Origin of the sequence: Rossellomorea sp. FM04394 (assembly GCF_041889765.1) — a bacterium.
GTDB lineage: Bacteria > Bacillota > Bacilli > Bacillales > Bacillaceae_B > Rossellomorea > Rossellomorea aquimaris_B.
Window position 1 is genome coordinate 157506 of record NZ_CP168654.1, and the last position, 97495, is coordinate 255000.

Genomic DNA, 97495 nt, shown 5'->3' on the forward strand with positions numbered 1-97495 from the left:
TAGAAATTGATGTGCAGGGAGAAGGAGTTGTAACGGCTGCTGATATTACTCATGATAGTGATGTAGAAGTGTTAAATCCTGATTTACACATCGCAACATTATCTAAGAGTGGTCATTTCCGCGTGCGTTTAAGCGCATCCCGTGGACGTGGGTACAGACCAGCAGACCAGAACAAACGTGAGGATCTTCCTATTGGCGTGATCCCAATCGATTCTATTTACACTCCAGTTTCACGCGTTAACTATCAAATAGAAAATACTCGTGTTGGTCAAATGACAAACTACGATAAACTTTCTCTTGATGTATGGACTGATGGAAGTATTGGACCAAAAGAAGCGATTTCTTTAGGTGCTAAGATTCTGACAGAACACTTAAATATTTTCGTTGGCCTTACAGATGAAGCGCAGAATGCTGAAATCATGGTAGAAAAAGAAGAAGACCAAAAAGAAAAAGTTCTTGAGATGACGATCGAAGAATTAGATCTTTCTGTTCGTTCTTATAACTGCCTGAAGCGTGCTGGAATCAATACTGTTCAAGAGCTTGCTAACAAGACAGAAGAAGATATGATGAAAGTACGTAACCTAGGACGTAAATCACTTGAAGAGGTTAAAGTTAAACTTGAAGACCTTGGACTTGGCTTACGTAAAGACGACTGATAACATCTTCTTTCATATATAGATTCAACAAAGGAGGGAACCCTTAATGGCTTACAGAAAGTTAGGACGTACTAGTGCTCAACGTAAAGCAATGCTACGTGATTTAGCTACAGACCTAATCATTAACGAGCGCATCGAAACAACTGAAACTCGTGCGAAAGAGCTTCGTTCAGTTGTGGAGAAAATGATCACATTAGGTAAACGTGGTGACATTCACGCGCGTCGTCAAGCTGGTGCATTCATTCGTAAAGAAGTTGCAAACGCTGAAAACAACCAAGATGCTTTACAAAAGTTATTCTCTGACATCGCTCCTCGTTACACAGAGCGTCAAGGCGGATATACTCGCATTATGAAGGTTGGTCCTCGCCGTGGTGACGGTGCTCCAATGGCAATCATCGAATTAGTTTAATAATTCGTGACTACTAACATTAAGGGCGGGACAGTTAATCCTTAACTGCTTCTTTGCCCTTTTTGTATAAGTGCATGTGATGAAAAGCAGAGCGTTACGATGAGCAGCTCCGGCTGACTCGTCTAGCTCGTGCACCCCTTCCAACTTCTATATTCATAGAAGCTGTTCAATGGTTGAACAAGAAAAGACTTTCTTTTCTTTGGTCGGGGTGCAGGCTTTTTTTTGTATGCAGAGATATTTATAGCAGAGCTGAGTATGGAAGAGCGTAGAGGAGGTTACAGAAATTGAAGGAAATCATTAAAGTAGACGATGTGCATTTCAGATACCCTGATCAGAATACCTACGCCCTTGAAGGCATTAGTCTGTCGGTCAATCAAGGTGAATGGCTTGCGATTGTCGGACATAACGGTTCTGGTAAGTCGACTCTTGCCAAGATGTTGAATGGGCTTCATTTCCCTGAGAAGGGGAGCGTAACAGTGGATGGAATCGTGCTTTCGGAAGGATCTATATGGGACATCCGTTCAAAGCTGGGTATGGTTTTTCAGAATCCCGATAATCAGTTTGTTGGTGCTACAGTAGAAGATGATGTGGCTTTTGGGCTAGAAAACCATGGGGTACCGTATGAAACAATGGTACAGAGAGTCAATGATGCTTTAAAAAGTGTCCATATGGAAGATTTTCTTGATCAAGAGCCGCACCATTTGTCAGGTGGACAAAAGCAGCGTGTAGCGATCGCCGGGGTCGTGGCCCTTCAGCCATCGATCATCATCTTAGATGAAGCGACATCCATGCTTGATCCAAAAGGAAGGAAAGAAGTTCTTGAAACAGTGCGTAAGCTGAAAGAGGAAGAAAATTTAACGGTAATCTCCATCACCCATGATCTGGAAGAAGCGAGTAAAGCAGACCGAATGATTGTATTAAATCAAGGGAGTGTCTTTCAGGAAGGAGTCCCGGAAGATATATTTCTATTAGAGGACAAGTTAATCGGGCTGGGACTGGACTCCCCTTTTACGATTAAGCTTGCCGGAGCCCTTAAAGGAGCAGGGATTCCCCTGTCGAAAACCTATTTTACAGAAGAAGAGTTGGTGAATGAGTTATGCAAATCACATTTCAACAGGTAGAATACCGGTATTCATTCAACACTCCATTCGAAAAGCTTGCCCTACAAGATATCAATCTTTCCATCCCTGCAGGTCAGTTTCTCGCGGTGATCGGTCACACAGGTTCGGGAAAGTCAACACTCCTCCAGCATTTAAACGGACTGTTAAAGCCTACGGAGGGTCTTGTCCAGGTGGGAGAATACCAAGTAAAAGCGAAGCAAAAGGCAAAAAGTTTAAAGCCGGTGAGACAGAAGGTAGGCATCGTCTTTCAATTTCCCGAGCACCAGCTGTTTGAAGAAACCGTGCTCAAGGACATCTGTTACGGACCAATGAATTTTGGCGTACCTGAGGAAGAAGCAATACGAAGAGCGAAGGAACTGATCGTAAAGGTTGGGCTTTCAGAAGAAGTATTGCAAAAATCACCCTTTGATTTATCAGGCGGACAAATGAGACGGGTAGCCATTGCGGGTGTACTTGCTATGAATCCGGAGGTCATTGTTTTAGACGAACCTACGGCAGGGCTCGACCCAAGAGGTCAACGTGAGATCATGGATATGTTCTACACCCTTCATAAAGAAAAGGGACTGACGACCATTCTCGTGACCCATAGCATGGAAGACGCAGCTCATTACGCAGAAGAGATTGTGATTATGCAGAAGGGCCGCCTGAAGAAACAGGGAAGTCCTGAAGAGATTTTTTCTCAGGCAGATGAACTGTTTGAGATGGGATTGGACGTTCCCGACGTCGTCCGTTTTCAATATCAATTTGAACAGAAATCCGGGAAGAAGCTCCCGAAAACCTGCTTAACGATAGAGGAATTAGCTTCAGCCATCCGTTCAATACGAGACGGAGGTGAAGCACTATGATGGAGAAAATGATCTTTGGCCGTTATGTACCCGCTAAGTCCATTCTTCACCAGATGGATCCAAGGGCAAAGCTCTTATTTATCTTTGGGTTTATATGTGTCGTCTTTTTGGCGAATAATTTTGTTACGTATGCACTTCTCGGTCTTTTTACATTTAGCGCACTCATTCTTTCTAATCTTTCCTTGCGTTTTATTATTGGTGGATTGAAGCCTGTATTTTGGTTAATTTTATTTACATTCTTCTTGCATGTGTTTTTTACCAAGGAAGACCCTGTCATTCTGGATCTGGGGATATTGTCTGTTCATGAAGAGGGGTTAAGGCAGGGGATTTTTATTTCTTTACGATTCTTATACCTGATTCTCGTCACGTCTTTATTGACCCTGACGACTTCCCCTATCACGATTACAGACGGTCTTGAGACGCTTCTGAATCCATTAAAAAAAATAAAGTTTCCCGTCCATGAACTGGCTCTTATGATGTCGATTTCCTTACGGTTCATTCCTACTTTAATGGAGGAAACGGATAAAATCATGAAAGCCCAAATTGCGAGGGGGGCCGAGTTTTCTTCCGGTCCCGTGAAAGATCGGATCAAAGCCATCATTCCTTTACTGATCCCTCTCTTTGTGAGCGCCTTTAAACGTGCTGAGGATTTGGCGACAGCCATGGAAGCGAGAGGGTATCAAGGCGGAGAAGGCAGAACGAAATACCGGCTGTTATCCTGGCACAAGAAGGATACGGGAGCTTTAATTGTACTGGCCCTTCTCACAGTCGTATTAATTATTTTTAGAGGATAACGGGAGTGTCGAGTATGCAGAGAGTGAAGTGTACCATCGCGTACGATGGGACTTATTTTCATGGTTATCAGGTACAACCTAATCAGCGAACCGTCCAGGGACTCATCGAAGAGATTCTATCCACTATTCATAAAGGGGGAAGGATCCGGATCAGTGGGTCTGGGCGGACGGACGCCGGTGTCCATGCGAATGGGCAGGTTTTTCATTTTGATACACCTTTGTTCATCCCTGAAGAGAAATGGCCAGTGGTGCTGAACACCCGCTTACCGGATGAAGTAACCGTTAAAGAGGCCTCCTTTGTTCCAACGGACTTCCACTCAAGATTTTCCGTGAAACAGAAGGAATATCGCTACCGTGTTTATACGGGTCAATCGAGAAGCCCATTCAATCGTCACTTCGCCCTTCATTTTCCGTATGATCTTTCAGTGACGGTTATGGAACGTGCTTCACGTCATCTGATCGGGGAGCATGACTTCACGAGTTTTTGTTCAGCGAAAACCGAAGTAGAAGATAAAGTAAGAACCATTCACCGTATAGAAATTCAGGAGCATGAGGAAGAAATCATTTTTTCTTTTGTGGGCAATGGATTTCTGTATAATATGGTGAGGATATTGGTTGGTACCTTGTTAGAGGTAGGTTCTGGGAATATACCGGTAGAGGATATACCTGGAATACTGGAAGCGCGGGATCGTAACCGTGCAGGAAAGACAGCGCCGCCCCATGGATTGTACCTGTGGAAAGTGGAATATGATCCTGTTATGAAATAGGTTTATATAGATTTCATTAAAAAAATACTAAAACAACTAATCCTGGTGTAACATTCTCTTGACAATAGACTGGGAACAAGATAATATAGCATATGGTATGTTATTAACCCCACGATAAGCCCCGGAAACTTATTGTGATTAGAAAATAAATACTACGGATTCATTAAATAGGAGGTTAAATCATGCGTACAACGTATATGGCAAAAGCCAACGAAATCGATCGTAAATGGTTCGTTGTAGATGCTGAAGGCAAAACTCTAGGACGTTTAGCTAGTGAAGTTGCTTCTATTCTACGCGGAAAACACAAACCAACATTCACACCACATGTTGACACTGGTGATCATGTTATCATTCTTAATGCTTCAAAAATTGAACTGACTGGTAAAAAGTTAACGGACAAGATTTACTACCGTCACACTAATCACCCAGGTGGTTTAAAACAACGTACAGCATTAGAAATGCGTACAAATTACTCAGAGAAAATGTTAGAACTTACTATTAAAGGTATGCTTCCAAAAGGTTCTCTAGGTCGTCAAATGTTCAAGAAATTACATGTATATGCTGGAGCAGAGCATCCACATCAAGCACAACAACCTGAAGTTTACGAACTTCGTGGATAATTAATAAGAGGAGGTTATTATCTTGGCTCAAGTTCAATATTACGGAACTGGTCGTCGTAAGAGCTCAGTAGCTCGTGTACGCTTAGTACCAGGTAACGGAAACATTGTTATCAATGATCGTGAAGTAGAAGTTTATATCCCATTCGCAGCACTAAGAGAAGTAATTAAGCAACCACTAGTTGCAACTGAAACTCTTGGTAACTATGACGTTTTAGTAAACGTTAATGGTGGAGGCTATGCTGGTCAAGCTGGTGCGATCCGTCACGGAATCGCTCGTGCTTTACTACAAGCAGACCCTGAGTACCGCGGAACTCTAAAACGCGCTGGATTATTAACTCGTGACTCTCGTATGAAAGAGCGTAAAAAATACGGTCTTAAAGGTGCACGTCGCGCGCCACAATTCTCTAAGCGTTAATTATTATTTCAAACAAAAGCTCAACCGATTCTGTCGGCTGGGCTTTTTTTGCTTTCGAGGGACGGACCTCCAATTTCTCTTCAATTCGCTACCTGAATCCTGGAGGTCCGTCCCTCAAAAAATTGGTAACAGTTACTCGAATGAAGTGGTGTGTTAAGTAGGAAAATACGTTCAAAGGGGTGGATGATTTTTGAACGTTATTACAACTTTCAATACAAAGAGAAGAGAAAAACAAATTAAGACGGAAAGAACATTGCTGAAAGAGATTTCGATTAAAATGCTTCAGGAGAGTGTCAGAAAGCATTTTGGATATATAAAGGTTCAAGGCGGCGTATTTATGCAGCAGGGCTTTGATGAGGCATGCTTTGATGTGGCCATTGAAGCTTATCTACTCGGTGGAAAGCTCAGCAAGTTTGGTTATACGGGTGAACCCGCCGAGCTCGTTAAAAACCGGTGCGAAGAAGAATTAAAACACTTTATCGATACGCTTTATAATTTCTGGTTGTATTGGTCTGAGATGGGCGTTTCTAATCAAGTGGATGAATCCTTTTATTTCTGTTGTGAACACTTTGTGGAAACATGGTGGTCAGAAGGGTATGAAAAAGGAATCAAGCGTCACAAACTGCGCTTGAATTAATCATATCAGTTCTAAAAATCATTCTTGTCCCATATTTTTAGTAAAGACAACGGAGCTGTAAAGAGTTTTTCTCCGGGTTAATACTGGAAATAGGAGGACTGGAATGGTTCAGAAACTAAAGGTTATCGGGATAATTTCTGCACTGGCCATTTTATTATTCATTATTCAATATAAGATTTTAGACAAGGATACTTGGGATTCCTGGAACCTTCCTTTATCAGGTAAAATCATCTATATAGATCCCGGTCATGGCGGTCCGGATGGTGGAGCCGGTGATAAAGATGCCTTGGAAAAGGATATCGCATTAAATGTGTCTTTGATGATAAGGGATTACCTCCAGGAACAAGGTGCTCTCGTGGTCTTGACACGGGAAAAAGACGAGGATCTGGCTGATGAAGATACAAAGGGATACAGCCGCAGGAAAGTGGAGGATTTAAAGAAAAGACTTAGCTTGATCAATGAATCTGAAGCAGACTTATTTTTAAGTATCCATCTGAACTCCATTCCATCTGCTAAGTGGAGCGGTGCCCAAACATTCTATAATCCAAAGTATAAAGAAAATAAGGACCTTGCCAAAGCCATTCAAGGAGAGTTGACACGTAATTTAGAAAACACGACACGTGAAGCGAAAGGTCTTCAAAGTGTGTATATCCTAAAACATGCGAAAAAGTCAGGAGCCTTAGTGGAAATCGGATTTCTATCGAATCCAGGTGAGCGGGCCAATTTACTTAAAGAGGATTATCAGCAAAAGATAGCTGCCTCTGTGTATCAGGGAGTTCTCAACTACTTAACAATACCAAAAGATAAAGAAGAAGCTGACGAGGAATAATCTCTCAGCTTTTTTTAGTGAATGCTTTTATTATTCAACAAAAGCATTCAAAACCTTTTGATCATTCATTCAACTAAGAATATGTTATACTGAAAGAAGGTCGATTGAAAACGAATACATAGTAAAGGGTGGTTATTCATGTTAACTGAACAACAGACACGAGAACTTTTATTTGGATTAAAAGATCCTTTTTTAAATAAAACGTTAGAAGAAACAAACGGTATCGTAGAAATTTCAATTAAGGAAGAAAAGAAGCATGTAAGCGTGAAGATCGCCATTGCCAAGACAGGTACTGGTGAACAAATGCAATTCCAGCAAAAGATCGTACAAGTCCTAAAAGATAATGGAGCCGAATCTGTAGGGATCCGTTTCACGGAGCTTCCACAGGAAGAGCTTGAAAAGCACAGGGGTTCCGGTGGAGAAGGGACTGATTTATTATCACCTGCAAGCAAAACGACTTTTATCGCGATTGCGAGTGGAAAAGGCGGAGTTGGAAAGTCCACAGTTTCTGTTAACTTGGCTGTGTCCTTGGCCCGTCAAGGCAAAAAGGTAGGACTTGTTGATGCAGATATTTATGGATTTAGTGTTCCGGATATGATGGGAATAGTAAAGCGACCAGTCGTTCGAGGGGAAAGAATTATTCCAGTAGAACGTTTTGGCGTAAAAGTCATCTCTATGGGCTTCTTTGTAGAAGACAATGCTCCCGTCATTTGGAGAGGTCCTATGCTCGGGAAAATGCTTAACAATTTCTTCTCAGAAGTAGAATGGGGAGATCTGGACTATTTACTGCTGGACCTGCCGCCAGGGACAGGTGACGTTGCCCTTGATCTGCATACAATGCTTCCACATTGTAAGGAGATCATCGTAACGACGCCACATCCAACAGCAGCATTCGTAGCGGCTCGTGCAGGCGCCATGGCCCTGCAAACCGACCATGACATTCTTGGTGTGGTTGAGAACATGTCCTATTTCGAAAGTAAATTAACAGGCGAAAAGGAATTTGTGTTCGGTCAAGGTGGGGGAGAGAAGCTAACGGAAGAACTACGGACCGATTTATTGGGCAAACTTCCACTTCAACAGCCTGATTGGAACGAAGAGGACTTTGCTCCTTCCATCTACGCGGAAGACCACCGTTTAGGGCAAATCTATGGTGAAATCGCTCATAAAGTGATTGAAAAACTATCCTAATTAACTAATAAAAGGACAAATGCGTTTGAATCTCCACGCATTTGTCCTTTTTAAAAAATTATTGGCTTCCTCCGCCACCACTGCCGGAACCTCCAGAATCACCAGATCCGCCTTCTTCACCGCCGGAAGAAGACTCACCGCCACTCTTACCGCCTTCTTTCATTTCACCGGCAGCCTTCAGTAAAACATCCTGCATTTTAGCCTTAAACAGTGGGCTTTCAAATGTTTCAGTAATGACTTTTTGCAAATGTTCCCTATATTCTTGGCTTTTTAATGCTTCAGTCAGTTCCTTCTTGAATTCAGGGTCCTTTAACAGATCCATCATCATTTTTTGATACTCAGGATCCTTCATGAGGTCTTTGAGCAATTTTTCATTTCCATCCTTCATGCTTTTAGCCATCGCTTCGGCAAACTTAGGGTCTTCGAAGGATTTCTTCCAGAATTCAGTCCCTTTTTCGGACGTTAATGTCTTGGAGATCGTATCCGTCACAACCCCTTGGTCCATAATAAGCTCTGATTTCATTTTTTCATCAGACATGACTTCTTGAATGGCTTTTTTACCATCGTCGGTCTTTAATATATCTACAACCATTTTCTTGGTTTCTTCATAATCCATTTTGCCACTGCCTGTATCTCCACCACCGCCACAAGCGGATAGAAGAAGAATCGTCAGTAGAAAAAGAAAGGAATATCTTTTCATGGGTAGGCTCCTTCCATACAAATTCCCTTACCCTTAATATGAGAAATATCGAAAAAAATATGCACAGAGAAAACTGGAACCTGGATTTTTTAAACACGCGTTGGTACAATTAAAAGAGTGTATATTTTTTAATTTGGAGGAAAATAGAAGTGACCATCCGCAATTGGATTCGTTTTTTTATTCATACGTTAGTGATCGGAGGAGCTGTAACTGCCACCGCCGCACTTCTCATTAGATGGGATCAGTTCGGACCATACATTCAAGACGGAAACGTGATTGGCATATTATCAAGTCTACTTTGGTTTATTTTTGTAGGTTTCACATTTAGTGTAATCAGTCAGATGGGTTATTTCGCTTATTTAACCATCCATCAATTTGGGATGGGAATGTTTAAGAGCTTATGGAATCCTGTTCAAGTGGTTCTGATTGCCCTTGTCCTTTTTGATTTAATCTACTTCCGATTCAGGGCTTTTGCTGAGGAAGGCGAGTCGTATACGCCCTATGTTTTTCTGGGTGTAGGCATCCTGGTCGTTGGTTTAATCGTAGCTTATATGAAGAATCGTCAATCAGAATCCAAGACAAACACATTTGTGTCTGCCTTATTCTTTATGATTGTTGTAACGACACTGGAGTGGCTGCCGGTCCTATTGGTGAATTCCGTTAAATGGCTTTACCTTATGCTGCTGGCTTTATTGGCATGTAATGCATTCCAGCTTCTGCGTCTTCCTAAATATATTGAGAAGTCCCAATTGGAAAGGCAACGTAAGCAGCCAACTAAAAGTTAAACAAAAAGCCCGATGATGAAATCTCTTCATCATCGGGCTTTTGTTATTGAATGAGGGAAGACTTGGCTTCCCCGTTTGAAATCATGTCTGAAACTGTGATGAAGTTTCCTTTTCCTTTTAGTTCCTTCACGATGGTCGGTAAAGCGGACTTTGTTTGTTTAGCTGAATCCGATGCGTGAAGGAGGATGATGTCCCCTTTTTTGGCTTTCTTCACATTCTTTACAATCTCTTCCACGCCAGGATTCGTCCAATCTTTAGAGTCTACACTCCAGTGAACCACTGTAAGCCCAAGGGAGTCGGCTACCTTTAATGTTTCTTTATCAAAGTGACCCGTTGGCACGCGTAATAACTTCACATCTTTTACATTCAGCTTTTTAAAAACGGTATCGGCTTTTAAAATGTCCTGCTTGATCTTATTTGGTTCCATATCCGTATAATCGGAATAGGCATAGCCGAGATTTCCGATTTCATATCCTTGCTTCACAATTTGCTCCACTAAATCAGGGTGTCTCTCCGCCCAGGCTCCGGAAAGAAAGAAGGTAGCGGACCCGACATTCATCTTCTTTAATTCTTCAAGGATGGGACCTGCTTTCTCATCTCCCCAGCCAATATTGAATGTAATCGCGACTCCTTTTTCCCCTTTGTAGATCGCTTTCGGTCCATCCTTCGTACTAAAAACAGAAAGAGTCGAAAGGTTACTGCTATATACAAACAAGGCAGTAAAAAATGAAATCACGATAATCAGACTGAGTTGCTTTAACTTCTTAGCATTAATTGTGTGAAACGTATTCAATCGTTCATCCCTCCGTTCAACCGTCTATCTCTACTAAAGATATGCATGTCCCCGGAAAAAATATCTATCTTATAAAAAAATGATTATAAATTTCTTTTAATGGAAAAAACTACAAATACAAACATTAAGGGGTGACATACTTGCTGGGGTTAATGATTAATGACAGAGAGAAACAAGAAATAGAATATTTGTTAAAAAGAGAAATGGATGAAATACTGTTCGATCTAAAAGATTCTCGAATTGATCATATCGTTAAGAGAGCAATGGATGAACGGTACAAAATCTTATTCTCACTCTTTAAAAGGTTTGCCAGTCAAAAGGAATGTTTAAAATATATGAAGACGGCAGCGAAGAAAGAAACATATTAATGAAAATCAGCTTCCGCTTATATCCGAGTGGGAGCTTTACTATTTACTAATGAATTCAGGTAATGTATGCCTGAAAGGTGGAGGGGTGTAAAATAGTTAATGTGGTTGAAATGTTTTTTTAAAAAAGTTCATAAAATGTATTGACCGCCCCGAAAAATCTTGGTATATTAATAAGCGTCGCTGAAACGCAATGAATTATTTAGAAGAAACACCAATAAATAATTTTAAAAAAACAGTTGACATCACACGGTTGTGTGTGATAAATTAATAAAGTCGCTCCAAACAAGAGCGGTGTGCATTGAACCTTGAAAACTGAACAAAACAAGACAATACGTCAACGTTAATTCTAGATTTATTTTTAAAGAGCTATTCAAACTTTTATCGGAGAGTTTGATCCTGGCTCAGGACGAACGCTGGCGGCGTGCCTAATACATGCAAGTCGAGCGGACTGATGGGAGCTTGCTCCCATCAGTCAGCGGCGGACGGGTGAGTAACACGTGGGTAACCTGCCTGTAAGACTGGGATAACTCCGGGAAACCGGGGCTAATACCGGATAACTCATTTCCTCGCATGAGGAAATGTTGAAAGATGGCTTCTTGCTATCACTTACAGATGGACCCGCGGCGCATTAGCTAGTTGGTGAGGTAACGGCTCACCAAGGCGACGATGCGTAGCCGACCTGAGAGGGTGATCGGCCACACTGGGACTGAGACACGGCCCAGACTCCTACGGGAGGCAGCAGTAGGGAATCTTCCGCAATGGACGAAAGTCTGACGGAGCAACGCCGCGTGAGTGATGAAGGTTTTCGGATCGTAAAACTCTGTTGTTAGGGAAGAACAAGTACCGTTCGAATAGGGCGGTACCTTGACGGTACCTAACCAGAAAGCCACGGCTAACTACGTGCCAGCAGCCGCGGTAATACGTAGGTGGCAAGCGTTGTCCGGAATTATTGGGCGTAAAGCGCGCGCAGGTGGTTTCTTAAGTCTGATGTGAAAGCCCACGGCTCAACCGTGGAGGGTCATTGGAAACTGGGGAACTTGAGTGCAGAAGAGGAAAGTGGAATTCCAAGTGTAGCGGTGAAATGCGTAGATATTTGGAGGAACACCAGTGGCGAAGGCGACTTTCTGGTCTGTAACTGACACTGAGGCGCGAAAGCGTGGGGAGCAAACAGGATTAGATACCCTGGTAGTCCACGCCGTAAACGATGAGTGCTAAGTGTTAGAGGGTTTCCGCCCTTTAGTGCTGCAGCTAACGCATTAAGCACTCCGCCTGGGGAGTACGGTCGCAAGACTGAAACTCAAAGGAATTGACGGGGGCCCGCACAAGCGGTGGAGCATGTGGTTTAATTCGAAGCAACGCGAAGAACCTTACCAGGTCTTGACATCCTCTGACAACCCTAGAGATAGGGCTTTCCCCTTCGGGGGACAGAGTGACAGGTGGTGCATGGTTGTCGTCAGCTCGTGTCGTGAGATGTTGGGTTAAGTCCCGCAACGAGCGCAACCCTTGATCTTAGTTGCCAGCATTCAGTTGGGCACTCTAAGATGACTGCCGGTGACAAACCGGAGGAAGGTGGGGATGACGTCAAATCATCATGCCCCTTATGACCTGGGCTACACACGTGCTACAATGGACGGTACAAAGGGCAGCAAGACCGCGAGGTTTAGCCAATCCCATAAAACCGTTCTCAGTTCGGATTGTAGGCTGCAACTCGCCTACATGAAGCTGGAATCGCTAGTAATCGCGGATCAGCATGCCGCGGTGAATACGTTCCCGGGCCTTGTACACACCGCCCGTCACACCACGAGAGTTTGTAACACCCGAAGTCGGTGAGGTAACCTTTTGGAGCCAGCCGCCTAAGGTGGGACAGATGATTGGGGTGAAGTCGTAACAAGGTAGCCGTATCGGAAGGTGCGGCTGGATCACCTCCTTTCTAAGGAAGATTTACTAATACGTTTGACACGTCGAAGTTTTGTTCAGTTTTGATGGTTTAATTACTATCAAAACTTTTTGTCTCTTACGAGACGAAAATGGATTTGTTCTTTGAAAACTAGATAAAGATAAATTGATAGTCAAGAAATTACCGAGTATCGCCATTTTAGGTTTTAAACCTGATGTAACAACCAATTCGGTTAAGTTATGAAGGGCGCACGGTGGATGCCTTGGCACTAGGAGCCGACGAAGGACGGGACTAACACCGATATGCTTTGGGGAGCTGTAAGTGAGCTTTGATCCAGAGATTTCCGAATGGGGGAACCCATTGTTCGTAATGGAACAATATCCTTACTTGAATACATAGAGTATGGAAGGCAGACCCAGGGAACTGAAACATCTAAGTACCTGGAGGAAGAGAAAGCAATTGCGATTCCCTGAGTAGCGGCGAGCGAAACGGGATGTAGCCCAAACCAAGAGGCTTGCCTCTTGGGGTTGTAGGACACTCTATACGGAGTTACAAAGGAATGAAGTAGACGAAGAAGTCTGGAAAGGCTCGTCAAAGAAGGTAACAACCCTGTAGTTGAAACTTCATTCCCTCTTGAGTGGATCCTGAGTACGGCGGGACACGTGAAATCCCGTCGGAAGCTGGGAGGACCATCTCCCAAGGCTAAATACTCCCTAGTGACCGATAGTGAACCAGTACCGTGAGGGAAAGGTGAAAAGCACCCCGGAAGGGGAGTGAAATAGAACCTGAAACCGTGTGCCTACAAGTAGTCAGAGCCCGTTAACGGGTGATGGCGTGCCTTTTGTAGAATGAACCGGCGAGTTACGATCCCATGCAAGGTTAAGTCGATGAGACGGAGCCGCAGCGAAAGCGAGTCTGAATAGGGCGAATGAGTATGTGGTCGTAGACCCGAAACCAGGTGATCTACCCATGTCCAGGATGAAGTTCAGGTAACACTGAATGGAGGTCCGAACCCACGCACGTTGAAAAGTGCGGGGATGAGGTGTGGGTAGCGGAGAAATTCCAATCGAACTTGGAGATAGCTGGTTCTCTCCGAAATAGCTTTAGGGCTAGCCTCATGTGTAAGAGTCTTGGAGGTAGAGCACTGTTTGGACTAGGGGCCCTCATCGGGTTACCGAATTCAGACAAACTCCGAATGCCAAAGACTTATCCATGGGAGTCAGACTGCGAGTGATAAGATCCGTAGTCGAAAGGGAAACAGCCCAGACCACCAGCTAAGGTCCCAAAGTATACGTTAAGTGGAAAAGGATGTGGAGTTGCTTAGACAACCAGGATGTTGGCTTAGAAGCAGCCACCATTTAAAGAGTGCGTAATAGCTCACTGGTCGAGTGACTCTGCGCCGAAAATGTACCGGGGCTAAACGTATCACCGAAGCTGTGGATTGATACCTCTAGGTGTCAGTGGTAGGAGAGCGTTCTAAGGACTGCGAAGCTAGACCGTAAGGACTGGTGGAGTGCTTAGAAGTGAGAATGCCGGTATGAGTAGCGAAAGATGGGTGAGAATCCCATCCACCGAATGCCTAAGGTTTCCTGAGGAAGGCTCGTCCGCTCAGGGTTAGTCGGGACCTAAGTCGAGGCCGATAGGCGTAGACGATGGACAACAGGTTGATATTCCTGTACCACCTCTTTTCCGTTTGAGCAATGGGGGGACGCAGGAGGATAGGGTAAGCGCACTGCTGGATATGTGCGTCTAAGCAGTTAGGCTGATGATGAGGCAAATCCCATCATCGTGAAGGCTGAGCTGTGATAGCGAGCGAATTATAGTAGCGAAGTTCCTGATTCCACACTGCCAAGAAAAGCCTCTAGCGAGGAAAAAGGTGCCCGTACCGCAAACCGACACAGGTAGGCGAGGAGAGAATCCTAAGGTGAGCGAGAGAACTCTCGTTAAGGAACTCGGCAAAATGACCCCGTAACTTCGGGAGAAGGGGTGCTCTGGTAGGGTGCAAGCCCGAGAGAGCCGCAGTGAATAGGCCCAGGCGACTGTTTAGCAAAAACACAGGTCTCTGCGAAGCCGTAAGGCGAAGTATAGGGGCTGACGCCTGCCCGGTGCTGGAAGGTTAAGAGGAGTGCTTAGCGCAAGCGAAGGTGCGAATCGAAGCCCCAGTAAACGGCGGCCGTAACTATAACGGTCCTAAGGTAGCGAAATTCCTTGTCGGGTAAGTTCCGACCCGCACGAAAGGCGTAACGATCTGGGCACTGTCTCAACGAGAGACTCGGTGAAATTATAGTACCTGTGAAGATGCAGGTTACCCGCGACAGGACGGAAAGACCCCGTGGAGCTTTACTGTAGCCTGATATTGAATTTTGGTACAGCTTGTACAGGATAGGTAGGAGCCTTGGAAGCCGGAGCGCCAGCTTCGGTGGAGGCATCGGTGGGATACTACCCTGGCTGTATTGAAATTCTAACCCGCGCCCCTTATCGGGGTGGGAGACAGTGTCAGGTGGGCAGTTTGACTGGGGCGGTCGCCTCCTAAAGAGTAACGGAGGCGCCCAAAGGTTCCCTCAGAATGGTTGGAAATCATTCGCAGAGTGTAAAGGCACAAGGGAGCTTGACTGCGAGACCTACAAGTCGAGCAGGGACGAAAGTCGGGCTTAGTGATCCGGTGGTTCCGCATGGAAGGGCCATCGCTCAACGGATAAAAGCTACCCCGGGGATAACAGGCTTATCTCCCCCAAGAGTCCACATCGACGGGGAGGTTTGGCACCTCGATGTCGGCTCATCGCATCCTGGGGCTGTAGTCGGTCCCAAGGGTTGGGCTGTTCGCCCATTAAAGCGGTACGCGAGCTGGGTTCAGAACGTCGTGAGACAGTTCGGTCCCTATCCGTCGTGGGCGCAGGAAATTTGAGAGGAGCTGTCCTTAGTACGAGAGGACCGGGATGGACGCACCGCTGGTGTACCAGTTGTCTTGCCAAAGGCATCGCTGGGTAGCTATGTGCGGAAGGGATAAGTGCTGAAAGCATCTAAGCATGAAGCCCCCCTCGAGATGAGATTTCCCATCACGTAAGTGAGTAAGATCCCTAGAAGATGACTAGGTAGATAGGTCAGAGATGGAAGCATGGCGACATGTGGAGTTGACTGATACTAATCGATCGAGGACTTAACCACAAAGAGTCATTTTTAAATGAACAACATTGGCTGATATTCGGCTTTCTTGACATCAATTCTTTATCTAGTTTTCAGGGAATAAATTTTAATTTACCCCTTGAAAAACACTGAAAATATTATATAATAGTATTTGTCATTGTAAGCAATTCGTCTGGTGATAATGGCGAAGAGGTCACACCCGTTCCCATGCCGAACACGGAAGTTAAGCTCTTCAGCGCCGATGGTAGTTGGGGGATCTCCCCCTGTGAGAGTAGGACATCGCCAGGCTATATTATTCCGCAGTAGCTCAGTGGTAGAGCTATCGGCTGTTAACCGATCGGTCGCAAGTTCGAATCTTGCCTGCGGAGCCATTGCTTCCATAGCTCAGCAGGTAGAGTGCTTCCATGGTAAGGAAGAGGTCACCGGTTCGAGCCCGGTTGGAAGCTTTTATATTTTTATTTGAATGGCCCATTGGTCAAGCGGTTAAGACACCGCCCTTTCACGGCGGTAACACGGGTTCGAATCCCGTATGGGTCACCAATTTTTTTAACTTACCATTACATATTGGAGGATTAGCTCAGCTGGGAGAGCATCTGCCTTACAAGCAGAGGGTCGGCGGTTCGATCCCGTCATCCTCCACCAAAGATTTTTGCGCTAGCAAAATATCTTTCCTTTAATTGCTACCATGAATTAAATATGCCGGTGTAGCTCAACTGGTAGAGCAACTGACTTGTAATCAGTAGGTTGGGGGTTCAAGTCCTCTTGCCGGCACCATGTTTTTTTAGCTGGAGGGGTAGCGAAGTGGCTAAACGCGGCGGACTGTAAATCCGCTCCTTCGGGTTCGGCAGTTCGAATCTGCCCCCCTCCACCATTTTGTATATTTAAGTGTAAAATGGACATCCTATAAATGTCCCTTTTTTATGCCATTAGAGTAATTATTGGGCTATAGCCAAGCGGTAAGGCATCGCACTTTGACTGCGACATGCGTTGGTTCGAATCCAGCTAGCCCAGCCATTACGAGCCATTAGCTCAGTTGGTAGAGCATCTGACTTTTAATCAGAGGGTCGAAGGTTCGAGTCCTTCATGGCTCATCACACATTTTCTCACATCGCATGGTGTGAGAATTTCTCTATAATCTTAATCGCATGATGGGGCCTTAGCTCAGCTGGGAGAGCGCCTGCTTTGCACGCAGGAGGTCAGCGGTTCGATCCCGCTAGGCTCCACCAAGATTTTTGTAAAAAGCAAAATATCTTTCCGTTTACGAAACGTGAGCGAAGTGAACTAACCATACATACGACATGATTAAACCTTGAATCTTTTAGGAGATTTGAGGTTTTTTTGTATGTGAAGATAGAATGGGTATTAAATGCTACTATTTAGGCGTCAGTTTAAAGGATTGCGTAATTTATTATCGACTTTCCCGTATATATTATCGACTTTTAAAAAACTTCACTATATTTATTATCAACTCTAAATCCTTTGCCACAACTAGAAGATCTGAATTTTACTTTTTCAGAATTTCTTAAGAAAATCAATGCTCAACCTCTAATTTCTCCCAACTGTTCCAAGGATATTTTCAAGTTTCCTACACTTATTTTCAAATTTCAGATTTTATTTTAAATTCTGGGCCATTTATTTTCAAATTCCAATTTTTATTTTCAAATCGCACTTTACCCCGGACCACGAATCAATATCAATTTCCCCCCTGGCATCCTCGTCCAAAAAACGTCTACATAATCTTACACCATTCCACCTTAAATACCTCTACACGCGCATATATATACACAATCCTGTCCAGTTGAACCATGGCTTATAGTATGGATAAAATAGAGGAGTAAATAAATTTCGAATTGGGGGAATTTTTCATGAAGAAAAATATTTCTATTATTGGTGTACCGATGGATTTAGGTCAAATGCGCAGAGGCGTGGATATGGGGCCGAGTGCGATTCGTTACGCCGGAATCGTTGAGCGTCTTGAAAACCTTGGGTATGAGATTAAGGACTTAGGGGATATCGAGATTGGCCAGGCAGAGCGTGTACATAATAATCCTGATACGAACCTGCGTAACTTGAAAGCGGTTGCTGAAGCCAGTGAGACGTTGGCTGGTAAGGTGAATGATGTTATAGGGAGTGGAGATTTCCCATTGATCTTTGGTGGAGACCACAGTATTGCGATCGGAACATTGGCTGGTGTTTCTCCTCACTATGAGAATTTAGGTGTGATTTGGTATGACGCACATGGTGATTTGAATACAGGGGATACGTCTCCGTCAGGTAATATTCATGGCATGCCTCTTGCGGTGAGCTTGGGTATCGGCCATGAAGATTTGACAAGTATCGGGCAGAACTCACCAAAGATTAAGCCTGAAAACATTGTCATTATTGGAGCTCGTTCTTTAGATGAAGGAGAAAGAGAGTTAATTAAAGAAAAAGGCATTAAAGTATATACGATGCATGAAATCGATCGCCTTGGTATGACGAAGGTAATGGAAGAGTCCATTGATTACTTGAAGAGTAAGACGGATGGCGTTCATTTGTCTCTTGATTTAGATGGATTGGATCCTAGCGATGCTCCTGGGGTAGGGACTCCTGTTCTTGGGGGGATAAGCTACCGTGAGAGTCATTTAGCAATGGAGATGCTACAAGAAGCAGGAATTATTACATCTGCGGAATTTGTAGAAGTTAATCCTATTCTGGATGAAAAGAATAAAACGGCTACTGTAGCTGTAGCGTTGATGGGATCCCTGCTTGGAGAGAAATTACTATAATCCAATCTGTGCTCGCAATGCTTCCCATATTAAGGACGACAGAATATTCTAAGGTTGTCCGGGGTGACTTGTGAGAGTGAATAAAAAAAGGCTGAGAACCCTTCAAGGTTCTCAGCCTTCATCTATTTCTCTTCAATGGTGTTTGACCACTTGGTATTGATTTAATAGATCGTCAAGACGAGTACTCAAATCAACAACTTGCTCATCGGCAAAGGAAGACTTTAATGCAAGCTCGACCATTTGGCGACGGCAGTCTTCAATTTGAAATAATAACTCATTCATTCTTCCCCTCATTTCGAGATCCTCCTACATATAGAAATAATTAGTTCCTTTATACCCTTTTTCTAATAATTGTAAACATTTTTCCTGGAAAATTTGTTAGGATAGTAATATAAAAAATTTGAAACCTTTTGATAGGGTGTTACGTATATAAATATAGCCGCATAGAGCGGAGGTTGTGAAATGGAAGCATTAGTGAAAAAGCGGATAAAACAAGTGTTGAAAGGTGATCAGAACGCATTTGCAGAATTAGTCGAGCTTTATAAGGATAAAGTGTTTCAAATTTGCTACCGTATGCTTGGTAATCGTCATGAGGCAGAGGATATTGCTCAAGAGGCTTTTATCAGGGCATATGTAAATATTGAAACCTTTAATCAAAAGAGAAAGTTTTCTACTTGGCTCTTTCGGATAGCGACGAATCTATGTATCGACCGGATCCGGAAGAAGAAGCCGGATTATTTCTTAGATGCAGAGGTAGCAGGGACTGAGGGTCTGACGATGTATTCACAGGTGGCAGCGGATGTTCAGCTTCCGGAAGATGAAGTGGAGAATATGGAGCTGCAGGAAACCATTCAGAAGGAAATTTCCAAGTTACCTGAGAAATATCGATCGGTCATTGTTTTAAAATATATTGAAGAGCTTCCTCTTCAAGAAATCAGTGAGATATTGGATCTACCCCTGGGAACGGTTAAAACAAGAGTACATAGAGGGCGGGAAGCTCTCCGTAAACAATTAAGATCACTGTAGAGAGGGTGAGTGAACATGAAGCCTTGTCCTGAAGAAATCATCGGGTATATGCATGATTATTTAGATGGAGATTTAAATAGAGAGAAAGAGGAAACGTTGAAACATCATTTGCAGGAATGCAGTGAGTGTCAGCACCACTTCCATGAGTTGAAAAAAGCGATTGCGTTTGTACAGAGCACATCTCACATCAGTGCTTCTACAGACTTTACGGATAAAGTCATGTCAAGATTACCGAAAGAGAAGAAGAAGGTGGGTGTAAAGAGATGGTTCCGCCACCACCCGCTACTCACGGCTGCTGCACTATTCCTGTTCTTCATGACCGGGAGCTTCCTCACTTCCTGGAATGATGATCAGGCTTTCTCTTTTACTAAAAATGCTAAATTAGTCGTTCAGGATCATACGGTTGTCGTACCTGAAGGTGAAGTCGTAAATGGAGATCTGACGGTTCGAAACGGCGATGTGAAAATAGAAGGAAAAGTAACAGGGAATGTCACGGTCATCAATGGAAAGCAGTACTTGGCTTCTGCAGGGAGCGTGACGGGAGAAATCCATGAAATCGATGAGGCATTCGAGTGGCTTTGGTACCAGATCAAAAAAGGGGCTAAAGACACGTTAGATTGGGGAAATTCGCAACTTGAAGAAAAGTAGGATAAAATAGAGGGGATGGAATGTAAGGTCCGTCCCTAAAGGGCTGACACTTTTGTTTTTGTGTCAGTTTTTTCATGCAAAAACGTGAGTTCATGAATAGAAAAGAAAGAATCATGAAGCCGTGGGTGTCTTTCATTTGACAGTGAAAAAATGTGCTATAATGGGAACGTTACGAAAATGGAGAAGCCACACATGGCGGCTTACGCTTTCGATTAAGCTATTGGAGGATGTAATATGCCGTTTATCAATATTTTTTCGGATTACTCCGCGCTGGATTATGTCTCTGATATTGTAGATATACTCGTAGTATGGTTTGTAATCTATAAACTGATCATGCTGATAAAAGGAACGAAAGCAGTACAATTATTAAAAGGTATTTTTGTCATTATCATTGTGAGAGGTCTTAGTAGTATCTTCGGATTGGATACTCTGGGTTGGATGATGGAACAAGCCCTTACATGGGGGTTCCTGGCGATTATCATCATTTTCCAGCCTGAGCTCCGCAGGGCCCTTGAACAGCTCGGAAGGGGACGTTTATTCTCGAGGTCCGGACTTCAGGAAGAAGAAGAGCAGGAGCAGATGATTGAATCAATGACGAAGGCCGTAAGTTATATGGCAAAGCGTCGAATCGGTGCCCTCCTTACCCTTGAGCGGGAAACAGGAATGAGTGATTATATTGAAACAGGTATTCCACTGGATGCCAAGATTACGTCTCAATTGCTGATCAATATCTTTATCCCTAATACACCTCTTCATGATGGAGCTGTTATCATTCAAAAAAATCAAATTGCTGCAGCGGCGTGTTATCTTCCATTATCGGAAAGCCCTTTTATTTCGAAAGAATTGGGCACAAGACACCGGGCGGCACTTGGCGTCAGTGAAGTAACAGATAGTATTACAATTGTTGTATCAGAAGAAACGGGAGCTATCTCCATTACGAAAAATGGAGAGTTACATCGCGACCTCTCTTTGGAGCGCTTCAGGGAAATTCTTACGGTAGAGCTCATCGGCGATAAGACGAATGCTTCCTCAACGAAATGGAGCTTTAGGGGGAAGAAAGATAATGGATAAATTCATGGAAAGTCGTTGGTTCATGCGAATTGTCGGACTGATGTTAGCATTCATTCTCTATCTATCCGTTAACTTTGATGAAATACAGAAGACGGCTAGCAATAATAACGGCAACTCTCAAAATGCGATTGAAACGATCCAGGACGTCCCGCTTGAAGTTTTCTATGATCGTGAGAATTTAGAAGTAAGCGGCTTGCCTGATACGGTGAATGTAACGGTGGAAGGATCCAGGGCGATCGTACAACAGGCTAAACAAGTGAAGGATTTCAGAGTCTACGTGGACCTGAATGATATCGGAATCGGTGAGCATCAGGTTGAAATTCAGATTGATAATATTTCCGAAAAACTTGATGTCAAACTCGATCCGGACTTTGTCAATATATCGGTTCAAGAAAAGGTCACAGAAGAATTTACAGTTGAACCTCAATTCAATGAAAGTATTTTATCCAATGGGTATGAAGCAGAAGGTCTTGCTGTGGATCCAAAAACAGTGAAAGTGACGGGCTCAAAGGATGAAGTAGAACAAATTGCATATGTCATTGCAACTCTTGATTTAGATGAAGAAATCAATGAAAATGTGACAAGGGAAGCCCGGGTACAAGTACTTGACCGTGAGTATAACAAATTAGATGTCCAAATTGATCCGGAAGTGGTCGAGGTGACCGTTTCGGTTGCGAACCCGAGTAAAAGTGTACCTGTCACCATAAAACAAAATGGGAGCCTTCCTGATGGCACAACCCTGGAGTCGATTTCCGTTGAACCTGACGAGGCAACGATTTTTGGCAGACAGGAAGTATTGGATACAGTGGAAGAATTGCTGGCAGAGATTGATCTATCGAAGATTACGAAGGACTCAACCATTGCGGTACCACTTGCCTTGCAAGATGGTTTAAATAAAGTGGCCCCTGAGGAAGTAAAGGTGAATATCGATGTCAATACAACCGAAGAAAAGAGCCTTTCAGGACTTGAAATTACACCACAGGGATTAGCTGAAGAATATGAGTATACCATCATGTCTCCTGAAGAGGGTCTGGTAGACGTAGCGTTGAAAGGTGAGAATGCACAAGTGAGCAAAGTGACGAAAGATGATTTCTCACTGGCTCTTGATCTTTCAGGGCTCGAACCAGGCGAGCATGAGGTGGAAATAGTGGCAGAAGGGCCCGAGGATATTGAATGGACCCTGTCTCAGCAAACAGTAAAAGTAGAAATTAAAGAAAAGAACACATCAGCATAAGAGCTGTAAAAAGGAGAGAATGACAATGGGTAAGTATTTTGGAACGGATGGAGTAAGAGGTGTGGCGAATGCAGAGTTAACACCGGAATTAGCATTTAAGCTTGGTCGTTTTGGTGGTTATGTTCTAACAAAGGATGCTACGCGTCCCAAAATATTGATTGGAAGAGATACCCGGATTTCCGGACATATGCTGGAGGGGGCTCTTGTTGCGGGACTTCTATCAATTGGTGCAGAAGTGATGCGCTTGGGTGTTATTTCAACTCCAGGGGTTGCTTACTTAACGAAAGCTCTGGGAGCACAGGCTGGTGTCATGATTTCTGCTTCTCATAATCCGGTTGCAGATAACGGCATTAAATTCTTCGGACCGGATGGATTCAAGCTATCAGATGACCAGGAAAACGAAATTGAAGATCTATTAGATCAACCCGTTGACGGGCTACCTCGTCCGACCGGAGCTGATTTAGGACAAGTCAGTGACTATTTTGAAGGTGGACAAAAATATCTGCAGTATTTAAAACAGTCAGTAGATGAAGATTTCGATGGCTTACATATTGCGTTAGACTGTGCACATGGGGCAACTTCTGCTCTTGCTACTCATCTGTTTGCTGACTTGGATGCTGATATCTCTACGATGGGCGCATCACCAAACGGATTAAACATTAATGAAGGTGTAGGATCTACCCACCCTGAAGCACTTGCTGAAATGGTGAAGGAGAAAGGTGCAGATTTAGGACTTGCCTTTGATGGAGATGGAGATCGGATCATCGCGATCGACGAGCATGGGCAGATTGTGGACGGAGATCAGATCATGTACATCTGCGGTAAATACTTAAAGTCCCAAGGTCAATTAAAACAGTCTACAGTCGTTTCTACTGTCATGAGTAATCTCGGCTTCCATAAAGGGCTTGAAGAGCACGGTATCCAAAGCATTCAAACGGCGGTTGGCGATCGCTATGTAGTGGAAGAAATGAAGAAAAATGGCTATACTCTGGGCGGTGAGCAATCAGGCCACATCATCTTCCTGGATTACAATACAACAGGTGACGGTCTGTTAACGGGTATCCAACTCGTAAACATTATGAAAATGACCGGTAAATCATTATCTGAACTGGCGGGAGAAATGCAAAAGTTCCCTCAAAAGCTTGTGAATGTAAGAGTGACAGACAAGCATCATGTAACAGATAACGAAACCGTCAAAAAAGTGATCGAAAAAGTTGAAGAAGAAATGAACGGAAATGGTCGTATCCTTGTTCGTCCTTCTGGAACTGAGCCGTTAGTACGTGTAATGGCAGAAGCGCCTACAGAAGAACTTTGTGAGCGTTATGTAAATGAAATCGTACAAGTTGTTGACGAAGAAATGGGTTTAAATGAATAGTTGATTTTTTGTGCATAAGGGGTCAACAGATGCCCCTTATGCATATTTAATAAGAAGAGTCCTTTTAAACGGGGGCTTAAGTTTCCCCAATGATGTCCTAAGAGAGAAGCTTTGTTACCACTTGGTTTATCACTGCTCTGTTGCGGGAACATGACAATGGGGTAACAACTTCTTGTACTGATCAGATTTTTATTGACTAAGGGAAACCTGCTAGTGTATGATGATTTTGTTTTCGTTTTTCAAATTAAATGGAAATGAGTCAAGAAGGAAAGGTGGATAGTGAGTCATCATCTTTATAAAGCGCCAGGGCTAAACGATGGATACGACAAGAATCGTTTAGTTGACGAGGTGGAGGTTTATCGAGCATTCGGCGGATGCCTCCCGGTTCGCATGTGTCACCGAACCGAAAGTTTCTTCCTTAAATCGTTGAGGCAACTTAATGGACAAAGGGAAGAAAAAAGCGACCAATGTAAATACTAATGACAAACAGAGATAAGGGGGCAAGTTGTCCCCAAAAGAGTTCTTGCCCCCTTGCATGTTCAGGGAGGATATATTAATTATGTGTGGAATTGTTGGATATATTGGAAATTCAGATACAAAGGAAATTCTTTTAAAAGGTCTTGAAAAGCTTGAGTATCGCGGTTATGACTCTGCAGGTATCGCTGTTCAAAACGATGAAGGCATCCATGTGTTTAAAGAAAAAGGGCGTATTGCCGATCTTCGCGGAATCGTGGATGAGAACGTATCAAGCAACACTGGAATCGGTCATACACGCTGGGCTACCCACGGTGTACCGAGCAAGTTGAATGCTCACCCTCATCAAAGCAATTCAGGACGCTTCACGATCGTTCATAACGGAGTAATCGAAAACTACTCTCAATTAAAACGTGAATATTTAACAGACGTAACGTTCAAGAGTGATACGGATACGGAAGTCATCGTTCAGTTGATCGAGAAGATTGTTGAAGAAGGAAACACGGTAGAGGAAGCTTTCCGTCAAACGTTAATGCTTCTTAAAGGTTCCTATGCCATTGCCCTTTTAGATTCTGAAAACGATGAAACGATCTATGTAGCGAAAAACAAAAGTCCACTTCTTGTCGGTCTTGGAGAAGACTTCAACGTTGTAGCAAGTGATGCTATGGCGATGATTCAAGTAACGGATCAATACGTTGAGCTTATGGATAAAGAAATGGTCATCGTAACAAAAGAGAAGATTGAAATTCAAAACCTTATCGGTGAAGTAATGGAACGTGCTCCTTACACCGCTGAAATCGATGCGAGTGATATTGAAAAAGGAACATACCCACACTACATGCTGAAAGAAATTGACGAGCAGCCACTAGTGATGCGTAAAATCATTCAGGCGTACCAAAATGAGAGCAACGAGCTTCACATCGATGAACCAATTGTCGGCGCGATGAAAGAAGCGGACCGTGTCTACATCATTGCATGTGGAACGAGTTACCACGCTGGTCTTGTTGGAAAGCAGTTCATCGAGAAGAGTGCAGGAATCCCTGTGGAAGTTCATGTAGCGAGCGAATTCAGCTACAATATGCCTTTGCTTTCTGAGAAACCATTGTTCATCTTTATTTCTCAAAGTGGTGAAACGGCAGACAGTCGTGCCGTACTTGTTCAAGTCAAAGAGCTTGGACATAAATCATTAACGATCACAAACGTAGCGGGTTCTACACTGTCCCGTGAAGCGGATTACACATTGCTTCTTCATGCAGGTCCTGAAATCGCTGTTGCTTCCACCAAAGCGTACACGGCTCAGCTTGCTGTCCTTGCTATCCTTGCACACGTTTCCGGTCAGGCATGTGGAAACAACCAGGACTTTGACCTTGTTCAAGAGCTTGGTATCGTAGCTACTGCAATGGAAGCACTTTGCGACACGAAAGAAGAATTTGAAGATATCGCACGCGAATATCTATCAACGACTCGCAACTGTTTCTTCATCGGTCGTTCACTGGACTTCTATGTTGGTCTTGAGGGCGCATTGAAGCTGAAGGAGATCTCTTACATCCAGGCAGAAGGATTTGCGGGAGGAGAGCTTAAACACGGTACAATCGCTCTGATTGAAGAAGGTACACCGATCGTTGCACTTGCAACTCAAGAAGAAGTAAACTTAGGCATCAGAGGAAATGTGAAAGAGGTAGTCGCTCGTGGAGCAAACCCTTGTATCATTTCTATGAAAGGCTTAGAAGACGAAGAAGATCGCTTCGTCATCCCGGAGGTTAACCCATTGTTAACACCTCTTATCTCTGTCATCCCATTACAACTGATTTCTTACTATGCTGCCCTGCACCGCGATTGTGATGTAGATAAGCCTCGTAACCTGGCAAAGTCAGTTACGGTTGAGTAAGGATCAAATAGATGAAAACCGGTTGGTCTCTATGAGCCAATCGGTTTTTTACTATGATCAATCCTCAGTTCTTATAATCTCCTGTATGGGGGATAAAAACATTCACTTTCACTTCAAGAGAATCCTTTGTAAGGTCATTGATAGTGGAAACATCCCATCTTTTATTATGAAAACGGTACGTGGTCCGTGTTAAATTATAGATATCAATCTTTTTCTCAAGCCCTTTTTCATACGTTTTTATAATTTGTTTTTTTATTTTTTTCTCCAAGTGTTTTTCAATCGTTTTGACCTCTAATCCCTCAACATTTTGATCTAACGTACTTTCAACATCGATCTCAACACTGTATACCGGCTTATCTTTTCCTTTCAGCCTGATTTTCGCTTTAGGTTTAACAATTTGAACACTCACTTTTAATTTTTTCAGGGGGACATATATTTTATTGGTTTCCGGGTTGAACCATTTCAGCCCTTCCAAATCACCTTTCGTAAACTTTCCTTTATACTTTTCTTCAGAGAATAAATATAATCCATCGATCACCGTTAATTTCTTTTCTTTGTCTTCCTGCCAATTTTCTTTATTGATATAAATAGAAGGAATGTAGGAAGCACCGACAGGCTCATAAAAATCACCTATGAAATCATGAAATGGGACAACAGGAAGAAAGGAATTTTCCTTCATTACTGTTAACGGTCTATGTAGTACGGAATAAAGAGGAGGTTGCCCAAAGAAACTTTCTGCTGCAAAGATATCTTGCATACTTTCTTTTGTTCCATACGTCCACGTTGTGTAGCGTAAAAAAGAATTTCTTCCCATGAAATCCAGAATCGTGTTTAACCATTTTTCCATCGCTTTCTCACTTATAACAAGCGTATTGATTTGTCCGTAATGAAGAGGGACAGCCGTTGTTTGCTCTATATCATTAAACGCTTCTTCTATTGAGGAGCCTTTACCCCTGCCAATCAGGATGGGCGCTGCTGTAGGCTCACCTCCTTCTTTCTTGGCAATATTCGAAAAGCTGAGTGCCTGGAAGTAGACGATGATCTGCTCATCTTCTACATCAAACCCGATTGAAGTGATATAAGCTTGATCCTGGATTTCCTTGGAACCTAAACAGCCCGTGAGTAGTAAACAACACAGAACCAGTAGGTGCAATGGAATGACTGATCGTCTTACCATTTTAAGACTCCTTCCGATCTTGGTCGGTTGGTGAATACCCCAAGTTCCGTTTCTTTGTGAGTGAGCTCGGCAACTTGATATACCCTTTAAAGTAATCACCCATTGTAGGCTTTGCAAAGATGGTCAGGAATGGTTGTCCGAAGCTTTCTGTACTGACGAGAGCAATCAGGAAGATAAACCCGCATAGAAAGAACCCGTATAAGCCTAATAAAGAGGAGACGAATAAGTTTGTAAACCGTAAAATCAGAATATTTCCCGTTAAGCTTTGATTCATTAGTGTATAACTTGAAATGATGGTAATCGCCGCAACAACCAGCATGGTGGGGGAGGTGAATCCTCCTCTGATGGCAGCATCCCCTACAATGAGTCCACCCAACACGGCAACCGTCTGACCGACTGCTTTCGGAAGGCGTACACCTGCTTCCTTGAACAATTCAAATAGGATGAGCATAAGAGTCAATTCCATCCCGGTTGAAAGAGGGAGTCCCGTTCTGGACACTGTGATTGTCGCTAGTAAAGGGTAAGGGATTTGCTCCAGCTGATGAGTCGTAATCGCAACCCAGAAGCCAGGTAGAAAAATGGTCGTTGCGAAGGCGATGAACCTCAATATCCTTTCAATACTCACGTAGAAGAAGCTGGTGTGGGCATCTTCCGGTGAGTTCAGCATCAATCCCAAGTTGGCAGGACCTATTAAGCAAGTCGGGTTGCCATCTACAAGAATGGCGAATCTCCCCTGGTTTAAAGACTCCACTACATAATCGGGTCTCCCCACGTATTGAGCTAATGGAACGATAGAGAACGTATTATCGTATAAATACTCTTCTAATTCGTAACTGCTGACAATAACATCAGTATCTATGGATTTCAATCGGCTTTTTACGTCCTTAAGAATGTCAGGATTCATGATATCGTCTATATATAGAAGCATAACATCTGTTTGACTCCGTCTCCCGATGGACATTTTGAGGCTCTTTAATGAGCTGGTCTTTAACCGATGCCTGATGAGGGCCATATTATCACCAATGTCTTCAACGAATCCGTCACGGGGGCCTCTAATTGAAACTTCTGTGTTGGATTCTTCCGGTGAACGTTTGGCGAGCTTGCTGGCAGAGAAAAAGAGCACAGTGTGATCATGAGGAGTCACGATCATGATATCCCCAGAAAAAATCCTCTGTTCAGCTTGTCTCTGAATATCGATGCCTTTATCAGGAGTTGAAACATTAATGAAATCGGAAAATTGGTCTGCCTCCAGTGAACCATCGAAATGGAGAAGCTTTTGAACTTCAGGGATGATCCATTTGTACAAGGTATTTTGATCAGCCATATTAGGGGAATAGACATAAATCAACTCAATATCATTTCCGTCCCTCAGAACTTTTTTTTCGGAAACCAAAATATCCGAGCTATCTTTAAAAGGTAGTAAATCAATGGCTTTTCCATGGTTCTCTTTCATGATTTCTTCCCTCCTATCTTTACTAATATCCCCAATACACCGATGCATAGAACTAATAGAACAAGACTATAGGGTAAAAAATAGGTATACAAAAAAGTAAAAAAGGAAGCTTCATTCCAGGGTATAAGAGCTCCTAGAAATAATACCCCATATAAGATCAGAATTTTAAGGAACCGTTTATTTTCAGTGGTAAATAAAAGTTTTTCAGTGATGTATACACTGATGCTGATCCGTACAAATGCCCCGGACAGCCATTGAAGGATGGATAGGGAATCTAAACGGGTTATATACTCTCCAAGAGTCAATAATCGCCACTGTTCATAGGCTGGATTCTTCATCTTCATTGATTCTTCTATCCCAAACTCGGAAATCGCCCCGGTAACTGGTCCCAGCGTAAGAAATGCAAGTAGAATACCCAGACCAATCAGCCATTTCATTTTGATTTCCCCCGTCACGACGAATGGGACCAGAAACAAAAAAACGGCGAGTTCAAAAATCCCGGCACCTACATAAATCATTCCAAATAATGCATCCGACATTCCATTTTCGAAAATAGGGAAGAGTCGGGAGTAGTCTTTATTCTTCATGTTACCTGAAGCCACAAAAAAACCTAAAAAGGTGACAACAGGGAGACAGATAAAAGCAATCATCCCAATGGTCCTGACCCCTTTGTACGTCCCGTAAAGGGTGGTGACCGTAATACTGGTCAAGATAACCCAGAAAGGGACTTCGAAAGTATAATTCGTCAGGCTCCAGTTCGCCGTGTAATTAAGAGTGACAAAGGCACTCCCCATAAAATAGAGGCTTAATAAATAACCGATCATATTCGAGATTTTTTTACCGAAATGAGTGCGAATGAATTGGATGGGATCTTGATTTCCAAGCTTTTTATAAATGTAATACAATAAAAAAATCCAAAGGAAAAGTGGAGGTACGGATAATAATACACTTATCCATGAATCCCGTTTCCCGGCACCTAAAAGACTGGGAAGAATGAGTACATGTACCATCAATCCGGATGAAAGAATAATGATTGAGAAGATATGAATGAGATAGATCGATCGTTTATTCATAGAATTTATCACCATTTCGTAGTTTGCCATTTGGGGTGGGAATTATGCACAGAAGAGGTAGTTCGATAGGTAAGTGGTGAGAAAAGAGGAATGCCCAAGCACTTTCCTTTACCCAACTACCCATAACCCTTATAATCATACAAATAGATTCATGTTCTCTTCGTGCACCAGCGAATATAGAGTAACCTGCTGCTTTCACAGTCCAGGTTACTTTTTTATTGGGAAGGGTACGATAATAGAGAGTGAAAAACGGTGTGAAAGTAAGGGTATGATGATAAATGAAACAGTTACATAGACAGAATGTTTGGCTCGGAAGGTTCCTTGCTTCAGACCCGGGCCGGAAGAGATTTCAGCAGGCAGGTAAGGCAACGATCAGTTTAATATCGGCTGTGTTTACGATGCTATTTTTATTAAAACTTTTCGATCACACAGCGATTACGCCAGCCATTGTGTCAGGTATGGTGGGGATGCTCGGGATTTTCGTCGTCATGGATGACACAACGGCTAAAAAGAAGGTCACTACCCCATTGATTGGTGTGGCTGTAGCGGTTGGAATCACATTGGGCTCTGCCTTTGCCCATTTTAGCCTCCTGGTGAATATCCTGCTGGTGGGAGCGATATTCAGTGCTTTTTATTTCTCCCGATTTGCCATCCGGTATTTTTCCATGGGAATGGCAGGGTTTATGTCGATTTATATTTCGTCAATTTTGCAGCTTGATGTGGCGCATCTATCATGGTTCTATATTGGGATTGTGATTGGTGTAGTGTACGCTTTTCTATATAACTTCATTATATTTAAAGGCTCGGTTCATGTATTAAGAAGGAGTATGCGTTCATTTCATATTCAATCCAATTTGACGTTTACGATTTTAATGAAGATGATCGAGGATCCCGACACGAGTAGTAAGCGGAGAAAGCTTCTCTATCGAAATGTTCGAAGGCTGAATGAGTATGCAAGAATCGTAGCCGGTGATATCAATGAGAACGATTTGAAGAAGCTTTGGCCTGGTATCGAGCCTTCGCAATTGCGTCTCTATGTTTTTGATACCGAGATGTTGATTCAGACGCTGACCGATTCTTTAAAACGGCTCAAGGAGTTGGATGCCTTGGAGGTTAAGGAGCTTAGACGATTGTTGGTCTGGGTTCTTCGTTCGCTCCGTGATGCCGAGGTACTGGCCCAGGATTATGATCCCCGTTCTCTTGAAGAAGCGGAAAAAGCCATCCAGGCCCTTCGACTTCTGTTATCAGAGATGTTGAATCAAGAAGAAAAACCTAAAGGCTGGGTGTACCTTCTAAGGCGTATCGAGTCCATTGCCAATCATGTACTGGAAGCAGCCATTACGATTCAAGAATCGTTGAAGGTTTCAGAAAGCAAGGTAATTGAAATTGAGAATAAGGTTGAGTCTTCGGACGAGGAAAAAGAGGATAAGACTGAAGAAGAGACCAAGAGTTTAAAGCCTTCCACACGTAAGGCGATTCAAGCGCTTGTTGCAGGTACGTTAGCGATTATCGTTGGGGAGCTGATTGCTCCTGCACAGCCCTACTGGGTACTGTTAACGACCTTTATTATTCAAATTGGTACAGAGTCAGTAGGAAGAACCTATATTAAGGCCTTCCAGCGATCGGTAGGAACGGTGATCGGTGCCATACTTGGATTCGGAGCGGCAAAGCTCGTTTCAGGAAATTCTGAGCTTGAAGTTTTTCTTCTGTTTGTCGTTCTGTTCCTGGCCTTCTATCTTTTCACGGTTTCGTATACCCTCATGAGCTTGTTCATTACGATGCTCATTGCGTTTATGTATGACCTGCTGCTGGGAGGAATCAGCATGCAGCTGATGGGGGCGCGGGTCATTGATACCATTGCAGGAGCGCTGATTGCCCTGACTGTCTCGGCGTTTGTATTTCCAAAGAAAACGAAGGACAAGGTGGCAGACGCTTTTGATGATTTTCTTGAAGAACTTGGAGGATATGTTTCTTCCTATATTAAGACCTTTACGAATAGTGAAGGCAAACCATTAACAGATCAAGCCTTTGATCTCGATCAGAAACTTCAGGGTATAAAGGATGAAGCACAGTCGCTTCTGCAACGACCCGGTTCCATGACAAGATCGGGTATCGGCCGTTGGATCACTGTGTTGACAGCCACCAACTATTACGCGAAGCATCTGCTGGCTTCATCACATAGAAAAGTACCGGCAAAGGTTTCGGATGAACTAAATAACGTTTTTCATCAGACAGAAGAGAAAATCACTCATAACATCGAAACGTTACGTGAGCTGCTAAAAGAAAATGAGGGTGCACGGGTCTTTTGGAGTTTAAGTGAGGAACGGGAAAAGATCGAAACCCTGGCACCAAGCAGATTGAAGTCACAGATGGATCTGATTCATCACCTCTACTATGTGTGGAAAATCAATCAATCGATTGTGGCACTTGGAGAGGAATTGGGTGCAGAGGTGAAAGAAATAAAAACAGAAGGGTAAAGCGGAAAATCGCTTTACCCTTCTGTTATTTTTTACTCGGTCGTTTACTATCGCAAGGCGTCATTACGGCTGAGGTGTGGGTATATAAATAGTCGATTTAACTACCTTTTTGTCAGAAGTTGTTTTAATCCATTATTCTTCGGGAAAACCATACCATCTATATATTTTATAATGGTGAGGTGGAGAAATGGCAGTCGAAAGCTTATTGTTCACAAAAGAAGATATGGTAAACCCTGATCTTGTTCCCCAATGGGTGATAGAAGAATATAAGAACTTTCACGAAGTAGTAACAAATCGAACGTTTCCTTGTTATTTCGGTATGACCGGAGAGAAAAAAGGAGAGCTTCGATATTCGTATATAAGTCACGATAATTGGGAGCATCTTCCCCAAACGATTCAAGAATTTATCGATTTGTTTGATGTACCGGAGGATGAGCGGCTGATTCGTCACGGATTCTTTTTGTTTGTGGAACCGGAAGATGAGGAGAGGTCCGTCCCTCATTACCGTGATTATTTCTGGAGGATTCTGCAGTTTCTTCATCGTGAGGATGAGGAGGCTTGGCCTGAGGGTTATCCTGAGGATCCGGATCATCATTTGTGGGCGTTTTCGTTCGCCGGGGAGCCGTTTTTCGTGTTTGGGAATGCTCCTGCTTACAAGCAGCGTAAGACGCGAGATCTTGGGAACAGCTTAGTATTAGGCTTCCAGCCGAGAAGGATCTTTGAAGGGTTGGAGGGAACGTCAAAGGGTGGCATCATGTCCCGTGAGAAAGTAAGGGAGCGTGTCGAGAAGTGGGACGGCTTACCGAAGCATCCGAATATCAGTCATTATGGAGATCCTGAACACCGTGAATGGAAGCAATACTTCATTGGGGACGATGTGGAACCGATCGAGGGCAAATGCCCCTTTCACCATAAATAAGAGAAAGAGTGTCGGGACCCAGCCTGACACTCTTTTCCTTAATATATATCCACATTCCCACTGGAAACCGAAACAGTGATATCGTATTTTCCGGACCCCGCCACACCTGTAAGGTCCCCATCGTCTACCTTCTTATTCTTTAATGGAAGATTGCAGGAGATGTCTCCGCTGCTTGCTTTTCCGTTCAGTTTAAAGCTCGCGTCTTCCGGCAGATCCAGGTTGACACCTCCAGAGCTTACATCAAAATTCAGGTCCCCTTTTAGTGTGTCCATCGAGACCGTTAATTCACCAGATGATAAGTCACCTTCCAGCGGGCCTTCATAATTCGACAACTCCACATCCCCGGAGCTGATATCGACATTCCCTTTTTTTGTGGAGAGAGCATTCACGACCAAGTCTCCGGAAGAACCATCATGTACGAATACATTCGTTTCAAGGTTTTCTAGAATCATGTTCCCAGAACCCATCTCCACAGATAACTCATTCAGCTGCATTCGATTCGCATCGGATTCTCCGGCAAATTGTAAGTTACCGGAGCCTATCTCGATTTCCATGTTTCGATCATACTCTTTTGGAATGTACACGGTTACGTTTGATTTGCGGTTGAATCCTATCCATTCATACCATTTATGCTTTACAGCCACTTCAATGGTGTCGCCTTTTTTATCTAAAGTCATCGTCCCTTTTCCTTCAATGTCAACCTTTACTTCATTCCTTTCTGAAGGGATGACTTCTGTATCGCTGCCTTCCATTTTGAGATCAATATGATCTATTTTGTTCGTTACCTCCATTCGCTCTCCCGATTGACTTTCTTTTGCAAACAAAGATGTATTGTCATTTAAAATGACGTAAAGTGTCCCTAATGCCAGCAGAGCAATGATCACGGCAAAAGCATTTTTCATTAAAACCCCTCGCTTTGGTTTGTTTTTCCATTTCATAATTCTATTTTAATTCAGCTGCCACATCATCACAATGAGCCATAGGATTATTTTTGAATCAGACCAGAGGCGGAGTGCGTGAAGGCTATGTAATAGAAAAAGACCGGTCTCGGGGGACCGGTCTTAACCTTTATTTCGCTATAAACATCTGCGTCCAATAAATCCCCTGGCTGGGATCCTTCGCTGTACCAACGCCAATATGAGTGACTTGTTTGTTTAAAATATTTTTGCGGTGACCTGGACTGTTCATCCAGGCGTTCACAACTGATTCAGGTGTTTTTTGTCCAACGGCAATGTTTTCTGCTGCCGTGGAGTAATCCACCCCGAAGTTCTCCATCATTTCAAAAGGAGATCCATACGTTGGAGACGTATGAGAGAAATAGTCATTTTCCTTCATGTCCTCTGACTTCATCTCCGCCACATTCCCTAACTCTCCATCTATCTTCAGGGCATTAAGTCCATTCTTCTTCCGTTCCTGGTTGGTTAAATCGACTACCTGCTTCACAAATCCACTGGCATCAGAAGTCTGTGTATCCTGCTTGGGCTGCTGTTCCGTTGGTGGTTCAGGCTGACCCGTATTCGGTTCTTGTGCAGGCTGATTCGGCTGCCCGGCTTCATCATTACCGGGCGCATTCTCCTCACCCGGATCTAAATGTGTAAATTCGCGTAAGTCCCCATTTGGATCTATCGGGGCCATGAAACGGTGAAGGGGAGTTTGGTTCCCTTGCTGGTTCCCTTGCATCCCATACATTCCATCTCTTCCATTGTTATCATAGGAAACGGGATCGTAATTCACGTTCTGGGTATCCATCAGATTATCGTTTGTATCGTTATTGTTACAGGCTGTCATCAGCATAAACGGGATGACGGCACAGACTGTTACCGAAAGAAAGCGTTTATTCATGTGTGAACCTCCAGTAGTGTTGATTACCTTTTATAAGGCATTAACAGTCTTTAATATTTACTCTCGCCGTCTTTATTATCCTGTAAAAAATAGGGTTTGCTTCTATGTTTTAAAAGGGGTTCTGAGCTCCTTGGCCGAATAGTTAGTGATAAGGAAGAAGGAGGTTTTTCATTAATGGAACGGAAACGTTTTCGGGAGATAGGAGGCAGTATCGGCTCCTATACATGTGGGGAATATAACAGTATTACCGATGTCGAGGGAGTAAAAGTCGGTCATAAGACCCTTCAATATGAGCATGACGGTACCTTGGTAAGGACGGGTGTCACGGCGGTCTTACCTCATGAAGGAAATCTGTTTCGAGAAAAGATAGCTGCTGCCAGCTATGTAATCAATGGATTTGGAAAAACAGTAGGGACGATTCAACTGGAGGAGCTCGGGCTGCTTGAAAGTCCAATCCTCTTGACGAATACTCTTTCCGTTGGGGACGTTCTGAAAGGGGCGGTTCAATATATGCTCGATGAAACACCTGAAATCGGCGACACAACAGGGACAGTAAATGTCATTGTGGGAGAATGCAATGATGGTTTTCTCAATGATATCCGAGGTCTTCATGTGAAGCCTGAAGATGCCAGGGAAGCCATTCTTCATGCACAATCCGGACCTGTTGAAGAAGGGTGTATCGGAGCGGGAACCGGGATGCTATGTTTAGGATATAAAGGTGGTATAGGGACCAGCTCCAGGGAGTATGCCTTTGGAGAAGAGAAGTATACGGTGGGAGCACTCGTATTAACGAATTTCGGCAAGAGAAAGGATTTAAAGGTTCCCATCCTTAACACCGGGGAGGATAAGGATATACCCGATGGATCAATCATGATCATCTTAGCCACTGATGCACCTCTCAATGAAAGGCAGCTTAAACGACTGGCCAAACGAGCTTCATTCGGTCTTTCAAGAACGGGTTCGTATGCAGAACATGGAAGTGGTGATATTGTCCTTGCGTTTTCTACTGCTCACCGCATTCCACATCACCCCAATCATGATCACACGATTCCTTACTCTTTCATTAAAGAAGACGGCCCGATCATATCCACTCTATTTGAAATGACGGTGGATAGTGTAGAAGAAGCCATATGGAACTCTCTTTGTAAAGCGGAAACCACAACGGGCAGGAATGATCGAAAGGTGGAAGCCATACCTTTAGATTTGCTTTATGGACTGATGAAATAAGACCTGACCTTTATTTGTTACCTTTTTTAGGTTTTTCTTTAATGAAAATTTACTTAACCATTAATGAAATGGGGTATACCTTACATATACGTACGAACTATTTAATTGAAGGAAGTGACAGTCATGAATGATACCCCTATGCCTCTTTCGTTTTTCCAACAGCCCACATTGGAACTTGCAAAGTCTCTGTTGGGATGTGTGTTAGTGAAAGAGACGGAGGAGGGAACAGCTTCAGGTTATATTGTAGAAACGGAAGCCTATTTAGGACCAGAGGACCGGGCGGCTCACAGTTATGGAAACAGACGGACGAAGCGGACGGAAGTCATGTTTCATGAAGCAGGCCGGATCTATACATACGTTATGCATACCCATTGTTTAGTGAATGTAGTGAGCGGTGAACGAGAGAAGCCTGAAGCGATTCTCATTAGAGCCGTTGACCCCCTTGGCGGCTTGGAACTTATGGAAAGAAGAAGGCCCGGTCATTTAAAGAAAAATTGGACAAATGGTCCAGGAAAATTGACGAAAGCGTTAGGTATCACAATGGAGGATTACGGAGGCAGCTTTTTAGCACCGCCTCTGATCATTTCAAAAGGATACCAGCCTGAAAACATTGCGGAAGGAAAACGAATAGGGATCGATAACACTGGAGAAGCCAGGGATTATCCGTGGAGGTTCTGGGTTAAAGACAATCCCTATGTATCAAGATAAAGACTTTTTAAGAATTTTCTAATTTTTACTGAAAATCCACCCCATAAGTACTACGTTTGTGGTATATTTTTCTTATAAGGTGAATTCATCGTATACTGACAATTCGAATGGGAGCTTTGAACCTAAATGATAGATGGGCGCTTACATTTAGGGGAGCTAGTAGCGCAACCGACCACATACGAACGTAGAAATACGTTTTTGTGTGGTTTTTTTTATAAACTATAGAGAGTATAGGGGTCCTATGAACATCTTTACTATTTTTCAAAACAACTATATTTATCATGATTTTCAGCCCTTATATGAAATGGGCGAGCAACAAACCCTCTTTGCATATGAGGGCCTGTTACGAAACAAGTATAACGAAAATCCTGAAAGTGTTTTTCAGTCGGCCATGAAAGCTAATATCTTATATAAGCTTGATACCTTATCCATTTCAAAGGCTCTTGAAAGCTTTTCAGAGAATGGACTGAAGCCCTGTAAGTTATTTCTTAACATTTATATCACGACGATTCTCCACCCAAGCTTTCATACCTATTTTTATGGCCTCATGAAGAAGCATCCTGAAATAAAGGGGCGTCTTGTGCTGGAGATTAATGAGTCGAGTGCGGAGGAACTCTGGCAGAATCCATTATTAAAAGAGTCACTCAAAGAACTTAAGCAATATGGAGTATGGTATGCGATCGATGACTTTGGTCAAGGGACATCCTCCATCAAGAAATCCATTGAATATGAACCGGAAATTATTAAACTGGATCGCTTTTTTGCCCTGAATCTGTCTCAAGATGATAAGAAACAACGATTCCTGTCTTTTTTTAATCAATTCTACGGTAAAGATACGTTGATTGTATTAGAGGGAATTGAAACCAAACAGGATATGCAAGTGGCAAAGGACATTGGGATTACAATCGGGCAGGGCTTTTATCTGGGAAGGCCGAGTCGGTTATTAGCTTAAATGAAAAAGGGGACTTTGAACTATAGGAGTCACCTTTTTTCGTGGTATCTGCAGTGGTTTCGTCAGAATTGAAATAAAATTGAAAACATTTAAAATTTCCATTAAACTGAGGAAAAAGAGAAAAAAAGGGGATCAGGGTATGAGGCTAGTGACATTTCCGCTGAAATTTATGTTCTATTATATTCTTGGGTTGATTGGTATTTTAGCCGTGAGTATTGCTCCTGAAGTATTTAAGGAGAGGGGTCTGTATAATATTGTCGGATTCTTTGAAGAGTTTATTAAGTTTGTTTTTGTATTTTTGGACGGTGAAAACTGGAGCTATTCATATAAAGGGGTAACCGTCGATTTTCTGGACATGCTTTGGGGACCGTATTTATATTCTTTACAGATTATCGGTGGGGCATTGGGTTTAGGTCTGGGAACAGCATTCATCCTTACGATCATTACAGTGTTTTTGCCCCGTTGGGTTACTTCTTCTCTAAAGAAAGTATTAAATCTCTTTGAGACGGTGCCTGACTTAATGTTTGCTTTTATGCTCCAGCTTCTCATTGTATATGTTTTAAAGCATTTCGGCTTTGAATTAATGAAATTTACAGAGTTTGGGGATGAAAAGATCTTTCTTGCTCCGATCATCACCCTATCCATTATTCCCATGATCTCTTTCTTTCGTATTCTTCTTTTCATTATGGAAGAAGAAATGCTTAAACCACATATTGAGTTTGCCCAAAGTAAAGGCATGACGAAAGGCAGGATCCTCTTTGCTCACGTACTGAAAAATATTTCTCCAAGTCTGTTTTACCATGGAAAGCTGATTATATGGGGGATGCTGTCGAGCTTATTTATCATCGAAACGATTTTCAATATGAGAGGAATCACGTACTACATCGTCCAAGACTTCAGACCAATGGTCATAGCCATCTCACTGATTATGATTTACACGCCTTTTTTTGTTGTGTATCAAGGTGTATATCTGTGGATTAATCGGGAAGTCAGTGTTGATCATACCAAATTTAAAAAAGATAAAACGAAGTTGAATGAATGGAAGATATGGAGCTGGCTTTCTACTATTAGACGGCTTTGGTGGCAGCATATGCATAATGGGAAGTTTGCCATCGGGTTCAGTGTCATCTTCCTTTTAATTGTTACGAGCTTCCTTTATCCAATGCTGAAAGAAGATCCGATTAAACAAATTCAGTTTATGAAGAACGATGAGGGACGAATCATCAGCGCACCTCCACATAAACCATTTGGAGAGATGATATTAGGGTCGGATTTCTTCGGTTATAGCATCCTCGATCAACTGATCGTGGGGGCAAAGTATACCCTCTTATTTGCGTTGGTTGTCGCTTCACTGAGGGTTATAGGTGGATTCTATCTAGGTATTGCCTATCATTTTCATTTGAAAGAAAACAGGAAAAATTGGCTTGATCGAATGGTGGATTCCATTCATTTCCTGCCTTTAAGTCTCATTGCATATCTTCTTTTACGACCAGTTCTATGGGGATTGCCCGTCTTGGGATGGGAACACTCCATCTTTGAAAGACTCGTTTTTGAAGCTGTCGTGTTAACGATTCTTGTGCTGCCGTTAACGACGGTTTTAATAGGGAATGAACTGAAATTATTAGGAAAACAGGATTTTGTTCTGTCGGCGAAGCTCTTAGGGGGAAGTAACCGGCATTTGCTATGGACGCATCTATTCCCGCACCTGGCACCAAGATTATTCATTATATGGGGGCAGCAATTTATCCAAACCCTTCTCATCCTTGTGCATTTGGGTTTATTTCATCTGTTCTTGGGTGGAACGATCATTACAGGAGGACTGGTACCCGATCCTCCGAAATCAGGAACGTTTGAATGGTCTGGTCTGATCAGTTCCACTAAAGATTCCCTAATGACCGGAAAGTACTGGATTGTCATTGCACCGTTAGCGGCCTTTATGATTGCCATCATCGCCATGCAGTTAATTGTGCAAGGTGTCAAGGAAATCCAGCAAACGAAGGTAGGTGTATTGGTAAGCAACACTCCAATTAAGAACAAACATAAGCTGGTCAAGAATAAAACCTACCGTCCAGTGACGGAAGATTTTCATTTGGTTCGGGAACAATCCTTTAAGGGATAGGGGGGAGATAGAGAGTGAGTAGAAAGAGTCCTAAATTACCACTAACCGACGAGGAAAGATCGGCACTTCGTAAAGAGAAGATCAGACTGGGAGACATCTTCGAACTGTCTCCCGATGTAATAAGTGAAAAATTAAACATCTCTATTGCTAGAGCCCGGTACTTAGTCGGCATGTCCATTTTCCAACGAATTCCGTCGATCGGACCGAATATGGCGCATAATGTGGTTGAAGATCTTGGTTATCATTCTTTCGAAGACATCAAGGATGAAAAAGGGGAAGACCTCATTATACAGTTGGAAAAGAAGTACGGCGTCTGGATGGACCCATGCGTGGAAGACTCCCTCAGGTGCGTCGTCCACCACGCAAACAATCCGGCATCCAAGAAAAACTGGTGGGACTTCACCACCCAAAGAAAAACCTACCGCCATACCCACGGTTACCCCAGTGACCGCCCAACGAAGGCCTGGGATGAGGGACGTACCATATAATATAAAAAGGCAGGAAGCCACAATCAGCTTCCTGCCTTTATTTACGCTCTCTTCGGGGACGGACTTCATTCGTATATCCTCCTCAAAATGGACATGATAAAGGAAAAAGGAGTGATGTGAGATGAGGATCCTGTTCCTCTGTTTACTAATGACTATTTCCTTTCATGCTTCCGTTTCAGCCCGAAACATCCTGCCCCTTCCAGCCCATCATAATGAACTGGCAATCGTTATTGATGATTTAGGTAATGATATGAAGGGAACAGAAGAGATCCTGAACTTACCCGTCACCTTGACGATTGCCGTTATGCCCTTTCTGCCAACAACCAGGACAGATGCGGAAAAGGCACATGGGCTTGGGCATGAGGTCATCGTCCATCTACCCATGGAACCGATGTCAGGGAAAGCGAGCTGGCTTGGCCCCGGGGCGATTACCACTTCGCTTTCAAATGACGAAATCCGGAAAAGAGTAGAAAAGGCGATCGGAGAAGTCCCCTATGCAGTAGGAGTCAATCATCATATGGGATCAAGGGCCACTGCCGATGAGAGGGTCATGAGGATCGTTTTAGAGGTATGCAAGGATAAGGGGTTATTTTATTTGGATAGTAAAACAACGGGAAAGAGTGTCATTCCCAAGCTTGCAAAAGAATTAGGCGTTCCATTTCTTGAAAACGAATTATTCTTTGATGATGTCTATACCATCCAGCATATCGGAAAGCAAGCCAAGATTCTTTCGAAAGAATTAGACAGTGACAACTCAACCATTGCCATTGGTCATGTTGGGGTTACAGGGATCAAGGTTGCCACAATGCTCGAAGAATTTATTCCTCTCTATGAGAAAAAAGCTTCCATTGTCCCACTGTCAGATTTAATCCCTGAATATCATTTAATTGATGAGAGCATGCCTTGAATGGTGTGCTTTTTTTGTGGTCAGAAAGGATTAGTTTTATCCCTATCAATTGAACTAAATATTCTAAATATTACGAAAGTAAGTAGTCCTTTTCATCTGTTTTCATATGGATTTGGTGACAAGTCTTCTCTTCTATGTTAAAACATATAAAACCATAAAAAGAAATTAATGGTAATAAAGTCCGGGAGGCTGTTAGTGAAATGAAAAAAAATCTTCTACTAAAATCTGTTTTTATTGGTGCATTAGGATTAGCTATGATTACGCCAACCGCATCTGCCCATGACGTATTAGACGATGTTTCAATTGAAAAAGGAGCTGAAGCCGGTAGTCTTGCTGTCATCCCGCAGTTAGAAGGAAGTAAAAACGTGAGCGGCTGGAACGAAGTAGCGGCTGTCCAGTTAAAAGAAAAGGATGGAGTTCAGAATAATACCGCAGATGTTTATGCCCATAAAAATTTTGCTTATGTTGGAACCCATACAAGTAATGGTGGAAACGGTGGCGTAAGAGTATTTGACTTGAAAGATCCTTCAAACCCGATTGAAGTTGCTTCTTTTGGAGATGAAATTCCGGGTACATGGCAGGAAAAAGTTGTTGTAAAGCAAGTGAATACGAAGGATTTTACAGGTGATTTAGCTGCGGTAAGTGTACAACGGCTCGATCGAAGTAACCCTGACTCGGTTGGTGGAGTACTATTGTATGATGTAACAGATCCATATCATCCTAAGAAATTAGGTTTCTGGGCAGTTGATCAGCGAGCATCGGGTACCCACGAGTTGTACTTGGCGAAACAGGGAGACCGAGCATTTGTACTGGCAGCAAGCAATTATGCGGATTACTACACACATGGGGAAAAGAAGGATTTCTCATTAGTAGAAGTTACGGACCCTGCCAACCCGAAAACGATTTATGAATTCGATCCGAGACAACTTGATGAAGTTCCGGATGACTTTAATGGCTATCATTGGAATGCACCCGACGGCAAGGTCCGTCCTGTTTTCAACCATAGTGTCATGACGGATGAGAATGCACAAACCGCATTCCTGTCATTTTGGGATTTAGGGACAATCATGCTGGACATAAGCGACCCGGACAATCCTGAGTACTTAGGACGTACTGAATTTGCTTCACTACAACAAGGGTCTGCCCACTCTGCCCAAGTAGCGAAAGGGGGAACCGTGCTTATTGAGACGAGAGAGGTCTATGCTCCTAAAAGAGAAGGGTATGAAGAGTCATACGGGTATACGAGAATCTTTGATATTAAAGATAGGTCCAACCCTAAATTATTAAGTGATTTCAAAACGGATTTAGTCGACAATGTCGAGGATGGGGTTACATTTGCAAACACAGTTCATGATCCTAAAGTAGTAGGGAACACCCTCTACCTTTCCCACTATGCTGGAGGAGTAAGAGCGGTTGATATCTCCGATCCTTCAAAGCCAGAAGAGATCGGAAGATATGTACCGGAAAACTCATTTGTATGGGGCGTATTTGCTAACCGGAACTATATACTTGCTTCCGACATGGGAACAGGTTTAAAGGTGATTCAGAAAAATAATAAATCAGAGTAAATCCCTAATGGCTCTGCGATAAAGTCGTTCTTTGTCGTGGAGCTTCCTTAAGCGGAAGAATTTGATCTCAATTGTAAATGTTATATTAAACCAATGCTTATTTTTTTGTAAAAAGAGGACTCTCCCTTATAATCAGAAGGTGAGAAGGAGATGAGTCGATATGGATTATGCAATTGTGACAGGAGCAACAAGAGGCTTGGGAGAGTCGATTGCCAAGCTTTTTATCGAAAAGGGCATAGGGCTGATCAATGTTTCGCGATCAGATAATGAAAGACTGCGAAAGCTTGCCGGGGATAAAGAGGTATCGTATGATTTCTTACCGTGCGATCTTGCAAAATCAGGAGAAACAGAAGCGGTCTTCCGTGAAGCTGGTAAAAAGGTATTTGGATATAAACCTGAAAGAGTGTACGTTGTCCAAAATGCCGGTGTGGTGACACCAATCAACCCTTCTGGTGAAGTAGAAAACCAAGCTCTTGAAACGAGTGTGCATGTGAATTTACTATCTCCCATGATCGCAACCAATGAGATGATAAAAGCAGCCCGTGGTTCTGAATCGAAGATGATCATGATCAATATCAGCTCTGGAGCAGGAAGTCGCCCTGTATATGGCTGGAGTACGTACTGCGCAACCAAGGCGGGAGTGAACATGCTGACAGAAACCGTAAGCTTAGAGCTTTCTAAAAAGCATAGCCGACATCAAGTGATTGCCTTCAGCCCTGGTGTGATGGATACGGACATGCAAGGGGAAATCCGTTCATCCTCGAAAGAAGCCTTTGCCGATGTCGAATCCTTTCAGCGCTATAAAGAGGAAGGAATGCTCCGTGAAACAAATACCGTGGCAGATGCGCTGGTTAAGCTTGTGACAGAAAGCGAACTTGAAAGTGGCAAGCTTTATCATGTAAATGATTTATTATAAAAAGAGAGCAGATTCCTGTAAGGGGATCTGCTTTTTTCTTATCAAAAAGCTCATTTCGTAAAGTTTGTTGTTATTATAGAAGAGAAAGTACTAGTTGATTTCCGCTCCAGGATGCTCGCTTTCCGCGGGGCTGGCGGTGAGCCTCCTCGGCTGCGCCTCCGGGGTCTCACCTGTCCAGCTATTCCCGCAGGAGTCGAGCATCCTTCCGCTCCAATCAACTTTCTGAGCATGAATCCTTAATCGAAAACAATTAAAAGAAGCTTTCTAGCAAACAATCTCATTTAAGTTAAGGAGAGATTGTCTCTCTTAAGGAAGTATCTTTTAAGTAATTTTGTTTTCTAGCACAGTTTGAAGCTCTGTCACAAAAAAACTGTAAAAGATGGTGAGGGGAACTGCGCAGACTCCTGCGGAAGTACGGGCGTGCCGAGACCCCGTTCGGCTAAGCTGAGGAGGCTCGGCCGAACGCTAGCTGCAAGCGGAGCAGTTCCCCTCACCATCCAGCACTCACTAATTGACAGAGCCTTAACAGTGCTTATGTTAAAAAGCAACAATCTTTGCGAAAAGAGAGTATCAAAAAAAGAGACAAACCTCAAAGGATTTGTCTCTCTACTCTCATTTATTAAGATCGAACCGGATTTGCATCAGGTGCTGATTTGCGAGTGAATTTAGGAAGTGCAAATCGAATGGCAATAAGTCCGCAAACAGCAATCAGGACAGGGTAGAAAGCATATGGAATGATGCTGATCGGTGATATGCCTGCAACTTCAGCCACTAACAGAGCCTGTGCTCCGTAAGGAATCAATCCTTGAACGGAACAAGAGAAAATATCAAGGATACTGGCTGATTTACGGGCATCAACGCCATAGTTCTCACTGATCGTTTTAGCAAGCGGGCCAGCAATGATGATTGAGATCGTGTTGTTTGCTGTGCAAAGATTAGTAGAACTTACTAATCCTGCTGTAGCAAGCTGTGCTCCCTGAGGAGACTTGATTTTGCGAGTGGCGTGATAAAGTAAAGCCTGAATTCCGCCGTTATGGCGAATGAGTTCGACAACTCCGCCTATCAGCACAGAAAGGATGACAATCTCTGCCATGCCAGTCATCCCATCGGCTACACTCCCGAAATAACTGGCTGGGGTAAAGCTTCCATCAATGAATCCAATGATTCCAGCTAAAACAATTCCGCCTAACAAAACGACAAACACATTTAATCCTGCAAGAGCACCGATGATAACTCCAAGGTAAGGCAGAATTTTGATCCAATTAAAGCTTTCCGCTCCGACAGTCGACTGATTCCCCATAGTAAGAAAAAGGAGAATCACTATTGTGACGATGGCAGCAGGTAATACAATAAAGAAGTTGACTTTGAATTTATCTTTCATTTCCGTTTTCTGTGTACGAACAGCTGCAATAGTTGTATCAGAAATAAATGATAAGTTATCTCCGAACATCGCACCTCCAATGACCGTTGCCATGGCAAGGGGCATAGAAATATCTGTCCCTGAACTAATCCCGACACCGATTGGCGCGAGTGCTGCGATCGTCCCCATGGATGTTCCCATCGATAACGAAATGAAAGCAGCGATAATGAATAATCCCACAATGATCAAGTTACCAGGCAGCACGGAAAGGGCAAAATTCACGGTTGAATCAACGGCGCCCATCTTTTCAGCTACTCCTGAAAAAGCCCCTGCTAAAAGGAAGATAAAGACCATGATCATGATATCAGGATGACCGGCTCCTTTAGCGAAACGCTCAACCTTAGCCGTTAACGTCTCTTTTCGGTTCATCAACAGACCTACAACGGATGCAATGATAATTGATACTAATACAGGAAAGGCATAAAAGTCTCCTGAAATGATGCCTGCTCCAAGGAACAGAGAAACAAATATGATTAAAGGCAGTAATGCCAATAGATTTCCTCTTTCTTGATTCATTCCTAACACTCCTTTGTCATCGTTCAATTTACTAACATACAAAAAACCCCTTCCAAAATAAGAAGAGGTTTCAATAGAACGAAACACTCCCCTTATCTTTCAAGCATTTCGCTTGCTGGATGTGGCACAGCACTCAATATGAGTCCGCTGCCGAGACATCGCAGGGCCAGTCCCTCCGTCTCTCTGGATAAGAAGAATATCGTATTTAGTTGATTTAAAATATACTTCCATACTTTAAAGGGTTTATTCAAAAAAGTCAAACGGGAAATTTTTCTGAACCAAAAGCGAAGGCGGCTCGTTCAGTCCCGACAAGCATAAGACGAGAACGCCGGAAAGGCGCCTTTTGCCTTTTTGGCGTTCTTGGGTTATGACCTCGAGGGACTAGCCGCCACAGCTGGATGAACCAAAAGCGAAGGCGGCTCGTTCAGTCCCGACAAGCATAAGACGAGAACGCCGGAAAGAGCTTTGAAAAACATGACTTTATCCATAATAAGGCATAAACTCATGGACAATTGAACGTTCAAGGTCTACTATAAGGAAGACAAAAACATCTTGGGGGATACGGTAGTGGAAAGAAATGTACGAAATCAAATTTTTACCTTGCAAGGATTCTATTTATTAACGTTCTTCGGTGTAGGTAGTTTATATCCCTTACTCAGTGTGTATTTGAGCGAAAGCGTAGGGTTAAATGGTTATCAGATTGGAACGATCATGTCTGTAGGTCCCATCATGATGATTTTCTTCCAGCCTATTTGGGGAATGGTCAGTGACACAACTAATCGTCCTACCGTGGTTCTTGGTTTAACCTCTTTAGTGGCGGGAATCTTTGCACTCGGTTACTTGTTTATGGACTTTTACTATGGCCTGCTTCTAGTGGCCATTCTAGTCGCGATTTTTCAAAGTGCAATCATTCCTGTATCAGATAGTATCAGCTTGAAGTATACAAGTAAAGTCCGGTATAACTACGGTAATATCCGTCTGTTCGGTTCATTGGGCTTCGGGATTGCTGTCTTTATGATGGGGAAACTTTCGGAAGGTTTCATCGGTCCCACCATCATCTTTTACTCTTTCTTTATCTGTCTAGTATTATCAGGATTCCTTTCCTTTCGGTTTCCTAAAGAGAGAGCGGCAGCAAAGCTTGATTTAAAAGCAGGGATGAAAGAATTATTTACAATGAAGAAATTCCTCATTTTCTTAGCTGTAACCTTCTTAGTATTCGGTCCAAACCTGGCCAATAATGTTTACTTCGGCTTATTTGTTGAGGATTCTGGGGGGACGTATGCCGGAATCGGTCTTGCGTTTTTAATCGCTGTCTTATCAGAAGTGCCCTTTATGAGGATTGCCGGGGGATGGATTGATCGGTTCGGACTTTTAACAGTTGCAGCGTTAGCGGGTGCTGCGTCCATGCTCCGTTGGCTCTTTTACTTTACAGAGCCCAGTCTTTGGCTGGTTTATTCATCGGCGGTTATGCAAGGTCTGGCCATAGGGCTATTCATTCCGGCCGGATTGCGCTACATTAAAGAAATCACGCCTTCCCATATTACAGCAACAGCCGTTACCGTGTATTCAGCAATCGGAAACGGGTTGGGGAATTGGTTCAGTACCTTTGTCGGTGGTTTTATCTATGAAACGTATTCCATTTACACGGTGTACTTATTCTTCGCAGTCTTATCCCTATTAGGTATTTTCCTTTGCTTCGTTCTCATGAAAGAAGAGAAGAAGAATGCACTTGCCTATTAATTTATTATTTCCAGGCGTCTAATGAGAGTCTCTCTCTTAGACGTCTTTTCTATTTGTTAGAAAATTTAAATAAATTATAATAAAGGAAGGATTTACCTATACCGGCGTATAATAATATATAGAAGCAAACTATTTTGTGGGTGATGACATAATGAGGATCAAATGGGTTTTCATAATAGGGATAGTCCTTTTACTTACAGCATGTACACCCGAGCAGACATTTCAAAAAGACCGATCAAGCAAGACAGTACTCACGATTGAACCTTATGAAGTAAATGCAAAAGAAAAAGAGCTGATTATGTTCACAGGGATTCAGGATATTCAATATTTTGAGATGGACGGAAATCTCGGAGAAGGTGATGATCTGCAAAAGACGCTTGAGGTATATGAAAATGGAAAACTTGTGGAGAACGATCCTTTTTCTTCTAATCAAGTGGAGTACCTATTCAAGCAGTCTCTCTTATCCTTTGGATTTACTTCAGATGAGGAAAAGTTCAAGTTTATACATGGCAGTGAAGGTGGAACGTTTACCATGGTGAATGATTTCGGACCTAGTGGATATACCTTTGGCAGTTTTCTTTCAAAAAAAACCACCTTAGAGAAAGGTCAGCCCCTATATTTGTATGCTATTGCAGGAACCGAAGACGGTCAAATTTCAGGGTTAACCCTTGATGAGATGGGTAAGCCTTCAGGAGGAATCCTGGAAGCAGACAAAGCGTATGTATTCAAAGTCATGGTAACCGACCGTTCAACAGAATGAATTATCCAAAAGACGAACGGCAACGGTCTTCAAAAAAGTAATATGAAAAGGTTTTGATCATCTTGAATTGTGGTACAAGTAGGATAAGATATTTAAAAAGTAATCTCTTAAATGCATCGATTAATAGTTATAAATTTCTAAAATACCAATAAAAATAGCGTCTAATCTATAGAAAAGGGGATTTTAAAATGGAGAATACATTCGTCTACTCAAAAGATAATGCCAACCTTGGAGATACCGTCCAATTTAAAAGAAAGAAGAATGTCATCAATGGTGTGGTGACCACTCTTAGAGAAAACACGGTCATCGTCAAAATGGATAAAGATGTGGCAAAAAAGCTGGATTTACCAGACGATCAAACCGTTGTGGCACATAAAAACTATGTCGTCATTGAAAGAGCTGAAAATGATTCACAACCTGTATTTGTATATGATGGGTGGAATAGCGCATTAAAAGCCTAAGCCCCCTCTGCAAAGAAAAAGATCCCAACACGCCTTCACCATCAGCATGGCTTAAGACGTCTTAGGATCTTTTTTATTTTAATTTACTATTTACATATTCCTCAACCATTTGAGTGGTGACAAGCTTTCTTTGGGGCACGACACCTTGACGGGCAAGGGCGTTGATTTCATTGGTCACCTGATTAATCTTATCCGTTGTAAACGGTTGTTCAGCTAAACAAAGCTGGACAGCTTCGTCGATCTCTTTTTCTCTACGTTCATCCAATAGCATAAACTGTTGAACCAGTTGATTTTGTTTACTAGAATGTTTTGAAATGTCTTTATGTACACTCATGATTTCATCCCTCTCTGATTTGACGCATTATACCCTCTATTATGCCTTTATCAACCTACTCATGGCAATGTCCAAATACTACTTCTATAAGATAGGGGACAGGAGCCTTGAAATCGACTCCTTCAGTTTAATCATTAAAGGTCTTTCATTATATCCGTCCAGTGTCAATTCTCTACTCTTTTCAATATCGTTTATAAACACAGCACTGAGATTTTCAGAGAGAGTTTGGTCATATAAAAAGGCATTGACTTCAAAGTTGAGGCGAAAGCTTCGAACATCGATATTGGCTGTACCGACAGAAGAAATGGTGTCATCCACTACGATGGTTTTGGCATGAATAAAGCCATTCTCATAAATATATATCCTCACTCCTGCCTTAAGTAATTCCCCGATATAGGAATAAGTCGCCCAGTAGACAAATAAGTGGTCAGGCTTGTTTGGAATCATAATGCGTACATCCACTCCCGTAAGCGCGGCAATCCTTAATGAATCCAACAGGCTCACGTCCGGGATGAAATAGGGGGTTTGAATATAAATGGACCTCTTCGCTGAAGAAATCATCTTAATATATCCATTTTTTATCTGCTCCCATTCAGAGTCGGGACCGCATGTCACAATCTGGACTCCGACATGGCCGGAAAAGGAAGACTGCGGGAAGTATCGTAAATCGTAGGCAATCTTCTTCGAACGGCTGGCTTGATTCCAATCCAGAATAAACCGTGTCTGCATGGCAAGTGTTGAGCTCCCGACAATCCGCAGGTGAGTATCCCGCCAATAACCGAACTTAGGATTCAAGCCCAAATATTCATCCCCAATATTAAAGCCGCCTACATACCCTACTTTCCCATCGATAATCACCAGCTTTCGGTGGTTACGATAGTTTAGGCGGAGATTGATAAAGGGGATTTTCGAAGGGAAAAACACGGCTACTTCACCGCCTGCAGCAAGAAGTTCTTTAAAGAATCCTCTTCTTGTGCGCCGCGAGCCCATTTCATCATATAAAACGCGGATCTTTACGCCTTGTTTGGCTTTCTCAGTAAGCTTCTCCAGGATTCGCTTACCTAAGTCGTCTTTCTTAAAGATATAATATTGAAGATGTATATGATCCTGTGCTGATTCCATGTCTTCTAATAAGGACTCAAATTTGTCCTCCCCATGAGTGAACAACTGTACTTCGTTATCCTGGGTCAAAAGAGCTTCATTATTCAGGAGATGCATATAAATAAGGTCCTGATATCTGGAGGACGTTTCATTTTTAAAAGGGAATCGGTGTTCTCTCAAGGAATGTACTTGCTTTTGAATTAAATCATCAATGCCTATTTTCTTCATATCTTCCCAGTCGAATAATCGCTGTCTGCTTAAGTTTTGTCCAAAGATTAAATAAAGTATAAAGCCGAGGAGGGGAATGAAAAACAGGACCATAAGCCAGGCCCAGGTCGCACCGGCATCTTTCCGCTCCAGGAAAATGATGACGCCCGCGAGAACTAAGTTAAGAACAAATAAAACCCCTAGAAGAGTAGATAGGATACTCATAGTATGTAAGGCTCCTTTAACTAGCTTTCTATAAGTAGTATACCTGAGAATGGAATAGAAAAAAATGACAAAGAAAAACAGAGCAGACTGTCAGCCTGCTCTGTTCGGTAGGAATCTTTAATCGTTCACAGCTTTTTTATTCATTTCCCGTCCACGTGTAGGCCAGCTTTCGACACCTTTTAAACCAGGAATATCATCTGCATAGAAGGTCGGGTCCAGCCCTTGTCGACGCTGCGTCATATAGTTATCCAATGCTTTAAAGGCAATTGGTGCTAAAATACCGATGGCAATCAAGTTGGTAAGGGCCATTAATGCCATGGAGAAGTCTGCCAAGCTCCAAACAATATCAAGGCTTGCAACAGAACCGAATATCACCATACCTAAAGCAATGAAGCGATATATCAGAAGTCCGGTCTTACTCTTATTGATGAATGGAAGATTGGCTTCCCCGTAATAATAGCTTCCAATGATGGAACTAAAGGCGAAGGTGAATATCGCAATCGCTAAGAAAATACCAGCCCATGAGTTAAAGTGCTCAGACATGGCTGCTTGAGATAGCTCGATACCTGTCAGTCCGGAACCGTACGCATCTGAAGTTAAGATGATAAACGCGGTTGCAGAACAAACGAGCAGCGTATCAAAGAATACACCAAGTGCTTGAATGAACCCTTGTTTGACCGGGTGAGAAACAGATGCTGTAGCGGCAGCATTCGGCGCACTACCCATACCAGCTTCATTAGAGAATAGTCCTCGTTTTACACCGTTCATAATCGCGGCTCCAATTCCGCCACCAACCACTTGTTCAAATCCAAATGCACTTTTGAAAATAAGTGCGATGACTCCCGGCATTTCCGTAATATTCGTAATGACTACAAATAAGGCTAATACAATATAGAAGACCGCCATGATTGGAACAATGATGGAAGAAAAGGTCGCTATACGTTTAACGCCCCCGAAGATGATGAGTGCAGTCAAACCGGCTAACACAATACCGATAACAAACGTATTGATTCCGAATGAATTACTAAAAGCTGTTGCGATGGTGTTACTTTGAACCGCGTTAAAGGTTGTCCCAAAGGAAAGGATGATGGTGACAGCAAAGATCGAACTCATCCAGGGCTTGCCCAGTTGTTTCTTCATATAGTAGCCGGGGCCGCCTTTAAATCCAACCTTATCCTTTTCTTTGTAAATCTGGGCCAGTGTACTTTCGACAAAGGCGCTGGCTCCTCCCAGAATGGCGACAAGCCACATCCAGAAGACCGCTCCAGGTCCTCCAATTGCTAAGGCAATGGCTACTCCTGCTAAATTACCTGTACCAATTCGAGTACCTGCTCCAATAAAGAATGCTTGCAGGGATGATATTTGCTTTTCCCCTTCCGCCTCGACCACATCTTTATCTCCTAATAATCGAAGCATTTCACCAAAGTGGCGAATTTGAACGAATTTAGATCCGATAGTGAAGTATAATCCTAAAATGAGGAGTACGCCTATTAAAACATACCCCCATAATATTGAATTTGCTTCCGTGACTAAATTGTTTAAAATATCCATGATAACCCCCTCAGAAATTTGTGTCGGTTACGTCTAATATTATCTGAAAATTTAAAATAAAAGTCAAGTTATTATCTGAATATTAAAATATTACCAATTAGGTATTTAGGAGGGCGAACTATTTTGTCATAATAATTAAGGGATTTTTCAATGGGGTGGGTCTAAAGTAGAGTTAGATAAATTATTCTGAAATAATATATTTCGGTCTTTTCGAATCATATTTTTTATTTGGGGAAGACGGACGAACTTGAGGTGAAATGCAAAAAAACGGATCACTGCTGATGATCAGTGATCCGTTTTATATTGGTTAAAGTGTCCTGCTTACCCATTCGGCAATCCAGGCGCAGGCGACGGCAGCGTAAGTTCCCACTACGTTGCCCAGTATTCCCATCAATAGTCCTACAGGAGCAAGAGAAGGCTGGAATACAGAGGCTACAACAGGAGCCGAGCTTGTTCCGCCGATGTTTCCTTGAGATCCTACAGCTACGAAGAATAGAGGGGCCCGTAGAAGGCGTGCCACTAAGAAAATAATCATCACATGAATGGCTAACCATACAATCCCCATTGCGACGTATTGAGGAGAATCCCATACATAAGCAAGGTCGGCTTTTGCTCCAATTGTTGCAAGCAATAGATAAATTCCTGCGTATCCAATTTTACTTGCACCGTAGTTCTCCAGGGTGCGGATTTTAGTAAAGGAGAAGATGATCCCGACCGCCGAAATGATCATAATCGTCCACGTTCCGGCAGAGAGTACATTTGAGACCGGTAACGTTTCTGAGAACTTTCTTACAACGTAAGCGACTCCGAATCCTAAACCAATAATGGCAGCAAGGTAGGGAACCTCGATAGGCTTGGCATTTTTACGTTGGATTTCTCCCATATCCTCATTCACCTTACGGATGATCGAGTTGTCCGCTTTATTCCATTTATCGAATTTATGCTGGAAACCTGCCAGGGCAATCATGATTCCCATCCAGCTATATCCGACAACGGTATCAACGACAATAATAGGCGAAAGAATTTCTTTCGGTGTACCAGTAGCTTCAATCATGGCTGCCATATTGGCACTCCCGCCAATCCAGCTTCCAGCAAGTGCCGCTACGCCAGTCCATGCGTCCTCAGGAAGAAACGGCTGGAAGATGGCTAAAGCGATGGGTCCTCCGATCACGACACCGAGAGTACCGGCAAGGAACATCGTAATCGCTTTCGGACCAAGTTTTAATGTTGCGGGAACATTCGCGGAAAGAAGCAGCAATAGTAATCCCACTGGCAATATGTAAGCCGATGTAAAGTCATATAAAGATGACTGATCCGGGATGATTCCAAACGTTGTAGACAACATCGGAAGGAAATAAGTCCAGATTAACGGGGGTGCATAGTGAAAGAACTTCTGTAAAAAAGGATTTTTCGACTCCCCTAGAATGAACACAAGACCTACTAAGGCAGCTAAATAAGAAAAGATTGCCATAGGTTCTTGAATTAAGATAGTGTCAAAACGCCACCACATAGTAAAACCTCCTTAAAATCGATAACAAGGTTTACTATAACATTGAAAACGGTTACTATTTAGAATTTTAATAAGTGCTAATCTTTATTCAATACAGAATATAACAGAAATAACGGAAGGAATGAAGGAGTTATGAGAAGCGTAGTTTCACAAAAAAATGCCACAGAAATCCATGGCAACATCTTGATCTTTCATGTGAAATAGATGAATGAATGCTTGTGAAGCAAATAGGATGCCTATTTAGGAGGGGAGATTACGATCAATAGTAATTCCAGAATCCTAAAGCGAATAATAAGATACCCGTAATCATTGAAATACCAAATAACATAAACAAGAAATCAAGAATGCTGTCGGCGAAGACTCTTTTGCGGTTCTCACGTTTAAAATGACGTACTTCCTTACGATATGATCGTGCAGCACGACTCATACAAAAACCTCCTCCTCCATGAACATTATTTGTATTAACACATATTCGTCACAATACAAGAAAATCCTTCCTTAAAGTGAAAAATATGCCGACTTACCTATATCCGAGTCGAATGGAGGGACGGACCTTCCATTCATCTTCAACACAAAATAAGAGGCTATGTGGAAATAGCCTCTTATTTAGATGAAGAAAGCTTAGAAGTGAGTACCTGTAGCCTTAGCGAAGGTTATTTTGTGAAATTCCGCTAAGGGCGCTTCCGGCACTTTGATCCGATTGCTGTTGTACTGCCAAATCTCCCAGAGCTAGCATCCCGACAAGCTGCCCGTTTTCCACAACAGGTAAACGACGCACTTGATGCTGGGACATTAAAGCTGATGCTTCTTCAACCGAGGCATCCGGAGAGATTGTCACAACCTGCTGTGACATAACTTGAGAGACATTTCCCTGTGCACCTTGAGTCAGTCCACGAGTAGCAATATCACGGTCTGTTACCATACCGACAACTTGTCCGTTTTCAACAACGGGAACGGAACCAACATTCTTTGAACTCATTTTAGATGCGACGCTTTGAAGTGAGTCCTGATTTGAAGCGGCTTCCACATTTGTCGACATAATATCACGTACTTGCATGTAAATTCCCCCTTAATTAAATTGGCAGTACACCATTATTATTCGACAAATCCACATAACTATTCCCAATGCGTTCAGCCATTTTTTTCAAATGAGAGGGACGGACCTTCAAAGAGTGCTTTTTGGATATCATTTAGTAATAAACATTTGAGTCCAATAAGTCCCGTAAGATCCTCCCTTGGCATATCCCACCCCGATATGAGTATAGGATCCGGTGAGAATGTTTTTTCTATGTCCCGGACTATCCATCCACTCACGGACAACTTGTTCAGCACTTGTTTGACCAGCGGCTATATTCTCAGCGGCTTGACTATATTCAATGTTGAAGCTTTTCATCATATCAAAAGGAGATCCGTACGTCGGGCTTCTGTGCGAAAAATAACCAACATCCCTCATGTTACGTGATTTATACCGGGCAACCCTGGATAGCTGCCAATCAAGCTGAAGAAGGGAAAGGCCGTTCTTTTGCCTCTCCTGATTGGTCAGATCAATGACCTGACCTTCAACCGATTTAGCTTTTCGAAGAATGGGGATGTTGATTTTTTGATTTGGATAAATTAAATCTGGATTCGACAATTGAGGATTAGCTTCTATAATCTCAGAGAGTCCAACCTGCAATTTTCTTGAAATTTTCCAAAGGGTATCTCCTTTCCTGACTGTATAGACACTTGCTGCAGAGATTTCATTTAAAGTAAATAAACTAATGATAATAGACAGTGCAACCATGATAAGAGCGAGTTTTGTTTTCATGATTATAAAATGTGTAATTTGGGACAAAATATTCTAAGAAAAAGTGCAAAAATAGGATTATTGTTTCATTTTTAGGGAAAAGAAAAACTATTAAACGTAAAGTGAAACTTTTTGCGAAACCAATCGTACAAATAGGTAACGATATTTTATAAAAGAGGTGAATAACGTGGTAAAGGAGAACGATCGCTTTAAGAAAGTGATAACGAAATTGTCGAACGTGGGCGTAAATATTTCAAAAACGAAATCAAGACGGGAAATCCTTCATTCACTAAAGCAGTATCAGCCATTACCTAAGACGTTAACCCAAGACTCTTAAACTTACACCCGAGAAACGTTGGACAGACATATTTCCCCTTTTCTCACGATATATTTAATAGTAGTGAAGAGGAGGGTTAGGTATGGAGAGAATGATGTTTGATTTACAAGCATTAAAGGAAATCAGAAAGAAGGCAGATGAAATTTCATACCACTGTATGAGTCGGGATCAACCTACAGATCCCCATCGTGTAAGCATGGCGTTAGATCAAGTGTGTCGTGCCCTTGCGATGTTTGCAGAAATGGAAATTCATCGCATGCAGAATCATCATATTCCCTATGACCCCCAGAGCTATATTAAAGGACGTCTGGGAATTGCCTACCGATCTGTACTCCAGGTTCCTCAAGAAGATTCCAATACAGCATAGCAAAAGAGGTTGACCCAAGATATAAGGGTCCTGAAATCAAGAAAATCACAGACAGATATAAGAAACTCTGAAAGCATAAGGACTGGTCCTGTAAGGATGATATCACTCATCGTTTTGGGTCAGCCTCTTTTTATTTACTATTCTAATCCAAAAGTTAGGTGACGATATTCATGACGGTGTTTTCGGATATATTGCTGGTATGTAATGGGAAGGCAGGTCAAGGAACGCTGGAAGTTCTGTTAAAAGATGCTGTGCCTCCATTATTGGACATCTGTACGAACTTAATTATTCATAAAACGAAAGAGAAAGGCGATGCCGAAAGAATTTGTAAGGAGACGGCTAATCAATATGAACTGGTTGTCATCATGGGTGGTGATGGAACGATTCATGAGGCCATCAACGGATTGTCAGCCTTAGAAAAACGGCCATTGGTAGGCATCATCCCTGGAGGGACGTGTAATGACTTTGCCCGTTCGTTACATATTCCCATGAATATCGGACAAGCTGTCCGCCTTATAACCGAACGGGCGCTCGAAAAGGATATCGATATCGTCAAGGCAGACGATCGGTATTTCAGCAATTTCTGGGGAACGGGGCTGGTCGCAGAGACAAGCGACAATATCGATGTAGGATCAAAAAGTGTCCTCGGTAAACTAAGCTATTATATAAGTGCGTTTCAATCCATCCAAGAATCACCGATCTTAAATGTGAAGGTAACAACTGAAAATGATGTGATTGAAGAGGAAGTGGTGATGCTATTGGTTGCAAATGGCCGTTCCATTGGCTCTAATCCACTGCCCACCTGCATCGATATGGAAGATGGACTAATGGATATTTACATCGTCAAAAAAAGCGGTTTCCCTTTATTAAAGGAATTTTTGGTTATCAAGAGCACAGGCAATATAAGCGAGCAATATGACGATATTATGCATATCCAAGCAAGAGAAGCCCATATTGAACTGGGACAGGGTGAAAAGCTTGATATGGATGGAGAATTATATGAAGGAAGCAGGCAGTCTCTTCGAGTATTAAATAAGCATTTGCGATTTATCGTCGGCAGCTCATGATAAAAAGAGAGCAAGGGGGCATTTTTGCCCCCTTGCTCTCTTTTGCTGGGTCAAACAGTTTTCTTTCTCTTTTTGATGACCAAGTAAACAAGATAAACAGCGATTAAAACGCCACCAGCTGCAAGTGTAAGGAGTGTAAAGTTCTCTTCGATGAAAGGCTTTGCTTTAGCCCCAAGTGCTAAAATGATTGCACCTTCAAGGAAGAAACGAATTCCTCTCCCGATAATCGACCAGATTACCAATACTCTGATCTTAACACCGGAAACCCCTGCGAAAATCGTGAAAATCTTATAAGGGATAGGTGTCAGTCCTGCGATTAAAAGAGCCATTGCCCCATATTTAGTAAAGTACTCCTCTACTTTTTGAATCCTTTTTTCAGAGAAGAAATACACAAGGATCGGTCGTCCAAGTTTCTTTCCGATCCACCAGCCAAAAAGGGCTCCGATAACGGAAGCGATGGTCGTATAAAGTGCATAAAGCAATGCGCTATCCGGATTGGCAATCGCTAAAGGAATCAGTAGTACATCAGGTGGGATGGGAAAAAATGATGAATCAGCGAATGAAACAAGGATCAGACCCCATACACCATAATCCAATAACCATGCTTCGAAAGTGTGAAGTAGTTCAGACATAAGTTCAGTAATCTCCTTTATTGATAAAACGTCATTTTTGATTTTATTTGAACATTAGAAAGTATATCACTTTTTACAAAAGGAGTCATGAAATATCCCGTATGGTTGAAACCACTTCACGGAAGTTTCGTCACATTTACAATTGATGATACTCTTAAAAAAGCTTGAAAATAGGTTAAATCAAAAATCATCTATTTCTCGGGAAATAGTGACAGAAATCGTATTCATTCTACATTTCTGAAGGAGACTTCATCCCCAATAATCTCAATCCTTCCGCAAGGACAGTTGCAACAGCATGGACCAAGGCCAGGCGGGAGATCTGCTCTAAATCCTCGGAAATGATTTTAGTTTTACCGTAATAACGGTTAAAGCTTTGGGCGGTATCAACTAAATATTTGGCAATAACCGAAGGAGCGTATTGGTTCCATGCTTTCTCAACCATCTCCGGAAATAGTCGTAACTGCTTCACTACATCCCAGCTCTCAGCATCGTCAAGCCCCTTAAAGGTCAGGGGAGGATGAGCTTCCGCTTTTCTCAGGATGGATTGAGCTCTGGCGTATGTGTATTGGATATATGGACCTGTTTCTCCTTCGAAGGTCAGCATATGTTCCAGGGAAAATTCAATATCGTTAACCCGGTCATTTTTTAAATCATGAAAGATAATCGCCCCGACCCCAACATCTTTTGCCACTTCTGCAGCATTTTTTAAGTCAGGATTCTTCTGCTTGATATTATATTCAGCCATTTTTATGGCTTCTTGAAGAACCTCTTCGAGTAAAATGACCCGGCCCTTTCTGGTGGACATTTTCTTCCCATCCTTCAGATAAAGACCAAAAGGTATATGTTTCATATCATTCGCCCAATTAAATCCGAGCTTCTTCAATACTTCCATCACTTGTTTGAAGTGGATGGTTTGTTCCTGGCCAACGACATACAGTGCTTCATCAAAGGCATACTGGCGATGGCGATACAGGGCAGCTGCCAGGTCTCTCGTAGCATAAAGGGTAGCTCCGTCTGACTTTTTGATGAGACAAGGCGGGAGATTCTCTTCTTCTAGACGAACCACTTGTGCTCCTTGTGATGTTTCAAGAATATCATGGTCTTGAAGCAATGTTACGACTTCAGCCATCTTGTCATTGAAGAACGCTTCGCCATTATAGGAATCAAATTCAACTCCGAGCAGCGAGTAAATCGTTTTAAAGGCTTCAAGTGATTCGTCTTTAAACCATCTCCAAAGCTCCGTTACTTCTTTATCTCCGTCTTCAAGAAGTTTAAAGGCTCTTCTTCCTTCTTCCTCGAGTGAGGGATCTGTTTCTGCTTCCTGATGAAACTTCTTGTATAAAATGAACAATTCAGATATGGGGTTCTCCCTGACCTGTTGATGATTTCCCCACTTTTTGAAAGCGACGATTAATTTCCCGAATTGAGTCCCCCAATCCCCGATATAATTGATTTTTTCTGTGGTGTAACCGCATTTTTCTGCAATAGTGGCGATGGAATTCCCGATGACAGTCGAGCGTAAATGACCCATGGAAAAAGGTTTGGCGATATTAGGTGAGGACATATCCAATACTACGGTTTTTTGCTTGCCAAATACATGGCTACCGAAATCTGACCCTTTTTCCAAGATAGCTGACACAATGTCTTTTCCTGCTTTCAATCTGTCAAATCGGAAATTTACATAAGCACCAGCTGATTCTACTCTGCTGAAAAAGGGAGAGGAGAGAGAGTCAGCAATTTCTTCTGCAATGATGTGAGGTGCCTTCTTCCATGCTTTGGCCAGTTGGAAACATGGAAAGGCAAGGTCTCCCAAATGAGTATGCTTTGGGGTTTCAAGCAATTCATAAAGCTCTTTTTTGTTCCAGTCATTCAATGCCTGTGACTTTAGTACGTCAGTAACGATCGATTTCAAATCCATCATCTACACCTCCTGATAAAATCAAACACAAAAAAACCCGCCTCTATAAAATATAGAGACGAGTTTAGCTCGCGGTACCACTCTTATTCCCTTTAAGGGCGCTCATTGTATAACGGGAGATCCCGGTTTTTCTCTACTGATTTCAAGAAAAACATCTCAGAAGTGCGTTTCATTCCAGGTTTCTCACCAGGCTTCCACCATCCCCGGCTCGCTATCGATCCACATCAGAATTACTCTCTTCATCATAGAATATTCGTATATAATTACTATTATTTTACACATCCTGGTGATGATTGCAACCTGTAATTAAGAATCTTCTGATGAAAACATATACGTTTTATGGTGAAATCTCATACTGAAAACAAGTCCAAGGGCAAGCATATTTCCCATAAGAGAGCTTCCTCCGTAACTGATGAAAGGAAGTGGGATCCCTGTAATCGGAAGCAATTGAATCGTCATTCCAATGTTCTGGAACACGTGGAACGTAATCATGCTAATAATCCCTGCGCATACATAGGCATTGAATGGTTCCTTCGTATCTAAAGCCGTTTTGGTTAAATGGTAAATGAGAAGGAAGTATAAACTTATGACGACGCTTGCGCCAATAAAGCCGTATTCCTCACCGATCACACTGAAAATAAAATCGGTGTGGTTCTCAGGAATGTATACTTCTCCTCCACTGTACCCTTTCCCAAAGATTTGCCCGGATCCAATGGCGTTAAGGGAGTTAATTAAGTGAAATCCCTCTAATTTAGCGTAGTTATACGGATCTAGCCAAGCATAAATACGTCCAAACTGATAAGGCTTTACATTTAAATATTTTTCAAGCAGGTCAGGAGCCCACACAACAAGTGAAAGGACGATCCCCCCGAGCACTCCGATAGAAGTATATATTGGAACGATCAGCTTCCACGTAATCCCTGAAACTAAGATGATTCCGGTCATGATGGCTAAAATAACAAGGGAAGTCCCTAAATCCGGCTGCTGCATAATAAAAGCAAGGGGAAGGAGGGTTGTAAGCCCGATCTTCACTAATAACTGAAAATCCGACTGCATTGTTTTTCTTGGATTAAGCTCATGATGATTGCTAATGATCCGTGCAAGAGCAAGAATCAAAAACGTCTTCATGAATTCTGAAGGCTGAATAGAACCAAGCGGTCCCAGCATGAACCAGCTTTTGGCTCCGTTTCTATAAGGTGCGATGCTTTCCGGTGAAATGAGTAATACAAGAAGCAGGAAGATTCCTGCACCGTATATGTACCAAGCAAGACGCTTATACTGATCGGAATCAAGGAATAAGGCTCCTACAATAATAATTCCACCCACGACATACCAAAAAGCTTGTCTTATCACAAAGTTCGTCCCATACTGACCTGACGTCTGGGCACTACTAATTCCCATAGCGCTAACAATAAAAAATAACATTAATAAAAAGAGAAGACCCCAATCGATCTTATCAGCAAATCGCTGGCGAGTTTCCATAATCTATTCACCTGAATTTCTAAAGATTTCACATTCCTAGTCTAATAGAAATGAAGGGAAATTTCTACTCATGACCAGAGAAATTACGGAAGTTCTGTCGGTATGTGACAGGCACTATACGATATTTGTCGAAATGAAATCAAAGGAAAAGCTTACAGGAGAGGGATTCAACGAATGGACAGCGGGACGAAATTCCATTTTTTACATAATCGTGATCGTTTCTTATCATTAAAATATAAGAAGAAAGTGCCGTTTCCTAACGTTTGGAAGCCATTACTCTTTTTCTTATATAAATAGAACAAAAATATATAGCCTGCGGTCCTGCAATATGACTATTTTCTACAATTACCTGCGACTTTTGTCATCATTTTGAAATGAAATAGAAAAGAACAAGTACCTTACAAATTTGCTAGAATAGAAAGTATGAATTGTGCATCGTGTTAATCAGATGGAGGGAATGTTCTTGAAGGCAAATAATCAGGTTAAAGATATCATCTATGTTCACAAGAATACGGATCGTCAGTATGTCGTATCTTACGGAATTAATTTCAACGAGTTTGCTTCAAATGCCCGTAAACCATTGAAGAATCTCCTTCTTATTAAGCATCAGTACGAGCATGGTGCCTTTAATATACATACGCATATGGAGTATGTGGAACAGGATGAAATGAAGAAGATTATGAATGACGGAGTACAGAGCTATGGTGATTTCTGTTGGATTGACTTCGAGGAAGAAGTGGGAGTCAATGAATTGAACGGTCAGGAAATCGCTGAGCTGCTCTATATGGGTCATATTAAGCAACCTTTAAACCCTCCTTTTTATTCAAAACTGAACAATCGATACGCGTACCTATCTCATGATGATGGATGGTTTAACAAGATCTATTATCGGGATTTTGAGGACTTCTATCATATGTTGGGAGCGACGGTTTCTTCGAAATTGAGTTCGGTCAAAGGTGGAAAGGGCTTATTTGGTATGAAGAAGGAGAAAGCCTATCCAATCATCGGGAAGGAAGTCATTCATTCCTTTAGAGACAAATTAAAAGAAGGAATGGTCATTTCTTTAGAAAAAGCCATACTAACGAGAGGGAAGATAGAGATCCCGATCTGGGTGATCGGCGATTATTACGATATGGACGAGATGGCGGAAGATTATAAGCAAATCCGCAAATCACCTGCCAACGGTTTATTATCCTATGATCGTAAAACAAAAAGCTGGAGTGCTTTACTTCGTTAAGCAGGAAACAAGGAGCGTGAAAGTTTGGTAGAAATTCAATTTCGTGACAATCTGGTTCAAGGGATATTTCTCGAGCGCCTCAACCGGTTTGTTCTGGAGTGTCAGATTCCTTCAGGTTCTATTGAAAAAGTCCATTTACCCGATCCAGGCAGATTAAAAGAATTATTGGTACGGGGAAACCCGATCTGGCTTCAGGCATCAACAGATCCCAAAAGGAAGACGAAATGGTCAGCCGTCATGACGTATGATGCTTCTAACGGTATGTATGTGTCTTTAAATACACAATATCCCAATCGGTTAGTCCTGGAAGCCTTGCAACAGGAAATGGTGGAAGAGTTAAAGGATTGGCAATTGGAAAAAGCCGAGTATAAAGTAGGTGGCTCACGCTTTGACTTCTTACTCACTCATAAACGACATGAACAAAAATTATTGCTCGAAGTAAAAAGTGTCACCATGGTAGAGGACGGAATGGGGAAATTCCCGGATGCCGTCACGTCAAGAGGGGCAAGGCATGTGGAGGAACTTACGCATTTACAGATGGGTGGGAGCTATCAAGCAGCCGTCCTGTTTATTGCTCAGCGAACCGATTTGTCCGGGATCACTTCCGCACCTGAAATTGATCCTCATTTTGCCCGGGTCATGGAAGAAGCCGCCAACCAGGGTGTCCGGTTTTTTGGAAGAAGCTGCATCGTTACGCCTGAACGTATCGCCTTAAATGGACCGGTACCTGTATATACAAAAAAGGATTAATCTCACAGCCGTCTTTAGCATGTGAAGGTTAATCCTTTTTGTTATACCTAATCCAACTGTACTTCTGCTTTTGCTTTATAGTTCTGGTCTCCTTTGGCGGTTAACCAAACGGTCAACGTATAGGTACCGCTCCCGACCTTTGGAAGAACCACTTTCTGGGAGAACTCTTCACCCTGTTTTACGGTGATTTCCTGGATCGCCTGGGTATACATCTTATTTTTTGAGTCCTTATACACGACCTCACCTTTATCGTTCCGAAGCTCAAAGTCAATGGTTTGTCCGGAAGAAAAAACAAAGGTTTTTTCTTGCTCTGTTTGATTCTTAATGGAGTAGACATAGACAATCTGACCGCTTTCCTCTTGTTTCGTTAATGAAGGTTCCATTTCGCCTGCAACAATCCCTTTCTGTACAGAAATGTCTTCACCGGCTCCTGAGTTTTGATTCTCTTCGGATTGACTGCCTTTATCTTCAGTCGTTCCACAGCCTGCTATTCCTGCCATAAGTATGATACATAACATGATCAATCGCTTCATGCTAAAACCACCTCCTTACTGTATTAGACAGGGTTTATCTGAAAAGGTTACAAGCCTTCCCGAATATGAGCACGATGACATATGAGGATGTGCTGAACTTGTTTCTTTCTTCCTCAACATGGGCATAGATTTACATATGTAAGGCAGATTACTTTTTAAAATCATGAGGTTCAGTACAATAGAATTATAGAAAAAGAGCAGAGGAGCAAGGTGTATGAAAAAATGGTTAGCAATTATGGGTTTTATAACCATACTAATAGTATCCGCTTGCGGTCCTTCAAATGCAACCGATAGCGGGGAAATTCCTGCCGGAAATTGGGATATGATTTCATCGGAAGCAGAAGGATCAAAAGTGAATCTTTTTATGTGGGGCGGTGACGATGGAATTAACCGTTATATTGATGACGTGGTTGCACCTGTGCTGAAAGAAAAAAACGATATCGAATTAAATCGGGTACCTTTAGACACAAAAGAAATTCTGCAAAAACTACAAACAGAGAAACGGGCAGGGAAAGATAAAGGAACGATTGATATCGTCTGGATAAACGGAGAAAACTTCAAAAACGCAAAGGAAAATGATTTATTGGCGGGGCCATTTACTGATAAGCTGCCAAACTTTAAGAAATATTATGATACAGAAAGTCAAGCGTTTCAATATGACTTCGGGACTAAAACAGAAGGATATGAAGCACCATGGGGAAAGGTTCAATTTGTCTTCTTTTATAATAGTGAAAAAGTGGGGAGCCCTCCCACAAGCTTCGACGAATTAAAAGCATTCGTGGAAACCCATCCAGGAAAATTCACCTATCCTAATCCGGCTGATTTCACCGGAAATGCATTTCTAAGACATCTTCTTTATGCGAAATCCGATTCCGATTTGGCTCAGTCTACATTCGACGAAGAAACCGCAAAAGAGATGGGGCAAGGAGTCTGGAAAGAGCTGAACGAGATGGAGCCTTATTTATGGAGAGAGGGGGAAACATATCCTTCTACCTTAACAGATCTAGATAAGCTGTATGGCGGGGAAGAGGTTTGGATGACGATGGGATACAACGAAGCAAGAGCAGAACACCTTATCAAAGACGGTGTGTTCCCGGAAAGCACAAAGTCCTTTGTGTTAAATGATGTGGGGTCGATCGGTAACACTCATTTCCTGGCTATTCCATTCAATGGTCCCAATAAAGAAGGAGCGATGGTGGTCATCAATCAACTCCTCTCTCCTGAAGCTCAGTATGAGAAACTAAAGCCTGACTATTGGGGAGAAAGCTCACCCATTTCCTATGAAAAGCTGGATGAGGAATGGAGAAATAAATTTAAGGGCATCGATCGCGGCGAAAGTGTTCTGGAGGCCTCTGTACTCGAGGAGAGCTTTAAGGGAGAACTGGATGCGGCATATGTGGAATGGTTAAAGGAGAACTGGATCCGTGAAGTGGCAGAGAGTCAATAACTCAGTTCTCCTCATTCCAGCCATCCTTTTTTTTCTCCTTATTCCGGGGCTCGGGATTGTACTCGCTTTAATGGAGAGTGTCAGGAGTGGAGAAACCATAACATTACAGCATTACGTGAATTTGTTTGAGGAGAAGCGATTTATGACATCTTTTCTCTTCAGTTTGCTGGTAACCTCCATCTCAACCATCCTTTCCCTGATCATTGGCTTGGGAATCGTGAAGGCCTTCTCCCCTTTACTAAAGGATAATAAACATAAACTCCTTGTCTGGATTCCGATGCTGGTCCCCCATTTTGTATGGGCTTACCTCATCTACTTACTCTTTAATCAAAGCGGATTTTTCTCCAATATATTCGGATTGACAGGTTTAATCAGCGACCGTGGTGAATTTCCGATTCTGGTCCAGGACCGAAATGGGATTGGAATCATTATGACCTATGTCTGGAAGGAGGTCCCCTTTGTTACTCTGATGCTGTTACCCGTTTATGCGACGCTTTCTAAAAGGTATAACGAGGTCGCTTCTTTATTGGGAGCGAATTTCTTTAAAGCATTTTGGGTAGCAGAATGGCCATTTATCCTCCCCGTTCTCGTAGAAACCGGAGCCATTTTGTTCGCTTTCATTTTTACAGCATTTGAAGTTCCGCAGCTTCTGGGAGTGACTTCACCACAGATGATGGCCATCCTCGCTTACGACTGGTTTTACAGTGGCAGCTGGAGTGACCGGCCATTGGCGTTTGCCGCACTTGGATTTGTCGGACTGGGCATTGGGGTCGTGATGTGGCTCCTTATTTACATCACAAACAAGAAACGCATGCACATAACAAAAGGGATTGGAAATTAGAGGTGTTCACATGAGGAAATCGTTATTCTACAGCATATCACTCCTTCTTTTTGTGTTCCCCCTTTTATTTTTAGTGTATAAAAGTTTTTTCGGTGTTTGGAGATGGGGGAGTCCTCATCCTTCTGAACCTGGTATAAGGGCATGGCAGGTGTTAATGAACGAGGGGGAATTCCTGGATTCGATCGGGGTTTCCATCTGGATTGCCTTTGTCGTATTGGCGATAAACCTTCTGATTGGCATTACTTCAGGAAAAGTGTTTTCCTTATCTTCCTTTAAGGGGAAATCAATCGTTGAAGCTCTCCTTATGCTGCCGCTTTTCCTTCCCGTGTTAGTGGTCGGCATAGGACTTCATATTACGTTCATACGATATGGGCTTGCCGATCACTGGACGGGAGTCGCACTTGTCCACTTAGTGCCCACCATTCCATATAGTATCAAAATGTTCAAAACAGGTTATGACCGGATCGGCGCGAAATTAATCGAGCAATCAGCTATGCTTGGGGGGAGAGGCTTTCAACGTTTTTACCATATTGAATTACCTTTGCTTCTTCCAAGTATACGGAGTGTTCTGTTTCTGACGATTGTGATCAGCTTAAGTCAATACGTCCTTACAGCGATAATAGGCGGTGGGAATGTCGTGACGCTCTCTATGGTCTATTACCCTTTTACCGATACGGCGGATGAAGCGGTAATGGCAGCCTTCTCGATCGTGTTCGCCATCATTCCCATCATGCTGTATTTCATTCTTGAAGGGTGTCTGAAATTCATACTCCCTTATCGACTTCCAAGAGGGAGGAACAGGTTTTGAGTTCATTCATAGAAATTAATCAATTAACCAAAAAGTTCAAAGATAAAGAGATTTTAACGAACGTAACGTTCTCATTAAATAAAGGGGAAGTTCTCTCATTAGTGGGGGCATCCGGCTCTGGTAAATCAACATTTCTCCGCATTCTCTCTGGATTAGAGTCTGCAACGGGAGGGAATATGTCAATTGACGGAAGTGATATCTCCTCTTTAAAGCCTCAAAAACGCCCCATTGGGATGGTCTTTCAACAACCTTTATTATTCCCACATATGAACGTTCTTGAAAATGTCATGTACGGGTTGGAATTGAAGGGACGGAACAAAGGGGAAAATAAGAAATTAGCTCTGGACTATATTGAAAGAGTCGGTCTCGGTGAAGTGGCGAATCATTATCCGTCTGAGCTTTCCGGCGGTCAGCAGCAACGGGTATCTCTTATTCGTTCTCTCATCCTTAAGCCGAAGCTTTTGCTTTTGGACGAACCTTTCAGCAGCCTGGACCTGCAGCTGAGGAAAGAACTGAGACAGTGGGTGCGACAGATGTTTAAAGAAGAAGGAACAACGGTCATATTCGTCACACATGACCGTGATGAAGCGTATGAACTTGGAGATCGAGTAGCTGTTTTAAAGAGTGGGAGATTCTTGCAGATCGGGAAGCCTGAGGATATTTATTATCGTCCCGATTCTCCATTTGTGGCTTCTTTCATGAGTGACGGACTCATTTTGAATCAGCATCAATTCATTCACGCTTCCGACATAAAAGTAAGTTGCAGCCCTGCCGGCACTACTATGTCAAGGTGGAAGGGAACCGTGAGTAAAAAGTTATTTTTAGCCGGAACCAATCTCTATGAGGTATGGGTGAATGAACTGGAGCAGAAGTTAAATCTCCCGCTGGAAATAGAAGCTTCTACTGAAGATATCTGGCTTTTTGCCGAGGAAGAGAGCATCCAAACGTTTCAGAAAGATGAATAGGAGGGAAAAAGGATGAAGAAGAAGGAAATCGGTAAGATTGTCATGTTCATCGCTATTTTATTCTTTCTCATGTGGCTGAGTCGGAATTTCTTTCACGTAAAGCCTCATGACATAAGAGATTGGATCGTATCTTATGGCATTTGGGCTCCCATTGTATTTATTATCGTCTATACGATTCGCCCGCTGATCCTTTTTCCAGCTTCCATCCTATCATTGGCAGCAGGTCTTGCGTTCGGTGCACTTGAAGGCTTCATCTACATTATCATCGGGGCCTTGGGAGGTGCCACGGTTGCCTATCATACTGCAAGCTTCCTTGGGGCAAAACTATTAAAAAGACCGTCTCCGCGTATGATTAAGATCCGTGAAAGGATGGAGGAGAACGGTTTCGTTTATGTACTGCTATTACGGCTCGTGCCGTTTTTAAACTTCGACCTTATTAGTTACCTCGCGGGTATGGGAAAGGTGAGGTACATTCCATTCATTGTTGCTACGGCCATCGGGATTTTACCTGGTACGTTTGGTTATGTATTTCTGGGGTCAAGCTTGGTAGGGGAAGATCGAACGAATTTATATATCGCCATCGTCTTTTTCTTATTGATGATCATCGTGCCTTTAATTTTCAAGAAAAAAATGAAAGCCTGGCTGGGATTATCGGGTAATGACGACAAGTAAAGGATGGGAAACACATGTTAGATACACATGCCCGTAAGTGGGTGCAGCCAAGTATAGAGGGATCAGCACGTCTGTTTCTGAAAAAAGGACTATCAGCCAATCAAGTGACGGTTATTGCATTTATTATAGGCTCCTCTACAGGGCTGGTTTATTACCTTGGATACCCGGTCTTAGCCGTCATCTTATTATGGTTATCCGGCTTTTTGGACGCAGTCGATGGTACCATGGCCAGATTGACCAAGCCATCTCCCTTTGGAACGGTCATGGATGTCACCTTCGATCGAATCGTTGAAATCAGTGTCATCCTCGGAGTTGCCTTCTTACACCCGGACATTATGTGGGCGATCCTTTTACTAAGCGTATCCATCATTATTTCCATGACGATTTTCCTGACAGTTGGAGCTGTATCTGAAAAACAGGGAATGAAATCTTTTTATTATCAAGCAGGATTAGCCGAGAGAACGGAAGGCTTTATATTATTTAGCGTCATGATGCTATTTCCGTCCATCGTCCTGTGGAGCACCTTATTGTTTTTTGCAGTGGAATTGTACACGGGCTTACAGCGATTTCTGGAAGCGAAACGTTTACTTTCATAAGGAGGAGAGATCAAGATGGATCAATACGATTTAATTGTAATCGGAGGGGGAGCAGGAGGACTGACCGTCGCATCCGGAGCCGCTTCCCTGGGAGCAAAAGTAGCACTCATCGAAAAAAGCGGCCTTCTGGGCGGAGACTGCCTTCACTTTGGGTGCGTTCCATCCAAGGCATTCATCCAATCGGCCAGAGAAGTGGCTGTGATCCGGGCAGGTAATGAGTATGGGTTTGAAACAAAGGGTTCCGTGGATATGAAATTGGTAAGGGAGAGGGTCAAAGAAGCCATTTCCCATATTCAGCAGCACGACGATCCAGATCGATTCCTCCAATTAGGGGTAGATATTTATTTCGGAGGGGCAGAATTTCTTGATTCCCACACGATTTTAGTGGAAAAAGAAGACAAGATCTCCGGGAAAAGAATTGTGGTTGCAACAGGGTCAAGTCCCATGTTTCCAGAAATTAAAGGCTTGGAAGAAGTTGAGTATCACACGAATGAAACGGTATTCGAATTAGATGAGCTGCCCCGCCGAGTCGTATTTATCGGGGGAGGTCCGATTGGTTTAGAACTGGCACAAGCCTTTTCTTACCTAGGATCAGAAGCAGTCGTCCTTGAAAAACATGATGAGATATTGGTTAAAGAGGATAAAGAAATCCGAGAAGCAGCCACAGGTTTACTGGAGAAGGATATTCAATTTGTTTATGGAGCGGAGATCGAACGTGTATCCGAGAGGGACGGGGAGAAATTGGTCCACTATGTGAAAGACGGTGTAGAGCAGACGGTGGAAGGCGATTTATTGTTCCTTGCTACGGGGAGAAAGCCTGGTACGGAGTCTTTAAATCTATCTGCTGCCGGAGTGGAGGTGGACAATCGGGGCTTCATCAAAGTGAATGACGAACTAAGAACGAACCATCCTCATATATTCGCAATCGGTGACGTCAATGGTCGATATCCATTCACCCATGGTGCAGGAATGGAAGGGAAGGTTGTGGTCCAAAATGCAGTGTTTGGCTTAAAACGCAAAGTTTCCTATAATAAACTGCCTTGGACAACCTATACGACACCTGAAATCTTTCATATTGGCCTCACCGAGGAAGATGCTGTGGAGCAAGGGGTGGAGTACAAAATCTATAAGAAAACGTTGGACGAAGTCGATCGATTCGTCGCAGATCACCGAACGGAAGGTCTCGTAAAAATCATCACAGACAAAAGCGGGAAAATACTCGGCGCCCACGCAGTCGGGTCCGGTGCAGGAGACTGGATGCAGCCCGTCGTGTTCGCCATGGAAAAAGGAAGTAAAATCGGAGCACTGTCCAATATGGTTTATCCCTATCCGAATCATGCTGCAGCCGTACAACAGGTGGCGGACCTGTATTGGAGAGAGAAGCTGTTCGATGGTGTGTTGCCGGTGATCAGTAAGAAGTTCGTTGAGATTTTTAGATGATAGACATAGGAGGCGCGACTGCTGGGAAGCGGTTGCGTTTTTTTGTGGAGGAGTTGGATTGGAGTGTGGGGCGGGATGACGCGTGTTCACAATTTGGCACAACAAAGTCTAATAGTGGCACAATAAACGACCTCATCCCTTCTAAATACATATAATATTTGGAAGTTTCTCCACTTGGAATCCAGAAAGACTGCTCTCAAAATACTCCAGTCCACGAATCTCCCTTCAATCGTTACTACAAACAACCTACCCTACTCCATCACCCACCATACCGACCCACAAACCGCTCATCAATCCAATTCTTCAAACGCCAAGCCCATCTGCTGACCAACGAAAACGATCCGTATGTCAGAAAGCCTTTTTTATCTCCGATCGACATGATTGCCAGGTATCGTTTCTGGGGTTCAAAAGGAATGATTTTACCTTTAGCCGCTGCTCCGTTCAGGTTTTTCCAAAGGACGGGTCCTTGGCGTACAGCTGTCACCCCATTTTTCGGTACATCCGGAAAGTCCTTTAAAGTGGCGCAGTCCCCCGTTCCAAATACGTTCGGGTATTCAACGGATTGAAGATAGCTGTTCACCAGGAGAAAGCCTTTTTCATCTGTCGGTAAAATACTGCTCGCGAATAGTGGCGGGGCTTTAGGTCCTCCTAAGAAGATGACTTCATCGTAGTCGATACTTGCTCCGTCTTCAGTAAACACATGGGTGCCATCTACTTTTTCCACGTGGCCATCATATAGGGTAATTTCTTTAGAGGAGACAACCTCAGTTATTTTTTTCGATGAGAAGGAACCTGCTTTTTTTAACAGAGGAGAAGAGTGAACAACAGATACAGAATGATCCCCATAACCGTTGTCCACCTTCCATGCCTTCAATGACAGGGCCATTTCAATACTCGCTGCACCACCACCGATAAAGACGGTTTTCCTGCTGTTATGCAGTTTCTCTATTTGCTCAGGGAAACGATAGTTTGGTTTGATAGGAAGGTTGTGTTCATGTAAGCCCTCGATTTCCATTGAGTCGTTCCGTGAGCCAATGTCGAATGAAACGAAGTCGTAGGTGAAGATGTCGCCTTTGTCCGTTAAAAGATGTTGTTGATCAGGATCGATGGAGAGAACGGCACTTGCGACAAAGTCACACCCGGCTTCCTCACACAATCTCTCCAAATCAATCCGAGTCTCCTCTAACGGATAAATTCCTTCCGTGTAACCAGAGAACATTCCTGAATAATATTGATGCCGAGAAGGGGAAATGAGTATCCACTTTACGTTTTCATCACGTTTCTGAATATGTTTTTTTAAGCAGTACAGGTGACTGTGTCCGCCACCGACCAAGATGATTGTTTTCATAATGAATCTCCTTTATAGAGAACGTATTTCTTCCCATTCCTCTCGGATCATGCCCATACGGATAGAGTCGTAGTAAACACCATTGTAATAACGGCATTTACGCATACGACCTTCAAGCTTCATCCCGATTTTTTCTGCCGCTTTCATCATCCGCTCATTCCCTGACCATGTCGTGATGCCGACACGTCCGATTTCCTTCGTTTCAAAAAGGTGGTCCACCCATTTGGATAGTGCTTCAGTTCCGTAGCCGCCGTTCCAATAAGAGGGATTGTAAATCACGATGCCGGCTTCAAGCCATCTTGTGGGTTCGAATTCCCAATAGTATCCGACGGTTCCGATGGTCTTACCGTTTACTTCAATGATGCGTTGAAATTCATCGCTTCGACTTTTGTTTTTTATGGATGATTCGTAATATTCGTCACGTGTTAATCGTTTGTGGTCAAAATAAGGGGCGTCCCATTTCTTCCATTCCGGAGAAGGGTCCCCATAAAGATAGTCCCATAAAGTAGGGAGATCTCTTTCTTCTATTTTTCTAAGTGTTACACGCTGACCGTTTATTTTCAATTTATGAGCACTCCTCTATATGTTTGTATTTTCATTATACAGAAAATGGCATTGAGCAGGCTCATTTAATCCAATAAAAAAGAAAGGGTGCCGGTGTATGAAAAGGAGCACTGTTGTAGGAAGGAGTTCGAGGTATTTGGTGGTCACCCCGTCAAAACGGTCACTTGCGGGGGAAACCGTCTTCGCGAGTGAGCCTTTCAACATGAAAACAGAGGTCCGTCCCTCTAATAGGGACGGACCTCCATGTATCAGCTTGCTTTTATTTTAGAAAGAGGTGCTTTTTTTTTCTGTGTAAGCTTGTCCACAATCGATGTGATCGCACCATCACCCGTTACGTTACACGCAGTTCCAAAACTGTCTTGTGCAAGGTAGAGGGCAATCATGAGAGATGTCATCGTTGGTCCGAACCCTAACATCGATTCAAGTAAACCCAGGGCAGCCATTACAGCTCCACCTGGAACACCAGGCGCTGCGATCATCGTGATGCCAAGCATCAGAATGAATGGGAACAACTGAATGAACTGTAAGGCTTCTCCTTGAATGAACATGACCGCCATGGCACAGCTGACAAGGGTAATCGTGCTACCTGATAAATGGATCGTTGCCAGGAGAGGTACAGAGAAATCAGCAATACGTTCCCTGGAACCGATTTTCTTTGAGCGCTCAAGGGTTACGGGAATCGTAGACGCCGAAGATTGAGTTCCCAGTGCCGTAAAGTAAGCTGGCAGCATGTTCTTCATCATAAGAAGGGGATTTTGTTTTCTTAAAGTCCCGGCAGTTGTATATTGTAAAATTAAGAAGACTACATGTAAGAGAATGATCATAACAAATACTTTAGCAAATACAGACATGATGGCACTGACTTGTCCACCTTGAGTCATGTTTGCGAAAATCCCAAGAATATGAACCGGTAAGAGTGGAATAATGATTTTTTCAATCACAAGTTCAATGATGTTTCTAAATTCGTTCATCCCTTTTTGAAGTGTGTCCCCTTTAATGGCTGCCATTCCAAGACCGATCGTGAAGGCAATGAGCAGTGCCGTCATAACGCCCATAATAGGGGGCATCTCCACTGTGAAGAACCCTTTGAGCAGAGCTTCTTCCGGATTTTCAAATGATTGAGAAGTTTGATTTGCGAGTAAAGTTGGGTAAATAGACTTGGCAACCGCAAAGGCGAGTAAGCCGGCTAACACCGTGGAACCATATGCGAGTGCTGTGGTCAAACCAAGTAGCTTACCTGCTCCCTTACCCATGGACCCGATTCCTGGGGCAATAAATCCAATAATGATTAATGGAATAGCGAATCCTAGGAAATTACCGAATAATCCATTAAACGTTACGAAAATTTTAACGAACCACTCTGGTGCAAATGCTCCAATCACAATACCTAAAGCAATACCTAAGAGGATCTTAGGCAGTAAACCAAGCTTTCTCATCTGGGTGTCCTCCTTGAAAATACAAATGTTTTTAATAGGGGGATTATACACCTTATTGTGTGATATTTTAATACCATTATTAATAGGCGCAATTTTAAGTGTATTCAGAATAATAATGATGACTCCCTGTCGCAAGACTAGTTTTGGTTTGCATACATATATAATGGGCTTTGACTTAAATGTCTTTCGAATCAAGACAAATGTGGTAATTTTAATTTTCCATAGGAATCATTCTTTCCCTTTCCCATGAAAGTGATAAAATAGAAACATCTATTGTTAATATTGGAGGTAACTCATACATGAAAACGAAGTTATGCTTACTGTACGGTGGTAAATCTGCTGAACATAATGTATCCCTGCAAACAGCCAAGGCCGTGATCGGTGCCCTGGACTTAAATAAATATGAAATTCACCCTATTTTCATCTCAACTGAAGGCAGTTGGATCAAAGGTCCACAACTGAATGCCCCCGTTGAAGATGTGAAGGCATTACAATTTATGGATGGGGAAGAGATTGCTCCTAATGCCTTGAGTACATCCATTGCACCTTCAGAGTCAGAAGGCTACGACATGATCTTCCCATTACTGCACGGACCGAATGGGGAAGATGGAACGGTTCAAGGGATGCTTGAACTATTGAATCTTCCATATGTAGGAAACGGTGTCCTTGCTTCATCAGCAGGTATGGATAAAGTCATCATGAAGAATCTATTTGCGCAAGCGGGCATTCCCCAAGTCAATTACACTTGGTTCATCCGCAGCACGTGGAAAGGAAATCCCGAGGCCGCATACAAACAAGTGGAAGATGAAATTGGCTACCCTTGTTTTGTAAAGCCTGCCAACTTAGGTTCATCAGTGGGAATCAGCAAATGTACGTCTCGTGAAGAACTGCAAACGGCTTTCGTGGAAGCATTCCAGTTCGACCGAAAAATCATCATTGAAGAAGGCGTGAAAGCGCGTGAAATCGAGCTTGGCGTACTGGGTAATGATCAACCGGAATGCTCGGTAGCAGGTGAGATCGTACCTAAAAAAGATTTCTATGATTATAAGGCGAAATATGAGGATGGAGATACTGCCCTCATCATCCCTGCAGAAGTAGAAGGAAGCATTTACAATGAAATGAAGAAAATCGCGATTCAATCGTATAAAGCCCTTGATTGTTCAGGACTTGTGCGTGCGGACTTCTTCTTGACAGAAGATGGTCAAATTTATATGAATGAAGTCAACACAATGCCTGGCTTCACACCATTCAGTATGTTCCCGCTTCTTTGGAAACACACAGGAGTTGACTATCCTACCCTGATCGGTAAATTAGTGGAGCTTGGCTTAGAACGTCATCAAGACAAACAAACAATTAAACATACGATGTAATGTTCAATATTTGGGACTGACCAGAGGATTTACCGTCTAAAGGCAGTCCCTGCTCTGTTTTTATTAAAAAGAGTAAAAGGAGAAAGCAAATGTTTGAGAAGAAAATCAAAGATATATGTACCATGCTTGATGTAAAAAATGATCTTTCAAAATTCGAATCGGTTGTGGTAAAAGGTGTCTCCATTGACACGAGAAAGATTGAGGACGCTAATCTGTTCGTTCCTTTTAAAGGGGAAAACGTAGATGGTCACAAGTTTGTCCGTCAGGCAATTAACAATGGGGCTTCTGCAGCATTGTGGGATATCAATGTCCCTAATCCTCCTGAGGATATCCCGGTCATTGTGGTGGAAGATCCACTGCTTGCCCTTCAGTCCTTGGCGAATCAATATAGACATGAACTGGATTTAAAGGTAGTCGGCATTACAGGAAGTAATGGAAAAACAACGACCAAGGATATTGTGGCAAACGTTTTATCAGTGAAATATCGGGTTCATAAAACACAAGGGAATTATAACAACCACATCGGTCTTCCTTTAACGATTCTTTCTCTGCCTAAGGATTCTGAAGTGGCTGTGCTTGAAATGGGCATGAGCGGATTCGGGGAGATTGAACTTCTATCAGAGATTTCTCAGCCTGACGCTGCCATCATCACGAACATTGGAGAATCACATCTTCAGGACCTGGGTTCACGTGAAGGAATTGCCAAGGCCAAGCTGGAGATTGTGAAGGGACTAAAGTCGGATGGTTTATTTGCTTATTATGGAGACGAACCACTGTTACAAGACGGACTAAAAGAATTAAATCTGGAACATGTTGAAACCTTCGGAAGAAGCGAAAATAATACGATTTATCCTACAAAAATCGAGATGAATAACCAGGGAAGTTATTTTGAAACTTCGTTAGCTGAAGGAGAAACATTCTTTCTTCCCGTGTTAGGGATCCATAATATCCATAACGCTTTAGCCGGCATTCTCATCGCCCGTGAATTTGGTCTGAGTGTGGATGAAATGAAAGCAGGGTTACAGTCGTTAAAGCTCACCCAAATGAGAATGGAAATGGTGGAAGGGAAGAAAGGCGAAAGCATCATCAATGATGCCTATAATGCCAGCCCTACCTCCATGAAAGCTGCGATTCAGCTTGTATCAGAGCTTGAGGGCTTCCAGACAAAAATCCTGGTTCTTGGTGATATGCTTGAACTTGGCGATCAGGAAAAAGAATTTCATCAGGGAATCGGGCGATTGATTGATCCGGATAAAATCCAACATGTATTTACATTTGGACATTTAGGAACCTTTATAGGCAAGGGTGTCCTTGAGAATTTCCCTGAAGACCGTGTGCACTCTTTTATAGATAAAGAGAGCCTGACAAAAGAGCTGTCCTCCCTCATTAAAGGGGATGAGCTGGTTTTATTTAAGGCATCCAGGGGAATGAAACTTGAAGAAGTCATCGATGGATTAAGAGCCTGAATTTATTCTGACATCCAAGTTTAAACCTTTATAGAAATGAACAAAATGAGCTTGTAGATGATGGGAGATTGGCTCGCTCCCTACCTTTTGAAAAGTAAGAGGGGATAACATGATCGGTTGTTTACTAATCCATGGATTTACCGGGAGCCCTTTTGAAGTAGAGCCTCTGGCAGATTTCCTTAAAGAGAGAACAGACTGGGAAATCGTTGTGCCAACTCTGCCTGGTCATGGTGAAACCCTTGAACTGAAAGGGGTCAAACATATTGAATGGATCGAGCATGCTGAGGAAGAACTTCAGGCTCTTATAGAGAAATGCGATGTGGTTTACGTAATCGGCTTCTCTATGGGCGGGTTGATCGCTTCGTATCTTTCAGTAAAATATGAAGTCAATAAGCTCGTACTTTTAAGCGAGGCAGCTTATTATGTAAATGTGAAGCAACTACTGAAAGATATTGGAAATATGATCAAAGAAGGAATTCAAGGAAATCTGATTGAAAACGAGCTGTACAACCGGTACAAATGGAAGGTGACCAAAACCCCAATTCTGTCCACATACGAATTTAGAAAGGTCGTTCGTATTGCTCGTCCACTCTTGAAAAAGGTTAACATCCCAACCTTTATTGCCCAAGGAGAGATTGATGGAATAGTCCCCCCTAAAGCTGCAAAATATATATACGAGACTATTTCTTCCCAAGAAAAAAACCTTTTTTATTCCCCTAAAGCAAAACACTTGATCTGTCATAGTGAAGATAAGCACAAACTTTTTGAGGAGATCTACCAATTCCTACTAAATGAATAGATTGACTATTTGACATTAGATTGAAATTCATTTCTAGAAGTGGTAACATAGCTACAACATAGTTCTTATTTTGTTGGACGTGCTAGCTCTTCTATTTTGAAGAGTGTATTTTTTTGTACCAAACATAAAACTAAACATCTCATATAGACGGTTTTAGATTAGATACCGAAGTCTTTCGGTGGGTAAGATTTCGTTCCGACCTAAAAATATAATCAGATATTGATTAGTTATAAAAGATGTAAATTAAAGGAGAATGTAACATTGACTAAGTTTGCAGATTTAAACTTAAGCGCATCTACGTTGAAATCAATTAAACGTATGGGCTTTGAAGAAGCAACACCAATTCAGGCAAGTACGATTCCAGTCGGTTTAGAAGGCAAGGATATTATCGGTCAGGCACAAACTGGAACAGGTAAAACAACAGCATTTGGTATCCCTATGATCGAGAAGATCGATGTGAAAAATCCAAACGTTCAAGCTCTTATCATTGCACCAACTCGTGAACTTGCCATCCAAGTTTCTGAAGAGTTATATCGTATCGGAGCTGACAAGCGTGCCCGCGTGTTATCTGTCTACGGAGGACAGGACATCCAACGTCAAATCCGCGCGATGAAAAAGAACCCTCATATCATCGTAGGTACACCAGGTCGTCTACTTGACCATATCAAACGTAAAACACTCAACCTTGAAAACGTTGAAACATTAGTACTTGACGAAGCAGACGAAATGCTGAACATGGGCTTCATCGAAGACATCGAAAGCATTCTTGAGACTGTCCCAAGCACAAGACAGACACTTCTATTCTCTGCAACAATGCCGGATCCGATCCGACGCATTGCCAATCGTTTCATGACAGAGCCGGAAGTAATCAAAGTGAAATCAAAAGAAGTAACGGTTTCGAACATCGAACAATACTTCACGAAAGTAAGCGAAAAAGAAAAATTCGATACTCTTTCCCGTTTGATCGATGTTCAATCACCGGAACTTGCGATTGTATTCGGTCGTACAAAACGCAGAGTAGACGAATTAGCGAGAGCTCTTAGCATCCGCGGTTACCTTGCAGAAGGAATTCACGGAGATCTATCTCAAGCTCGTCGAATGACTGTTCTTAAGAAGTTCAAAGAAGGGCGCATCGACATCTTGATCGCAACAGACGTTGCCGCTCGTGGACTAGACATCTCCGGCGTAACGCATGTTTACAACTTCGATATTCCTCAAGACCCTGAAAGCTATGTTCACCGTATCGGACGTACTGGTCGTGCAGGTAAGAAAGGTATGTCCATCACTTTTGTAACTCCAAGAGAAATGGGTTACCTGAAGATCGTTGAACAAACAACGAAGAAGAAAATGACGGCTCTTAAGCCACCTAGCTTAAACGAAGCCCTTGAAGGTCAACAACGCTTAGCTCTAGAGAAATTAGCTGAAGCGGCGAAAGAAAGCGATCTTAAGGATTACTATCCATTAGCAGAAGAATTCCTGGGAGACCACGATCCTGTTCAAGCAGTTGCAGCAGCGATCCGTGTCCTGACGAAAGAGCCGGATACAACACCAGTTGAAATTACTGAAGAGCGTCCATTACCATCAAGAGGTGGTGGAAATCGTGGCGGCGGAAATCGCGGCGGTGGATACAAAGGTGGAGCACGCAGTGGTAAAGGCGGAAGTCGTGGTGGATCACCACGCAGCGGCGGTGGAAATCGCGGAGGCGGAAGCCGTGGCGGAGATCGCAACCGTACTGGCGGCGGCAGACCACAATCTTCAAGCAAACGTAAATCTTATAACAATTCTTGATTTTGATTGAGAATGGATTGGAAACACGATGACCTTTGGGTTGTCGTGTTTTTTTAGTTATGTAGGTCCTTGTGTTGATATAACCGAGCTGGAATTTAGCTTTGACGCATAAACGAGTTAAAACGACGCATAAATTTCGAAAACGAAGCATAAAATCAATAAACGACGCATAAATCTCAGAAACGACGCATAAAATAATAAATTGACGCATAATTGAGGAAAGTGATTCCTAAGCGAGTTATCCGCCATCTAATTTTCAACAAAAGAAGGACTTTCCATAGGAGTGGCGAATTAATTAAGCAAAACCTTCAAGGAGAGTGGTCATTTGATCTGTAAAGAACTCAAAATCCCCATCATTATTGAAAAATCCCAAGCATTACTATGGCGCCTGCCCCTTAATCATCCCATAATTCCCTTAATAGAAAAGGACCTAAAGAAAAGAAAAGCAGGGTACAATGGGGAGGCAACTGTCTACTACCACCTAAGCTTCTTGAAAGACAAGAAATACAAAATCTTTTATGATATTAGAATCCCTCTTTTCTCTCAGTACTTCCAAATCGATTTTCTCGTCCTGACCCCCTTCTATATTTTAATTATTGAAGTTAAGAATATCTCTGGAACTGTTACCATTGATCCTTTAATCAGACAGCTCACCCGAACTTATCAGGGACTAACGGAAGGGTTTCCCGACCCTGTCTCCCAAGTCCAAAGACAAACATTATTACTCCAAAAATGGTTCAGTCTTCATAAACTGAAGTATCCACCAATTAAACACCTTGTTGTATTCAGTAATCCGTCCACCATCTTACATTTTACCGAAACCCCACCGGCTGACTCTCCATACAGAGAAATCATTCACGCTCAGAATATTATAGATAAGATTAAAGATTTAAACGAGACATGTGTAAAAGAAATCATTAACGATAAAGAAATTTCAAAAGTGAGAAGAACCATTTTAAAAGATCATCAAGAAAATGAATCGGACATCTTCCCGACCTATGGTATTTCTAAGAATGATATTATGACAGGTGTGCGCTGTGAAAACTGTCATCACATCCCGATGACAAGGGTTAGAGCCTCCTGGTTTTGCAACAAATGCAGTGCGTCATCTAAACATGGTCATATGAAAGCAATTCGGGATTACTTCTTATTAATTAATGAGCACATAACAAATAAGGAGTTAAGAGAGTTTATCCACGTTCCATCTAGGACAACGGCATACAAAATGTTAAAAGATTTAGATATGCAGGGAGAAAAAAAAGCAGCTTTCTACATTAATCCGGATAAATAAAGCTATACTCAAATCCCCCCATTCCGCACATACTAACCCCAAAAAGGAGTCCACCCCACATGACACTCGTAAAGTTAGGCTATGTTGCCATGAGCATGAACCTCCAGAATGCATCACCTTCCCAAACCATGACCTATAAGCAGTTTTCGGGAATTAAGGATCGTGAGGCAGCTATTCATAAACTGGAACGGATCGCAAAATCAAATCTTGAAAACTGCCTGCGGCTTTTAAAGCATAATGTTCTTAATGAGATCCATTTTTTTCGGTTCAGTTCAAAGTTGATCCCTCTTGCGAATCATCCTGAATTGAAAGGATGGGATTTCATTTCCCCTTTAAAACCTGAACTGGATGCGATTAAAGAGTATTTAACGCTTCATCCCATGCGTGTGGATTTTCATCCCGATCATTTTGTACTGTTGAATTCAAGTGACGTGGATGTGTTGAAGAACACGCTTAAAACACTTAAGATGCATGAGGCATTATTAAAAGGGATGGGAATCGATCCTACCCATCGCTGTGTTCTCCATGTCGGCGGGGCTTATGAAGATAAAGAAAAAGCGCTTGAGCAATTCATCCATAATTGGGGGCTGACACCTGTTTCCCTTCAACAAATGATCATTCTTGAAAATGATGATACGGTTTTCAGTGCAGCTGATGCCCTCTATCTATGCGAAAAGATCGGGATTCCCCATGTGTTCGATTACCACCATCATCTTGCTTATAACGAAAGGGATTGGTTGTTGGATTGGGAGAGGATCGTTGGAACGTGGAGCCAGTCATCGTTACCTGTGAAGATGCATATTTCCAGTCCTCGCTCCCGGGAAGATTACAAAGCCCATGCCGATTTCATCGACCCTAAGATGTTCCTTGATTTTCTTCAAGGCATAAAGGGTTCGGTGGATGAAATTGATTGTATGATAGAAGCGAAGAAGAAGGATGACGCATTGTTCCGGTTAGTGGAGGAGCTGCAAGGGACTGATGGGATTGAGTGGGTGGATAAAAGTTCGTTTAATTTAAAATAGGCATATCTCCCAAAGCTTTCTCCTTTATCTGAAACCATCTCTGTTCCAAATCGTAAATATACTGTAAGATTTAGTAAAAGAGATAAGTGAGGGGGATGGGGATGATTGGAGAGCCTCAAAAGAAAATATCGCCAAAGGCTTTAAAGGTTTGGAAGATATATGGCGTGTTTGAAACATTGATTGTGACAGTTGTAGCAGCAGGAGCGATTGTTCTTACCGTGTTGTTTGATTGGCCTCAATGGATCATTGCAGTTGCAGTTGGCATATTCATTCTATTTACATATTTATTTGTTTTCTTTATTCCAACGATCAAATGGAAGAGATGGCGATATGAAGTGAGGGAGCAGGAAATTGAGCTCCAAAGAGGGATATTTATAGTGAAGCGAACTTTGGTGCCGATGGTGAGGGTTCAACATGTTGATACGGTGCAGGGTCCTATTTTAAAAAAGTATCGGTTAGCGACGATCACGATTTCGACTGCAGCGACGGTTCATGAGATTCCCGCATTGGATATGGAGGAAGCGGATGGTTTGAGAAACTCCATTTCACAACTAGCGAGGGTGGCTGAAGATGATGTCTGAGCACAAAAGACTGCACCCTATTTCAGCTGTAGCTAATTTTGTAAAGCAGTTGAAGGATTTGATCGTTCCCTTTGTTTTTTTAATTGTATTGAATAACCGGGGAGAGAAGACGGGATTTTGGGATTATATGCCTGTTATATCCATGGCGGCAGTCCTTGTGTTCGTTCTGGTCACAGGGATTGTGAAGTGGCTTCGGTTTACGTATCGAGTAGAAGAAGGGGAGCTGCGGATCGAATACGGACTATTCGTGAAAAAGAAGAGGTATATTCCCATTGACCGGATTCAGAGTTTGAATTTCTCTGAAGGGATTCTTCATCGTCCTTTTGGGTTGGTCAAGGTGAAGGTTGAAACGGCCGGGTCTTCGAATCCGCGGGAATCGGAAGCGGAACTGACAGCTATTTTAAAAGAAGAAGCATTAGAGTTAGAGGAGATGATCTATCGGGAGAAGAAGGGGCATGACGTAACCGGGAATCTTTCGGAAGAAAATACGAAGGTTTTGAAGGATGAAGAACCCTTTTTCAACCTCGGTTCAAAAGACATTTGGGTGCTTGCCACGACTTCAGGCGGGATCGGGGTCATCATTTCCGGGGTGTTTGTTTTCTTATCCCAATTTAATGAGTTCATTCCGTACGAAGCCGTTTATGAGGAGCTGGCTGTTTTTGTGAAAAGCGGCGTGTTTGTCGTTTCGGTGATGGCCTTCTTGGGATTGCTTGTTGCCTGGTTATTGTCGATTGCTTGGACATTCATTATTTATGGTGATTTCAGGATTAAAATTGTAGATGATCATATTGTCATGACAAGAGGGCTTCTGGAGAAGAAGCAGGTGACGGTTCCATTAAATCGTGTTCAAGGGATCCGGGTAGTGGAAAATCCAATCAGGCAATTATTGGGTTATTGCACCGTCCACATTGAAAATGCAGGTGGATCTGTGTTGGAGAAAGACAGTACGAGTATAAAGTTATTCCCGATTGTTAAAAAGAAAAGGATTCCGGTGTTATTAAAAGACTTATTTCCAGATTACGTCATCCATGATGAGTTTAAGAGGCTACCCGGGCGTTCCTTGAGAAGATATGTGTTCCGACAGTCAATCTGGGTTGTGATTCCGACCGCTGTCGCCTGTTTTCTTTACTGGCCATATGGTCTTTGGGTCGGACTGTTGATGATACCATTCGGGATTCTGGGATACTTCCAATACCGTGCCGGGGGTTGGAAGATTTCTGATGGCCAATTATCTTTACAGTATAGGGGCGTATTGAAAAATACGATGCATATAAAGAAAAGTCGCATACAATCTTTGGACACCCATGAAAGCTGGTTCCAAACGAGAAAAGACTTAGGCAGTCTCAGGACAACGATAAAATCTGGAGAGACCGGTTATTCAAGTCCGATCCGGGATCTTGAAAAGAAGGACATCCAAACCATTGCTTCTTGGTTTTCTCATAGTGTGTAATCGATAAAAGTGACCCGGGATTCGTTAGCGGGTCACTTTTGTTTCTTATTTTTTACCTGAAATCCATCCAATCACAAGGCCCCCGATCAAACCAAAGATATGAGCTGTTATGTTGATTCCGGACTGCATGAAGGTCATGACCACCCCGATGACGACGATGGGCAGGATGATTTGACGGCTTTCTCTTGTAATGAAATGATTCTTTAAAATAATCATGGCGATGTAAAAGCCGAATAAACCAAAAATTGCTCCCGATGCCCCCACATGACTATACGTAAGTGGCTTGATAAGATAGGTAATAATATTAGCAAATACACCGCTTGCTAAATAAAGACCGACGAATTTTACTTTTCCAAGATGTTTTTCCAGGGGTGGGCCAAACAGGACAAGGGAAAATGAGTTGAATAGCAGATGAGCGAATCCCATATGAACGAAGATGGGGGTGATGAGTCTCCACCATTCGCCCTCTTTAATGAATAAATTTATTCCTGCCAGCTGCTCGTACACCCACAGCTGTGGAAAAATAGGAAGGGCACTTACAAGGTATAAGGCGATATGAATGAATACAATCAGGGAAATAATAGGATAGAACCGTAAAAATTGAGAAAAACTTTCTGTCCGGACAAACATATTGTATCCTCCTAGGTAGGTTGTTCTTTTTATATCATTACTAAATCAGATTTCAAAAAACGAAGTTACTACTATACTATAAGAAAACGTCGAAAATCACGAGTATCGTTCATTATAAAAATATGCAATACAGGACAAGAGTAGAAGGGGAACCACATATGATAAAAGGAATAGGGTTGGACATCGTTGAAACAGGTCGCATTAAGAGGATGATTGAACGGCAGCCAAAATTCGTTAAGAGAATTTTAACAGCTAAGGAGGAGGATGCATTCTATGCATTAAACGAGCAGCGCAAGATTGAGTTCGCAGCAGGGAGATTCGCAGCCAAAGAGGCTTTTGCCAAGGCGAATGGAACGGGGATCGGAACAGCGCTCTCCTTTCAGGATATAGAAATCAGTAAGGACCCGAACGGAAAGCCTTTTTTTTCAATGCCAGAGGGGACAACTGCCCACCTATCCATCACCCATAGCCGGGAATACGCGGCTGCACAGGTGATCATAGAAGAGTAAAATTATTTCATGCTTGTCATCTTCACTAGCATAATCCCCTAGGTTGTCTCATATATTCAGTAGTGCAATAGGAGAGACAAGGACAGGTGTTTAACAATCGCGGTTCTTTGGCGAATTGCAATTGGACTAAGGAACGGGGCATTCTATAAGAATCGTCCATTCTTAGACGGCTGGCCTTTCCCTCTCTCAATTACGTATATCCTGGGACAAAAGGGGTTGAAAAAATGAAGAAAAAGCTAGTGATACTAGTGATGGCCATGTTAGCGGTCCTTATGCTGGCTGCTTGTGGAGAGAAATCGAAAGAAGATGTTACCAAGGACCTTAAGGCAAAAGTAGAGGATATGAAGGGGTACAAAGCAGATGCGAAGATGACCCTGCAGGTGGGCGATGAGCCTCAAACCTATGATGTGGAAGTGTGGCATAATGACCCTAATTATTATCGAGTGGCATTAAAGAACGCTACGAAAGATCAGAGCCAAATGATTTTACGTAATGATGAGGGAGTATTCGTCCTTACGCCGGCACTGAACAAAAGCTTCCGCTTCCAAAGTAACTGGCCTGAAAATAGCAGTCAGGCGTACTTGTATGAATCACTTGTTCAAGACGTACTAGAGGATAAAGAGGCTACTTTCAAAGAAACAAAAGATCACTACATTTTTAACACGAAGACACGTTATCAAAACAGTCAGATGCTTCCGACTCAAGAGATTGCCTTTAACAAGAAAGACCTGACGCCGGCATCCGTAAATGTATTGGATTCAGATAAAAATCCACTTGTAAAAGTAGAGTTTTCCAAGATGGATATGAAAGCTGGATTTGATAAAAAAGACTTCGACATGAAGAAAAACATGACAGGTGCCCAGCTTGAAGTACCGGTTACGGCAAATGTAGAGGACACAGAGTTCACAGTTCTTTACCCAATGTCAGAAATCACGGGTACTGAATTAATAGAAGAAAAAGAAGTCGCGACCGATACAGGAAAGCGCGTGATCTTAACCTATGATGGGGAAAAATCCTTTACAATCGTACAAGAGAAAACAACGGTCGTGCCTACGATGACGGTCTCTACTTCTCTAAAAGGTGAATTAGTGGACCTTGGCTTCACAGTGGCAGCCATGACAGAGCAATCCATCAGATGGACCAATAACGGAGTGGATTATATGCTAGCCTCCAATGACCTGACTCCTTCTGAGATGGTGATGGTAGCACAATCCGTTCAAGGTTCGATGGTGAAATAAAATAATAAACGGGGCGGGCCTTTGGGTTCGCCTCTTTTCTTGGTGTGCGGATGTGATGATGGGAAGTGACGGATGTACAAATTTGCAGTCGTTAATATATTAGGGAAGTCGATAATAAAAGGGGCAAAGTCGATAATATATCCAGAAATACGTTAATAAACAGATAAAGAACCCATGAATGATTCATATCGTAAGTTACAAGGTGAAAAAACGCCATTAAATCGCATAAAGCCGTCTGAAATCGCCAGAAAATGAATAAGATGATTCAGATCAACCAAGTTCCCAAGACCCATCCACCACTATCTCCGTACCATTTTGAAATACAGATATTACTTCTCGCAGAACCCTTTCCTGAAATCCCCCTCCAAAAAATCTATTTGACACAATGAATGATAATATGAATAATCAATGGTATTCTTGAATAGAATGACAATGTTTTGTGTAAAGATATGAGGAAGTGAACAGAGTGGAAACCCAGACGCAATTTTTTCGTGATACATGGGCAGAAATCAATCTAGATCATCTGTATGAAAACGTAATGAATATTAGAACGCATATTCCTGGAGATGTGAAAGTGTTTGCGGTTGTGAAGGCAAATGCTTATGGGCATGGGGATGTGCAAACCGCCCTTACTGCGCTCTCTGCTGGAGCCCACGGCTTGGCCGTCGCATTTTTGGACGAAGCGATTTCTTTAAGGAAAGCTGGTATTACAGCTCCCATCCACGTATTAGGAGCTACGCGACCGAAAGATGTGCGGATCGCGTCCGAATTGGATATTTCGTTAACGACCTTCCATCGGGAGTGGCTGGTGGAAGCGGAAAAGCAGCTTTCAGAAGGAGATCGATTAAACCTTCATATTAAGTGTGACACGGGGATGGGCCGGATAGGTGTTCGGACTACAGAAGAGTTAAAGGGTATCGAGAAGTATATTCAAGCTCATTCTCAGTTTGAACTCGAAGGGATCTTTACCCATTTTGCCACGGCTGATGAGTTAAATGATGATTATCTTGATCAGCAGTTGGCCCGATTTGAACACATGCTGGACCAATTGGACTCTTTACCTGCTTATATCCATTCTTCAAATAGTGCCGCCACATTAAGGAAAACAAATACTCTCTTTAATGCTGTGCGGGTGGGGATTGCCATGTATGGACTGACTCCATCTCCAGAGATGAAGCCCGAACTGCCTTTTCCTTTAAAAGAAGTGTTTTCTCTTCATTCGAGGCTTATTCATACAAAAGAACTTTCAGCTGGAGAGAAAGTGAGCTATGGGGCTACTTATGAAACGGTAGAGGCAGAGTGGATTGGAACCATCCCGATTGGATACGCTGATGGGTGGCTCCGTAAATTACAAGGTCAGGACGTCATTGTTAACGAAAAGAGAGTTCCAATTGTTGGAAGGGTATGCATGGATCAATGTATGATCCGGTTACCTGAATTCCTTGAAATCGGTACCCATGTAACGTTAATAGGCAAGCAGGGTGAAGAAGCGATTACAATGGATGAAATCGCTGGAAAACTTGATACCATTAACTATGAGGTCCCTTGTATGATCTCCACGAGAGTGCCGCGTATCTATATACGAAACGGGGAGCCTTCGGAAGTATCGAATAAACTCTTATCATCAGGTATTCACCGTCAAGAGGAAAATAACCACCAGATTAATGAATAATTAGTATTTTATATGGTGGATAATAGAAGAGATTGATAAATTAACTTTTCATTCCCCTTAATTGATGGTATGATTAATATGTTAATGAACGAAACGGTATGTAGTGATTGGTGGAGGTGTAGTTTGTGTCTGAATCCAGCGCAACAACAGAAATCTTAATTCGTCTACCGCAACAGCTCGTTACAGAATTAGACGGCTTTGCAGATCAAGAAAATGTGAATCGCAATGAGTTTATTTATCGTGCAACCAAAATGTATTTAAGAGAGCGTAAGAAGAGACAATTACGTGAATCTATGAGACGCGGCTATATGGAAATGGCTAAGATTAATCTCGCGATCGCTTCAGAGGCGATTCAAGCAGAATATGAGGCAGAACATACAGTCGAACGCTTAGTAAGCGGGGGTTAATCCTTTGATTGTAAAGCGTGGTGACGTATATTTTGCAGACCTTTCTCCTGTTGTAGGATCAGAACAAGGCGGAGTTCGGCCGGTACTTGTTATTCAAAATGATATAGGGAACAGGTTTAGTCCCACAATTATTGTAGCTGCCATTACCGCTCAAATTCAAAAAGCGAAACTGCCTACTCATGTTGAAATTGATGCAAAACGTTATGGCTTTGAACGTGATTCCGTTATCTTGCTTGAACAGATTCGAACGATCGATAAACAACGTCTTACCGATAAGATTACACACCTGGATGATGAGATGATGGAAAAAGTGGATGACGCCCTGCAAATCAGTGTGGGTCTGATCCAGTTTTAATCGAATCTTTTTCATCGTGTGAATTCTTTTTTTATCACGTTATACAATAAGGACAAAATACTGCAAACCAGAAGGCTTGCTGATCAACACTATGTATGATCATTAAGCCTTTTTGTTTTGCTTTTTTTTTTTTTCGAAAGGTAAAGGATAGTACTATTTAATCCCAAAAGAAGAATATGGATAATGGAAATATAATCAATTTTATGACAAAACACCGTAAACAATTTATAATGGGAAAAGTAAGCAATAAAAATACCCGAAAAGGCATAGGTTTTTTCATTTTTGTATTTATTTGTTACTATTAAAGTAATTACGTCATTTTTTAGCTCACTGTTGTAAACTACTTTAAAATTGAGTTACATCATTCGGCATAAATACGAAGTTCAAATTTCATATGATAGAATGGAGAGAACTAAATGTTTAGTGAAGTCACGGATTATATTCAGAATAATAAATCAGATATCACTAGTATTTGGATGGAACGAATGAGGAACGAAGCGGATGAGAAGTTTCTTCAAGTTGTTTCAGATCAAGTTTTTACTAAGACAAGCCATGAGTTTGTAGAAATGATTGCTTCTAACTTAAGGGATTCCAATGAGTTCAATAGCCGGTTGGAAGATTTCGCTGAAAAGGTTGTCAGGTTGGGATGGCCGCTGACGTTTGTGACGTCGGCTTTAAATACTTTCGGTAAAGTGGTCTACGAAGGTATGATGAAAGAAGGTATCATTACAGATCAAAACTATGCGGCACAAGTTGAGAAGTTCGATAAATGGTTAACTCCGATGAATAAAAAAGTAATCGGTGCTTATACAGAATCATGGGAAAGAACCGTTTCTCTTCAAAAAATAGCATTGCAGGAATTGTCTGCACCATTGATACCCGTTTTTGAAAAAATTTCAGTGATGCCGCTTGTGGGGACGATTGATACAGAGCGTGCCCGACTAATAATGGAAAATCTATTAAACGGTGTAGTGAAGCATAGAGCGGAAATGGTGTTAATCGATATCACCGGGGTACCTGTAGTCGATACGATGGTAGCTCATCATATCATCCAGGCAGCTGAAGCTGTTCGATTAGTAGGGGCGAAGTGCATGTTGGTAGGGATCAGACCTGAAATCGCCCAAACGATTGTAAACTTAGGAATTGATTTAAATCAGTTCAGTACGAATAGTACGTTAAGAAAAGGGATTGAAAAAGCTCTTGAAATGACAAATCGAAAAATAGTTTCGGCGGAGGGATTAGAGTGAGAATACCAATTTTAAAGCTGCATGATTGTTTGTTGATTTCCATTCAGTGGGAGCTTGATGATCAAACAGCCCTTCAATTTCAAGAAGATCTTCTGCACAAGATCCATGAAACAAGTGCAAGGGGAGTAGTAATCGATATTACTTCCATAGATTTTATAGATTCATTCATTGCTAAAGTTCTTGGAGATGTTATAAACATGTCAAGGTTAATGGGTGCTAAGGTTGTCATCACCGGCATCCAGCCTGCAGTCGCGATAACGTTGATCGAGCTGGGTATCAGGTTAGAGGACGTCCTAACCGCTCTTGATCTGGAAAAAGGTCTGGAGAAATTACAATTGGAACTGGGGGACTAGGTATGGATAGCCAATCCTGCGTGAAGATCACGAATGAATGGGACATCGTTGCTGCCCGCCAGTTAGGGAGGAATGTAGCGAAAGAGCTCGGATTCGGGACCGTTGACCAAGCTCGTATCACTACGGCTATCAGCGAATTAGCACGGAACATATATTTATATGCTGGCTATGGTCAGATTTGTATAGAAAAGTTATTCGATGCCGGGAAAAAAGGTGTGCGGATTATCGCATTGGATGAAGGTCCTGGTATTGCGGATATTAGAAAAGTAATGGAAGATGGATATTCCACATCAGGCGGATTAGGAGCAGGTTTGCCTGGAGTGAAGCGTTTAATGGACGAGTTTAACGTTGAGTCTGTACCGGGAGAAGGGACAGATATCAGGGCGACTAAGTGGCTCCGCTAGGGGGAGTTAAATGAATTTCAGAGATTTAATGGATTCTAAATATAAAGAAATTATAGAGCACTATCTTAACGAACAAGATGAAAAAGCTCTTTATTTAGGACAGAAATTTAGTCGTAAATCAATTGAGCATCATGTTTCGCCAGAGGAGATCATTAGTCTCCATAAGAGTGTAATATTAGAAATGGAGCCTGATATACCACATCAAGTATTGCACTCTTTCGATATTTTGCTTGAAGTCATGATAGGATACGGCTTTGCTTATCGTGAACATCAAAGTCTGCGTACAAAACAACAAGAATTAAATAACGAAATAGATGTAGCATCCAATATGCAACAAACTCTGCTTGGAACGGTTATTCCTAACGTAGAAGGATTGGATATTGGGGCTGTAAGTGTACCTGCCAAAAAGATGAATGGGGATTACTATCACTTTGTTCAAGATGAAAATGATAGCGTAAGTGTTGCCATTGCCGATGTAATTGGTAAGGGTATCCCTGCAGCTCTTTGTATGTCCATGATCAAATATGCCATGGACAGCCTGCCGGAATACCGGAATGAACCCAATGCTGTCCTGGAAAGTTTAAACAGGGTAGTGGAGCAAAATGTGGATGCAAGCATGTTCATAACCATGTTTTACGGTGTATACAATTCGAAGGACCATCTATTCTCATACTCATCAGCTGGGCATGAACCTGGCTTTTTTTATAGAGCGGCAACCAATGAATTTGAGGATCTTGATGCAAAAGGTCTTCTATTAGGTGTAGATAAAAAAGCGAAGTACCGACAATACGAGAGACGGGTCGAGGTCGGCGACATGATCATCCTGCTCTCTGATGGGGTAACGGAGTGTCGTTCAGAAGAAGGCTTTATTGAAAGGGAAGACTTAGTTCAATTGATAAGCCGGTATAAACACCTGCCTCCCCAAGAGATTGTCAATAGCGTATACAAACAACTTGAGAAACTGCAGCACTTTGAACTTAGAGACGATTTCACTCTGATCATCATAAAAAGAAATTCATAAGTAAAGTTTATTCTTGTAATAAATAGGGTAAATGTGTAGAGACTTAATATAATGTTGCTAAAAAAGGTGGTCTTTTTATGAACTTATCAATAGATATGAAAGAAAAAGAAAACGAGCTGCTCGTTAAAGTAGCCGGTGAAATTGATGCATATACAGCTCCAAAGCTTAAAGAAACTCTTCAACCCTCTGCCGAAGCTGATAATAAGGATATGACAATAGATCTTTCGGAAGTATCATATATGGATAGTACTGGATTAGGTGTTTTTGTTGGTCTTTTTAAAACAGTAAAGGCACGTGGTGGACAGCTGAACCTTATCGGACTTTCAGATCGTTTACAAAGACTGTTTGATATTACAGGTTTAGGGGATATTATGAATATTAATTCCAAGGTAGAAGGTGGCGTGGAATGATGCAAGCTTTTGATTACATCGAGATGAAGATCCCCGCAAAGCCGGAATATGTCGGGGTTATTCGTTTGACGCTTTCAGGAATAGCAAGTCGTATGGGATTCGACTACGATGCAATTGAGGATTTGAAGATTGCTACTAGTGAAGCTATCACAAATGCGGTCCAGCATGCGTATAAAGACAATGACGGAGAAGTGGTTGTCGGATTCGCGCTATATGAAGATCGTCTTGAGGTTATGGTAGCAGATCACGGTGAAAGTTTTGATTTCAAAGAGATTCGCAGTGCTGTTGGTCCTTATCATGCCGATCATTCAGTCGAGTTCTTAAGAGAAGGTGGGTTAGGTCTTTACCTTATTGAGAGCCTGATGGATGATGTAAAAGTGCATCACAAGGAGGGAGTGACAGTCTTTATGACTAAATTCCTATCAGGGGAGCAGGTGGAGAGGGATGAAAAAACTATCTCAACCTAACCAGCAGGCCCAAAAAGAAAAAGTCCTTCAATGGATAAAAGACTATCAGGAAAGACAAGATGATGATGCGCAAAGTCAACTGATCTTACACTACCAAAATCTTGTCGAGTCCATTGCGAGGAAATATTCAAAGGGAAGATCTTTTCACGAGGACATTATCCAAGTAGGGATGATAGGATTGCTTGGTGCAATCAGAAGGTACGATGAATCTTTCGGTAGATCCTTCGAGGCCTTCGCGATTCCTACTATTATTGGAGAGATCAAAAGGTTTCTAAGAGATAAAACCTGGAGCGTACATGTTCCACGAAGAATAAAAGAGCTTGGACCAAAAATCAAGTCTACCGTTGAAGAGTTAACTAATAGATTGGAACGTTCTCCTCAAGTCCACGAAATTGCTGAGTATCTGGAAGTTAGTGAAGAAGAAGTTCTGGAAGCGATGGAAATGGGCAGGAGTTATCAAGCGTTATCCGTGGATCACTCGATTGAAGCGGATTCAGAGGGTAGCACGGTAACGATACTGGATATTGTGGGAGACCAGGACGAGGGCTACGAGAAAGTTAATCAGCGACTGGTCCTTGAGAAAGTGCTTCATGTGCTTTCCGATAGAGAAAAAGCTATAATACAACACACTTATTTAGAGAATTTAAGCCAAAAAGAAGCTGGCGAAAAGCTCGGAATTTCCCAAATGCATGTTTCCCGTCTGCAAAGAAGAGCTATTAAAAAGCTTAGGGAAGCCATTCAGGAAGAAATGAGCGATTCGGAGAGTCATTATTAATGGCCTATCTTCAACAAAATGAAATAGAGCTTTATGCAGAACAAGTTTCGAAAAATGGAAATCCTTATTGTGGAGATAGTTATTTCTATACCTCTACAAACGATTACTTTATCTGTGTTTTAGCCGATGGTTTAGGTAGCGGCAAGTTTGCTTATGAATCGTCACATGTTGTCGTTGAATTAGTTGAAGAGAATCATCACGAAGATGTTGAAACATTAATGAGCCTTTGTAATGAAGCTCTTCAGAAAAAACGTGGTGCTGCAGTGGCGATCATTAAAGCATATTACCATTCAAAAGAGTTTGTATATAGCTGTGTAGGGAATATCAGGTTTTATATGTATGCACCTGAAGGAAAGATGACCTATCCTTTACCGGTTACAGGATATTTATCCGGAAGGCCGCAAATATATAAGACTCAACGATTTCAGTATAATTCCAACTCAAGATTTCTTATTCACTCAGATGGACTGAGTATATCGGGAGTAAAGAACATCCTTCAAAGATATCCAACGCTTCATGGCGCTTTAGGTGATATCCAATCTCTAGTCGACGGTACATCGGATGATACAACATATATTATTGGAAACTTACTCTAACGGACTTAGGGTAAGTTTTTTGTTTATAAGGCCAATTAAAAAAACTCTGACTGCAATGGCAGGGGGATTCACTTAAATAATGATGAATAGAACTTTAAGTAAGGATCTTTTCGCAAAGATTGTGGTTTTAATCACATGATTTGCCAAGGCTTTGTCAACCAATCAATATGGTATTTAATCTTGTCTCTAGTACGTAAGTAAGTAAGTAAGTAGCTCATGCTTGGAAAGTTGATTGGAGCGGAAAAAGCTCGACTCCTGCGGGAATAGCGGGAAAGTCCGAAAAGCGGAGGCGGCTTGCTCAGCCCCGACAAGCATAAGATGAATGGTCCGGGAAGGCGTTCTTTGCCTTCTTGGACCATTTAGCTTATGACCTCGAGGGGCTAGCCGCCGGAGCTGGAAAGTTGAGACCCCGCAGGGCAAAGCCCGAGGAGGCTCAACTCACGCCCCGCGGAAAGCGAGCACCTGGAGCGGAAATCAACCACTACTAACTATATTTTAAATTAAGATATCCATTTTATATGCTAAGTCACCTTTTCAATCCTCAAAGACAGTTATGGTAAAATAAACAAGAATCCTTTCAATGGAGGTAATAAAATTGACAGCAACATTAACAAATCAAGAACCATTACTTAACAGAGTATCCAAAGAATTGAACCTATCAATAAAAAATGTAAAAAACGTCATTTCACTTCTGGAAGATGGGAATACAGTCCCTTTCATCGCACGATATCGGAAAGAACAGACCGGAGCACTGGACGAAGTACAGATTCGTAATATCATGGATAAATGGAATTACCTGCAAAATCTAGAGCAAAGAAAAGAAGAAGTTATTCGGCTAATCGAAGAACAAGGGAAACTGACCGAAGAGTTAACCCAAGCCATTAAGAAGGCGGATAAGCTTCAAAAACTAGAAGATTTGTACCGTCCATATAAGCAAAAAAGAAGAACGAAAGCGACCGTAGCGAAAGAAAAAGGTCTGGAACCACTGGCAGACTGGATCCTTACATTCCCGGCATCAGGAGACCTTGAAGAAAGAGCGTCTCACTACGTATCTGAAGAAAAGGAAGTAATGACAACGGAGGAAGCTCTAAACGGAGCGAAAGATATTATTGCAGAGTACATTTCCGATGAAGCCTCTTACCGGGAATACATAAGAAGTTATACGTTTCGAAAAGGGTTGATTGAATCAAAGGTGAAAAAAGAAGAGGAAGATGAAAAAAAGGTCTTCGAAATGTACTACTCCTATCAGGAACCCATTCATAAAGTAGTTCCTCATCGTATTTTAGCAATGAACCGTGGGGAAAAGGAAGATGTTCTGAAGGTGACTATTCAGCCGGATACAGAAGGGATTGTGAACTATTTACAAAAGCAGGTCATTAAAAATGTTCACTCCATCTCCGTGTCTCTTGTAAAGGAAGCAGTGGAGGATAGCTATAAAAGGCTCATCCAACCATCGGTAGAAAGGGAAATTCGTAATGAATTAACAGAGAAAGCAGAGGATCAAGCAATTCATATCTTCTCTGAAAACTTGAGGAAGTTATTGCTTCAGCCTCCGATGAAGGGGAAGATGGTCTTGGGTGTCGATCCTGCTTTCCGAACAGGCTGCAAATTGGCGGTCATCGACGAAACAGGAAAGGCTCTTGATATTAATGTGATCTATCCACATTCATCCCAAACTCAACTAGCTAAGGCAGAAGAAGTGATCAAAGCAATTTTGATAAAGTTTTCTATTGAGGTTGTAGCCATCGGGAATGGAACGGCATCTAGAGAAACCGAGCAATTCGTTGTGAATGTATTAAAAGATATGGATCAAACCATCTTCTATTTAATCGTCAACGAAGCTGGAGCAAGTGTTTATTCAGCATCTGATGTAGCGAGAGAAGAGTTTCCGGACCTTCAGGTTGAAGAAAGAAGTGCTGTTTCCATTGCAAGAAGATTGCAGGATCCGTTAGCCGAATTAGTTAAAATCGACCCTAAATCAGTTGGGGTGGGACAATATCAACATGATGTTTCACAAAAGAAGTTAAATGAATCATTAACTTTTGTAGTGGAAACGGCTGTAAACCAAGTTGGCGTAAACGTGAACACAGCATCCTCTTCGTTATTGCAATATGTAGCGGGCCTCTCTAAAACTGTCGCTAATAATATCGTGAAAAAGCGAGAAGAAGAAGGCAAATTTCATTCTAGAGCTCAATTGAAAAAAATACCGAGACTAGGTGCAAAAACGTACGAGCAGTGTATCGGATTCCTAAGGATAATGGAGGGGAAAGAGGTACTTGATCGGACCTCGATTCATCCAGACAATTATAGCGATGTGAAAAGGCTTCTTGCTAAAGTTGGACTGAGTGTAAACGACATAGGAACAGATGAACTGAAACAGTCTTTGAACCAATTAAATTTAGAAGAGGTTTCTGAAGAGTTGGAAATAGGGAAATTAACGCTGAAAGATATTATAGATTCTTTAATCCGCCCTGGGCGGGATCCTCGGGATGAGTTCCCTAAACCTCTTCTCAAAAAGGATGTCTTGAAACTTGAAGATTTAACACAAGGTATGGAGCTGCAAGGTACAGTGAGAAATGTAGTGGACTTCGGAGCATTTATTGATATAGGTGTGAAACAAGATGGGCTTGTTCACATTTCAAAACTGAAACATGGATTCGTTAAGCATCCATTAGATGTGGTGTCTGTAGGGGACGTCGTAACCGTTTGGGTTGATGGCGTGGATGTTCAAAAAGGCAGGGTAGCATTGACGATGGTTCAATAAGCAAGTAAGAGCTGACTGTAGGCTAGAGAATGCTACCCAGGTCAGCTCTTTTCTTGCAGTATATGATGGAAGCTGTCATAGATATACATACTTACGAGCAATTCTTCTTTCGGTAAAAATACCAGCATTGATTAAGGAGTTTGATTTGATATCGATCCTTTTCGAAATAGGCCCTCCTCAATTGATTCACAAGCCAGTTAGGCATGGGGTAACCTCCTTATCTCTAAGAAAGTGCCAGGTAAACCGATGAGATGACATTCCTTGGAGTAGTTTGTCATGATTGAACAGTAAGGGTGATATCTAGTTTATGCTATAATAGGTTGTCATGTTCTAAATAAGAAAGAAGGATTTATATGACAAATGATGAACTGCAAATTCTTGTTGAAAAAATCTCAAATCAATCCTTTCATAAGCCTTTTCTTCACAAGGCATACTTCAACCCCAGACTAAGAACTACCGGAGGAAGGTATATGCTGGGTAGTCATAATATCGATATCAATCGAAAATATTTGGACGAGCATGGTATGGATGAATTAATAGGAATCATTAAA

At 42.4% G+C, this 97495-nt stretch carries 94 protein-coding genes, 9 tRNA genes, 3 rRNA genes, 2 riboswitches and 1 other annotated feature (2 of these 109 only partly in view); of the genes, 81 read left to right on the top strand and 25 right to left on the bottom strand.

What is annotated here, in order from left to right; genetic code table 11:
- The 11 genes from ACCB35_RS00870 to ACCB35_RS00920 form a co-directional block, all read left to right on the top strand.
- Positions 1-656 carry the 3' portion of a DNA-directed RNA polymerase subunit alpha gene (locus tag ACCB35_RS00870; RefSeq protein WP_034765941.1) on the top strand. Its footprint begins 289 nt before the window's first position, so only the last 656 of its 945 coding nucleotides appear in the window; its start codon lies off the left edge, out of view; the stop codon is at positions 654-656.
- A 46-nt stretch (positions 657-702) separates the two neighbouring features.
- On the top strand, positions 703-1065 hold the full coding sequence (gene rplQ, locus ACCB35_RS00875; RefSeq protein ID WP_034765940.1) for a 50S ribosomal protein L17: 363 nt from the start codon (positions 703-705) through the stop codon (positions 1063-1065).
- A 284-nt stretch (positions 1066-1349) separates the two neighbouring features.
- Positions 1350-2186, top strand: a complete 837-nt coding sequence (locus tag ACCB35_RS00880) for an energy-coupling factor ABC transporter ATP-binding protein (protein ID WP_374055399.1) — start codon at positions 1350-1352, stop codon at positions 2184-2186.
- Positions 2162-3031, top strand: coding sequence for an energy-coupling factor ABC transporter ATP-binding protein (locus tag ACCB35_RS00885; RefSeq protein WP_374055400.1), 870 nt, complete (start codon positions 2162-2164; stop codon positions 3029-3031). Before ACCB35_RS00880 ends, ACCB35_RS00885 begins: the two co-directional genes overlap by 25 nt.
- Positions 3028-3825, top strand: coding sequence for an energy-coupling factor transporter transmembrane protein EcfT (locus ACCB35_RS00890; RefSeq protein WP_374055401.1), 798 nt, complete (start codon positions 3028-3030; stop codon positions 3823-3825). Before ACCB35_RS00885 ends, ACCB35_RS00890 begins: the two co-directional genes overlap by 4 nt.
- Before the next feature lie 14 nt (positions 3826-3839).
- The gene (truA, locus tag ACCB35_RS00895; protein WP_374055402.1) at positions 3840-4592 is read left to right on the top strand and encodes a tRNA pseudouridine(38-40) synthase TruA; all 753 of its coding nucleotides are present in this window, start codon (positions 3840-3842) and stop codon (positions 4590-4592) included.
- Positions 4593-4774: 182 nt separating this feature from the next.
- Positions 4775-5212, top strand: coding sequence for a 50S ribosomal protein L13 (rplM, locus tag ACCB35_RS00900; protein WP_044340542.1), 438 nt, complete (start codon positions 4775-4777; stop codon positions 5210-5212).
- Positions 5213-5234: 22 nt separating this feature from the next.
- Positions 5235-5627 (top strand): 30S ribosomal protein S9, encoded by a 393-nt coding sequence (gene rpsI, locus ACCB35_RS00905; protein ID WP_034765933.1) that lies wholly within the window; start codon positions 5235-5237, stop codon positions 5625-5627.
- A gap of 190 nt (positions 5628-5817) precedes the next feature.
- Positions 5818-6264: a DUF2521 family protein gene (locus ACCB35_RS00910; RefSeq protein WP_374055403.1), complete on the top strand. Its 447-nt coding sequence runs from the start codon at positions 5818-5820 to the stop codon at positions 6262-6264.
- Positions 6265-6367: 103 nt separating this feature from the next.
- Positions 6368-7093, top strand: a complete 726-nt coding sequence (gene cwlD, locus ACCB35_RS00915) for an N-acetylmuramoyl-L-alanine amidase CwlD (protein WP_374055404.1) — start codon at positions 6368-6370, stop codon at positions 7091-7093.
- Between the two features lie 138 nt (positions 7094-7231).
- Complete coding sequence (locus tag ACCB35_RS00920; protein ID WP_374055405.1) at positions 7232-8281, top strand: P-loop NTPase; 1050 nt, start codon at positions 7232-7234, stop codon at positions 8279-8281.
- Positions 8282-8339: 58 nt separating this feature from the next.
- Here ACCB35_RS00920 and gerD read toward each other — a convergent pair whose 3' ends face one another.
- A complete protein-coding gene (gene gerD / locus ACCB35_RS00925; protein WP_044340546.1) occupies positions 8340-8981 on the bottom strand; it encodes a spore germination lipoprotein GerD in 642 nt (213 codons plus the stop codon).
- A 149-nt stretch (positions 8982-9130) separates the two neighbouring features.
- Between gerD and ACCB35_RS00930 the strand changes: the two genes are divergently transcribed.
- Entirely contained in the window at positions 9131-9766 is a 636-nt protein-coding gene (locus ACCB35_RS00930) for a KinB-signaling pathway activation protein (protein WP_374055406.1), read from the top strand.
- A gap of 43 nt (positions 9767-9809) precedes the next feature.
- Here ACCB35_RS00930 and pdaB read toward each other — a convergent pair whose 3' ends face one another.
- Positions 9810-10559 carry a polysaccharide deacetylase family sporulation protein PdaB gene (gene pdaB / locus ACCB35_RS00935; RefSeq protein WP_374055407.1) on the bottom strand — a complete coding sequence of 250 codons (750 nt, stop codon included), beginning with the start codon at positions 10557-10559 and terminating at the stop codon, positions 9810-9812.
- A 140-nt stretch (positions 10560-10699) separates the two neighbouring features.
- On the opposite strand from pdaB, the gene ACCB35_RS00940 reads away from it, so the two are divergent.
- The 14 genes from ACCB35_RS00940 to rocF all read left to right on the top strand — a co-directional run bounded on the left by ACCB35_RS00940 (position 10700) and on the right by rocF (position 18736).
- A complete protein-coding gene (locus tag ACCB35_RS00940) occupies positions 10700-10927 on the top strand; it encodes a hypothetical protein (RefSeq protein ID WP_044340549.1) in 228 nt (75 codons plus the stop codon).
- Positions 10928-11305: 378 nt separating this feature from the next.
- Positions 11306-12857 (top strand): 16S ribosomal RNA (locus tag ACCB35_RS00945).
- Positions 12858-13054: 197 nt separating this feature from the next.
- A 23S ribosomal RNA gene (locus ACCB35_RS00950) occupies positions 13055-15989 on the top strand.
- Between the two features lie 150 nt (positions 15990-16139).
- Positions 16140-16256 (top strand): 5S ribosomal RNA (gene rrf, locus ACCB35_RS00955).
- Together the 16S, 23S and 5S rRNA genes with 9 tRNA genes alongside form the textbook arrangement of a ribosomal RNA operon.
- Before the next feature lie 8 nt (positions 16257-16264).
- A tRNA-Asn gene (locus ACCB35_RS00960) sits at positions 16265-16339 on the top strand.
- A 2-nt stretch (positions 16340-16341) separates the two neighbouring features.
- Positions 16342-16414, top strand: a tRNA-Thr gene (locus tag ACCB35_RS00965).
- Between the two features lie 19 nt (positions 16415-16433).
- Positions 16434-16508, top strand: a tRNA-Glu gene (locus ACCB35_RS00970).
- A 26-nt stretch (positions 16509-16534) separates the two neighbouring features.
- Positions 16535-16610 (top strand) — tRNA-Val (locus ACCB35_RS00975).
- A gap of 56 nt (positions 16611-16666) precedes the next feature.
- A tRNA-Thr gene (locus tag ACCB35_RS00980) sits at positions 16667-16742 on the top strand.
- Positions 16743-16755: 13 nt separating this feature from the next.
- Positions 16756-16839: transfer RNA gene (locus ACCB35_RS00985), tRNA-Tyr, on the top strand.
- Between the two features lie 68 nt (positions 16840-16907).
- A tRNA-Gln gene (locus ACCB35_RS00990) sits at positions 16908-16982 on the top strand.
- Positions 16983-16986: 4 nt separating this feature from the next.
- A tRNA-Lys gene (locus ACCB35_RS00995) sits at positions 16987-17059 on the top strand.
- A gap of 59 nt (positions 17060-17118) precedes the next feature.
- Positions 17119-17194, top strand: a tRNA-Ala gene (locus tag ACCB35_RS01000).
- 639 nt (positions 17195-17833) lie between these two features.
- On the top strand, positions 17834-18736 hold the full coding sequence (rocF, locus tag ACCB35_RS01005) for an arginase (RefSeq protein WP_044340372.1): 903 nt from the start codon (positions 17834-17836) through the stop codon (positions 18734-18736).
- 132 nt (positions 18737-18868) lie between these two features.
- Here the strand turns inward: rocF and ACCB35_RS01010 are convergent, their stop codons facing one another.
- A complete protein-coding gene (locus ACCB35_RS01010; protein ID WP_082051360.1) occupies positions 18869-19030 on the bottom strand; it encodes an aspartyl-phosphate phosphatase Spo0E family protein in 162 nt (53 codons plus the stop codon).
- 168 nt (positions 19031-19198) lie between these two features.
- Between ACCB35_RS01010 and sigW the strand changes: the two genes are divergently transcribed.
- The 6 genes from sigW (at position 19199) to glmS (ending at position 26452) form a co-directional block, all read left to right on the top strand.
- Positions 19199-19762 carry an RNA polymerase sigma factor SigW gene (sigW, locus tag ACCB35_RS01015; RefSeq protein WP_044340373.1) on the top strand — a complete coding sequence of 188 codons (564 nt, stop codon included), beginning with the start codon at positions 19199-19201 and terminating at the stop codon, positions 19760-19762.
- Between the two features lie 15 nt (positions 19763-19777).
- Positions 19778-20410: an anti-sigma factor gene (locus ACCB35_RS01020; protein ID WP_374055408.1), complete on the top strand. Its 633-nt coding sequence runs from the start codon at positions 19778-19780 to the stop codon at positions 20408-20410.
- A gap of 234 nt (positions 20411-20644) precedes the next feature.
- Positions 20645-21481, top strand: coding sequence for a diadenylate cyclase CdaA (gene cdaA / locus ACCB35_RS01025; protein ID WP_044340375.1), 837 nt, complete (start codon positions 20645-20647; stop codon positions 21479-21481).
- Positions 21474-22715 (top strand): YbbR-like domain-containing protein, encoded by a 1242-nt coding sequence (locus ACCB35_RS01030; RefSeq protein WP_374055409.1) that lies wholly within the window; start codon positions 21474-21476, stop codon positions 22713-22715. The genes cdaA and ACCB35_RS01030 overlap by 8 nt, the downstream gene beginning before the upstream one ends.
- Positions 22716-22740: 25 nt before the next feature.
- Positions 22741-24090 (top strand): phosphoglucosamine mutase, encoded by a 1350-nt coding sequence (glmM, locus tag ACCB35_RS01035; protein WP_374055410.1) that lies wholly within the window; start codon positions 22741-22743, stop codon positions 24088-24090.
- A 559-nt stretch (positions 24091-24649) separates the two neighbouring features.
- On the top strand, positions 24650-26452 hold the full coding sequence (glmS, locus tag ACCB35_RS01040; protein WP_374055411.1) for a glutamine--fructose-6-phosphate transaminase (isomerizing): 1803 nt from the start codon (positions 24650-24652) through the stop codon (positions 26450-26452).
- 64 nt (positions 26453-26516) lie between these two features.
- Here glmS and ACCB35_RS01045 read toward each other — a convergent pair whose 3' ends face one another.
- The 3 genes from ACCB35_RS01045 to ACCB35_RS01055 are packed head-to-tail and all read right to left on the bottom strand — an operon-like array spanning position 26517 to position 30155.
- Positions 26517-27629, bottom strand: coding sequence for a Ger(x)C family spore germination protein (locus tag ACCB35_RS01045; protein ID WP_374055412.1), 1113 nt, complete (start codon positions 27627-27629; stop codon positions 26517-26519).
- Position 27630: 1 nt separating this feature from the next.
- On the bottom strand, positions 27631-29082 hold the full coding sequence (locus ACCB35_RS01050; RefSeq protein ID WP_374055413.1) for a spore germination protein: 1452 nt from the start codon (positions 29080-29082) through the stop codon (positions 27631-27633).
- Positions 29079-30155: an endospore germination permease gene (locus tag ACCB35_RS01055; RefSeq protein WP_374055414.1), complete on the bottom strand. Its 1077-nt coding sequence runs from the start codon at positions 30153-30155 to the stop codon at positions 29079-29081. Before ACCB35_RS01055 ends, ACCB35_RS01050 begins: the two co-directional genes overlap by 4 nt.
- 278 nt (positions 30156-30433) lie before the next feature.
- Between ACCB35_RS01055 and ACCB35_RS01060 the strand changes: the two genes are divergently transcribed.
- Both ACCB35_RS01060 and ACCB35_RS01065 read left to right on the top strand, forming a co-directional pair.
- Positions 30434-32632 carry an FUSC family protein gene (locus ACCB35_RS01060; RefSeq protein WP_374055415.1) on the top strand — a complete coding sequence of 733 codons (2199 nt, stop codon included), beginning with the start codon at positions 30434-30436 and terminating at the stop codon, positions 32630-32632.
- A gap of 187 nt (positions 32633-32819) precedes the next feature.
- Positions 32820-33551: a YqcI/YcgG family protein gene (locus ACCB35_RS01065; protein ID WP_374055416.1), complete on the top strand. Its 732-nt coding sequence runs from the start codon at positions 32820-32822 to the stop codon at positions 33549-33551.
- 38 nt (positions 33552-33589) lie between these two features.
- On the opposite strand, the gene ACCB35_RS01070 is transcribed toward ACCB35_RS01065, so the two are convergent.
- Positions 33590-34453 carry a DUF4097 domain-containing protein gene (locus ACCB35_RS01070; RefSeq protein ID WP_374055417.1) on the bottom strand — a complete coding sequence of 288 codons (864 nt, stop codon included), beginning with the start codon at positions 34451-34453 and terminating at the stop codon, positions 33590-33592.
- Between the two features lie 166 nt (positions 34454-34619).
- Positions 34620-35393 (bottom strand): CAP domain-containing protein, encoded by a 774-nt coding sequence (locus ACCB35_RS01075; protein ID WP_374055418.1) that lies wholly within the window; start codon positions 35391-35393, stop codon positions 34620-34622.
- Positions 35394-35567: 174 nt separating this feature from the next.
- Between ACCB35_RS01075 and ACCB35_RS01080 the strand changes: the two genes are divergently transcribed.
- The 8 genes from ACCB35_RS01080 to ACCB35_RS01115 all read left to right on the top strand — a co-directional run bounded on the left by ACCB35_RS01080 (position 35568) and on the right by ACCB35_RS01115 (position 44278).
- The gene (locus tag ACCB35_RS01080; protein WP_374055419.1) at positions 35568-36620 is read left to right on the top strand and encodes a P1 family peptidase; all 1053 of its coding nucleotides are present in this window, start codon (positions 35568-35570) and stop codon (positions 36618-36620) included.
- A gap of 123 nt (positions 36621-36743) precedes the next feature.
- The gene (locus ACCB35_RS01085) at positions 36744-37328 is read left to right on the top strand and encodes a DNA-3-methyladenine glycosylase (protein ID WP_374056921.1); all 585 of its coding nucleotides are present in this window, start codon (positions 36744-36746) and stop codon (positions 37326-37328) included.
- Positions 37329-37430: 102 nt separating this feature from the next.
- Positions 37431-37511: riboswitch (cyclic di-GMP riboswitch) on the top strand.
- A gap of 58 nt (positions 37512-37569) precedes the next feature.
- Positions 37570-38280, top strand: a complete 711-nt coding sequence (locus ACCB35_RS01090) for an EAL domain-containing protein (RefSeq protein ID WP_374055420.1) — start codon at positions 37570-37572, stop codon at positions 38278-38280.
- Positions 38281-38419: 139 nt separating this feature from the next.
- On the top strand, positions 38420-40399 hold the full coding sequence (locus tag ACCB35_RS01095) for an ABC transporter permease subunit (RefSeq protein WP_374055421.1): 1980 nt from the start codon (positions 38420-38422) through the stop codon (positions 40397-40399).
- 14 nt (positions 40400-40413) lie between these two features.
- Positions 40414-40887 (top strand): helix-hairpin-helix domain-containing protein, encoded by a 474-nt coding sequence (locus ACCB35_RS01100; RefSeq protein ID WP_374055422.1) that lies wholly within the window; start codon positions 40414-40416, stop codon positions 40885-40887.
- Between the two features lie 148 nt (positions 40888-41035).
- A complete protein-coding gene (locus tag ACCB35_RS01105) occupies positions 41036-41794 on the top strand; it encodes a divergent polysaccharide deacetylase family protein (RefSeq protein WP_374055423.1) in 759 nt (252 codons plus the stop codon).
- 200 nt (positions 41795-41994) lie between these two features.
- A complete protein-coding gene (locus ACCB35_RS01110) occupies positions 41995-43362 on the top strand; it encodes an LVIVD repeat-containing protein (RefSeq protein ID WP_044340389.1) in 1368 nt (455 codons plus the stop codon).
- Between the two features lie 160 nt (positions 43363-43522).
- The gene (locus ACCB35_RS01115; RefSeq protein ID WP_374055424.1) at positions 43523-44278 is read left to right on the top strand and encodes a (S)-benzoin forming benzil reductase; all 756 of its coding nucleotides are present in this window, start codon (positions 43523-43525) and stop codon (positions 44276-44278) included.
- Between the two features lie 619 nt (positions 44279-44897).
- Here the strand turns inward: ACCB35_RS01115 and ACCB35_RS01120 are convergent.
- Complete coding sequence (locus tag ACCB35_RS01120; RefSeq protein WP_374055425.1) at positions 44898-46214, bottom strand: Na+/H+ antiporter NhaC family protein; 1317 nt, start codon at positions 46212-46214, stop codon at positions 44898-44900.
- 89 nt (positions 46215-46303) lie between these two features.
- Positions 46304-46408: riboswitch (SAM riboswitch) on the bottom strand.
- A gap of 373 nt (positions 46409-46781) precedes the next feature.
- Here ACCB35_RS01120 and ACCB35_RS01125 point away from each other — a divergent pair.
- The 3 genes from ACCB35_RS01125 to ACCB35_RS01135 all read left to right on the top strand — a co-directional run bounded on the left by ACCB35_RS01125 (position 46782) and on the right by ACCB35_RS01135 (position 49175).
- Entirely contained in the window at positions 46782-47954 is a 1173-nt protein-coding gene (locus ACCB35_RS01125) for an MFS transporter (protein WP_044340435.1), read from the top strand.
- A gap of 151 nt (positions 47955-48105) precedes the next feature.
- Positions 48106-48714, top strand: a complete 609-nt coding sequence (locus tag ACCB35_RS01130; protein ID WP_374055426.1) for a hypothetical protein — start codon at positions 48106-48108, stop codon at positions 48712-48714.
- A 188-nt stretch (positions 48715-48902) separates the two neighbouring features.
- Positions 48903-49175: a DUF2187 family protein gene (locus ACCB35_RS01135; protein ID WP_052504622.1), complete on the top strand. Its 273-nt coding sequence runs from the start codon at positions 48903-48905 to the stop codon at positions 49173-49175.
- 73 nt (positions 49176-49248) lie between these two features.
- On the opposite strand, the gene ACCB35_RS01140 is transcribed toward ACCB35_RS01135, so the two are convergent.
- The 7 genes from ACCB35_RS01140 to safA all read right to left on the bottom strand — a co-directional run bounded on the left by ACCB35_RS01140 (position 49249) and on the right by safA (position 55910).
- The gene (locus ACCB35_RS01140) at positions 49249-49509 is read right to left on the bottom strand and encodes a DUF2533 family protein (protein ID WP_374055427.1); all 261 of its coding nucleotides are present in this window, start codon (positions 49507-49509) and stop codon (positions 49249-49251) included.
- Between the two features lie 84 nt (positions 49510-49593).
- A complete protein-coding gene (gene cls / locus ACCB35_RS01145; RefSeq protein ID WP_374055428.1) occupies positions 49594-51042 on the bottom strand; it encodes a cardiolipin synthase in 1449 nt (482 codons plus the stop codon).
- 117 nt (positions 51043-51159) lie between these two features.
- On the bottom strand, positions 51160-52593 hold the full coding sequence (locus ACCB35_RS01150) for an alanine/glycine:cation symporter family protein (RefSeq protein ID WP_374055429.1): 1434 nt from the start codon (positions 52591-52593) through the stop codon (positions 51160-51162).
- Between the two features lie 307 nt (positions 52594-52900).
- Positions 52901-54103: a DUF819 domain-containing protein gene (locus ACCB35_RS01155; RefSeq protein WP_044340396.1), complete on the bottom strand. Its 1203-nt coding sequence runs from the start codon at positions 54101-54103 to the stop codon at positions 52901-52903.
- Between the two features lie 259 nt (positions 54104-54362).
- Positions 54363-54530, bottom strand: coding sequence for a hypothetical protein (locus ACCB35_RS01160; RefSeq protein ID WP_156142539.1), 168 nt, complete (start codon positions 54528-54530; stop codon positions 54363-54365).
- A 216-nt stretch (positions 54531-54746) separates the two neighbouring features.
- On the bottom strand, positions 54747-55160 hold the full coding sequence (locus ACCB35_RS01165) for a CBS domain-containing protein (RefSeq protein WP_374055430.1): 414 nt from the start codon (positions 55158-55160) through the stop codon (positions 54747-54749).
- A 129-nt stretch (positions 55161-55289) separates the two neighbouring features.
- On the bottom strand, positions 55290-55910 hold the full coding sequence (gene safA / locus ACCB35_RS01170) for a SafA/ExsA family spore coat assembly protein (protein ID WP_374055431.1): 621 nt from the start codon (positions 55908-55910) through the stop codon (positions 55290-55292).
- 166 nt (positions 55911-56076) lie between these two features.
- On the opposite strand from safA, the gene ACCB35_RS01175 reads away from it, so the two are divergent.
- The 3 genes from ACCB35_RS01175 (at position 56077) to ACCB35_RS01185 (ending at position 57660) form a co-directional block, all read left to right on the top strand.
- Complete coding sequence (locus tag ACCB35_RS01175; RefSeq protein WP_098351100.1) at positions 56077-56226, top strand: Lmo0850 family protein; 150 nt, start codon at positions 56077-56079, stop codon at positions 56224-56226.
- Between the two features lie 82 nt (positions 56227-56308).
- Positions 56309-56593 (top strand): hypothetical protein, encoded by a 285-nt coding sequence (locus ACCB35_RS01180; RefSeq protein ID WP_253275573.1) that lies wholly within the window; start codon positions 56309-56311, stop codon positions 56591-56593.
- Between the two features lie 170 nt (positions 56594-56763).
- A complete protein-coding gene (locus ACCB35_RS01185) occupies positions 56764-57660 on the top strand; it encodes a diacylglycerol kinase family protein (RefSeq protein ID WP_374055432.1) in 897 nt (298 codons plus the stop codon).
- Between the two features lie 50 nt (positions 57661-57710).
- Here ACCB35_RS01185 and ACCB35_RS01190 read toward each other — a convergent pair whose 3' ends face one another.
- The 3 genes from ACCB35_RS01190 to ACCB35_RS01200 form a co-directional block, all read right to left on the bottom strand.
- The gene (locus ACCB35_RS01190) at positions 57711-58292 is read right to left on the bottom strand and encodes a YqaA family protein (RefSeq protein ID WP_374055433.1); all 582 of its coding nucleotides are present in this window, start codon (positions 58290-58292) and stop codon (positions 57711-57713) included.
- A 229-nt stretch (positions 58293-58521) separates the two neighbouring features.
- Positions 58522-60210: an arginine--tRNA ligase gene (argS, locus tag ACCB35_RS01195; RefSeq protein WP_374056922.1), complete on the bottom strand. Its 1689-nt coding sequence runs from the start codon at positions 60208-60210 to the stop codon at positions 58522-58524.
- Between the two features lie 51 nt (positions 60211-60261).
- Positions 60262-60465, bottom strand: a binding site (T-box leader).
- A 51-nt stretch (positions 60466-60516) separates the two neighbouring features.
- The gene (locus tag ACCB35_RS01200) at positions 60517-61692 is read right to left on the bottom strand and encodes an FtsW/RodA/SpoVE family cell cycle protein (protein WP_374055434.1); all 1176 of its coding nucleotides are present in this window, start codon (positions 61690-61692) and stop codon (positions 60517-60519) included.
- Positions 61693-61762: 70 nt separating this feature from the next.
- Between ACCB35_RS01200 and ACCB35_RS01205 the strand changes: the two genes are divergently transcribed.
- The 3 genes from ACCB35_RS01205 to sfsA all read left to right on the top strand — a co-directional run bounded on the left by ACCB35_RS01205 (position 61763) and on the right by sfsA (position 63679).
- Positions 61763-61924, top strand: coding sequence for a hypothetical protein (locus ACCB35_RS01205; protein ID WP_374055435.1), 162 nt, complete (start codon positions 61763-61765; stop codon positions 61922-61924).
- A gap of 225 nt (positions 61925-62149) precedes the next feature.
- Positions 62150-62929, top strand: coding sequence for a hypothetical protein (locus ACCB35_RS01210; protein ID WP_374056923.1), 780 nt, complete (start codon positions 62150-62152; stop codon positions 62927-62929).
- 24 nt (positions 62930-62953) lie between these two features.
- On the top strand, positions 62954-63679 hold the full coding sequence (sfsA, locus tag ACCB35_RS01215) for a DNA/RNA nuclease SfsA (protein ID WP_374055436.1): 726 nt from the start codon (positions 62954-62956) through the stop codon (positions 63677-63679).
- A gap of 47 nt (positions 63680-63726) precedes the next feature.
- On the opposite strand, the gene ACCB35_RS01220 is transcribed toward sfsA, so the two are convergent.
- Entirely contained in the window at positions 63727-64212 is a 486-nt protein-coding gene (locus tag ACCB35_RS01220; protein ID WP_374055437.1) for a BsuPI-related putative proteinase inhibitor, read from the bottom strand.
- 214 nt (positions 64213-64426) lie between these two features.
- Between ACCB35_RS01220 and ACCB35_RS01225 the strand changes: the two genes are divergently transcribed.
- From ACCB35_RS01225 to ACCB35_RS01255, 7 genes are read left to right on the top strand one after another with little or no spacing between them, the layout of a single operon-like run.
- Positions 64427-65659 carry an ABC transporter substrate-binding protein gene (locus ACCB35_RS01225; protein WP_374055438.1) on the top strand — a complete coding sequence of 411 codons (1233 nt, stop codon included), beginning with the start codon at positions 64427-64429 and terminating at the stop codon, positions 65657-65659.
- A complete protein-coding gene (locus tag ACCB35_RS01230) occupies positions 65637-66500 on the top strand; it encodes an ABC transporter permease (RefSeq protein WP_374055439.1) in 864 nt (287 codons plus the stop codon). Before ACCB35_RS01225 ends, ACCB35_RS01230 begins: the two co-directional genes overlap by 23 nt.
- A gap of 10 nt (positions 66501-66510) precedes the next feature.
- Positions 66511-67308 (top strand): ABC transporter permease subunit, encoded by a 798-nt coding sequence (locus tag ACCB35_RS01235; protein ID WP_044340406.1) that lies wholly within the window; start codon positions 66511-66513, stop codon positions 67306-67308.
- The gene (locus tag ACCB35_RS01240; RefSeq protein ID WP_374055440.1) at positions 67305-68273 is read left to right on the top strand and encodes an ABC transporter ATP-binding protein; all 969 of its coding nucleotides are present in this window, start codon (positions 67305-67307) and stop codon (positions 68271-68273) included. Before ACCB35_RS01235 ends, ACCB35_RS01240 begins: the two co-directional genes overlap by 4 nt.
- A 12-nt stretch (positions 68274-68285) precedes the next feature.
- Positions 68286-68945: a TVP38/TMEM64 family protein gene (locus ACCB35_RS01245; RefSeq protein ID WP_374055441.1), complete on the top strand. Its 660-nt coding sequence runs from the start codon at positions 68286-68288 to the stop codon at positions 68943-68945.
- A gap of 14 nt (positions 68946-68959) precedes the next feature.
- Entirely contained in the window at positions 68960-69541 is a 582-nt protein-coding gene (locus ACCB35_RS01250; protein ID WP_374055442.1) for a CDP-alcohol phosphatidyltransferase family protein, read from the top strand.
- Positions 69542-69556: 15 nt separating this feature from the next.
- A complete protein-coding gene (locus tag ACCB35_RS01255) occupies positions 69557-70981 on the top strand; it encodes an NAD(P)/FAD-dependent oxidoreductase (RefSeq protein WP_374055443.1) in 1425 nt (474 codons plus the stop codon).
- Between the two features lie 259 nt (positions 70982-71240).
- Here the strand turns inward: ACCB35_RS01255 and ACCB35_RS01260 are convergent, their stop codons facing one another.
- The 3 genes from ACCB35_RS01260 to ACCB35_RS01270 form a co-directional block, all read right to left on the bottom strand.
- Positions 71241-72329, bottom strand: a complete 1089-nt coding sequence (locus tag ACCB35_RS01260; RefSeq protein WP_374055444.1) for an FAD-dependent oxidoreductase — start codon at positions 72327-72329, stop codon at positions 71241-71243.
- A 12-nt stretch (positions 72330-72341) separates the two neighbouring features.
- Entirely contained in the window at positions 72342-72893 is a 552-nt protein-coding gene (locus tag ACCB35_RS01265) for a GNAT family N-acetyltransferase (protein WP_374055445.1), read from the bottom strand.
- A gap of 248 nt (positions 72894-73141) precedes the next feature.
- Positions 73142-74329 (bottom strand): dicarboxylate/amino acid:cation symporter, encoded by a 1188-nt coding sequence (locus ACCB35_RS01270; RefSeq protein ID WP_374055446.1) that lies wholly within the window; start codon positions 74327-74329, stop codon positions 73142-73144.
- Positions 74330-74628: 299 nt separating this feature from the next.
- Here ACCB35_RS01270 and ACCB35_RS01275 point away from each other — a divergent pair, with 299 nt between their 5' ends.
- The 8 genes from ACCB35_RS01275 to ACCB35_RS01310 all read left to right on the top strand — a co-directional run bounded on the left by ACCB35_RS01275 (position 74629) and on the right by ACCB35_RS01310 (position 84096).
- Positions 74629-75699 carry a D-alanine--D-alanine ligase gene (locus ACCB35_RS01275; protein WP_044340415.1) on the top strand — a complete coding sequence of 357 codons (1071 nt, stop codon included), beginning with the start codon at positions 74629-74631 and terminating at the stop codon, positions 75697-75699.
- Between the two features lie 89 nt (positions 75700-75788).
- A complete protein-coding gene (gene murF / locus ACCB35_RS01280; RefSeq protein WP_374055447.1) occupies positions 75789-77165 on the top strand; it encodes a UDP-N-acetylmuramoyl-tripeptide--D-alanyl-D-alanine ligase in 1377 nt (458 codons plus the stop codon).
- 109 nt (positions 77166-77274) lie between these two features.
- A complete protein-coding gene (locus ACCB35_RS01285; protein ID WP_374055448.1) occupies positions 77275-77964 on the top strand; it encodes an alpha/beta hydrolase in 690 nt (229 codons plus the stop codon).
- Positions 77965-78225: 261 nt separating this feature from the next.
- Positions 78226-79752, top strand: a complete 1527-nt coding sequence (locus tag ACCB35_RS01290) for a DEAD/DEAH box helicase (protein ID WP_299746651.1) — start codon at positions 78226-78228, stop codon at positions 79750-79752.
- 325 nt (positions 79753-80077) lie between these two features.
- The gene (locus ACCB35_RS01295) at positions 80078-81043 is read left to right on the top strand and encodes a nuclease-related domain-containing protein (protein WP_374055449.1); all 966 of its coding nucleotides are present in this window, start codon (positions 80078-80080) and stop codon (positions 81041-81043) included.
- 59 nt (positions 81044-81102) lie between these two features.
- Positions 81103-82065 carry a UV DNA damage repair endonuclease UvsE gene (uvsE, locus tag ACCB35_RS01300; RefSeq protein WP_374055450.1) on the top strand — a complete coding sequence of 321 codons (963 nt, stop codon included), beginning with the start codon at positions 81103-81105 and terminating at the stop codon, positions 82063-82065.
- Between the two features lie 101 nt (positions 82066-82166).
- Positions 82167-82646: a PH domain-containing protein gene (locus ACCB35_RS01305; RefSeq protein ID WP_374055451.1), complete on the top strand. Its 480-nt coding sequence runs from the start codon at positions 82167-82169 to the stop codon at positions 82644-82646.
- Positions 82636-84096: a PH domain-containing protein gene (locus ACCB35_RS01310; protein ID WP_374055452.1), complete on the top strand. Its 1461-nt coding sequence runs from the start codon at positions 82636-82638 to the stop codon at positions 84094-84096. Before ACCB35_RS01305 ends, ACCB35_RS01310 begins: the two co-directional genes overlap by 11 nt.
- A 45-nt stretch (positions 84097-84141) precedes the next feature.
- Here the strand turns inward: ACCB35_RS01310 and ACCB35_RS01315 are convergent, their stop codons facing one another.
- Entirely contained in the window at positions 84142-84726 is a 585-nt protein-coding gene (locus ACCB35_RS01315) for a rhomboid family intramembrane serine protease (protein WP_374055453.1), read from the bottom strand.
- Between the two features lie 158 nt (positions 84727-84884).
- Between ACCB35_RS01315 and acpS the strand changes: the two genes are divergently transcribed.
- The 14 genes from acpS to ACCB35_RS01385 all read left to right on the top strand — a co-directional run bounded on the left by acpS (position 84885) and on the right by ACCB35_RS01385 (position 96944).
- Entirely contained in the window at positions 84885-85235 is a 351-nt protein-coding gene (gene acpS / locus ACCB35_RS01320; RefSeq protein ID WP_044340423.1) for a holo-ACP synthase, read from the top strand.
- Positions 85236-85459: 224 nt separating this feature from the next.
- Positions 85460-86473 carry an outer membrane lipoprotein carrier protein LolA gene (locus ACCB35_RS01325; protein WP_374055454.1) on the top strand — a complete coding sequence of 338 codons (1014 nt, stop codon included), beginning with the start codon at positions 85460-85462 and terminating at the stop codon, positions 86471-86473.
- A gap of 466 nt (positions 86474-86939) precedes the next feature.
- Positions 86940-88145 carry an alanine racemase gene (gene alr, locus ACCB35_RS01330; protein ID WP_374055455.1) on the top strand — a complete coding sequence of 402 codons (1206 nt, stop codon included), beginning with the start codon at positions 86940-86942 and terminating at the stop codon, positions 88143-88145.
- A gap of 125 nt (positions 88146-88270) precedes the next feature.
- Complete coding sequence (locus ACCB35_RS01335) at positions 88271-88552, top strand: CopG family ribbon-helix-helix protein (protein ID WP_032085355.1); 282 nt, start codon at positions 88271-88273, stop codon at positions 88550-88552.
- Positions 88553-88556: 4 nt separating this feature from the next.
- A complete protein-coding gene (gene ndoA / locus ACCB35_RS01340; RefSeq protein ID WP_034763063.1) occupies positions 88557-88907 on the top strand; it encodes a type II toxin-antitoxin system endoribonuclease NdoA in 351 nt (116 codons plus the stop codon).
- A 416-nt stretch (positions 88908-89323) separates the two neighbouring features.
- Positions 89324-90154 (top strand): RsbT co-antagonist protein RsbRA, encoded by an 831-nt coding sequence (locus ACCB35_RS01345; protein ID WP_374055456.1) that lies wholly within the window; start codon positions 89324-89326, stop codon positions 90152-90154.
- The gene (locus tag ACCB35_RS01350) at positions 90151-90507 is read left to right on the top strand and encodes an STAS domain-containing protein (protein ID WP_044340427.1); all 357 of its coding nucleotides are present in this window, start codon (positions 90151-90153) and stop codon (positions 90505-90507) included. Before ACCB35_RS01345 ends, ACCB35_RS01350 begins: the two co-directional genes overlap by 4 nt.
- Before the next feature lie 2 nt (positions 90508-90509).
- Positions 90510-90911 carry an anti-sigma regulatory factor gene (locus ACCB35_RS01355; RefSeq protein WP_034763056.1) on the top strand — a complete coding sequence of 134 codons (402 nt, stop codon included), beginning with the start codon at positions 90510-90512 and terminating at the stop codon, positions 90909-90911.
- A 10-nt stretch (positions 90912-90921) separates the two neighbouring features.
- Positions 90922-91932 (top strand): PP2C family protein-serine/threonine phosphatase, encoded by a 1011-nt coding sequence (locus ACCB35_RS01360; RefSeq protein WP_374055457.1) that lies wholly within the window; start codon positions 90922-90924, stop codon positions 91930-91932.
- A gap of 77 nt (positions 91933-92009) precedes the next feature.
- Positions 92010-92342, top strand: a complete 333-nt coding sequence (locus ACCB35_RS01365; RefSeq protein ID WP_044340430.1) for an anti-sigma factor antagonist — start codon at positions 92010-92012, stop codon at positions 92340-92342.
- On the top strand, positions 92342-92809 hold the full coding sequence (gene rsbW, locus ACCB35_RS01370) for an anti-sigma B factor RsbW (RefSeq protein WP_044340442.1): 468 nt from the start codon (positions 92342-92344) through the stop codon (positions 92807-92809). Before ACCB35_RS01365 ends, rsbW begins: the two co-directional genes overlap by 1 nt.
- Positions 92787-93584, top strand: coding sequence for an RNA polymerase sigma factor SigB (gene sigB / locus ACCB35_RS01375; protein ID WP_044340431.1), 798 nt, complete (start codon positions 92787-92789; stop codon positions 93582-93584). Before rsbW ends, sigB begins: the two co-directional genes overlap by 23 nt.
- On the top strand, positions 93584-94180 hold the full coding sequence (locus ACCB35_RS01380) for a PP2C family serine/threonine-protein phosphatase (RefSeq protein WP_044340432.1): 597 nt from the start codon (positions 93584-93586) through the stop codon (positions 94178-94180). Before sigB ends, ACCB35_RS01380 begins: the two co-directional genes overlap by 1 nt.
- Before the next feature lie 595 nt (positions 94181-94775).
- The gene (locus ACCB35_RS01385) at positions 94776-96944 is read left to right on the top strand and encodes a Tex family protein (RefSeq protein ID WP_374055458.1); all 2169 of its coding nucleotides are present in this window, start codon (positions 94776-94778) and stop codon (positions 96942-96944) included.
- 91 nt (positions 96945-97035) lie between these two features.
- On the opposite strand, the gene cmpA is transcribed toward ACCB35_RS01385, so the two are convergent.
- The gene (cmpA, locus tag ACCB35_RS01390; protein WP_156142545.1) at positions 97036-97149 is read right to left on the bottom strand and encodes a cortex morphogenetic protein CmpA; all 114 of its coding nucleotides are present in this window, start codon (positions 97147-97149) and stop codon (positions 97036-97038) included.
- Positions 97150-97297: 148 nt separating this feature from the next.
- Here cmpA and ACCB35_RS01395 point away from each other — a divergent pair, with 148 nt between their 5' ends.
- A protein-coding gene (locus ACCB35_RS01395; RefSeq protein WP_374055459.1) for a SprT family protein crosses the window boundary here: on the top strand, positions 97298-97495 show its start. 276 nt of this gene lie beyond the right edge of the window; only the first 198 of its 474 coding nucleotides appear in the window; the start codon lies at positions 97298-97300; the stop codon falls past the right edge of the window.

Coding starts and splice junctions, on each gene's coding strand:
- ACCB35_RS01150 (WP_374055429.1), bottom strand. CDS start 52,593: ATGGATATTTTAAACAATTTAGTCACGGAAGCAAATTCAATATTATGG.
- truA (WP_374055402.1), top strand. CDS start 3,840: ATGCAGAGAGTGAAGTGTACCATCGCGTACGATGGGACTTATTTTCAT.
- ACCB35_RS01355 (WP_034763056.1), top strand. CDS start 90,510: ATGGATAGCCAATCCTGCGTGAAGATCACGAATGAATGGGACATCGTT.
- glmS (WP_374055411.1), top strand. CDS start 24,650: ATGTGTGGAATTGTTGGATATATTGGAAATTCAGATACAAAGGAAATT.
- ACCB35_RS01090 (WP_374055420.1), top strand. CDS start 37,570: ATGAACATCTTTACTATTTTTCAAAACAACTATATTTATCATGATTTT.
- argS (WP_374056922.1), bottom strand. CDS start 60,210: ATGGATTTGAAATCGATCGTTACTGACGTACTAAAGTCACAGGCATTG.
- ACCB35_RS01365 (WP_044340430.1), top strand. CDS start 92,010: ATGAACTTATCAATAGATATGAAAGAAAAAGAAAACGAGCTGCTCGTT.
- ACCB35_RS01115 (WP_374055424.1), top strand. CDS start 43,523: ATGGATTATGCAATTGTGACAGGAGCAACAAGAGGCTTGGGAGAGTCG.
- ACCB35_RS01165 (WP_374055430.1), bottom strand. CDS start 55,160: ATGCAAGTACGTGATATTATGTCGACAAATGTGGAAGCCGCTTCAAAT.
- ACCB35_RS01130 (WP_374055426.1), top strand. CDS start 48,106: ATGAGGATCAAATGGGTTTTCATAATAGGGATAGTCCTTTTACTTACA.
- acpS (WP_044340423.1), top strand. CDS start 84,885: ATGATAAAAGGAATAGGGTTGGACATCGTTGAAACAGGTCGCATTAAG.
- ACCB35_RS01380 (WP_044340432.1), top strand. CDS start 93,584: ATGGCCTATCTTCAACAAAATGAAATAGAGCTTTATGCAGAACAAGTT.
- ACCB35_RS01250 (WP_374055442.1), top strand. CDS start 68,960: ATGTTAGATACACATGCCCGTAAGTGGGTGCAGCCAAGTATAGAGGGA.
- ACCB35_RS01205 (WP_374055435.1), top strand. CDS start 61,763: ATGACCAGAGAAATTACGGAAGTTCTGTCGGTATGTGACAGGCACTAT.
- ACCB35_RS01275 (WP_044340415.1), top strand. CDS start 74,629: ATGAAAACGAAGTTATGCTTACTGTACGGTGGTAAATCTGCTGAACAT.
- ACCB35_RS01070 (WP_374055417.1), bottom strand. CDS start 34,453: ATGAAAAATGCTTTTGCCGTGATCATTGCTCTGCTGGCATTAGGGACA.
- sigB (WP_044340431.1), top strand. CDS start 92,787: ATGAAAAAACTATCTCAACCTAACCAGCAGGCCCAAAAAGAAAAAGTC.
- ACCB35_RS01060 (WP_374055415.1), top strand. CDS start 30,434: ATGAAACAGTTACATAGACAGAATGTTTGGCTCGGAAGGTTCCTTGCT.
- gerD (WP_044340546.1), bottom strand. CDS start 8,981: ATGAAAAGATATTCCTTTCTTTTTCTACTGACGATTCTTCTTCTATCC.
- ACCB35_RS01255 (WP_374055443.1), top strand. CDS start 69,557: ATGGATCAATACGATTTAATTGTAATCGGAGGGGGAGCAGGAGGACTG.
- ACCB35_RS01135 (WP_052504622.1), top strand. CDS start 48,903: ATGGAGAATACATTCGTCTACTCAAAAGATAATGCCAACCTTGGAGAT.
- ACCB35_RS01180 (WP_253275573.1), top strand. CDS start 56,309: ATGGAGAGAATGATGTTTGATTTACAAGCATTAAAGGAAATCAGAAAG.
- ACCB35_RS01050 (WP_374055413.1), bottom strand. CDS start 29,082: ATGAAAGAGAACCATGGAAAAGCCATTGATTTACTACCTTTTAAAGAT.
- ACCB35_RS01020 (WP_374055408.1), top strand. CDS start 19,778: ATGAAGCCTTGTCCTGAAGAAATCATCGGGTATATGCATGATTATTTA.
- ACCB35_RS01160 (WP_156142539.1), bottom strand. CDS start 54,530: ATGAGTCGTGCTGCACGATCATATCGTAAGGAAGTACGTCATTTTAAA.
- ACCB35_RS01080 (WP_374055419.1), top strand. CDS start 35,568: ATGGAACGGAAACGTTTTCGGGAGATAGGAGGCAGTATCGGCTCCTAT.
- glmM (WP_374055410.1), top strand. CDS start 22,741: ATGGGTAAGTATTTTGGAACGGATGGAGTAAGAGGTGTGGCGAATGCA.
- ACCB35_RS01310 (WP_374055452.1), top strand. CDS start 82,636: ATGATGTCTGAGCACAAAAGACTGCACCCTATTTCAGCTGTAGCTAAT.
- rocF (WP_044340372.1), top strand. CDS start 17,834: ATGAAGAAAAATATTTCTATTATTGGTGTACCGATGGATTTAGGTCAA.
- ACCB35_RS01225 (WP_374055438.1), top strand. CDS start 64,427: ATGAAAAAATGGTTAGCAATTATGGGTTTTATAACCATACTAATAGTA.
- ACCB35_RS01235 (WP_044340406.1), top strand. CDS start 66,511: ATGAGGAAATCGTTATTCTACAGCATATCACTCCTTCTTTTTGTGTTC.
- murF (WP_374055447.1), top strand. CDS start 75,789: ATGTTTGAGAAGAAAATCAAAGATATATGTACCATGCTTGATGTAAAA.
- ACCB35_RS01270 (WP_374055446.1), bottom strand. CDS start 74,329: ATGAGAAAGCTTGGTTTACTGCCTAAGATCCTCTTAGGTATTGCTTTA.
- uvsE (WP_374055450.1), top strand. CDS start 81,103: ATGACACTCGTAAAGTTAGGCTATGTTGCCATGAGCATGAACCTCCAG.
- rsbW (WP_044340442.1), top strand. CDS start 92,342: ATGCAAGCTTTTGATTACATCGAGATGAAGATCCCCGCAAAGCCGGAA.
- ACCB35_RS01360 (WP_374055457.1), top strand. CDS start 90,922: ATGAATTTCAGAGATTTAATGGATTCTAAATATAAAGAAATTATAGAG.
- ACCB35_RS01055 (WP_374055414.1), bottom strand. CDS start 30,155: ATGAATAAACGATCGATCTATCTCATTCATATCTTCTCAATCATTATT.
- ACCB35_RS01065 (WP_374055416.1), top strand. CDS start 32,820: ATGGCAGTCGAAAGCTTATTGTTCACAAAAGAAGATATGGTAAACCCT.
- ACCB35_RS01140 (WP_374055427.1), bottom strand. CDS start 49,509: ATGAGTGTACATAAAGACATTTCAAAACATTCTAGTAAACAAAATCAA.
- ACCB35_RS01285 (WP_374055448.1), top strand. CDS start 77,275: ATGATCGGTTGTTTACTAATCCATGGATTTACCGGGAGCCCTTTTGAA.
- ACCB35_RS01075 (WP_374055418.1), bottom strand. CDS start 35,393: ATGAATAAACGCTTTCTTTCGGTAACAGTCTGTGCCGTCATCCCGTTT.
- ACCB35_RS01085 (WP_374056921.1), top strand. CDS start 36,744: ATGAATGATACCCCTATGCCTCTTTCGTTTTTCCAACAGCCCACATTG.
- ACCB35_RS01220 (WP_374055437.1), bottom strand. CDS start 64,212: ATGAAGCGATTGATCATGTTATGTATCATACTTATGGCAGGAATAGCA.
- safA (WP_374055431.1), bottom strand. CDS start 55,910: ATGAAAACAAAACTCGCTCTTATCATGGTTGCACTGTCTATTATCATT.
- rplQ (WP_034765940.1), top strand. CDS start 703: ATGGCTTACAGAAAGTTAGGACGTACTAGTGCTCAACGTAAAGCAATG.
- ACCB35_RS01200 (WP_374055434.1), bottom strand. CDS start 61,692: ATGGAAACTCGCCAGCGATTTGCTGATAAGATCGATTGGGGTCTTCTC.
- ACCB35_RS01190 (WP_374055433.1), bottom strand. CDS start 58,292: ATGTCTGAACTACTTCACACTTTCGAAGCATGGTTATTGGATTATGGT.
- ACCB35_RS01305 (WP_374055451.1), top strand. CDS start 82,167: ATGATTGGAGAGCCTCAAAAGAAAATATCGCCAAAGGCTTTAAAGGTT.
- ACCB35_RS01105 (WP_374055423.1), top strand. CDS start 41,036: ATGACTATTTCCTTTCATGCTTCCGTTTCAGCCCGAAACATCCTGCCC.
- ACCB35_RS01010 (WP_082051360.1), bottom strand. CDS start 19,030: ATGAGGGGAAGAATGAATGAGTTATTATTTCAAATTGAAGACTGCCGT.
- ACCB35_RS01210 (WP_374056923.1), top strand. CDS start 62,150: ATGTTCTTGAAGGCAAATAATCAGGTTAAAGATATCATCTATGTTCAC.
- sigW (WP_044340373.1), top strand. CDS start 19,199: ATGGAAGCATTAGTGAAAAAGCGGATAAAACAAGTGTTGAAAGGTGAT.
- ACCB35_RS01095 (WP_374055421.1), top strand. CDS start 38,420: ATGAGGCTAGTGACATTTCCGCTGAAATTTATGTTCTATTATATTCTT.
- ACCB35_RS01120 (WP_374055425.1), bottom strand. CDS start 46,214: ATGAATCAAGAAAGAGGAAATCTATTGGCATTACTGCCTTTAATCATA.
- ACCB35_RS00920 (WP_374055405.1), top strand. CDS start 7,232: ATGTTAACTGAACAACAGACACGAGAACTTTTATTTGGATTAAAAGAT.
- ACCB35_RS00885 (WP_374055400.1), top strand. CDS start 2,162: ATGCAAATCACATTTCAACAGGTAGAATACCGGTATTCATTCAACACT.
- ACCB35_RS00890 (WP_374055401.1), top strand. CDS start 3,028: ATGATGGAGAAAATGATCTTTGGCCGTTATGTACCCGCTAAGTCCATT.
- cwlD (WP_374055404.1), top strand. CDS start 6,368: ATGGTTCAGAAACTAAAGGTTATCGGGATAATTTCTGCACTGGCCATT.
- ACCB35_RS01260 (WP_374055444.1), bottom strand. CDS start 72,329: ATGAAAACAATCATCTTGGTCGGTGGCGGACACAGTCACCTGTACTGC.
- cls (WP_374055428.1), bottom strand. CDS start 51,042: ATGAGTATCCTATCTACTCTTCTAGGGGTTTTATTTGTTCTTAACTTA.
- cmpA (WP_156142545.1), bottom strand. CDS start 97,149: ATGCCTAACTGGCTTGTGAATCAATTGAGGAGGGCCTATTTCGAAAAG.
- cdaA (WP_044340375.1), top strand. CDS start 20,645: ATGCCGTTTATCAATATTTTTTCGGATTACTCCGCGCTGGATTATGTC.
- ACCB35_RS01045 (WP_374055412.1), bottom strand. CDS start 27,629: ATGGTAAGACGATCAGTCATTCCATTGCACCTACTGGTTCTGTGTTGT.
- ACCB35_RS01155 (WP_044340396.1), bottom strand. CDS start 54,103: ATGTGGTGGCGTTTTGACACTATCTTAATTCAAGAACCTATGGCAATC.
- ACCB35_RS01030 (WP_374055409.1), top strand. CDS start 21,474: ATGGATAAATTCATGGAAAGTCGTTGGTTCATGCGAATTGTCGGACTG.
- ACCB35_RS01245 (WP_374055441.1), top strand. CDS start 68,286: ATGAAGAAGAAGGAAATCGGTAAGATTGTCATGTTCATCGCTATTTTA.
- ACCB35_RS01110 (WP_044340389.1), top strand. CDS start 41,995: ATGAAAAAAAATCTTCTACTAAAATCTGTTTTTATTGGTGCATTAGGA.
- ACCB35_RS01315 (WP_374055453.1), bottom strand. CDS start 84,726: ATGTTTGTCCGGACAGAAAGTTTTTCTCAATTTTTACGGTTCTATCCT.
- ACCB35_RS01345 (WP_374055456.1), top strand. CDS start 89,324: ATGTTTAGTGAAGTCACGGATTATATTCAGAATAATAAATCAGATATC.
- ACCB35_RS01325 (WP_374055454.1), top strand. CDS start 85,460: ATGAAGAAAAAGCTAGTGATACTAGTGATGGCCATGTTAGCGGTCCTT.
- ACCB35_RS01185 (WP_374055432.1), top strand. CDS start 56,764: ATGACGGTGTTTTCGGATATATTGCTGGTATGTAATGGGAAGGCAGGT.
- rplM (WP_044340542.1), top strand. CDS start 4,775: ATGCGTACAACGTATATGGCAAAAGCCAACGAAATCGATCGTAAATGG.